The organism is Mycobacterium sp. 663a-19 (genome assembly GCF_035616495.1).
Lineage (GTDB): Bacteria > Actinomycetota > Actinomycetes > Mycobacteriales > Mycobacteriaceae > Mycobacterium.
Window position 1 is genome coordinate 171,278 of record NZ_JAPJAV010000003.1, and the last position, 90,048, is coordinate 261,325.

Below are 90,048 nucleotides of genomic sequence, written 5' to 3' on the forward strand. Positions count from 1 at the left end.
TCGACCGGCTGGGCGCGACCCAGACCCGCATAGTGGTCTCCGGCGACCTCGACGAGTTCTCCATCGCCGCGTTGCGCGCCGAGCCGGTGGACAGCTACGGCGTCGGCACCTCGCTGGTCACCGGCTCGGGCGCGCCCACCGCGAACATGGTCTACAAGCTGGTCGAAGTGGACGGCATGCCGGTGCGCAAGCGCAGCACCCACAAGGAATCCGAGGGCGGCCGCAAGGAGGCGCTCCGCTTGTCGCGCCCGACCGGCACCATCACCGAGGAGGTCGTGTATCCGGCGGGCCGCCCGCCGCCCACCACCGATCCCTTCCGGGTGCTGACCGTCCCGCTGGTGCGCGACGGGGAGGTGGTGGCCGAGACGGGTCGAGGCGCGCTGACCGCCGCCCGGGACCTGGTCGCGTCCGGGTTGCGCAGCCTGCCGTGGGAGGGACTGAAATTGGCGCACGGCGACCCGGCGATTTCGACGGTGCACATCCGCGCCTGAGCTATACCGTGCCAGAAGTGTCAGAGGTGTCAGAGGTATCCGTGCCCGAGCTGCTTGCCACCGCCGTGGCCGCGCTCGGCGGCAGCGAGCGCAGCGGCCAGCAGGAGATGGCCGCCGCGGTCGCGCGGGCCTTCGAAACCGGTGAGCACCTCGTGGTCCAGGCCGGCACCGGCACCGGCAAGTCGCTGGCCTACCTGGTTCCCGCGATCGTCCGCGCGGTCGGCGACGAGGCGCCGGTCGTGGTGTCGACGGCGACCATCGCCCTGCAGCGTCAACTCGTGGATCGCGACCTGCCCCGGCTGGCCGATTCGCTCGCGGACTCGCTGCCCCGCCGGCCGACGTTCGCGCTGCTCAAGGGACGACGGAACTACTTGTGCCTCAACAAGATTCACAATGGTGGGGCCGACGCCGATTCGGAGGGCGAGCGGCCGCAGGACGAGCTGTTCGACGCGATGGCGGTGACCGCGCTGGGGCGTGACGTGCAGCGGCTCACCGCGTGGGCGTCGGAGACAGACTCCGGTGACCGCGACGACCTCAAGCCCGGCGTGCCGGAACGTTCCTGGTCCCAGGTCAGCGTTTCCGCGCGGGAATGCCTCGGCGTGGCCCGCTGCCCGTTCGGCACGGAGTGCTTCTCCGAACGGGCCAGGGCGGTCGCCGGCCGGGCCGACGTCGTCGTCACCAACCACGCGTTGCTGGCCATCGATGCCGTGTCGGAATCGGCGGTGCTGCCCGAACACGCGCTGCTGGTGGTCGACGAGGCGCACGAGCTGGTGGACCGGGTGACGTCGGTGGCCACCGCGGAGCTGACGCCCGCCGCGCTGGGTGTCGCGTCCCGGCGGATCGCCCGCCTGGTGGAGCCGGAGCTGATCCAGCGGCTGGAGGCCGCGTCGGCCAACTTCGCGGCCGCGATCCACGAAGCAACACCGGGCCGCGTCGACCGCCTCGACGACGAGATGGCGACGTATCTGGCCGCGCTGCGTGACGGCGCCAATGCGGCACGCTCGGCGATCGACACCACCAGCGACGCCAAGGCGGCGGCGGCGCGGGCCGAGGCGGTCGCGGCGCTGAGCGAGATCTCCGACACCTCCTCGCGGATCCTGGCGTCGTTCGGCCCCGCGATCCCCGACCGCACCGACGTCGTCTGGCTCGAGCACGAGGACAACCGGGGCTCGCCGCGTTCGGTGCTGCGGGTGGCGCCGCTGTCGGTCGCCGCGTTGCTGCGCGACGACGTCTTCGCGCGCTCGACGACCGTGCTGACGTCGGCGACCCTGACGGTCGGCGGGTCCTTCGACGCGATGGCCACCGCGTGGGGGCTGACCGGGCCGGGCCCCGGGGAGTACCCGCCCTGGCGCGGGCTCGACGTCGGATCGCCGTTCCAGCACGCCAAGGCCGGCATCCTCTACGTCGCGGCCCACCTGCCACCGCCGGGCCGCGACGGCACCGGTTCGGCCGAGCAGCTGACCGAGATCGCCGAGCTGATCGGCGCCGCGGGCGGGCGCACGCTGGGGTTGTTCTCGTCGATGCGGGCCGCCCGGGCCGCCGCCGAGGCGATGCGCGAACGGTTGTCGACGCCGGTGTTGTGCCAGGGCGATGACAGCACCTCCGCGCTGGTCGAGCAGTTCAGCGCCGATCCGGAGACCTCGCTGTTCGGCACCCTGTCGCTGTGGCAGGGCGTCGACGTGCCGGGGCCGTCGCTGTCGCTGGTGCTGATCGACCGCATCCCGTTCCCGCGGCCCGACGACCCGCTGCTGGGCGCCCGCCAGCGCGCGGTGGCCGCGCGCGGCGGCAACGGCTTCATGGCCGTCGCCGCCAGCCACGCGGCGCTGCTGCTGGCACAGGGGTCGGGGCGGCTGTTGCGCCGGGTCAACGACCGCGGGGTGGTCGCGGTGCTCGACTCGCGGATGGCCACCGCCCGCTACGGCGGTTACCTGCGCGCGTCGCTGCCGCCGTTTTGGCCGACGACCGACGCGGCGCAGGTCCGCGCGGCGCTGCAGCGGCTCCGCGACGCCCAGCCGGCTAACCAGCCAGGGTGACCAGGCCGAGCTCGTTGGAGGCGGCGAGCAGCGGGTGGTGGGGCAGCACGCGCACCGTGTATCCGACCGCTCCGGCCAGTGGCAGCGGCAGCGTGGTCGAGAAGACCTGGTTGCCGCCCTCGGCGGTGCCGGTGTACGACATGTCGACGGTCACCGGGTCCAGCAGCGCGTCGCTGGCGTCGACCCTGCCCACCAGCGCCTGGACCGTGACCTCGTCGGGCGCCAGTCCGGCCAGTTGCACGGTCGCGGTCAGGGTCAGCTTCGAGCCCAGCACCGGGGTGTCCGGCAGGCCGGTGCTGTCGACGTCGGTGATGTCGATCCTGGGCCAGGCTTCCTCGACGCGGCTGCGGTAGGCGGCCAGCTCGCGAGCGGCACCGAACTCGGCGCCGCTCGCCTCGCCCTCGGCGGGTGCACTCGTCCGGCGCAACGACTGCGCCGCCGGCACGTAGTAGTTCTCGACGTAGTCGCGCACCATCCGGGACGCCAGCACCTTGGGGCCCAGCGTCTGCAGGGTGTGGCGCACCATTTCGATCCATCGGGGCGGCACCCCATGCTCGTCGCGTTCGTAGAACTTCGGTGCCACCGTTTGTTCCAGCAGCTTGTAGAGCGCACTGGACTCCAGGTCGTCGCGCCGGGCCTCGTCGGCCACGCCATCGGCAGACGGTATCTCCCAACCATTTTCGCCGTCGTACCATTCGTCCCACCAGCCGTCCCGGATGGACAGGTTCAGCCCGCCGTTGAGCGCGCTCTTCATCCCCGAGGTGCCGCAGGCCTCCAGGGGCCGCAACGGGTTGTTCAGCCAGACGTCGCAGCCCCAGTACAACAGCCGGGCCATCGACATGTCGTAGTCGGGCAAAAACGCGATGCGGTGGCGCACCTCGGGCCGGTCGGCGAACCGCACCACCTGCTGGATCAGCGCCTTGCCTCCGTCGTCGGCGGGATGCGACTTGCCCGCGACGATCAGCTGGATCGGCCGCTTCTCGTTCAGCAGCAGCTTTTCCAGCCGATCCGGGTCGCTCAGCATCAGCGTCAGCCGCTTGTAAGTCGGCACCCGGCGGGCGAACCCGACCGTGAGCACGTCGGGATCGAAAGCCGAACTGATCCAACCCAATTCGGCATCCGAGGAGCCGCGCTCCAGCCACGACCGGCGCAGCCGCTTGCGAACGTCGTCGACGAGCAGCGAGCGCAGTTGCGAACGGATCCCCCACAGGCGACCCGCGTCGACCTGCTGAACTCGCAGCCACACACCGGGTTCCCTGAACGCCGCGTCGTCCGGCCCGACCAGCTCGCGGCCCAGCTGCAGCCACTGCGGCGCCGCCCAGGTGCGGGCGTGAACGCCGTTGGTGATCGACCCGATCGGCACCTCGCCGGGGTCGAACCCGGGCCACAGCTCGTTGAACATCGCCCGGCTCACCCGACCGTGCAGCAACGACACACCGTTGGCGCGTTGGGCCAGCCGCAGGCCCATGTGGGCCATGTTGAACTTCTCCGGATCGTCCTCGGCGCCCAGCGCGAGTATCCGGGCGGTCGGCACGCCGGGCAGCAACATGGGCGCCGCGGCGCCGGCATTCTCGTCGGGCTTTTCGTCGGGATCGTCGTCGAGGTGGTCGTCGAAGTAGAGCCGCACCATCTCGACCGGGAAGCGGTCGATGCCGGCGGCCACCGGGGTGTGCGTGGTGAACACCGTGCTGGACCGCACGACCGCCAGCGCGGTGTCGAAATCCAGCCGCGAATCGGTGATCAGCTCGCGGATGCGTTCGGCCCCGAGGAACCCGGCGTGGCCCTCGTTCATATGAAACACCTCGGGCGCGGGCAGCCCCTCGATGGCGGTGAACGCGCGGATCGCCCGCACCCCGCCGATGCCGGCCAGGATCTCCTGGCGCATCCGGTGCTCCTGGTCGCCGCCGTAGAGCCGGTCGGTGACGCTGCGCAGCTCGTGCTCGTTCTCGGGGACGTCGGAATCCAGCAACAGCAGCGGAACCCGGCCCACCTGGGCGACCCACACCCGGGCCCGCAGCTGCGCGGAGTCGGGCAGGCTCAGCTCGACCAGCACGGGATCGCCGGTGGCATCGGTCAGCAGTCGCAGCGGCAGCCCCTGCGGGTCCAGCGACGGGTACGTCTCGTGCTGCCAGCCGTCCGCGGTCAGCGACTGCCGGAAGTAGCCGGAGCGGTAGTAGAGGCCGACCGCGATCAGCGGCACGCCGAGATCCGAGGCCGACTTCAGGTGGTCGCCGGCGAGGATGCCCAGGCCGCCCGAGTAGTTGGGCAGCACCTCGGCGACGCCGAACTCCATCGAGAAGTAAGCGATGGCGGCCGGCATCGCTCGCCCGTTTTCCGCGCCGGCCTGCTGCTGTTGCTGGTACCACAGGGGACGGCTGAGGTAGTCGTTCAGGTCGGCCGCGAGCGCGTCGAGCCGGCCCAGGAACTCCTCGTCGATCGCCAGCTCGTCCAGGCGTGCCGGTGTGACCGCGCCCAGCAGCGCGACCGGATCGCAACCGCAGCGGTCCCACAGCGTCGGATCGATGGTGGCGAAAAGCTCCTGGGTCGGCTTGTCCCACGACCAACGCAGATTGTTCGACAGCTGGTCCAGCGCGGCGAGACGTTCGGGTAGGTGGGCACGGACGGTAAACCGGCGGAGGGCTTTCACGCGTCTCTACCTTACTGAGGATTCCACCTCGCGCACGGCGAGGTCAGACACCGCTTTTCGCCCATGTGTGTGGCCGGACACTAGGGTGGGTATCGGGTAGTTGTTGGGGCGGCAGAGGCGCTTCCCCAGCGAGAACGTTCCGCACAGCAGGGAGTTTTCGACGATAGGCATTCCGCGACGCAGCACCCCGCGGTTTGGCCGCACACAATCGGAACGGAGTGGTGGTGCCCGGTCGTGTCGAGATCGATAACGTCCAGCCCGTCGTTTCATGCGGCGCATACCCCGCCAAGGCCGTGGTCGGTGAGATGGTCCCGGTCAGTGCGACGGTATGGCGTGAGGGCCACGAGGCCGTCGCGGCGACCCTGGTGGTGCGCTACCTGGGGCCGCGCTATCCACAGATAACGGAGGCCCGCCGGATCAAGGCCGTGCAGGCCCCGGAACGGCCGGTGTCGACGACCGCCAAGGCGACCGAGCGGGTCAAGCCGCTGCTCCTGCCCATGACGATGGGCCAGGAGCCCTACGTCTTCCACGGCCACTTCACCCCCGACCGGGTCGGCCTGTGGAGCTTCCGGGTCGACGGGTGGGGCGACCCGATCCACACCTGGCGGCACGGGCTGGTCGCCAAGCTCGACGCCGGCCAGGGCGAGACCGAGCTGTCCAACGACCTGCTGATCGGTGCCGCGCTGTTCGAGCGCGCCGCCGCCGGGGTGCCGCGCGCGAGCCGCGAGCCGCTGCTGACGGCCGCCAGGGCGCTGCGGACGCCGGGGGATCCGGTGACGCGCACCGCGCTGGCGCTTTCGCCCGAGATCGACGAGCTGCTGACCGACTATCCGTTGCGCGACATCGTCACCCGCGGCGAGCAGTTCGGGATCTGGGTGGATAGGCCGGCGGCCCGCTTCGGCGCGTGGTACGAGATGTTTCCGCGCTCGACCGGTGGGTGGGACGCCGACGGCAAACCGGTACACGGCACGTTCGCGACGGCGGCCGCGGCGCTGCCGCGCATCGCGCAGATGGGTTTCGACGTCGTGTACCTGCCGCCGATCCACCCGATCGGCAAGGTACACCGCAAGGGCCGCAACAACTCCCCCACCGCCGCGCCCGGGGACGTGGGATCGCCGTGGGCGATCGGAAGTGACGAGGGCGGTCACGACGCCATCCACCCGCTTTTGGGCACCATCGACGACTTCGACGATTTCGTCGCCGCGGCAAGGGATCTGGGCATGGAGGTGGCCCTGGACCTGGCGCTGCAGTGCGCGCCGGACCACCCGTGGGCCCGCGAGCATCGGCAGTGGTTCACCGAGTTGCCGGACGGCACCATCGCCTACGCGGAGAACCCCCCGAAGAAGTACCAGGACATCTATCCGCTCAACTTCGACAACGATCCCGCGGGCCTCTACGACGAGGTGCTGCGCGTGGTGCGGCACTGGATCGACCACGGCGTCAAGTTCTTTCGCGTCGACAACCCGCACACCAAGCCGCCCGACTTCTGGGCCTGGCTGATCGGTCAGGTCAAGGACACCGACACCGACGTGCTGTTTCTGTCGGAGGCCTTCACGCCGCCGGCCCGCCAGTACGGGCTGGCCAAGCTCGGCTTCACGCAGTCCTACAGCTACTTCACCTGGCGCACGGCCAAGTGGGAGCTCACCGAATTCGGCAACGACATCGCCGCGCTCGCCGACTTCCGCCGGCCGAACCTGTTCGTCAACACCCCCGACATCCTGCACGCCGTGCTGCAGCACCACGGGCCCGGGATGTTCGCCATCCGCGCGGTGCTGGCCGCGACCATGAGCCCGGCCTGGGGCATGTACTCCGGTTACGAGCTGTTCGAACATCGCGCGGTGCGGGAGGGCAGCGAGGAGTACCTGGATTCGGAGAAGTACGAGTTGCGTCCCCGTGACTACGCGGGCGCGCTCGCCGAGGGCAGGTCGCTGGAGCCGTTCATCAAGAAGCTCAACGCAATTCGCCGACTGCATCCCGCGCTGCAGCAGTTGCGCACCATTCATTTCCACGGTGTGGACAACGACGCGCTGTTGGCCTACAGCAAGTTCGACCCGGCGACCGGGGACTGCGTTTTGGTGGTGGTGACGCTCAACGCGTTCGGGCCCGAGGAGGCGACGCTGTGGTTAGACATGGCGGCATTGGGTATGGAGCCCTATGAACGGTTCTGGGTACGCGACGAGCTAACCGGTCAGGAGTTCCAATGGGGGCAGGCGAACTACGTCCGCCTGGACCCCGCGCAAGCGGTCGCGCACATTGTCAACATGCCGCTCATACCGTACGAATCGCGAATCACGTTGCTACGCAGGAGGTGAGCGGATGTGAGCCGAGCTGACCAGCTCGCCGGGGCGCACCTGGCGCCCGACCCGTCCGACCTGACGCGCCTGGTGGCCGGCGCGCACCACAACCCGCACGGCATCCTGGGCGCCCACGAGTACGGAGACCACACCGTCATCAGGGCATTCCGTCCGCACGCGACCGAAGTCGTCGCGATCGTCGGCGGCGAGCGATACCCGATGCGGCACATCGATTCGGGCCTGTTCGCCGTCGCGCTGCCGTTCGTGGACCTGATCGACTACCGGCTGCAGATCAGCTACGCCGGTTCCGACCCGTGCACCGTCGCCGACGCCTACCGGTTCCTGCCCACGTTGGGCGAGGTCGACCTGCACCTGTTCGCCGAGGGCCGCCACGAGCGGCTCTGGGAAGTGCTTGGCGCCCACCCCCGCTCGTTCACCACGGCCGACGGCGTCGTCAACGGGGTGTCGTTCGCCGTGTGGGCGCCCAACGCCAAGGGCGTCAGCCTGATCGGCGAGTTCAACGGCTGGACCGGCACCGACGCCCCGATGCGGGTGCTCGGCTCCTCCGGGGTGTGGGAGCTGTTCTGGCCGGGGTTCGGCGTGGGCGGGTTGTACAAGTTCCGCGTGCACGGCGCCGACGGCGTCGTCACCGAGCGGGCCGACCCGTTCGCCTTCGCCACCGAGGTGCCGCCGCACACCGCGTCGCGGGTGACGACGAGTACCTACCGGTGGGCCGACGACGACTGGCTGACCCGGCGCGCGCAGCGCAACCCGGTGTTCGAGCCGATGAGCACCTACGAGGTGCATCTCGGGTCCTGGCGCCCCGGGCTCAGCTACCGCCAGCTCGCCCGCGAGCTGACGGATTACGTTGTGGAGCACGGCTTTACCCATGTCGAACTGCTCCCGGTGGCCGAGCATCCGTTCGCCGGGTCGTGGGGATACCAGGTCACCTCGTACTACGCGCCCACATCGCGGTTCGGCACGCCCGACGATTTCCGGGCGCTGGTCGACGCCCTGCACCAGGCCGGCATCGGCGTGATCGTGGACTGGGTGCCGGCGCACTTCCCCAAGGACGCATGGGCGCTGGGGCGATTCGACGGCACCCCACTGTACGAGCATTCCGACCCCAAGCGTGGCGAGCAACTCGACTGGGGCACTTACGTCTTCGACTTCGGCCGCCGCGAGGTGCGCAACTTCCTGGTGGCCAACGCCCTGTATTGGCTCGAAGAGTTCCACATCGACGGCATGCGCGTGGACGCGGTCGCGTCGATGCTGTACCTGGACTACTCGCGCCCGGAGGGCGGCTGGACCCCCAACATCTACGGCGGGCGGGAAAACCTGGAAGCGGTTCAGTTCCTGCAGGAGATGAACGCCACGGCGCACAAGGTCGCGCCGGGCATCGTCACGATCGCGGAGGAATCCACATCGTGGCCCGGGGTGACGCGCCCCACCAGCCTTGGCGGGCTGGGCTTTTCGATGAAGTGGAACATGGGCTGGATGCACGACACGCTGGACTACATCAGCCGCGATCCCATCTACCGCAGCTACCACCACCACGAGATGACCTTCTCGATGCTCTACGCGTTCAGCGAGAACTACGTGCTGCCGCTCAGCCACGACGAGGTGGTGCACGGCAAGGGCACGTTGTGGGGGCGGATGCCGGGCAACAACCACGTCAAGGCCGCCGGGCTGCGCAGCCTGCTGGCCTACCAGTGGGCGCACCCCGGCAAGCAGCTGCTGTTCATGGGCCAGGAGTTCGGGCAGCGCGCCGAGTGGTCCGAGCAGCGCGGCCTGGATTGGTGGCAGCTGGACGAGTTGGGTTTCTCCAACGGCGTCCTGCGCCTGGTGCGCGACATCAACGACATCTACCGCAGCCGCCCAGCGCTGTGGAGCCAGGACACCACGCCGGAGGGCTATTCCTGGATCGACGCGAACGATTCGGCCAACAACGTTCTGAGCTTCCTGCGGTACGGCACTGACGGCTCGGTGATGGCCTGCGTGTTCAACTTCGCGGGCTCCGAGCACAGCGGCTACCGGCTGGGGTTGCCGAGCGCGGGCCGCTGGCGCGAGGTGCTGAACACCGACGCGACGGTCTACAACGGCTCCGGGATCGGCAACCTGGGCGGTGTCGACGCCACCGAGGACCCGTGGCACGGTCGCCCCGCCTCGGCGGTGCTGGTGTTGCCGCCCACGTCGGCGCTGTGGCTGGAGCCCGAGTAGCGCGGTTGTTGGCGCGAGCAGACGTAAAAGCCCCCGAAAACCATAGGTTTCGGGAGCTTTTACGTCTGCTCGCGGAAGGTCAGTAGAGCGCGTTGGCGAGGTTGCGTCGACCGACGACAACCTCGGGATCGGCCGGGTCGAACAGCTCGAACAGCTCGATCAGCCGGGTGCGCACCGCCGTGCGCTCGTCTCCAGATGTGTTGCGCACCAACGCGATCAGCCGCTCGAACGCGCCACTGACATCCTGGTTGAGGATTTGCACGTCGGCGGCCGCGAACGCGGCCTCGATGTCGCCCGGCGCGGCGTCGGCGACCGCGACGGCGTCCGGGGGTTGCGCCGTTGCGCGAGTGAGGAAGTCGATCTGCCGGATCGCCGCCTTCGCCTCCGCGCTGCCGGGATTCGCGTCCAGCAGCGCCTGATACGACGCCCTGGCGGCCTCGAAGTCGCCAACCTCGAGCTGCTGGCGGGCCTGCGCCAACTCCGGATCGACTTGCTCGGCCTCCTCGGAACCGGCCGCGCCCTTCAGCTTGCCGGCCGTCGCCGAAAGCAGCGAGTCCAGCCAGCGACGCAGTTGGTCGGGCGGCTGCACGCCCTGGAAGCTCGAGATCGGCTGCCCGGCCGCCAAAGCCACCACGGTGGGAACCGCCTCGACGCCGAATATCTGCGCCACCCTGGGCGCCACGTCGACGTTCACCGTCGCCAGCGACCACTTGCCGCCGTCCTGGGAGGCCAGGCCGGCCAGCGTCTCGACCAGCTGGACGCAGGCGTCGCTGCGCGGTGACCACAGCAGCACGACCACCGGAACTTCGTCGGATCGCATCAGGACTTCGTTCTCGAAGTTGGCCTCGGTGACCTCCGTGGCGCCCGGCGGCGCCGCAGCGGCCTGCCCGCCGGGTCCGCCGGCCGCTGCGTTCTGTTGAGCTCGCTGCTTGAGGCCGGACAGGTCGACTGCGCCGGTCAAGGCGGGTCCGATCGAGGGTCGCGGACGAGTCACGACGTCAAGTCTGTCATGCGCCGCGGTTACCGATCCACCCGGTGGTTCCCGCGCTCAGCCGCTCAAAATGGCCCTGATCGGCCCGTATGACGAAGATCACAAACACCCGCGTCCGGTGCCGCCCCAGCAACGCCGTCGAGCCGGCTAACCGGCCCGCAGAATCAGCGCGTCGCCCTGTCCGCCGGCCCCACAGAGCGCGGCGACCCCGTAACCCGAGCCGCGGCGCGCCAATTCCAGTGCCGCATGCAGCGTGATCCGGGCACCCGACATGCCGATCGGGTGCCCGACGGCGATGGCGCCGCCGTTGACGTTGACGATCTCGGGGTTCACGCCCAGCTCCCGGGTCGAGGCCAGCGCCACCGCCGAGAACGCCTCGTTGATCTCCACCACGTCGAGCTGGTCGACGGTGATGCCCTCGCGGGCGAGCGCCTTCTTGATCGCGTTGGCCGGCTGCGACTGTAGCGTCGAGTCGGGCCCGGCCACAACGCCGTGCGCGCCGATCTCGACCAGCCAGGTGAGCCCCAGCTGCTGCGCCTTGTCCTTGTTCATCACCACGACCGCGGCCGCGCCGTCGGAGATCTGCGACGCCGAACCGGCGGTGATGGTGCCGTCGCGGCGGAACGCCGGTTTCAGCCCGGCCAGCGACTCGGCGGTGGTGTTGGCGCGGATCCCCTCGTCCTCGGTGAACTGCAGCGGATCGCCCTTGCGCTGCGGGATGTTCACCGGCACCACCTCGTCGGCGAAGACGCCGTCCTTCCACGCCGCGGCCGCCTTCTGGTGCGACCGGGCGGCGAACTCGTCCTGTTCCTGGCGGGTGAACTTGTCGACGTCGTTGCGCTGCTCGGTGAGCGCGCCCATCGGCTGGTCGGTGAACACGTCGTGCAAGCCGTCGTAGGCCATGTGGTCCAAGACCGTCACATCGCCGTACTTGTAGCCCGAGCGGCTGTCCATCAGCAGGTGCGGGGCCTTGGTCATGGACTCCTGGCCGCCGGCCACCACCACGTCGAACTCGCCGGCGCGGATGAGCTGGTCGGCCAGCGCGATGGCGTCGATCCCGGACAGGCACATCTTGTTGATGGTCAGCGCGGGAACGTCCCAGCCGATGCCGGCGGCCACCGCCGCCTGCCGCGCGGGCATCTGGCCGGCCCCGGCCGTCAGCACCTGGCCCATGATCACGTAGTCGACCGCCGAGGCGGGCACCTTGGCCTTCTCCAGCGCTCCGGCGATCGCGATGCCGCCCAGCTCGGTGGCCGAGAAATCCTTCAGCGAACCCATCAGCTTGCCGATGGGTGTCCGCGCTCCAGCAACTATCACCGACGTCGTCACAACTACCTCCTGTACCTGCGCGGACGGCCGGTTCGGCCTCCCCGGATATGCGCAATCTTTGCCGTCAGGTTACCGTTGTGTGATGACGACCGATCAAGTCGACGCCCGTCAGGTCCTGTCCACCGCGCTGGTGACGGCGGTCGATCACGTCGGCATCGCGGTCGCCGACCTGGACGCCGCGATCACCTGGTACCACGACCACCTCGGCATGATCCTGGTGCACGAGGAAGTCAACGACGACCAGGGAATCCGCGAGGCGATGCTCTCGGTGCCCGGCGCCCCGAACGGCGGCGCACAGATCCAGTTGATGGCCCCGATCGACGACTCCTCCACGATCGCGAAGTTCTTGGACAAGCGCGGCCCGGGCATCCAGCAGATGGCCGTCCGCGTGCGCGATCTCGACAGCCTCAGCGAACGACTCCGCTCACAGGGCGTGCGGCTGGTCTACGAAACACCCAGGCGTGGCACAGCGAACACGCGGATCAATTTCATCCACCCCAAGGACGCCGGTGGGGTGCTGATCGAGTTGGTCGACCAGGCTTCCTGAGCCTGGAAATCAAGACCACCGTCGGGTGGGACCGCGGGTCGCGCGGTTGGCCCAGCACGACGTGTGCCAATGCCGTCGGTCCTCGACACCGCCGGCCGAATCGGTCGGCCACACCACCAGATGTGCCGTGCCGGAACGTATTTCGTGGTCGCAACCGGGGCAGCGGTAGGTCTTGACGGCCCGGGACCCCGCGACCGGGCGCACCTCGTAGTCGTGGCCGTCGGGTCCCGTTTCCACTCGGCGCGGCAGCGGAGGCTGCCGACGCCGCGGTTCGCGACGCCTGGGCATCAGAACAGCCGGTACTCGTCGTTGTCCATCCCGCGCATCTTGTCGTAATCCAGTGTCACGCAACGAATCCCGCGATCACTGGCCAGCGTGCGCGCCTGCGGTTTGATCTGCTGCGCGGCGAGCACCCCCTTCACCGGCGCCAGCAGGCTGTCCCGGTTGAGCAGCTCGAGATAGCGGGTGAGCTGCTCCACGCCGTCGATCTCGCCGCGCCGCTTGATCTCCACCGCGACCGAGCCGCCGAGTTCGTCGCGGCACAGCAGGTCGACCGGCCCGATCGCGGTCATGTACTCGCGGCGGACCAACGTGTACCCCTCGCCCAGCAGTTGAACGTGCTCGGCGAGCAGCGCCTGCAGGTGAGCCTCGACGCCGTCCTTGACCAGGCCGGGGTCCACCCCCAGGTCGTGGCTGGAATCGTGCTCGATCCGCTCGACGGTGATGCGCAGCTGTTCGCCGGCCTTGTTCTCCACCACCCACACCGGCACCTGATCGCCGGAGCCGCCCTGCTCCTCGCTCAGCCAGCACGGCGGACTCATCCAGTTCAACGGCTTGTAGGCGCGGTCGTCGGCATGCACGCTGACCGACCCGTCGGCCTTGAACAGCAGCAATCGGCGCGCGGACGGCAGATGCGCGGTGAGTCGGCCGAGGTAGTCGACGGTGCACTGGGCGATCACTAGACGCACCCGATTCACCTTAGAGCGTGACCGACAAATAGGCTGGCGCCACCATGTCGGCCAACATGACTCTGGCAAAACGGATCGGCCGGGTGCTCGAGGCGGTGACCCGTCAGAGCGGCCGGCTGCCGGAGACCCCGGCGTACGGTTCCTTGCTGTTGGGGCGGGTGTCGGAGACCCAGAGCCGCCGGCGAGTACGCATCCAGGTCATCATGACCGTGCTGGTGCTGGGGGCGAACCTCCTCGGCATCGGCGTCGTGCTGCTGTTGGTGACGGTCGCGATTCCCGAACCGAGCGTGTTCGACGACGCACCCGCGTGGCTCACGTTCGGGGTCGTTCCGGCCTATGTCGCAAGCGCTTTGGCGGTGGGCGCGTACTGGATCACCCGGCGGACGGTGCTCGCGCTGCGCTGGGCGATCGAGGAGCGCAAACCCGGCCGGATCGACGAGCGAAACACCTTCCTGGTGCCGTGGCGCATCGCCGCCTTCGACCTCATCCTGTGGGGCATCGGGGCGGTTGTGTCGACGATCCTCTACGGCCTGGTCAACACGGTGTTCATCCCGCGGTTCCTGGTGTGTGTGACCTTTTGCGGGGTGCTGGTGGCGACCGGCAGCTATCTTCTCGCCGAGTTCGCGCTGCGCCCGGTGGCCGCCCAGGCCCTCGAGGCCGGACCGCCGCCGCGGCGGCTGACGTCGGGGATCATGGGCCGGACCATGATGGTCTGGTTCCTGGGCTCGGGCGTGCCGGTCATCGGCATCGGCCTGCTGGCGATGTTCCAGATTTTGATGCGCAACCTGACCGAGACCCAGTTCGCGGTCGGCGTGCTGATCGTGTCGTTCGCCACGCTGGTCTTCGGATGCCTGCTGATGTGGATCCTGGCCTGGCTCACGGCGACACCGGTCCGCGTGGTGCGCGCGGCGCTCCGGCGCGTCGAGGAGGGCAACCTTCGGGGCAACCTCGTGGTGTTCGACGGCACCGAACTCGGTGAGCTGCAGCGCGGTTTCAACGCGATGGTCGACGGGTTGCGCGAGCGCGAACGGGTCCGCGATCTCTTCGGCCGGCACGTCGGGCGCGAGGTCGCCCTGGCCGCGGAACGCGACCGCCCGAAACTCGGCGGCGAAGAGCGCCATGTCGCAGTCGTTTTCATCGACATCGTCGGCTCGACGCAATTGGTGACCAGTCAACCCCCCACCGAGGTCGTCGCGGTGCTCAACCGGTTTTTCGCGATCGTCGTCGAGGAGGTGGACCGACACCACGGACTCGTCAACAAGTTCGAAGGCGACGCGTCGCTGGCCATCTTCGGCGCGCCGAATCACCTCGACTGCCCCGAGGACGAGGCGCTGGCCACCGGGCGGGCCATCTGCGAGCGGCTTGCCAGCGAGATGTGTGAGCTCGATGCCGGCGTCGGCGTGGCGGCGGGCCGGGTCGTCGCGGGCAACGTCGGCACCCAAGAGCGGTTCGAATACACCGTGATCGGCGAGCCGGTCAACGCGGCCGCGCGGCTGTGCGAGCTGGCCAAGTCGCATCCGGGCCGGTTGCTGGCGACCGCCGACGCCGTGCAGGGCGCGAGCGAAACGGAAAGCGCCCGTTGGTCTTTGGGCGACACCGTGACGCTGCGCGGGCACGACAGCCCGATCCGGCTGGCCGTGCCGGCCGAGGCCTAGGGTCGCCAAAGCTCCAGGGTGGTGCGCGCGCCCGCGGGCAGCTCGAGCATCTCGATGGGCGTGTCATCGGGGTCGTAGACGAAGAACATTCGCACACCGCCGATGTCGACCGCCGCATCGGCGCGCACCCCGGGATGGTCACGCCGGAGGGCTTCGTAGGCGTCGTCCAGGTCGGCGACGCGGAACGACACATTGGTGTAGCCAAGGTGCGGCCCGCGCGGGCCGGCGGGCAGGCCGCCGAGGAAGAGCAGCTCGACCATCGCACCGCCGATCAACCCTCCGACCATGCGGCCGTTTTGCGCGGCGCCGCCCGTCACGGCATCGAGCCCGGCGCCCTCGAGTTCGACGTCGAAAACGACGTCCATGCCCAACACCGCGGTGTAGAACCCCAACGACCTGTCCATGTCGGAGACGCCGATGCAGACGTGGGAGAAGTTCTCCACGGCGACGGGCTGCGGCTGGGTCATGAGGCTCCTTGTGTTTGGGGTTACGACGATGTCGGTTTTCCGCCAGTGTTGTCGGCGGGCGGGTGTAACTGTTGAAGCGTGCACGAAGATTTCGAGCGCTGCTACCGGGCGGTCCAGTCCAAGGACGCCCGGTTCGACGGCTGGTTCGTCACCGCGGTGCTGACGACACGGATCTACTGCCGGCCCAGCTGCCCGGTGCGGCCTCCCTTCGCTCGTAACGTCAGGTTCTATCCGACCGCGGCGGCCGCGCAACGCGCGGGGTTCCGGGCCTGCAAGCGGTGCCGCCCCGACGCATCCCCGGGCTCGCCCGAGTGGAACGTGCGCGGCGACGTCGTCGCGCGGACGATGCGGCTGATCGCCGACGGCACCGTGGACCGCGAGGGCGTTGCCGGCCTGGCCGCCCACCTCGGCTACACCACCCGCCAGCTGGAGCGACTGCTGCAGGCCGAGGTCGGCGCGGGTCCGCTCGCGCTGGCCCGCGCGCAGCGGGCGCAGACGGCCCGGCTGTTGATCGAGACCACCCGACTGCCGTTCGGCGACGTCGCCTTCGCCGCCGGATTTTCCAGCATCCGCCAGTTCAACGACACCGTCCGGCTGGTGTTCGACGGCACGCCGACGGCGCTGCGCAAGCACGCGGCGGCGCGGCCCGGATCCCTGAACTCCGGAGCGCCGTCCCCGGGGACGCTCAGCCTTCGCCTCCCGGTCCGCACGCCGTTCGCGTACGAAGGCGCTTTCGGTCACCTGGCCGCCGGCGCCGTGCCCGGCTGCGAGGAGGTGCGCGACGGAGCGTACCGGCGCAGCCTGCGGCTGTCCGCCGGGAACGCGGTGGTCAGCCTGACACCGGCCGTCGACCACGTCCGCTGCCTGCTCGCGCTCGACGACTTCCGCGACCTCACGACCGCGATCGCCCGCTGCCGCCGGCTGCTGGACCTCGACGCCGATCCCGAAGCGGTCGTCGATGCGCTCGGCCGCGACCCGGACCTGCGCCCGGTGGTGGAAAAGGCGCCGGGACAACGGATTCCGCGCACCGTCAACGAGGCCGAACTCGCCGTGCGCGCCGTACTCGGTCAACAGGTATCGACCAAGGCCGCACGCACCCACGCCGCCCGCCTCGTCACCGCGTACGGCCGGCCCGTCGACGATCCCGCGGGCGCGCTGACCCATACCTTCCCGTCCGTCGAAGAGCTCGCCGAGATCGATCCCGCGCACCTGGCCGTGCCCGAGGCGCGGCGACGGACGCTGAGCGCCCTGCTGGCTGGCCTGGCCGACGGAACCGTGGTCCTGGACAGCGGGAGTGACTGGGAGGGCGCGCGAAAGCAACTGCTCGCCCTGCCGGGCGTCGGTCCCTGGACCGCCGAGGTGATCGCGATGCGCGGCCTCGGCGACCCCGACGCGTTTCCGGTCGGCGACCTGGGCCTTCGCCTGGCCGCCGAGCGGCTGGGCCTACCCGCGGACGGACGGAGCCTGCTGGATCACGGTGCGCGCTGGCGTCCCTGGCGCTCCTATGCCGTCCAGCATCTGTGGACCACGCTCGAGCATCCGGTGAACCACTGGCCACCACGGGAGCCAGCAAAGGAGACGGCATGATCCGCTACCGCACCATCGACAGCCCGATCGGGCCGTTGACCTTGGCCGGGCACGGCTCGGCGCTGACGAACCTGCGGATGGTCGATCAGACCTACGAGCCCAGCCGCGCCGGCTGGTCGGCCGATCCCGGGGCATTCGGTGACGCCGTCGAGCAACTCGGCGCCTACTTCGCCGGCGAGCTCACCGACTTCGACATCGAGCTCGACCTGCGCGGCACCGAATTCCAGCGGCGGGTCTGGCAGGCGCTACTGACGATCCCCTACGGGGAAACCAGGTCGTACGGCGAAATCGCCGAACAGATCGGCGCCCGCGGCGCCGCGCGCGCCGTCGGGCTGGCCAACGGCCACAATCCGATCGCGATCGTCGTTCCCTGCCATCGCGTCATCGGCGCCGGCGGCAGCCTGACTGGATACGGCGGCGGGCTGGACCGGAAACGAGCCCTGCTGGCCTTGGAGAAAACCTACTCGCCCGCGCATCCGACGCTATTCGACTGAGGTCCCTGTTCGAGCGTGCGCAGTTGTACGCTCATAACGGCGAGTCACCGTACAAACGCGCACCCTCGCGGGCAATTAGAATGTAAAAACGCCCCCGGTTTCCCGGGGGCGTTTTTGTATGTTCGGCGGTGTCCTACTTTTCCACCCTAACGGGGCAGTATCATCGGCGCTGACAGGCTTAGCTTCCGGGTTCGGGATGGGACCGGGCGTTTCCCTGTCGCTGTGGCCGCCGTAACTCTATGTAATTTGTTCTGGTGGGGGGTGTGGTGCCACGACAATTGCCGTGGGCATGGATTGTGGTTGCGATTTGTGTTGGTAAGTTTTCGGCCGGTTAGTGCCAGTTCCCTGCACCCATTGCTGGGCTTCCAGGTCTGGCCTATCGATCCCGTGTTCTGCGGGGGGCCTTATCCCTCTAAAAGGGTGAGAAACCTGATCTTGGAGAAGGTTTCCCGCTTAGATGCTTTCAGCGGTTATCCTGTCCGAACGTGGCTATCCAGCGGTGCCCCTGGTGGGACAACTGGTGTACCAGAGGTTCGTCCGTCCCGGTCCTCTCGTACTAGGGACAGGTTTCCTCAAGTTTCTGACGCGCGCGGCGGATAGAGACCGAACTGTCTCACGACGTTCTAAACCCAGCTCGCGTGCCGCTTTAATGGGCGAACAGCCCAACCCTTGGGACCTGCTCCAGCCCCAGGATGCGACGAGCCGACATCGAGGTGCCAAACCATCCCGTCGATATGGACTCTTGGGGAAGATCAGCCTGTTATCCCCGGGGTACCTTTTATCCGTTGAGCGACACCCCTTCCACTCGGGGGTGCCGGATCACTAATCCCGACTTTCGTCCCTGCTTGACGTGTCAGTCTCGCAGTCAAGCTCCCTTGTGCATTTACACTCAACACCTGATTGCCGTCCAGGTTGAGGGAACCTTTGGGCGCCTCCGTTACATTTTAGGAGGCAACCGCCCCAGTTAAACTACCCGCCAGGCACTGTCCGTGAACCGGATATACGGTTCGACGTTAGGTGTCCAATACGATCAGAGTGGTATTTCAACAACGACTCCGCCCCAACTGGCGTTGAGGTTTCACAGTCTCCCACCTATCCTACACAAACCGTACCGAACACCAATACCAAGTTGTAGTGAAGGTCCCGGGGTCTTTTCGTCCTGCCGCGCGTAACGAGCATCTTTACTCGTAGTGCAATTTCGCCGAGTCTATGGTTGAGACAGTCGAGAAGTCGTTACGCCATTCGTGCAGGTCGGAACTTACCCGACAAGGAATTTCGCTACCTTAGGATGGTTATAGTTACCACCGCCGTTTACTGGGGCTTAAATTCTCCGCTTCACCCTTGCGGGTTAACGGGTCCTCTTAACCTTCCAGCACCGGGCAGGCGTCAGTCCGTATACATCGTCTTGCGACTTCGCACGGACCTGTGTTTTTAGTAAACAGTCGCTTCTCGCTGGTTTCTGCGACCGGTTCCCGCTCCCAGCGCAAGGCTGTTCACGGTATGCCGGTCCCCCTTCTCCCGAAGTTACGGGGGCATTTTGCCGAGTTCCTTAACCATAGTTATCTCGTACGCCTCGGTATGCTCTACCTGACCACCTGTGTTGGTTTGGGGTACGGGCCGTGTGTGCGCTCGCTAGAGGCTTTTCTTGGCAGCAGAGGATCACCGAATTCACCTCAACCGGCTATGCATCACCTCTCAGGATTAGTGAGCGACGGATTTACCTATCGCTCTCCCTACGGGCTTGCCCCAGTGTTACCACTGACTGGTACGGCTACCTTCCTGCGTCACCCCATCGCTTGACTACTACCAGCGAAGGTCCCACGCAGCCCCGAACCTCCACGCCCCCGAAGGGGAATGGTCGATCCGGTTTTGGGTGGTTAGTACCGCTGATTCGTCAGGGACGCTCACACACGGGTACGGGAATATCAACCCGTTGTCCATCGACTACGCCTGTCGGCCTCGCCTTAGGTCCCGACTCACCCTGGGCGGACTGGCCTGGCCCAGGAACCCTTGGTCTTACGGCGGGCAAGGTTCTCACTTGCCTTATCGCTACTCATGCCTGCATTCTCACTCCCCCACCCTCCACCACCGGTCACCCGGTGGCTTCGCGGAATGGGGGACGCTCCCCTACCCAACCTTGCGGTTGCCGCGGCTTCGGCGGTGTGCTTGAGCCCCGCTACATTATCGGCGCACAATCACTTGACCAGTGAGCTATTACGCACTCTTTCAAGGGTGGCTGCTTCTAAGCCAACCTCCTGGTTGTCTTTGCGACTGCACATCCTTTTCCACTTAGCACACGCTTAGGGGCCTTAGCCGGCGATCTGGGCTGTTTCCCTTTCGACGTACGGAGCTTATCCCCCGCCGTCTCACTGCCACGCTATACACCACGGCATTCGGAGTTTGGCTGACGTCAGTAACCTAGTAGGGCCCATTGGCCATCCAGTAGCTCTACCTCCGTGGTGAAACACGTAACGCTGCACCTAAATGCATTTCGGGGAGAACCAGCTATCACGGAGTTTGATTGGCCTTTCACCCCTACCCACAACTCATCCCCTCAGTCTTCAACCTAAGTGGGTTCGGGCCTCCACGCGGTCTTACCCGCGCTTCACCCTGGCCATGGGTAGATCACTCCGCTTCGGGTCCAGAACACGCCACTACACCCCTTACGGGGATACGCCCTATTCAGACTCGCTTTCGCTGCGGCTACCCCACACGGGTTAACCTCGCGACATGTCCCTGACTCGCAGGCTCATTCTTCAAAAGGCACGCCATCACCCCACAAGGAGGCTCTGACGGATTGTAGGCACACGGTTTCAGGTACTCTTTCACTCCCCTCCCGGGGTACTTTTCACCATTCCCTCACGGTACTAAATCCGCTATCGGTCATCGAGAAGTATTTAGGCTTACCGGGTGGTCCCGGCAGATTCACAGCAGATTCCACGGGCCCGCTGCTACTCGGGAGTCGATACAAGGCAGGCGCCGGGTTTTCGCGTACCGGGCTCTCACCGTCTACGGCGGACCATCCCAGGCCACTTCCGCTAACCACGACACTTTCTGACTGCCCCTCAGCCGGGTAGAGCTGAGACGTATCAATCCCACAACCCCGCACACACAACCCCTACCCGGTTACCCATGCGTGCGGTTTAGCCATGTTCCGCGTTCGCTCGCCACTACTAGCGGAATCACAATTGTTTTCTTCTCCTACGGGTACTGAGATGTTTCACTTCCCCGCGTTCCCTCCCGCACCCTATATATTCAGATACGGGTAACACGACATGACTCGTGTTGGGTTTCCCCATTCGGAAATCCTCGGATCAACGCTCGGTTGACAGCTCCCCGAGGCATATCGCAGCCTCCCACGTCCTTCATCGGCTCTCGATGCCAAGGCATTCACCATGCGCCCTTAGACACTTACTAACACAAAAACCAAAGATAAAAATTACACATTTAATGGATCCGCCACCCGACTTTCGAAGAGCAGCGCATCCATTTAGATGCTCGCAACCACTATCCAATACTCAAACACCACACCCCACCACCAAGATGGGGAGACTCCACACGGTCTGGCCGAGTGTTGTCTCAGGGCCCAATAGTGTGTCTGGCAGTCGTTTGCTGTTGCGCACCCGGCCCTCGCCCACTACAGGCGAGAACCCCTCACGGCTCACACCCCACCAATTGGGGTGTTTTTCGTGGTGCTCCTTAGAAAGGAGGTGATCCAGCCGCACCTTCCGGTACGGCTACCTTGTTACGACTTCGTCCCAATCGCCGATCCCACCTTCGACAGCTCCCTCCCGAGGGTTAGGCCACTGGCTTCGGGTGTTACCGACTTTCATGACGTGACGGGCGGTGTGTACAAGGCCCGGGAACGTATTCACCGCAGCGTTGCTGATCTGCGATTACTAGCGACTCCGACTTCATGGGGTCGAGTTGCAGACCCCAATCCGAACTGAGACCGGCTTTAAAAGGATTCGCTTAACCTTACGGCATCGCAGCCCTTTGTACCGGCCATTGTAGCATGTGTGAAGCCCTGGACATAAGGGGCATGATGACTTGACGTCATCCCCACCTTCCTCCGAGTTGACCCCGGCAGTCTCTCACGAGTCCCCGGCATTACCCGCTGGCAACATGAGACAAGGGTTGCGCTCGTTGCGGGACTTAACCCAACATCTCACGACACGAGCTGACGACAGCCATGCACCACCTGCACACAGGCCACAAGGGAACGCCTATCTCTAGACGCGTCCTGTGCATGTCAAACCCAGGTAAGGTTCTTCGCGTTGCATCGAATTAATCCACATGCTCCGCCGCTTGTGCGGGCCCCCGTCAATTCCTTTGAGTTTTAGCCTTGCGGCCGTACTCCCCAGGCGGGGTACTTAATGCGTTAGCTACGGCACGGATCCCAAGGAAGGAAACCCACACCTAGTACCCACCGTTTACGGCGTGGACTACCAGGGTATCTAATCCTGTTCGCTCCCCACGCTTTCGCTCCTCAGCGTCAGTTACTGCCCAGAGACCCGCCTTCGCCACCGGTGTTCCTCCTGATATCTGCGCATTCCACCGCTACACCAGGAATTCCAGTCTCCCCTGCAGTACTCCAGTCTGCCCGTATCGCCCGCACGCTCACAGTTAAGCCGTGAGATTTCACGAACAACGCGACAAACCACCTACGAGCTCTTTACGCCCAGTAATTCCGGACAACGCTCGCACCCTACGTATTACCGCGGCTGCTGGCACGTAGTTGGCCGGTGCTTCTTCTCCACCTACCGTCAATCCGAGAAAACCCGGACCTTCGTCGATGGTGAAAGAGGTTTACAACCCGAAGGCCGTCATCCCCCACGCGGCGTCGCTGCATCAGGCTTGCGCCCATTGTGCAATATTCCCCACTGCTGCCTCCCGTAGGAGTCTGGGCCGTATCTCAGTCCCAGTGTGGCCGGACACCCTCTCAGGCCGGCTACCCGTCGTCGCCTTGGTAGGCCGTCACCCCACCAACAAGCTGATAGGCCGCGGGCCCATCCCACACCGCAAAAGCTTTCCACCACAAGGCATGCGCCTCGTGGTCATATCCGGTATTAGACCCAGTTTCCCAGGCTTATCCCGAAGTGCAGGGCAGATTACCCACGTGTTACTCACCCGTTCGCCACTCGAGTACCCCCGAAGGGGCCTTTCCGTTCGACTTGCATGTGTTAAGCACGCCGCCAGCGTTCGTCCTGAGCCAGGATCAAACTCTCCAAACAAAAACCCCTCGACTAACGAGGTGAATTTACAATCAGAGATACCTGACAAGACACCAATATCTGGCGTCAAAAAACGACCATACCCACACACGGGGGGTGCAAAGTATGGTCAAAAAAACAACAACAAATTTGAAAACCACCAAACACACTATTGAGTTCTCAAACAACACTCACGCTTGTTTTCGCCCGCTTCGGGGCAACCCTGCCAGCTTAATATAAGTCCGGCAGGGGGTCAAGCCCCGGTTTCGGTCAGCTTGAAGCGCGACCGCGCCCGTTGGGCATTACCTCGCGCTACTCTACCCGCTCGATCTCGGCTCCCAAAACGGCCAGGTTCTCCACGAACAGCGGGTAGCCACGGTCGATGTGGAAGACGTCGTGGACCTCGGTGTCGCCGTCGGCGACCAGCCCCGCGAGCACCAGGCCGGCGCCGGCCCGGATGTCCGAGCACCACACCGGCGCACTGGAAAGTTGTGGCAGGCCGCGCACCACGGCGTGGTGGCCGTCGGTGCGGGCGTCGGCGCCGAGCCGGATCATCTCCTCGACGAACCGGAAGCGGGCCTCGAACACGTTTTCCGTGATCATCGACGTGCCGTCGGCGATCGACGCCAGGGCGATCGCCATCGGCTGCAGGTCGGTCGGGAAACCGGGGAAGGGCAACGTCGCGACGTTGACCGCCTTGGGACGCTCGTACTGGGTCACACGGAAGCTGGTGTCCGTCTGGGTGACCGTGGCGCCCGCGTCGTGCAACTTGTGCAGCACGACCTGAAGATGCGCGGGGTCGACTCCCGTCACGGAGATGTCGCCCCGCGTCATCGCGGCGGCGATGCCCCACGTCGCGGCGACGATGCGGTCCCCGATCACGCGGTGCTCGGTGGGGTGCAGCCGGGGAACGCCGGTGATGGTCATCGTCGGCGAACCCGCGCCTTCGACCTGCGCGCCCATCTGGTTCAGCATCGTGCACAGATCGACCACATCGGGTTCGCGCGCCGCATTGTGAATGGTGGTGACGCCCTCGGCCACGACGGCGGCCATCAGGATGTTCTCGGTGGCCCCCACGGAGGGAAACTCCAGCTGGATCTCCGCGCCGCGCAGCCTGTCCGCCTGGGCGACCACGCAGCCGTGCTCGATATTGCAGTCCGCGCCCAGTTGCCGCAGGCCCGCCTGATGCATGTCCAGCGGGCGCGATCCGATCGCGTCGCCGCCGGGCAGCGCCACCCTGGCTCGCTTGCAGCGCCCGACCAGCGGCCCGAGCACGCAGACCGAGGCCCGGAACTGGCGCACCGCCGCGAAGTCGGCGTCGTACTTGGGCTCGTCCGGTGAGGTGATCCGCGCGACGTCGCCGTCGAGTTCGACGGTGGCGCCCAAGCCGCGCAACACCTCCGCCATCAGCGGCACGTCGAGGATGTCGGGGCAATTGGTGATGGTGCTGGTGCCTTCGGCCAGGAGCGTCGCTGCCATCAGCTTGAGCACGCTGTTCTTGGCGCCGGTAACAGCGACTTCGCCTGACAACCGGTTGCCACCGGTCACCACGAATCGCTCGGACACCCGCGTCAGTGTAGTGAAGCGGGTGGCGGCTTGTCAGTCGGCCGAGGAGGTCAGACGAGTACGGTTTGGCTCATGGCGATACACCTGACCCGCATCTATACGCGAACCGGTGACGACGGCACCACGGGGCTGAGCGACTTCTCGCGGGTCTCGAAAAACGATCCGCGGCTGGTGGCATACGCGGACTGCGACGAGGCCAACTCCGCGATCGGCGTGGCGATCGCCCTGGGTCAGCCGGACGAGGAAATCGCCGGCGTCTTGCGGCAGATCCAGAACGACCTGTTCGACGCCGGCGCCGATCTGTCCACCCCGGTGGTGGAGAACCCCGAATATCCTCCGCTACGGGTGCCCCAGGCCTACGTCGACCGGCTGGAACGGTGGTGCGACAAATACAACGAGCCGCTGCCGGCGCTGAATTCCTTTGTGCTACCGGGTGGTTCGCCGTTGTCGGCGTTGTTGCACGTCGCCCGCACGGTGGTGCGTCGGGCCGAGCGGTCGGCCTGGGCGGCCGTCGATTCCCATCCGGAAGGCGTGAGCGTGCTGCCGGCCAAATATCTCAACCGGCTCTCGGATCTGATTTTCATCCTGTCGCGGGTGGCCAACCCCGACGGGGATGTGCTGTGGAAACCCGGCGGCGGCGAGAGCACGGCGAGCAGACGTAAAAGCCCCTGAAAAGCACCGCTTTTGGGGGCTTTTGCGTCTGCTCGTCACACGCTGCGGCGGCGTGCGCGCGGTGAGGGACGGGACTCCAGCCACGACAGGAATGCGGTCAGCGCGCCCTGGTCCAGCGCCAGCTCGTAGCCGGACCTGCGGTCCTGCGTCGTGTCGCGCAGTTCGAGGACCACGATCTCGTCGGTCATTATGTCGAACTCGTCGCCGCGCGGCGCCCGTCGGGTCACGATCTCCACACCCCGTCGGCTGAGCCGGCGATCGGGCCACAACCGCAGGCTGGACAACCGGTAGAACGCGGCCTCGCCGCCGCGGTAGCGGATCACGCCGTGCCGCCAGCCATGACCTCCGACCGCGGGGATGTCCCGCATGATCCCCGCCGTTCCGCCCTGGCGCAGCTTCCACAACCGATAACTCAGGGCGAGGACCGCGGCCCCGAGCACGACCACGAGCACGACCATGCCGACCATGGGCGCGCTCATCGGCGGTTAGTCGATCGCGCCGACGGCACGCAGTCTGGCGCGGCCCCTCGCGGCGATACGGGGATCGTCGGATTCGGAATCCTCTTTGGCGGCGGCCTCGTCGATCTCCGAGGCGAACTCCGCGGATTCGGCCAGGATACTGACGCTCTCCTCGGTCACCGACAAGAAGCCGCCATCCACCGCGATCCGCAGATCTTCTTCGTCCTCGCGTTCGACGCGCACCATGGCGTCGTCGACCAACTGGGCCACCAACGGGATGTGGCGGGGCAGGATGCCGATCTCGCCGACGGTGGTGCGGGTGAACAGAAACGTCGCCGCACCGGACCAGATCTTGCGGTCGACCGCGACGATCTCGACATTCAATTCCGCCATGTCACACCACCTTTCGACTCCACGCGGTTACAGCTTGGCGCCCAGGCTCTCGGCCTTCTTCGCCAGGTCGTCGAGGCCGCCGATCAAGAAGAAGGCCTGCTCGGGCACGTGGTCGAACTCGCCCTTGGTCAGCCGGTCGAACGCCTCGATGGTCTCCTTAACCGGAACGGTCGAACCCGGCTGGCCGGTGAACTGTTCGGCCGCCATCATGTTCTGCGACAGGAACCGCTCGATGCGCCGTGCCCGGTTCACCAACTGCTTGTCCTCCTCGGACAGCTCGTCGATACCGAGGATGGCGATGATGTCCTGAAGGTCCTTGTAGCGCTGCAGGATTCGGATGACCTCCTGCGCCACGCGGTAGTGCTCCTCACCCACCACACCGGGGTCCAGGATGGTCGAGCTCGACGCCAGCGGGTCCACCGCCGGGAAGATGCCCTTCGAGAACACCGAACGGGACAGCTCGGTGGTGGCGTCCAGGTGCGCGAACGTCGTCGCGGGCGCCGGGTCGGTGTAGTCGTCGGCGGGCACGTAGACCGCTTGCATCGACGTGATGGACCGTCCCCGCGTCGACGTGATGCGCTCCTGCAGCTCGCCCATCTCGTCGGCCAGCGTGGGCTGGTATCCCACCGCCGACGGCATGCGGCCCAGCAGGGTCGACACCTCGGACCCGGCCTGGGTGAACCGGAAGATGTTGTCGATGAACAACAGAACGTCCTGGCCCGCCTCGTCGCGGAACCATTCCGCCATCGTCAGCGCGGACAGCGCCACGCGCATACGCGTGCCGGGCGGCTCGTCCATCTGACCGAACACCAACGCGGTGTCCTTGAGCACGTTGGCTTCCTGGAGTTCCACCCACAGGTCGTTGCCCTCGCGGGTGCGCTCACCGACGCCGGCGAACACCGAGGTTCCGCCGAAGTTGCGGGCGATGCGGTTGATCATCTCCTGGATCAGCACCGTCTTGCCCACCCCGGCACCGCCGAACAGGGCGATCTTGCCGCCACGCACGTACGGGGTCAGCAGGTCGACGACCTTCAGGCCGGTCTCGAGCATCTCGGTGCGCGGCTCGAGCTCCTCGAAGGCCGGCGGCTTGCGGTGAATCGACCAGTGGTCGAAGTCTGCTCCGTAGCCGGGCTTGTCCAGGCAGTCGCCGAGGGCGTTGAACACGTGGCCCTTGACGTCCTCACCGACCGGCACCGAGATCGAGTCGCCGGTGTCGATGACCTCGACGCCGCGCACCAGGCCGTCGGTGGGCTGCAGCGAGATCGTGCGCACCAGGTTGTCGCCGAGGTGCTGCGCCACCTCCAGCGTGAGCTTCTTGGCCAGCGACTCGAAGGTGATCTCGGCGTGCAGGGCGTTGAACAGCTCGGGCACCGAACCGCGCGGGAATTCGACGTCGACGACCGGCCCGGTGACCCGCACCACGCGGCCGTTGGTGTCGGAGTCCGAAGACTTTCGGGCCTTTTCGGCGGTAGCAGTCATATCTCTTCGCTTCCTCGTGGGGCTACTTGGCGGCGTCGGCGAGCGCGTTTGCGCCACCGACGATTTCGCTGATTTCCTGGGTGATCTGGGCCTGCCGCTCGCGGTTGGCCTCCAGCGTCAGGGCCTTGATGAGGTCGTCGGCATTGTCGGTGGCCGACTTCATCGCCCGTTGCCGGGACGCCAGCTCCGATGCCGCCGATTCGAGCATCGCGGCATACACGCGGGTGGTCAGGTAACGCGGCAGCAGGGCGTCGAAAAGCGTTGTGGCATCCGGCTCGAACGAATACAGGGTGCGCACTTCGGGTTCTTCCTCGACGTATTCCACCACCATCGGGGCGATCCGGCGGGCGACCGCCGACTGCGACAGCATCGACTTGAACTCGGTGTAGATGATGTGCAGCTCGTCGACGCCGGCGGGGGTGTCGGACTGAAGTTCGTCACCGTCGCCGGAGCCCCGCATGAACGTCTCGACCAGTGTCGAGCCGATCTCGGCGGCGTTGTCGTACTTCGGTTGTTCGGAAAAACCCGTCCAGGACTCGGTGATGTCCCAGTTCCGAAACGTGTAGTAGTTCAGCGCCTTACGGCCGACCACGTACAGCACCGGCGTCTTGCCCTCCTCGCGGAGCAGGGAGAACAGCTCCTCGGCGCGGCGGAAGACGCTCGCGTTGTACGCACCGCACAAACCACGGTCGGACGACACCACCAGCACTCCCGCGCGCTTCGGTTCGGCGCGCTCGACGAGCAGGGGATGATCGAGGGCGGCCTCCTCGGACAGCGTGGTGAGCATCCGCGTGATCTCGAAGGCGTACGGCCTGGCCGACTCGAGCCGAGCCTGCGCCCTGCCGATGCGTGACGTCGCGATCAACTCCTGGGCCTTGGTGATCTTCTTGATCGACCCGGCCGAGCGGATCCGCCCGCGTAGTTCGCGAAGTGTGGCAGCCATGGGTTGCTACTTCTTCTCTTTCTTTTCTTTCTTCTCCGGCGCCGGCTTCTTGACCTTCACCGACTCCTTTTCCAGCTCCTCCTCCTCCATGGGCTCGACGTGCTCGTCGGGCACCACCGACGTGCCGTCGCTTGCCGCGAACCCCTTCTTGAAGTGCTTGATGATCTCGACGAGCTGGTTCTCGGCCTCTTCGGAAAGCTTTTGGCTCTCCCGTATCCCGGCCAGCATCTTCTCCTCCGAGGCGCGCATGTGGTCCAGCAGCTCGGATTCGAACCGCTTGACGTCCTGCACCGGAACCGAGTCCAGGTGACCGCCGGTGCCCAGGAAGATCGAGACCACCTGCTCCTCGACGGGCATGGGCTGGTACTGCGGCTGCTTGAGCAGCTCGACCAGCCGCTCGCCGCGCGCCAGCTGCGCCTTGGAGGTGGGGTCCAGATCGGAGGCGAAGGCCGCGAACGCCTCCAGCTCGCGGTACTGCGACAGGTCCAGACGCAGCGAGCCGGCCACCTCCTTCATGGCCTTGATCTGTGCCGCGCCACCCACGCGGGACACCGAGACACCGACGTTGATGGCCGGCCGGACGCCCTGGTTGAACAGGTCCGACTCCAGGAAGCACTGGCCGTCGGTGATCGAGATGACGTTGGTGGGGATGTAGGCCGAGATGTCGTTGGCCTTGGTCTCGATGATCGGCAGACCCGTCAGCGAGCCGCCGCCGAGATCGTCGGAGAGCTTCGCGCAGCGCTCCAGCAACCGCGAGTGCAGGTAGAACACATCGCCCGGGTAGGCCTCGCGGCCCGGCGGGCGGCGCAGCAGCAGCGAGATCGCGCGGTACGCTTCGGCCTGCTTGCTCAGGTCGTCGAAGACGATCAGCACATGCTTTCCGTCGTACATCCAGTGCTGGGCGATCGCCGAACCGGTATACGGCGCAAGCCATTTGAAGCCGGCCGAGTCCGACGCGGGCGCCGCGACGATGGTGGTGTAGTCCATGGCGCCGCCCTCTTCCAGCGCGCGCCGGACGGAGGCGATGGTGGTGCCCTTCTGCCCGATGGCCACGTAGACACAGCGGACCTGCTTCTGCTCGTCGCCGCTCTCCCAGTTCTGCCGCTGGTTGAGGATGGTGTCGACGCACACCGCCGTCTTGCCGGTCTTGCGGTCGCCGATGATCAGCTGGCGCTGGCCGCGGCCGATCGGGGTCATCGCGTCGATGGCCTTGATCCCGGTCTGCAGCGGCTCCTTGACACCCTGCCGCTGCACCACCGAGGGCGCCTGCAGCTCGAGCACGCGCCGCTCGTCGGTCTCGATGTCCCCGCGGCCGTCGATCGGCTGGCCGAGCGGGTTGACCACCCGCCCCAGGAACGCGTCGCCGACGGGCACCGACAGGACGTCGCCGGTGCGCTTGACCTGCTGACCCTCTTCGATGGTCTCGAAGTCACCCAGGATCACCGCGCCGACGCTGTGTTCGTCGAGGTTGAGGGCGACGCCGAGGACCCCGCCCGGGAACTCGAGCAGCTCCTGGGTCATGACGGACGGCAAGCCCTCGACGTGCGCGATGCCGTCCCCGGCGTCGACGACCGTGCCGACCTCTTCGCGGGAGGTGCCGGCGGTGAAGGAGCTTACGTATTCCTCGATGGCGCTCTGGATGTCATCGGCGGAGATTGTCAAGTCGGCCATGGCTTTTCGTCTTCCTAGGTGGTTTCTTTCACGTTCTGGTGGTCACTACGCTTGGTGTTCAGTCGGGCAACTGGGCCTGGGCGGTGGCGAGGCGGGACAACAACGTGCCGTCAATCACCTCGTCGCCAATCGAGATGGCGAGTCCGCCCAGCAGCTCGGGGTCGACATCCAGCTGCACCGTTACGTGTTGGCTGTAGATTCGGCTCAGCACGTCGGTGAGACGGGCACGCTGGTCACGGCTGAGCTCGGCAGCGGCTTTGACCTGCGCGACAACCTCGCCGCGCCGCGCCACCGCGACCTGCGCCAGCTCCAGCACTGCCTCTTCGGCTCGTTCGTCGCGCAACAACTCGACGGTCTGCAGCAGCAGCGCGACGGTGATCGGGTTGGCGTTGGTGCCCGCGTGCTCGAGGATCTTCCGTTCGAGTCGCACCCGATCTTCGGCGGGCGTGGCATAGTCGCCCAACAGGATGGCAAGCCTGGGCTGCGCGTCGAGGACACGGCTGAAACGGAACAGTTGATCTTCCACCTCGGCGATGTCGCCGGCGCGTTCGGCTTTGAGCAACAACGCCTGGCGTGCCACGTGTTCGATCGCGGCGGCCAGGTCGTCGTTGGCGGACCAGCGAGCCGACACCGCACTGCGCAGAATGTTCAGGGCGGGCTCGCCGACCTTGTCCGAGACCAACCGCTCGATCAGCGTGATCCTGGCGGTGGCGTCCTCGGCTGGCACCGTGAGGTATCGGGTGACGACGATTTCGCGGTTGAGCAGGTTGACCACGGACGCGAGATCGTCGGCGAGCGTCGACAGCGCGTCGTCGTCGAGGTCCGCGGCAATTTCCTCGAATCGATCCACCAGGGCGAGCAGCGTCTGCCGGCTGGCCGAGCGCATTTTGGCCAGCACGGGGTACTCGACCTCGGACGCCGAGGGCGCCATCTCATCGAGCTCGTCGAGGAAGCGATCGACGGTCGAAGACCGCTGCTCCGGGTCGGCGACATAGTTGCGGACCAATTCGCCTGCCTGGCGCACGGATTCGTGGCCGAGCTCCAGGCGGAGCTGACGGGTCAGCTGAGTACGCATCAGTTCGGCCTGCCGGGCACCCTGCGCTTTGATGCGTTCCGCTTCCAGTCCGGCCTGGGCCTGGAATTGTTCGGCAATGCGTTCCGCGTCCGCCTTCGCTTCTTCGACGACCCGCTCCGCCTCTTTCTTGGCGGCCTCGACGGCCCTGCTGTGGGCGGTGGTCGACTCGGTCAGCCGGTCGGCGGCCGCGGCGGCATCGGCCAACTGCTGGCGCACCAGCTCCTGCCGGGCGGTCATCAAGTTGCGCACCGGCGGCACGACATACCGCACCACCAGGAACACGATGACCGCGAACCCGATTAACTGTCCGATGAAGGTCGACATTGGCGCTTACCTTGTCGCGGCGGAGGTGGTCACGTCGACGCCGAGGATTCGGCTGGCCAGCGTCGCCGACATCGTTGCGACGTTTGCGCGCAGATCCAGTTCCACGGCGTCCCTCTCCCGCTTCAGTTGCTCGGAGGCCACCTGCAACGTCGACATCACCTCTTGCTCGGCACGGGCGCGCGCGTCCTCGACGACCTTACGGCCCTCGGCCCGGGCGTTGTCGCGAAACGACGACGCCTGCACGCGCGCTTCCTTCATGGCCGCTTCGTAATCGGCCTGGGCGGCTTCGAACTGCTCGGCCGACTTCTTGTTGTCGGCGGCGGTCTTGGCGACCATGGCGTCGCGTTCGCGCAGCACCTTCAGGATCGGCGGCACCACGAAGGTGCCGATGACGGCGAGCACGATCAGGAAGATGGCCAGCACGAAGAAGAAAGTGCCGTTGGGGACAAGGAAGTTGCTGCCCCCCTTGCCCTCTGCCATCACCTGGCCGGCCGCCAAAACCATAGGGTTCACGTCACCCATTGCAACCCGTCACAACCGAACTACGTGACGGGGGTGGCGAAGACGAACAACGCCATGAACGCCAGGTTGATGAAGTAGGCCGCCTCGACCAGACCGACGGTGATGAAGAACGGCGTGAACAGGCGGCCCTGCGCCTCGGGTTGCCGGGCGATGCCCGAAACCAGCGCGTTACCGGCAATACCGTCACCGATACCGGCTCCGATCGCGCCGCCACCCATGATGATTCCACCGCCGATGAGGGCACCGGCAGCGATAGTGGGGTCCATTCTCTTCTCCTTTATCTCGCGTTATCTGTGGCTTGTCTGGTAGCGGTCAGTCGTGGTGTTCCTCGAGTTCCATGGCCTGGCTGAAGTACAGGATCGTCAGGATCGAGAAGATGAAGGCCTGGATCGCCCCGACGAACAGGTCGAACGATTTCCAGATCGCGTTGGGCGCCCACATGATGTACGGCGGGAACAGCGCGATCAGCGCGACCAGGATGCCGCCGGCGAAGATGTTGCCAAAGAGTCGCAGCGACAACGAGATCGGCTTCGCCAACTCTTCGACCACGTTGATCGGCGCCAGGAACGCCACGTGCCCCTTGAGCACCTTGATCGGGTGCCCGACGATGCCGCGGCGCCAGATCCCGGCCACGTGGTAGCAGACGAACACGAAAAGCGCCAGCGCCAGCACGTAATTGATGTCGGCCGCCGCCGACTTGAGCAACTCGGTGGTGTGCCCGGACTTGTCGGTGTACTGCAGCGGCAGCACCGAGAGCCAGTTGGAGATCAGGATGAACACGAAGATGGTGACCGCCAGCGGCAGCACGAACGGCGCGATGCGCATCCCGATGGCGCTCTCGATCTGGTTGCGCATCTGTATGGTGAGCGCCTCCCAGAACAACTGAACCCCGCTGGGAACACCGCTCGAGGTGATCTTGGCGCGCAGGAAGAAGGCCAGCGCGATCACGATCACCGCGGCGATCGCGGTCGACAGGATGGTGTCGGTGTTGACGGTCATCCCGAGCCACGTCGCCGTGGTGTGCTCGCCGACCTCGATTTGGGCACCGGCCAGGATCGTCTCAGTCATCGCTGGTGCTCCCTTCCTCCGTCACTGCCTGTCCCGCCCCGCCCGCGCGCAGCTTCTTCCAGACCGGCAGCGCGGTCGACGCGACCAACAGCACCTGGAAAAGGGCCAGGCCGAAGACCACGCCCAGCCCCGCGGGCCGGAACAAGTAGGCGATGATCAGCCCGACGACGGTGATGATCGCCAGCCGCGACGCCGAGTTGAGCGCCATCGAGCTTTTCAGCGGGTGATCTTTGGCGGTGATCGAGGCAACCGAACGACGGACCAAGAGGGCGTTGAGCAAACCCAACAGCAGCCCAACGCCAAAGAATGCACCGACCATGAGGTGACCGGCCAATCCGGCGCCGAGCAACGCCAGCGCGGTGATGCCGACGCTGATCACGAACAGCCGAACCGGACGGAAAGCAACAGAGGGAAACACCAACGGCGCGTCCTGCGCTGGTGTCGTCACTGCAGCACCTCAATCCCGGGTTGGTGGAACGGGAACGCCCCGATCGAGTGATCGGTGGCCCGCCGAGCGTATCGCAGTCGTCGCGCTGGAATCACCCAAGGGGTAGCTCCCTATGTCGGTCGTGAATCGGCGCGATCGGACAGGGGTCCGACGGGCCGGGTGGCCGGCAACCCGCGAGGTTGTTTTCGGGGTTCTAGCTGCACCGTACCACAAAAGGGGCCGTCACTACTACTATCTGTCGTAGCTCTCGTCTTCGTAGTCGTCGCGGCGGCGCAGGAGCGGGATCGCGGTCGCGACGCCCGCGATGACGATCGCGGCCAGCATCACCTCGGCGGTGACCCGGGGGTTGAAAAAGATCGTGCTCGCCGCCCCGAAGGCGACGATCCCCACCCATAGATAGATGAGCAGCACCACCCGACGGTGCGAATGGCCGATCTGCAGCAACCGATGATGCAGGTGCATCTTGTCGGGGCTGAACGCGCTGCGGCCGGCGCGGGTGCGACGCACGATCGCCAGCAGCAGGTCGAGCATCGGCACGAACATGACCGCCACCACCAGCAAGAACGGCGACAGCAGAGCAAAGACGTCGCGAGCGCCGTAGGCGTTCTGCGAGACGGGGCCGGCGGCGGTCGTGGACGCGGCGGCCAGCATCAACCCGATCAGCATCGAGCCGGAGTCGCCCATGAAGATCTTGGCGCGGTGGAAATTGTGCGGCAGAAAACCCAGACAGGCCCCGGCGAGCACCACCGAGATCACCGCGGGCGGATAGAACAGCACGTCGCCGCCGTGGTCGCGAAGCAGGCCGACCGAGAACATGCAGATCGCCATCGCCGTGATGAGTCCCAGCCCGGCGGCCAGCCCGTCGAGCCCGTCGACGAAGTTCATTGCGTTGACGATCGACACCGTCAGCGCCAGGGTGAGCAGGATCGACGAGGCCTGGTCCAGCACGATGGTGCCGACGCCGCCCAGCGGGATGTAGATGACGCTCCACGCCACACCCATCGTGACCAGCACGCTGGCCGCGGTGATCTGACCGGCGAACTTGGTCAGCGCGTCCAGCCCCCAGCGGTCGTCGATCAGCCCGATGCCCATGATCACCGCGCCGGCCACCAGCACCGCGGGCATTCCCGTGGAGTACACGAACCCGCGGGTGAGCGCCGGCAGCTGCGACGCCAGAAAGACGGCGGACACCACGCCCAGAAACATCGCCAGTCCGCCCATGCGCGGCGTCGGGGTCACGTGCACGTCGCGTTCGCGCGGATAGGCGACCGCTCCCAATCGGGTCGCCAGCACCCGCACCGGCCCGGTGGCGAAGTAGGTGACGATCGCCGCGGTCAGCCCGACGAGCGCAAGCTCCCGCAGCGGGACACCGGTGCCGCGGTCGGACAGAGCGAGCAAACCACCGGCAAGACTGGCTAGATCGCTGGCTGGGCCGCTGGACACCACGAGACCGTACCGCTTACTACGCGATCAAACTTTCCGGGTCCGTCCCGAGCACTTCCGCGATTCGCTCGGCGCTCACCGGTCCCGCCCGCAGGATGCGCGGGGCCGCCCCGGTCAGGTCGACGATCGTGGACGCGGCCTGCTGCTCCGACGGGCCGGCGTCGAGATAGACGTCGACGAGGTCGCCGAGTTGGTTGCGCGCCTCGTCGGCGTTGACCGCGGGTGAACGGCCCGAGACGTTGGCGCTGGAGACCGCCATCGGCCCGACCTCGCGCAGCAGCTCGATCGCGACGGGGTGCAGCGGCATGCGCAGCATCACGGTGCCGCGCGCATCGCCGAGATCCCATTGCAGCGACGGCGCTTGGGTCACCACCAGGCTCAGCGCGCCCGGCCAGAACGCGCGAATCAGCTCGCGCGCCCCGTCGGGCATCGTGTAGACCAGCCCCTCGATGGTGTGCCACGAACCGACGAGCACGCCGACCGGCATGTCGCGGCCGCGTCCCTTCGCCGCGAGCAGCGCGGCCACCGCCGTGCTGTCGAAGGCGTCGGCGCCGATGCCGTACACGGTGTCCGTCGGCATGACGACCAGCCGGCCGCCCTTGAGCGCGCCGACCGCCGAGGAGATTCCCAGCGCGCGCTGGTCGGGGTCGGCGCAGTCGAATATCTCAGCCACCTCTCCCCCTTCTGCGGGCTGTCACGAACCTCGGCCGGCCGGTCAGGTCGTGCCGGGCCCGGACGTCATCGAAAAGCCCTGTGTTCTCGATCAATTCGACAGTACGCGACGACGCGGTGTCGTCGTGCTCGACGGCGAAGAGGCCGCCCGCACGCAGCCAGCGTCCGGCGAGGCGCACCACGGCAATTATCACAGCCATGCCGTCCGGCCCGCCGAACACCGCGTGCGGCGGATCATGTTGGGCCACTTCGGGTTCCAGGACGGCGCTGTCGGGTACGTACGGCGGGTTGGCGACGACCAGGTCGGCCCGTCCGTCCAGCTCGGGAAGCAGGCCCGGGGCGGTGACGTCGGCGCGGACGAGTTCGACCGCGGTGCCTTCGACGTTGCGGCGGGCGTATTCGAGCGCCGCGTCGGAGTCGTCGACGCCGATGATCCGGGCGGCCGGCCGGTGCGAGGCCAGCGCGACGGCCAGGGCGCCGGATCCGGTGCACAGGTCGACGATCAGGGGCCTTGTGTCGAGGCGCTGCGCGGTCGCCCAGGCGAACATGGCCTCGGTCTCCGGGCGCGGTATGAACACGCCGGGGCCGACCTGCAGCACCACCGGTCCGAACGCCGCGGTTCCGATGAGGTGCTGCAACGGCACCCGTCGCGAGCGCGCGGCGACGGCGTCGCGGTAACGGCCGAGGAACTCGTCGTCGATCGACTCGACCAGGCTCAGCCGGCCGCGATCGGTGCCCGTCAGGTGGGCGGCCAGCTCCTCGGCGTCGAAACGCGCGGAATCGATTCCCGCTTCGGCCAGTTGCGCCGCAGCAGAGTCGATTGCGCGCCGCAGGACCGTCATGCCTGTTGCAACCGCGCCTGCTTGTCGGCGGCGCTCAGCGCGTCGAACAACGCGTCCAGGTCACCGTCGAGAACCTGGTCCAGGTTGTAGGCCTTGTAACCGATTCGGTGATCGGTGATCCGGTTCTCCGGGAAGTTGTAGGTTCGAATCCGTTCGCTGCGGTCCACGGTGCGAATCTGGCTGGCCCGATCCGCCGACGCGTCGGCCAGCGCCTGCTCCTCGGCCATCGCCTGCAGGCGCGCGGCCAGCACCTGCAGCGCCCGGGTCTTGTTCTGCAACTGTGAGCGTTCGTTTTGACAGGTGACGACGATCCCGGTGGGCAGGTGCGTGATCCGCACCGCGGAGTCGGTGGTGTTGACACCCTGCCCGCCCTTGCCCGACGAGCGGTACACGTCGATGCGCAGGTCCGACTCGTCGATCTGGACCTCGGCGACCTCCTCGGGCTCCGGATAGACCAGCACGCCCGCCGCCGAAGTGTGCACGCGGCCTTGGGATTCCGTCACCGGGACGCGCTGCACCCGATGCACACCGCCCTCGAACTTCATCCGCGCCCAGACACCGTCGGCCGTGTCGCCCTTGCCGGCGATCGCGAGCGTCGCGTCCTTGTAGCCGCCCAGGTCCGACGTGGTCTCGTCCAGGACCGTCACGCTCCAGCCATGCCGCTCGGCGTAGCGGATGTACATCCGGGCCAGGTCCGCGGCGAACAGGGCCGATTCTTCGCCGCCCTCACCGGATTTGACCTCGAGCACGATGTCGTCGGCGTCATGCGGGTCGCGCGGCGCCAGCATGTCGGTGAGCTGGGTGTCCAGGTCTGCGACGCGGGATTCCAGTTCGGTGACCTCGTCGGCGAACGATGCGTCGTCGGCGGCGAGTTCACGCGCGGTCTCCAGATCCCCGCGCGCGGACTCCAGCTTGTGATAGGTGGCGATGATCGGGGCGAGCCGGGCGAAGCGGCGGCCGGCCTTGCGCGCCTCGGCGGGATTGCTGTGCAATTCGGGGTCGGCCAGCCGCTGCTCGAGCGCGGCGTGTTCGGCGAGCAGCACGTCGATGGCCTGTACCGGCTCCGTCATGTCACCTCCTCCCGCAAACACAAACCGACGCCCGGCCCGTGCGGATGCACAGTTCGGGCGTCGGTGAGCCGGCTATTTGTCGGCCTGCTCCTGCGCGGGCGCCTCCGCGGCCCCGCCCTTGCGCTTGCCGTAGCGCTTTTCGAAGCGGGCCACGCGGCCGCCGCTGTCCAGGATCTTCTGCTTGCCGGTGTAGAAGGGATGGCACTGCGAGCAGACCTCGACGGCGATGTGGCCGCCGGGCTTGGTGCTGCGGGTCTCGAAGGTGTTCCCGCACCCGCAGTGCACGGTGGTCGGCTCGTAGGCCGGGTGGATGTCGGTTTTCATGCTGTCCTCTTCGGGTCGTCGATCGTCGATTATGCCAGGTCAACCGCCACCTGCCCAAAACAGCGGGGAGGGTTCGGGCATTCCCGGCGCGCGGATCGCGTCGAGACGTTGGGCGCGGCGTATCGGGCGTTGCGGCTTAGTCGTTGTCCATCGATCCGGGCGTCGTCTTGGACACCTGCACCAGGAACTCGTAGTTGGTCTTCGTCTTGCGCAGCTGCGACATCAGCAGGTCGATGGCCTGGTGGGAATCCAGGCCCGACAGGACGCGGCGCAGCTTGTGCACGATGCCGAACTCGTCCGGCGACAGCAGCAGCTCGTCCTTGCGGGTGCCGGACGGGTTCACGTCGACGGCGGGGAAGACCCGGCGTTCGGAGATCTTGCGGTCCAGCTTGAGCTCGGCGTTGCCGGTGCCCTTGAACTCCTCGAAGATGACCGTGTCACCGGTGGATCCGGTCTCCACCATCGCCGTGGCGATGATGGTCAGCGACCCGCCTTCCTCGATGTTGCGCGCGGCGCCCAGGAAGCGCTTCGGCGGGTACAGCGCGGTGGAGTCGACACCGCCGGACAGGATCCGGCCCGACGCGGGCGACGCGTTGTTGTAGGCGCGCCCCAGGCGGGTGATCGAGTCGAGCAGCACCACGACGTCCTTGCCCTGCTCCACGAGCCGCTTGGCGCGTTCGATCGCCAATTCGGCGGCTTGGGTGTGGTCCGACGGCGGGCGGTCGAAGGTGGAGGCGATGACCTCGCCCTTGACCGAGCGCTGCATGTCGGTGACCTCCTCCGGCCGCTCGTCGACGAGCACGACCATGAGGTGGCATTCCGGGTTGTTCTTGGTGATCGCGTTGGCGATGTCCTGCAGGATCGTCGTCTTGCCGGCCTTGGGCGGCGACACGATCAGCGCGCGCTGCCCCTTGCCGATCGGCATGATCAGGTCGATGACCCGCGTGGTCAGCCGGTCGGGAGTGGTTTCCAGGCGAAGCCGCTGGTTGGGGTACAGCGGCGTCAGCTTGGAAAATTCGGGCCGCTTCTTGGCGTCCTCGACGGATCCGCCGTTGACGGTGTCGAGGCGGACCAGCGGGTTGAACTTCTGCCGCTGGTTGGGCTGCTCGCCCTCGCGGGGCACCCGAACGGCACCGGTCACCGCGTCGCCGCGGCGCAGGCCGTTCTTGCGGACCATGTTCATCGAGACGTAGACGTCGTGCGGGCCGGCCAGGTAGCCGGAGGTGCGCACGAACGCGTAATTGTCGAGGACGTCAAGGATGCCGGCAACCGGCTGGACGACGTCGTCCTCGCGCAATTCGGCGTCGGCGCCGTCGCCGCCTCGTTCACCGCGGCGCCGGCGGTCGCGGTCGCGGAAGCGGCGTCCCCGCCGGCCCTGACGGCCCTCGCCGTCGTCGTCCTGCTGGTTCGAGCCGCCACGACCCTGCTGACCGCCGGAGCCTTGCCGATCGCCGCCGCCCTGGCCGCGTTCCTCGGTCTTGGTGTCCTGCTGGCCGCCCTGGCGGGACTCGCCGGAGGCTTTGCCCTCTCTGGGGCCCTCTTTGGCGCCCTCTTTGGCGTCCTCTTTGCCGTCTTTGGCGTCCTTGGCGTCTTTGCGATCCGCCTCCTCGGCGGTGCGGGTGACCGATCCGGCGTCGCGGGAGGCATCACGCCGTTCGCGGCGCGGGGCCTCGTCGGCCGAATCGCCCTGTTCCCCTTGGGCCGCAGGTGCTTCGGCGGTCGCCGTGTCGGATTTGTCGTCGGCGTCAGGCGGGGCGCTGGGGGCCGACGCGCCGTTGGCCTGTCCCCTGATTTCCTGAATCGCCGCGATCAGTTCGTTCTTGCGCATGCCCGACGTCCCCTTGACGCCGGCTCGATTGGCCAGCGCGCGCAGCTCGGGCAGCACCATGGTGGACAGGGAGCCAACCGAGACATCGCTTTTGGCGTCTGGGCTTTTGGCGTCTGGTTTGTCGGTGTTCACGGGGTCCGACGGCCGATCGCCATCGGTACTTTCGCTCGCCGTGAACAGGTCCGTATCAGTCACGGATTTCCTTTCTTCCCCCGCTGATCACGTGATACGGGGGTTCGTTTTGCATTCAGCCAAATTGCCGAGTGCGACCAATCATCGACTCTGCAACGGTGATCGCCTTGATCGGCGGAGTATGCGGCGAACCTCGTTCACGAGAAGAATTGGTGTTGTCCTAGCGGCAAGGCAGTATGTTTGCAGATGCAGATTCTGCGATTGCTGGACGGCTCCGAGGATAACCCGCATCCTTGCCGGAAGCAAGCAAACCCTCCGGCCACGCTGTGGATCAACTGGGAACCGTGACTCCCGGGCTCCAGCGAACTCCTTCGCCGGCGGTCATCTGGGTGACGGTAAATCCATTCGCGGCGCCGTACTCCAGCACCTCCGAGGGTAGCTCCGGCTCCGTGCTGAACGCGATGAGCGATGGACCAGCCCCCGAAAGTGTCGCTACCACCTTATTACGCCGGAGCTGGCGCATATATTCCGCCGAGGCGGGCATCGCGGCGGCACGCTGCGGTTGGTGAAGCACGTCTTCGGTGGCCGCCATCAGCAGATCCGGTCGTTCGGTCAGCGCCACCACCAGCAACGCGGCGCGGCTGATGTTGAAAGTCGCGTCGTCGTGGCTGACCTGGGCGGGCAACAGCACCCGGGTCTCCGCGGTCGACGAGCGCTCTTCGGGGATGGCGCAGTACAGACGGATGTCGGGGTGAAGCCGCAGCGGCACCGCCGAGTACCTGGGCTGCGCACCCGTGCGGTCGATCCAGGACACCACCGCGCCACCCAACACCGCGGCGGCCGCATTATCGGGGTGGCCCTCGAACTCCGAGGCCAGCTGGATCAGCTCCGCGTCGCTCAGGGTCTTCGAATCCGTCTGTGCCACAAGGCCGTTCACCGCCGCCAGGCCCCCGACCACCGCCGCCGCGGAAGAACCCAGGCCGCAGCAATGCGGGATGGCGTTGCTGCAGCGCACCACCAGGCCGGCGGCCCTGACCCCGGCGGCCCGCAGCCCTGACTCGACGGCACGCACCACCAGATGCTCGGGACCCATTGGCACCTGACCGGCGCCCTCGCCGTCGACCTCCACGACCAAGCCGGAATCCATTGTCTCCACGACGATCTCGTCGAACAGGCTCAGCGCCAGGCCGAGGCTGTCGAAACCGGGGCCGAGGTTGGCACTGGACGCCGACACCACGGCGCTCGCCACCAGCCCCGCGGGCAGCATCCGGGTCACCGGGAGACTTCCACTACGCCAGCCCCAACTTCTCTACGACGAGCACAGGATCGACGGGCAAGGGGGACACGCTCGGCATGTCCCGCAGCGCCGTGTCGGGATCCTTGAGGCCATTGCCGGTCACCGTACACACCACCGTCGACCCGCGGGCCACCCAACCGTCCTCGACGGCCTTGAGCAGACCCGCGATGCTGGCGGCGGAGGCCGGCTCGACGAACACGCCCTCGCAGCTGGCGACCAGGTGGTACGCCTCGAGGATCTCCTCGTCGGTGGCGGCCAGGAAGCGCCCGTTGGATTGCTGCTGCGCCGCAACCGCGGCCGTCCACGACGCCGGCGCGCCGATGCGGATGGCGGTCGCGATGGTCTCGGGGTGGCTGACCGGGTGGCCCAGTACCAGGGGCGCGGCGCCGGCGGCCTGGGTGCCCAGCATGCGGGGCAGCTTGTCGATCACGCCCTCGTGGTGATACTCGGTGTAGCCCTTCCAGTAGGCGGTGATGTTGCCCGCGTTGCCGACGGGCAGAGCGTGTATGTCCGGTGCGGTGCCCAGCGCGTCGACGATTTCGAACGCCGCCGTCTTCTGCCCCTCGATGCGCACCGGGTTGACCGAGTTGACCAGCGAGATCGTCGGGAAGTCGGCGGCCATCTTGCGGGCGAGCTCCAGGCAGTCGTCGAAGTTGCCGTCGATCTGGATGATCTTGGCGCCGTGCATGACCGCCTGCGCCAGCTTGCCCATCGCGATCTTGCCCTGCGGGATCAGCACCGCGCAGGTGATGCCGGCACGCGCGGCATACGCCGCCGCCGAGGCCGAGGTGTTTCCCGTCGACGCGCACAGGACGGCCTGCTGGCCACGGGCCAACGCGTCGGTGACGGCCATCGTCATGCCGCGGTCCTTGAAGGAGCCGGTGGGGTTGAGCCCCTCGACCTTGAGATGGACGGTGCAGCCGGTCTTTTCCGAGAGACGGGTCGCGGCGATCAGCGGGGTTCCACCCTCGAGCAGCGTGACCGGAGTCCAATCGTCACCGACCGGTAACCGGTCGCGGTACGCCGCGATCACACCCGGCCACGGTTGGTGCGTCGCCGTCCGGGTCATCCGGGGCGTACTCATAGGGTGGTTCCTTCGAGCCGCAGCACGCTGGCCACGCGATAGACGGAGTCCAAATCGGCTAGCGCATCGACGGTTTCGGACAGCGCGGCGTCGGTGGCGGTGTGAGTGACCACCACGATGCGGGCTCCCACCCGTTGCCCGCCCTCGTCCACCACTCCCTCCTGGCGTACCTCGGCGATACTCACCTCGCGCTTGGCGAATTCCGCTGCCACCGAGGACAATACGCCGGGCTTGTCGGCGACGTTCATGCTGACGTAGTACCGAGTGTTGATGAAACCCATTGGTGCGATGGGTAGTTGGGCATACTTGGACTCCTTCGGGCCGCGGCTGCCCAACACCCGGTTGCGGGCGGCCATCACCAGGTCACCGGCCACCGCCGATGCGGTGGGAGCGCCCCCCGCCCCCTGGCCGTAGAACATCAGCCGGCCGGCGGCCTCGGCCTCGACGACCACGGCGTTGAACGCCCCGTTCACCGTGGCCAGCGGGTGCGACAGTGGCACCAGCGCGGGGTAGACGCGGGCCGAAACCCGTTGCTGGCCGTCGTCGGTGGTGATGCGCTCGCAGATGGACAGCAGCTTGATGTTGCAGCCCAATGCCCGCGCCGACACGAAGTCGGCCGGGGTGATGTCGGTGATGCCCTCGCGATAGACGTCGTCGGCGGTCACCCGGGTGTGGAAGGCGATGGACGCCAGGATCGCGGCCTTGGCGGCGGCGTCGTAGCCCTCGACGTCGGCGGTGGGGTCTGCCTCGGCGTAGCCGAGCGCGCTCGCGTCGGCCAGTGCGCTCTCGTAGTCGGCACCGGTGCTGTCCATCGCGGAAAGGATGTAGTTCGTGGTGCCGTTGACGATGCCGGCCACCCGGTGCACCGTGTCGCCGGCCAGTGACTGGGTGAGCGGGCGGATGACCGGGATGGCGCCCGCGACCGCCGCCTCGAAATAGAGGTCGACGTTGCGGCTTTCGGCCGCCTGCGCCAACGCCCCGGTGGAGGTGGACAGCAACGCCTTGTTCGCCGTGACGACGGACTTGCCGTGCTCGAGGGCGCGCAAAATCGCCTTGCGCGACGGCTCGACTGGGCCCATCAATTCCACGACGATGTCGACGTCTTCGCGCGAGACGAGTTCCTCGATATCGTTGGTGAGCAGTTCGATCGGAACACCGCGGTCGGCGGCGACGCGGCGCACGCCGATGCCGCGCAGCACCAGCGGCGCGCCGATGCGAGCGGCGAGGTCTTGCGCGCTGTGCTCGATGATCCGGACAACCTCGCTGCCCACGTTGCCCAATCCCAGTACCGCCACGCCGACCGGCTTTTCGTCACCGGGCACGGTTCACCTCCAAACTCAGCAGATCGTCGACCGTCTCGCGGCGCAGGATCAGCCGGGACCGCCCCGCGCGCACGGCCACCACGGCCGGCCGGCCGATCATGTTGTAACGACTCGAGAGCGAATAGCAGTAGGCGCCGGTGGCCGCCACTCCCAACAGGTCGCCCGGCCGCAGGTCGTCGGGCACCCACGTGTTGCGCACGACGATATCACCGGTCTCACAGTGCTTTCCGACGATGCGGGCCAGCGCGGCCGGCGCATCGCTGACGCGTGAGACCAGCCGGGCATCGTATTGCGCGTCGTACAGCGCGGTGCGGATGTTGTCGCTCATGCCGCCGTCGACGCTCACGTAGCGCCGGTTCGCCGTGGCGCTCACGTCGACGTCCTTGACGGTGCCGACCTCGTACAGGGTGATGGTGCCCGGCCCGGCGATGGCGCGTCCGGGCTCGACGACCAGCCTGGGCGTCGGCAGCCCCACCGCGGCCGACTCGTTGCTGACGACGGTGCTCAGCTTGGCCGCGAGTTCGGCCATCGGCGGCGGGTCGTCGGAGGCCAGGTACGAAATGCCCAGGCCGCCACCGAGATCGACGGTCGAGATCTGTGCCGTCTTGTCGAGCCCGAACTCGTCGGCAACCTGGTGCAGCAGGCCGATGACGCGGTGCGCGGCCAGTTCGAAGCCCGCGACGTCGAAGATCTGCGAACCGATGTGGCTGTGCAGCCCGACCAGGCGCAGGTGGTCGGCGTCGAACACCCGGCCGACCGCCGCCATCGCCGCACCGCTCGCCACCGACAGGCCGAACTTCTGGTCCTCGTGCGCGGTGGAGATGAACTCGTGGGTGTGCGCCTCGACGCCGACGGTGAGGCGAACGAACACGTCCTGGACGGCGCCGGCTTCGGCCGCGATCGCGTCCAGGCGCTCGATCTCGGTCATCGAGTCCAAAACGACATGGCCCACACCGGCTTTCACCGCGGCCGTCAACTCTGCCACGGATTTGTTGTTGCCGTGAAAGGTGATCCGCTCCGGTGGAAAGCCGGCGTGCAGGGCGACCGCCAGCTCACCGCCCGTGCACACGTCGAGCGAGAGTCCCTCGTCGTCGATCCAGCGCGCGATCTCGCTGCACAGGAACGCCTTCGCGGCATAGTGCACATGCTGTCCGCCGCCGAAGGCCGACGCGATCTCGCGGCAGCGGGATCGAAAGTCGTCTTCGTCGATGACGAACAGCGGGGTGCCGTACTCCTGGGCGAGGTCGGTCACCGACACTCCGGCGATGCCGATAACACCGGCTTTGTCGCGAGTTGTGTTGCGCGGCCACACATTCGGCGCCAGCCGCAGCAGCTCCTCGGGGGATTGCGGCCGCGGCGGGCTTTCGGTGTGCCGGGTCTCTTCGGCGTGCCGGGGACCCGCGGGGTGGACGTTCACATTCGCTCCGGGGCGGTGACTCCGAGGATCGCCAGGCCGTTCGCGATGACCTGGCGCGCAGCCTGACACAACGCCAGCCGCGCGGTGTGCAGGTCGGTGGGCTGCTCGTCGCCCTGCGGCAACACCCGGCACGAGTCGTAGAACCGGTGGTAGTCACCGGCGAGGTCCTCCAGGTAGCGGCACACCCGGTGTGGTTCACGCAGGGACGCCGCCGTTTTCAGCACCCGCGGGAATTCGCCGATGGTGCGCAGCAGCGTCCCCTCCTTGTCGTGGCTGAGCAGCTCCAGGTGCGCGGTGTCGGGGATGAGCCCCAGTTCGGCGGCGTTGCGGGCCAGCGCGGAAAGCCGCGCGTGCGCGTATTGCACGTAATAGACCGGGTTTTCATTCGACGCTGAGGACCACAGCGCCAGGTCGATGTCGATCGGGGTGTCCACCGACGAGCGGATCAGGCTGTACCGCGCGGCGTCGACCCCGATCGCCTCGACCAGGTCGTCGAGCGTGATCACCGTTCCGGCCCGCTTGCTCATCCGGACCGGCTGGCCGTCGCGGACCAGGTTGACCAGCTGCCCGATGAGCACCTCGACGGTGGCCGGGTCGTCGCCGAAGGCGGCGGCCACGGCCTTGAGCCGGGCGATGTATCCGTGGTGGTCGGCACCGAGCATGTAGATGCACAGGTCGAAGCCGCGCTGCCGCTTGTCCAGGTAGTAGGCGATGTCACCGGCGATATAGGCCGGTTTGCCATCGCTCTTGATCACGACGCGGTCCTTGTCGTCACCAAAAGCGCTGGTGCGCAACCAGGTTGCGCCGTCCTTCTCGTAGATGTTGCCGGTCTCGCGCAGCCGGGCGATGGCCTGGTCGACGCGCCCGCTGGTGTGCATCGACTCTTCGTGGGTGTAGACGTCGAAGTCGGTGCCGAACTCGTGCAACGACTTCTTGATGTGGGTGAACATCAGGTCGACACCGATCGCGCGGAAGGTCTCGCGCAGCTGCGGCTCGGGCAGGGTCAGCGCGTCGGGCGCCTGCTGCAGCACCTGGGCGGCGATGTCGGTGATGTAGGTGCCCGCGTAGCCGTCTGCCGGGGCCGGCTCCCCCTTGGCCGCGGCGATCAGCGAGCTGACGAAGCGGTCGATCTGGGCGCCGTGGTCGTTGAAATAGTATTCGCGCACCACGTCGGCGCCCTGTGTCGTCAGCAACCGGCCCAGCGCGTCGCCGACCGCGGCCCAGCGGGTGCCCCCGATGTGGATGGGTCCGGTCGGGTTGGCCGAGACGAATTCCAGGTTGACCCTGTGGGTGGCCTGCGCGTCCGAATGACCGTAGCTCTCGCCGGCGTCGATGACGTTGTTGACCACCACCGCCTGCGCCGAGGCCTCCAGGCGCAGGTTGATGAAGCCCGGCCCGGCCACCTCGGCCGAGGCGATGCCGTCGGCCCGGGCCAGCGCCTCGGCGAGCCATCCGGCCAGCTCACGCGGGTTTGCGCCGACCCGCTTACCCAGCTGCATCGCCAGGTTGCTGGCGTAATCGCCGTGCTCGGGATTGCGCGGCCGCTCCACGGTGACCGTCGGCGGCAGCGCCGCCGTGTCCAGGCCGCGCTGCGCCAACACCGCGGAGGCGGTGGTCTTGAGCAGCTCAGCCAGGTCAGCGGGGGTCACGAGCGTCCATCCTATTGGCTGCGCTGGCTACGCCCGAATCCATTGCGGTGACGGGACGGCCGCCGCGATGCGTTAGTCTGTCGGGGCCCGATGGCGCAGCATGTCAGTACCAGCGCCCCCGTAGCTCAGGGGATAGAGCGTCTGCCTCCGGAGCAGAAGGCCGCAGGTTCGAATCCTGCCGGGGGCACCAGCATTTTCGCAGGTCAACTACCATTTTCGCCGAACCGGCAAAGCCGTGTGCGATGTCGCGCCGGATCGCACATGTCTACGATGACACGCGTATCCCCCCAGCGGCCTCACCGTGCTCGCCGAACTCGCAGGAGGCTGTCCGCGTGCCCTTTAAGCGCGTCGACGAATTGAAGCCCGGAGACAAGATCCGCATGAAGATCGGGCACGCCACGGTCATCCGGACCGAACCCCTTGACGACGACCGCACCCTGCTCACCTTCGCCTACGGGACGCAGGGCCCCGCCGACAACGATCTCACCGTGGATGTCCTGGACGACGACGAGTGGGGTTGGGAAGACACGCATCACGAGTGATCCCGAGCTCCCAAAGTTCTTCGGAAAAACCTGTCCGCGTTAGCGGGGTCCGACGCTCCTACCAGTGAACGCGGCCCATTCGGGTCCCACGAAGGTACGGAGCACAGCATGAACACCAACACCAGCCTCGACGTGATCGCGCCCGCGGCCGCCAAACGGAGGGCCACCGGCCGCGCGGCGCTGGTCGAACACTTCCGCCGGCTGCAGACGAACACCGCGCTCTTCCTGGGCCTGGCCCGCGAAGCCGGCATCGACACCGTCGCGGGCGCGGGCGCCCCGGTGATCTGGTGCATCGTCGGCAGCTCGATCAAGGCGCTGCGCCTGTCCGACGCCCTGATCCGGCGTGGCATCAATGCCGACCTGATCGCTTTTCCCGTCGTGCCGGAGGACAAAGCGGGCGTCCGATTCTTTGTCACCAGCTGCCACTCGGAGGAGCAGATCCGGTCCATGGTCGCCGCGCTGGCCGAGGAGCTGGAGCTGCTGAACGCGGGCGGCCAATCGTGAAGTTGTTCTGCTTTCACCACGCCGGGGGCGGCGGGTTGGCATTCAACGCGTGGGACAGGACGCTGCGGCCGGCCGTCGAGGTGATTCCGGTCGAGATCGCCGACCGGCAGCGCTTCACCACGCTGCGCCAGCTCGTCGACGAGGTGAACGGTCAGCTGGAATCCGAACTGGCCCAGCCGCATTCGTTCTTCGGCCACAGCTTCGGGGCCCTGCTCGCGTACCGGTTGGCGTGCGTGCGAGCGGCGCAGGGTTCTCCGCTGCCCCGCGCGGTCTTCCTCTCCGCGTATGGCCCACCGCACCTGCGGCCGCCGCTGCACGTCGTGGATCTGCTCGACGACCACCAGCTCGCGACGCTGCTGTCCGACCTGGGCGGACTGCCGGCGCAGCTGACCCGGTGGCCCACGCTGCACGAACGAGCCGTCACCGCCACCCGCCACGACTTGCGGCTGTGCATGACGGACGACGAGGACGCCGCGACGGAACTGCCCTGCCCGATTCACGTCTTCGGCGGCAGCGAGGATCCGCTGGTCAGCGAATCCGACTTGCACGAATGGCGGTCGCGGACGACCGGGGACTTCTCCGTGCGGATCCTTCGGGGCGGCCACTTCTATATTCGTGATCGGCAGTCGCTGTTCGAGACGCTTCGCCCCCTGATGTCGACGATCGCGGCGGCATGACGCGTTGGCCGAACCGGTCGGTTACTGAAAACCGCGGTTCGCGAATCGCATTTGTGGGCATACTGGCGCATGATCGCGCGTCGGATCCCTCGTTTCCTTGCCTCTGCTGCCGTCGCGGCGTCGGGCGTCAGCGCCGCCGTCCTCGCGTCCGCGATCCCCTCCTCCTCCGCCGATCCGTGTCCCGACGTGCAGGTGGTATTCGCCCGCGGCACCGACGACCCGCCCGGGCTCGGCCCGACCGGGCAGGCGTTCGTCGACTCCCTGCGCCCGCGCATCGGCGCGAAATCGCTCGACGTATATCCGGTCAACTACCCCGCCACCCATGACTGGACGAATGCGGGCGAGGAAGGCATCAGGGACGCGGGTGCGCACGTCGTTTCGATGGCACACGACTGCCCCAATACCAAGATGGTGCTCGGCGGGTATTCGCAGGGCGCGGCCGTGATGGGCTTCGTCACCTCGGCGGCCGTGCCGAACGGGATCGATCCGGCGACCGTGCCCAAACCGCTGGACCCCGAGGTGGCCAACCACATCTCCTCGGTCGTGCTGTTCGCACTGCCCTCCGACAAGGCGATGAACTTCTTCGGCGAGCCGCCCGTCGTCATCGGGCCGCTGTATCAGGCCAAGACCATCAAGGTATGCGCTCCCGGGGACCCGATCTGTTCCGACGGGATGAATTTCGCCGCGCACGACACGTACTCGACCAACGTGGCGATGATCGACACGGGCGCGACCTTTGCGGCCGGTCGCGTTGTGAGCGATCTCGCCGCGCCGCCGACCGCCGTGCCCGGGGCGCCGACTGTTCTTCCCGGGCCGCCCGCCGCTCTTCCCGGCGCGCCGACGACCGCCGTCGGGTCTCCGTTTACGGGAGGCGTTGGCGGTTGATCGAGCGATTCGCTCAGCCCCCGCCGCCCGCCTGATCTCCTTGGCAGTGGCCGTGGCCGGTTTGCACCGTCCCGCCGCCCGCGGTCGCCAGGGCCGCCGCCTCCGCGTCCTCGCGGGTGGGCCCCCAGCCTCCGAAGTATTTGGTCTTCGCGGCGTTCAGGACGAGCGCGATGCAGCCACCCTGCCCGCTGGCCAGCAGGCGACAGTCGCTGATGGCCTTGCGGCACGCCTCCATCGCCTTCTGCTCCGCGGCGCCCTGACTCTTCCCGCCGTCGACGAACTTGATCTGCCCGGTGGAGTCCGACATCGCCATCGCGATCCAGTCGTTGTCGGCATGCGCGAGCGGCGCGGCCGCGACCACCGCGCCGACTGCGAACACTACTGTCGCTTGCCTCTTCATCAGGCAACCACTATCGCACAGACGCGGCATCACCGCAGGTCAAGCAGAAGGCTCAAGCCGAAGGCTATGGCAGCACGGTGTGCATCAACATCACGTCGTACGCCGACCACAGCGACAGGTTGAAGTACAGGTCCCGACCCGACGACCACGGATGGATCATCGGCGCATAGATGCCGCCGGGCATCTGGAACGACGACACCAGTGGCTGCTCGGGGCTCCACGGTCCCTGCGGGGCGGGCGCCGTCCTGGCCACGACGTCGTTGCTGCCGCCGTTGGTGTAGAGCACCAGGTATTGCTTGAGATAGCTGTTGTATTGGGCGGACATCTCGCCCACCGGACCCGGGAAGACCGGTGTCGCCGCCCCCGGGTTGTTCGGCACCCAGCGGCCGCCGTTGTCGCCGTTCCAGTACTGGTACTTGGTCAGGTCCGGCAAGGCGTTCGGGGGAACCCGCGACAGGAACGCCGGACCGCCGCGTCCCGACGGGGTGCCGAACGAATAGAGGTAACCGTCGTTACCCTTCATGAACGCCCCCATCTGGAAATTCTCGTTCCCCGGCGTGAACCCGACGCCCGGCACCGCGTCGGCCGAGGCGGTGCGGATCGTGCCGGGGTAGATTCCCCAGTTTTGGCCGTTGTCAATCGATCTCGCGATCGCCGAGTAGTTCGTCGACCATTCGCCGTCGCGGCCCCACCGCTGGATGGACATGTAGTTCATGTACTGGGTTCGCCCGATGGCGATGCCCGAGGTCGGAATGATTCCCGTTTCGTGCGCCGCCTTGTGGATGGTGTTGACGACCTGCTTGGAAAGGCCGTTGGTCCACACCGGCGAGCCGGAGTACCGGTCGTTGGGCACGCCGTCGGCGATGTGGATCCCGTGGGACAGGTCGCGGTCGTTACTGCGGAACAGCACGTTGTACCGCCATTCCTGGCCGCGGACCTTGCAGTAGCCGAACGTGTCGCCGAAGGCCATCAGGGCCTGGCGGTTGACGGGATCGCCGTTGTCCCAAATGATCCCGAGGTCGGTTCCCGAGATCCCGAAGCGCTGCAACGTTTTGTTGGGACCGTTCGGTCCGGTCACCCAGTCGACCAGCGACGTCGGCGCCCCCGCGATCGAGGCGGGCGGCGCCGGTGCGGGCTGGGGAGCCGGCTGCGGCGCGGGCTGCGGCGGCGGCGCCGGGGCCGCGTTCGGCTGCAGCTGGGTGGCGTTCGGCGACTGCGGGAGGCCCGGCGTCGGAGGATTGGGCCCGGGCGGCGGCACCACCCCCGCTTGCGGCTGCATCGGCGCGGAGTAGCGCTGACCGGGGGCGGTCGGCCTGAGGAAAGACTGGATCAGCGGACCCAACTTCGGCAGCGGCGCCTGGTCGTTCGTATGAGTGGGCCTGCGCCCGGTCGGCGGCACCACGGTCGGCTGCGGCGCGGGCATGGCGGGCGGCGCGGCCGGAGGATCCACGTTCGCCTCGGGCGCGCCGCACGGTGTGGCATTCGCCGATGGTGCGGGGCCCAACGCAGCGATGAATGCCACAGCGGCCGTCGACACCACCCAGAGCGAAGTGCTTCGAAGAATCGCCGACAAGTGTCACACCTTTCGGGGGGCGAGACGTCCATTGACGCCTGCGGCTTGCTCATGTGACGATAGTGATTCCTGGGGCTTTTGAGACCAGTGAGCTGTGAATAGGTATGCTTCCGTGACCGTGTCGCAACCCGCTTCAGCAAATTTGTGGGCGTCGCCCGTGTATACGGTGGGCAGCCGTCATCCGTGCCGCGCAGCAAACGCCGGGGTGCCGTGCAGCGAGCCGTCCGACAGCGGCTGGCGCCGAACGGTTCCGGCGCCGCTACTCGACCTTCGTGCTGTCGACCTGATCCCGGTCGTAGCCGATGACGGGCGGTGAATCGCCGTAGACGTCGAGGGTGTGAATGAAGCGGTGCACCCCCATCACCCCGGCGCAGGTGAATCCCAGCTCCACGATCTGCGCCGCGGTGAAATGCTCACCCAACCGCTGGTAGAACTCGTCGTCCATCGCGTGGTGGTCGGTGGCAAGCAGGTCGAGGAATTCGACGGCCATCCGCTCCTGCGGGGTGAGCGCGCCGTGGCCGGGCGCGAGCAGGCACGCGACATCCTCGTCGGTGATCGAATCATGCTTGCGCGACTGGCTGCAGGGCTCGCACTCACCGAGCTGGGCGCTGCGGATGCGCAGCAGCTCCAGGATCCGGCCACCGAGCAGCGTCCCCGCACCGAGGTGGGTTCTGGCCATGTTGACCTGATCGAGCTGTGCGCTGCGGTAGGCGAAGATCTGCAAGGGCACCGGAGTCGCATAGAGCCCGGCGGCGACGCCGGCCTCCACGATTTCGCGGGAATGCGGGCTGAGTTCTTCCATCGGAATTGGCGCGATACGCGGCATTTAATGAGGCTAACGTTCTAATGCGCCACCGAAAAGCCCCGATATTTTGGGAGGACCCGATGCCCCGACTCGCCGGAAAGGTCGCGATAGTCACCGGGGGCGCGGGCGGAATCGGTGCGGCAACCGCGCGCGAATTGGCCCGCGAGGGCGCCGCCGTCGCGATCGTCGACGTCGACGAGGCGAGGGCCGCCGAGGTCGCCGACGAGATTCGGCGAACGGGGGCGCGGGCGATCGCGCTGGGCGGCGACCTTGCGGAGGAGGATGCGGCGCGGGACGCCGTGCAATCCACGGTCGCGGAATTCGGCCGGGTCGACGTCCTGCACAACAACGCCGCGCTGACCGCCAGCGACTTTTTGTCCCGGGACACGACGGTGTGCGAGATCCCGTTGGACGTCTGGCGGCGGTCCCTGGACGTCAACCTCGGAAGCCAGCTGCTGATGTGCAAGCACGCGATTCCCGAAATGCGCAAGGGCGGCGGCGGTTCGATCGTCAACATGTCGTCCGGAGCGGCGCTGTCGGGTGACCGCACCCGGCTGGCCTACGGGGTGTCGAAGGCCGGGGTGCACACCCTGACGATGTACGTCGCGACGAGCGAGGGCAAGCGCGGCGTGCGGGCCAACACCGTCGTGCCCGGGCTGATCCTCACCGACGCGGTGCGCGCGCACCTGTCCGAGGACATCATCGGCGGCCTGGGCCGCGCGACCCTGACGCCCTACCTCGGGGAACCGAAGGACGTCGCGGATCTCGTCGTTTTCCTGGCCAGCGAGCAGTCCCGCTACATCACCGGTCAGATGATCTCGATCGACGGCGGGATGTCCGCGCACGTCGGCCTGGACACCGGCGCCTAACCGCTCGTCGGCCCGAGCGCGTACGCGCCGGTCTCCGGGTGGTGGTACCAACCGCTCGCGGCCTGGGTGCCGCCGTCGACGTGGATGGTTTGACCGGTGATGTAGCTGGACATGTCGGAGGCGAGAAAGACTGCCGCGCCGGCCATCTCGTCGACGTGGCCCGCGCGGCCCATCGGGACCGTGAGGCCGAACCGCCGCTCGGAGCCGGGCGGCGCAATCTGCCGGATGCCCTCGGTCAGCGTGATGTCCGGCGCCAGCGCGTTGACCCGGATGCCGTGCGGCGCGAGTTCCAGTGCCGCGGTCTTGGTGTAGTTGATGACGCCGGCCTTGGCCGCCGCGTAGGTCGCGTAACCGGGCGCGGCGCGCACCCCCTCGATCGAGGTGACGCTGATGATGCTGCCCGGCAGCTTCTGCTCGACGAGGATGCGCGCCACCCGCTGCGTGCACAGGTAGACGTGGCGCAGGTTCGATTTGTACAGCGCGTCCCAACCGTTCTCGCTGGTGTCGAGGATTCCCGACCAGAAGACCCCGCCGGCGTTGTTCACCAGGATCGTCACCGTCCCGAGTTCTTTGCGGGTCTGCGCCAGCGCCGCGTCCACCGCGGCGCTGTCCCGGACGTCGACGGTGATGCCAAGGGCGCCGATCTCCTCGGCGGCGGACTCGCACGAGTCGGGGTTGCGCTCCCAGATCGCGACCCGCGCGCCGAATGCCTTCAGCCCCGCCGCGATGCCGCGGCCGATGCCGGCGCCACCGCCGGTGACGACCGCGACCCGGTCGGTCAGGAGAATGCTCGAGGGATCGAGGGTCATACAGTTAACTATAGAACAATTGCAGCTCAAGGTTTACAGTCTTCACTAAATCTGTTTGATATGTAACACCGCGGGAGGCCGCCATGGCCAGCACGATCCTCGTCACCGGCGCGACCGGGCAGACCGGCGGCAACGTGTGCGAGCAGTTGGGCGCGCGGGGCGACCGCGTTCGCGCCCTGGTCCGCAATCCCGACGACGCCGCGCCGCTCGCCGAGATCGGCGTCGAACTCGTCACGGGCGACATCACCGACGCCGGCGACGTGCTGCGGGCGGCGAAGGGCGCCGAGGCCGCCATTCACTGCGCGGCCCTGCTGGGCGGCGCGAGCCAGGACCTGGAGGACTTCAAGGCCGTCAACCTGGTCGGCACCACCAACGTCCTGGACGCGGCCAGAGCCCACGGCATGCGCCGGGTGGTCGCCCTGAGCACCGCGACCTTCCTCGACCTGAGCACCGGCGCCGACTTCGAGGACGCGCCCGTCCTGAAGAACCCGCCGGGCGACCCCTACACCGTCACCAAGCTCGCCGCCTTTCTGGAGGCGCACCGGCGTGCCGCCGCCGGCGACGACGTGCTGACCTGCCATCCCGGCGCGATCTTCGGGCCGGGCCTGGTCGTCGAACGCGCCCTGCACCGCACCAGCTTCAACCGGGTGCTGTTGGCGGGCATGCGCGGAAAGATCAAGCGCTACTTGGCTTTTCCGGTGACGTGGGTGGCGGGAGCGGACGTGGCGAGGGGCGCGATCACCGCGCTGGACAAGGGGGTTTCCGGCGAGCGGTACCTGTTGGTCGGCCGGCCCGAGGACACGTTCAGCACCGCCGGCGGGATCAACCGGGCGTGTGAGATCGCCGGAATCGACCACCGCGTCGATGATCTCGACTATCGCACGGACCCCGAGGCGCTGACGGAAGAATTCGGGCCCACCCTGATGGCCATCGCGGAGGCCGCCGCCAAGACGCGTCGCAAGCCCAGATCCAAAGACAATCTGACCACCCGGCGCCTCGGCTACGCGCCCATGTCCTTCGACGACGGGCTGCGCCTGCTGATCTCGTGGCTGCGCGGGCTCGGCAAGCTGTAGGGGACGCCGTGGTGGATCTGGCCGACCGCATCCTCGACGCGGCCCAGCGGCTCGCGTTCCGGACGGGTGCCCGCAGGTTGTCGCTGTCGGACGTCGCGGCCCTGGCCGGGGTTTCGCGGCCGACCATCTACCGCTACTTCGCGTCCAAAGAGGAACTCATCGATGCGCTGGGGAGGCGGGAGCGCCAGCGCTTCGACGCAGCGATGGACCGGGCGATGTCCGGCGTCGTCGGCGTCGCGCGACTCGAAGCCGCCGTCGACGTCATCGCGACCTTCGTCGAGGCGCAGCCACCCGGTCGGCTGCTCGACCTGGAGCCGGGCTTCGCCCACGAACAGATGGCGCAGGCGCTGCCCATGCTCGCCGAGGGGTTGGTCGCGGTGTTGGCGCGCTGCGCCCGCGAGGGCGCCTTCGCCACGCCGGTGAACACGCGAGACCTGGCCGGCGCCATCGCGCGGACCGCGTTGAGCCACTACATATTTCCCGACCCCGACCGCGCCGCGGCGCGCCGCGAGATCCGGGCCGCGGCGGGCCTTCCGGCTCAGTCCAGCTGAAACTTCGTGGCGCCGAACGGCTCCGACGTGCCGAGCGCGACCACCGTCGACGGCGTCAGGCGATACAGATGCCACGGCGCCGGGCCCGCCGATTGGGCGCTGTACTCCGCCGTCAGCGCGTCGCCCGCAACCTCGCAAGGCCATCCGTCGCGAACGAAAGCATCTGCCGCGGAGGCTAATTCACCCGCGTCGGTGACCCGCCGCGCGGCGCCCTCGATCACGAGGTCGAACGGTTCGGTCGCGATGCTGACCACGCACCTGGAGTCGCGGGCCAGGTTGCGCGATTTCCGGGTCGCGAGGCCGGAGGTGAAGTACCAGCCGCCGCCGCACCCGACCACCCCGACCGCCGTCACGTGCGGGCTGCCGTCGGGATTGATCGTGGTGAGCCACACCGTGTGGCGGTTCGGGCCGCCGCTGCCCGGCGCCTGCGGCAGCGGGCCGTCCAGCACCTCCTTGACGCGCGCCCATTCGATCGGCGGCGCACCGTAGCCGTCGAGGTTGCGTTGTGTGATCGTCATGCCGGTATTGACCGGCGCCGGCCCCGGAAGTCATCGCTCGCGCAGCAGGAACAGGCCATAGGCGGCGATCGACTGCGCGTCGGCGATCACCCCGGACCGCATCATCCGCTCGACGTCCTCGCGCGAGAACCACTCGCTGTGCATGTCCTGTTCCTCGTGCTCGCGGTCGGCTTCGCCGTCGACAATGCCGGTGGCGAGGAACGCCCACCCGCGCTGGCTGCTCATTCCGGGGGCGACGTCCACCAGGCCGAGCGGCTCCAACGACGTCGCGCGCAGCCCCGTTTCCTCGCGCAACTCCCGCTCGGCCAGCTCACGCGGGTCGAGCTCCGCCAGGTCGGGGGCGCTGCCCTGGGGAAACTCCCAGCGCCGCGCGCCGACGGGATAGCGGAACTGCTCGACCAACCGGAAACGCTGCCCGTCGTAGGGCAGCACCAGCGCATAGGTCGGCTTGTCCACCACGGCGTAGATGCCCGGGCTGCCGTCCGGGCGGCGGATGTCGTCCTCCCGAACCGTCAGCCACCGGTTGCGATAGACCTCGCGCGATGCGACGCATTCGATGAAAGACACGCCGCCAGTATCACGGCCGGCGCGATAGCGGGACCAGTCAGGCGGGCGTTTCGGCGGCCCGCTTGATCGGTACGTTGTCCAATAGTCGTAACACCAATAGTCGTAACAACGGCCGAAGCGTGGGTGATCATGCGCCACCACATCATCGTCAGCGGCGACGACGCGCTGGCGACGACCATCGTCGAGGAGCTCAACAGCGCCGGGGTGCACATCGTCAAGGTGGCCACCGCCGCCGAGCTCGCCGGCGCCGGGGTGGCCCGCGCTCGCGCCGTCGTCTGCGCCGGCGACAACGACGCGACCAACCTCGAAATCGCCCTGCTGGCAAGGAAAGCCAACCCGAACGTGCGCGTGGTGGCGCGGCTGGCCAACGACGTGCTGCGGACGGCACTGACGGCCGACAAACGCCCCGGCGCGATCCTGGACGTCGCGGAGCTCGCGGCGCCGTCGGTCGTCGAGGCGTGCCTGGCGCACACCACGCACCCGTTCGAGGCGGCGGGCATCGAATTCGTCGTCTCGGGAGCCGAGGCACCGCGGGACGCGACGCTGCGCGAGATCTATGGCGGCCTGGCACCGGTGGCGGTGATCCACGGCGAGAACTCCCCCACGCCGGGCAAGGTGGAAGCGTGTCCGGGCCGGGATCTGCCGGTGCACGCCGGAGACTGGACGGCGATGATCGGCACCGCCGACGAGTTGGCCGCCCGCGGCATCAGGGTCCCGCGGCCGACCGCGAGCCGCTCGCGCCGGCCCCTGCCGCGGCGAATGCTCGACGCCCTGCGCGGCCTGCGTGACGACCTCAACCCGATGTTCTCGCGGGCGCTGATGGCCGCGGCCTGCCTGCTGATCGGGTCGACGATCATATTGCGCCTGTTCTATCAGCCGAACCCGAAGATGACGTGGCTCGACGCGTTGTACTTCAGCACCGAGACGATGGCGACGGTGGGCTACGGCGACTTCAGTTTCCTGTCACAGCCCACCTGGCTGCGGCTGTTCAGCATCATGTTGATGTTCGCCGGCGTGACCACCACCGCGCTGCTGGTCGCGTTCATCGCGGACCTGCTGCTCTCCCGGCGTTTCGTCCATTCGGCCGGCCGGCGCCGGGCACGGCACCTGCGCAACCACGTCATCGTCGTCGGGCTGGGTTCGTTCGGCAGCCGCGTCGTCGAGGACCTGACCGCCGCCGGGTACGACGTCGCGGTCATCGAGCGCGACGAGAACAACCGATTCCTGTCGTCGGCGGCCGAGCGCGACGTGCCGGTGATTTTCGGGGACGCGACGCTGCGCCAGACGCTGGAGGCGGCCGGGGTCACCCGGGCGCGGGCTGTGGCGGTGCTGACCCAGGACGACATGGTGAACATCGAGACGGGAATCGTGCTGCGCGAGATGCTGGGGCCCAGGGTGATGCCCGACGTCATCCGGACCGACGTCCCGCTGGTGCTGCGCGTGTACGACCGCGCGCTGGGGGCCGCGGTGGGGCAGCGGTTCGGTTTCGAGAACGTGCGGTCGACGGTCGAACTGTCCGCGCCGTGGTTCATCGGCGCCGCCATGGGCCTGCAGGTGCTGGGGACGTTTTCGGTGGGGCAGCGTTCGTTCATGGTGGGCGGCATGCACGTGGCGCCCGGCAGCGAACTCGACGGGCTGAAGATGTTCGAGCTGTCCACGCAGACCCGCGTCGTCGCGATCACCCGCGAGGACGCACCCGTCGCGCTGCACCCGCGCCGCGACGCCTGGCTTCGCGGCGGCGACACCGTCTACCTCGTCGGCCCGTACCGCGAGCTGCTGGCCACCCTGCGCAAGGGGCAGCCGCCGCAGGAACCCGCGGCCGGCCCCGATACGGGGAACGAGCGCGCGTCGGCCTAAAGCCGCCCCGCCACCTCCGCGGCGCGCCGCAGCTGGTCGAGATCCGAGCTGGTCGGGATCAGCTGGACCTCGTCGCTGCCGATCGCCTCGAACTTTCGCAGCACCGCCGCCAGCTCGTCCTCGCTGCCGGCCCACCCGGTCATCGGCGCCATCGCGTCGACGTACTCGGGCGGTATCCAGTTCATGTAGCGGCGCAGATGGCGGTGCACCTGGGCGCGGGCCTCCTCCGGCGGGCCGAACGCGAACCAAAACGACGTCATCAGGTGGGGCCTCGGCTTGCCGGCCTCGGCCCAGGCCGCGCGCGCCACGTCGAACAGCTCGTTCTGCTTGGCCTCGTCCAGGTCCAGGGTGGTGCCGGCCAGGCCGTCGGCCCAGGCCGCGGCGCTGCGGACGGTCTTGGGTCCGATGGTGCCGACGAACAGCGGCGGGCCGCCGGCCTGGACGGGCGGCGGCCCCACCGGCCGCGCCGACTCGGCGATCCTTTCGCCGGCCCACACCCGCTTCATCACCGCCACGCGGTCGGCCATGGCCCGCATCGTCTGGGTGGCCGGGTCGGCGCCGACGGCGTGGTAGTCCTCGTGCCTGCCGCCCACGCCGAGGCCCACGGTCAGCCGCCCGCCGCACAGCAGATCGCCCGTCGCCAACCCCTTGGCCAGCATGACGGGGTCGTGCAGCTGCGGCACGATCACCGTGGTCACCAGCCGTACCCGGCTGGTCCACGCGGCCAGTGCGCCGAGCAGCGTCAGGTTGTCCGGGTTGTCGAACGCGATGCGCTCGCCCCAGCACAGCGACGAGAACGGGCCCTCGTCGACGGCGCGCGCCCAGTTCTCCAGGATTCCGGCGTCCAGGTCCGGCTCCATCACCGGCATCGTCATCGCTATCCGCACGACGGCGATTCTGGCATGCCTTCAACCCGCGGACCCCCGAGTGGCAGCATGGGGCGGGTGGGCATAACCAGCACCTCGATCGCGCATGTCCGCCTCACAGTCACCGACATCGAGCGATCTCGGCAGTTCTACGAGAGCGTCTTCGATTGGCCCGTGTTGCTGGAGGTTCCCGAGAATGCGAGCGAAGCGACCCGCAAGCAGTTGAGCTTCCTGTTCGGCGGCGTGATCTACGACCTGGGCGGCACGCTGCTCGGGTTGCGCCCGGTCGCCAAGGACCGGTTCCACGAGGACCGCGCCGGCCTGGACCACCTCGCGTTCCGGCTGGGCAGCAAGGCCGAATTGGATTCCGCGGCAGCACATCTCGATGAAATCGGGGTCCACCACGAGCCGGTCAAGGACATCGGGCCGTCGTACATCCTCGAGTTCCGCGACCCCGACAACATCGCCCTGGAGCTGACGGCGCCGAAGTAGCCTCGAGCAGTGAACGACTCACCGCGCAGCGACGTTGTCGCTCGGCAATACGATCGCTGGCGCTATCCGCCCCCGATCCAGGATCTCGAGGTCTACTCGAAAACCAACTGGGAGTGGTTCGACCCGTTCCGATCCCATCGAATCCTGTGGCCCGACCGCGAATACCGGCCGGACCTCGACATCCTGATCGCGGGGTGCGGCGCGAATCAGGCGGCGGTGTTCGCCTTCACCAACCGGGCCGCCCGAGTCGTCGGGGTCGACGTCAGTCAATCGGCGCTCGATCATCAGCAGTATCTGAAGGACAAGCACGGGCTGCACAACCTGGAATTGCACCTGCTGCCGATCGAAGAATTGCCGGCGCTGCGACGAGACTTCGACCTGGTGGTGTCCACCGGGGTGCTGCATCACCTGGCGGATCCGCTGGCCGGCATGAAGGCGCTCGCGGGCTGCCTGCGGCGCGACGGCGTCATCGGGGTCATGCTCTACGCCAAATACGGCCGAATCGGCGTGGAACTGCTCGAGTCGGTCTTCCGCGACCTGGGGCTCTCCCAGGACGACACGTCGCTGCGGCTGGTCAAGGACGCGATCGCGATGCTTCCCGCGGAGCATCCCGTCCGCAGCTACCTGAAGGTGGCCCGCGACCTGGTCGACGACGGCGCCGTCGTCGACACGTTCCTGCACGGTCGCCAGCGCAGCTACACCGTCGAGGAGTGCCTGGATCTTGTCGCGTCGGCCGGGCTCGCGTTCCAGGGCTGGTTTCACAAGACGCCGTACTATCCGCACGACATCCTGGGGCCGGTGGGCGGATTTCACGCGGCGCTGGCGAAACTGCCCGACGTCAAACTCTGGTCGGTGATGGAGCGGATACAAACCCTCAACGCGACGCATTTCTTCATGGCGTGCCGCCCGGACCGCCCGAAAGAGCAATACACGATTGATTTTTCGATGCCCGAGTCCCTCGATTACGTTCCCGTGTTGCGCACCGCGTGCGTCGTGTCCGGAACCGACATCGTCTGGCCCGGCGCCACCAGGCTCACGCTCAGCCCCGTTCAGCTGCCCTTCATGCAACTCGTCGACGGCCGCCGCAGCATCCGTGAGATCGCGGCATCCGTGGCGCAGCCCGCCGAGTTGGCTCGCGAGCTCTTTCGGGCACTGTGGCGTCTCGACTTCCTGGCCATGGCCCGACCGTGCGCAGAATGACGGCGTTTACGGCGTGGCGCCGTACCAACACGCACGCTCGCGAGAAAAGGGGATACTGGGAAGAACTATGAGCATCAGTTTCAACCACACCATCGTCGCGTCGCGGGACAAGCGGGAGTCCGCGGAGTTTCTCGCCGAGCTGTTCGACCTGCCGAGCCCGAAGCCGTTCGGCCACTTCCTGGTTGTCGAGCTCGACCACGGCGCCAGCCTCGACTACGCGGACGCCCCCGAGGGCCAGGACATCCGCCGGCAGCATTACGCCTTCCTGGTCTCCGAGCCGGAGTTCGACGCGATCTACGGCAAGATCCGATCGCGCGGCATGGAGCACTGGGCCGACCCCGGCGCCAAGCGGCCCGGCGAGATCAACACCCGGGACGGCGGGCGAGGGGTGTACTTCATGGACCCCTCCGGGCACGCCATGGAGATCCTCACCCGTCCCTACGGCTCGGGCGGGTAGCCGGCTAGTCGACGCCGTGGCGCACGCTCTCCTGCGCCCGGTAGTCGTTGGCGAGCTGCGCGACGTGCTTGGGCAGCGCGCCGGCCGCGACGTCCGCCAGCGTCGTCTCCTCCAGCACCGAACGCATGCTGGCGCGCAGTGCCCGCCACACATCGGTCAGCGACGTCGTCGGCCCCGAGTACGGCAGGTCGCCGAGCCCGATGTCGCGGACGCTGGCCAGTGGCCCGTCGATGCAGCGCAGCACGTCGGCAATGCTGATCTCGTTTCCCGGGCGGGCCAGCTCGTAGCCGCCGTCGCGGCCGCGGTGGCTTCGCACCAGCCGGTCGGTGCGCAGGTTGGTCAGGATGTCGACGAGAAACTGCGGCGGGATGCCCTGCGCCTGCGCCAGGTCGTCGGTCTTGACCAGCGAGCCGCTGCTGGCCGTGGCGAGCTGGACCATCGCCCGCACCGCGTACTCGGCCTTGGCTGACATGCGCACCCTGAGGATTGTGCCACCCACCCGCGGAGGGACGCGGTCCGCGCTAGGGCTGGGACTCCCGGGACTCCAGCAGGTCGATGACGCTCTGCGCCAACTCCTCGAGCGGACGGTCCGAGGACAGCCGCAGGTCGGGATTCTTCGGCCGCTGATACGGGCTGTCGATGCCGGTGAAATGCGTGATCTCACCGGCGCGGGCTTTGGCGTACAGCCCCTTGGGATCACGCTTCTCGCACTCCGCGAGCGGGGTGTCGCAGAACACCTCGATGAAGTCGAAGCCCGCGTCGGTGTGGACCTTTCGCGCCATCTCCCGGTGCTCGGCCAGCGGGCTGATGGCCGGCACCAGCACGATCTGGCCGGAGTCGGCGAGCAGCGTCGCCACATGCGCCAGCCGGCGCAGGTTCTCGGCGCGGTCGGCCATGGAGAAGCCGAGGTCCGCGTTCAGGCCGTGCCGCAGGTTGTCGCCGTCGAGAACGTATGCGGGGATTCCCTTTTCGATCAGCTTTCGCTCGACGAGCATGGCCACCGACGACTTGCCGGCGCCCGACAGGCCGGTGAGCCAGACCGTCCTGCCCCGCACCGCCCGGTCGGCGGCGGTCACCAGTGACGCGTGCCGCACGGTGTTGGGGCTGGCCGTCTGCACCGCGACGTCGCGCAGCACCATGCCCGCGGCCACCGTGCCGTTGGTGTCCGGGTCGATGAGGATGAAGGAGCCGGTGCTGGCGTTGCGGGTGTACTCGTCGAGCAGCAGCGGCACCCGCGTGCGCAGCGAGACGCGGCCGAGTTCGTTGAGCTTCAATGCCGTTGCGGACTTGTCGCGGTGCAGGGTGTTGACGTCGAGCCGGTACTCCAGCGCGGTTATCCGCGCGTGGGTGGTGCGGGTGGTGTGCTTGATGACGTACTCGCGGCCCGGCTCCAGCGCCGAGCCGTCCGCCATCCAGCAGACGGTCGCGTCGAATTCCTGTGCGACCCTTGGGTGGTTGTTGGTGCGAGCGATCATGTCGCCGCGTGAGATGTCCAGCTCGTCGGTGAGGGTCACCGAGACGGCCATCGGCGGAAACGCCTCTGCCACAGGGCCGTTCGGCCCGTCGATGGAGGCGATCCGGGTGTTCTTGCCGGTCGGCAGCACCACCACCTCGTCGCCCGGGCGCATCACGCCGCTGGCCACCGTGCCCGCATAGCTGCGGTGGTCCTGGTGCTCGCGGGTGTGTGGCCGAATGACGTATTGCACCGGGAAGCGCACGTCGACCAGGTTGCGGTCACCGGCGATGTAGACCTCCTCGAGGTGCGACAGCAGCGCCGGTCCCTCGTACCACGGCGCCTTGTCCGACTTGGTCACCACGTTGTCGCCGTGCAGCGCGGATATCGGGATGGTCGCCACGTCCTGCACGTCCAGGCGGGCCGCGAAGGCGTGAAACTCGTCTCGGATCCAGTCGAATCTCTCCTTGTCCCAGTCGATCAGGTCCATCTTGTTGACCGCGAGCACGATGTGCTGGATGCCCAGCAGCGAGGCCAGGAAGGCGTGCCGGCGCGACTGCTCGAGCAGGCCCTGGCGGGCGTCGACGAGCACGATCACCAGTTGAGCGGTCGACGCGCCGGTCACCATGTTGCGGGTGTACTGGATGTGGCCCGGGGTGTCGGCGATGATGAATTTCCGCTTGGGAGTGGCAAAGTACCGGTACGCCACGTCGATGGTGATGCCCTGCTCGCGTTCGGCGCGCAGGCCGTCGGTGACCAGCGCCAGGTCGGTGTACTCGTGGCCGCGCTCCTTGGACGTGCGCTCCACCGACGCCCACTGGTCTTCCATCACGGCCTTGGAGTCATACAGCAGGCGCCCGATCAGCGTGGACTTGCCGTCGTCGACGGAGCCGGCGGTCGCGATGCGCAGCAGCGTGGCGGGCGCGGCCATCAGAAGTAACCCTGCCGCTTGCGGTCTTCCATCCCGGCCTCCGAGATCCGATCGTCGGCCCGGGTCGCGCCCCGCTCGGTCAGCCGGGACACCGCCGTCTCGGCGATCACCTCCGACACGGTGGCGGCCGTCGATTCCACACAGCCGGTACAGGTGACGTCGCCGACGGTGCGGAAACGCACCGTCGCCTCGAACACCGGCTCGTCGGGGCGCGGCTGCATGTGCCGGTGCACCGCCAGCAACATCCCGTCGCGCTGAAACACCTTGCGCCGGTGCGCGAAATAGATCGACGGCAGCTTGATCTTCTCGGCGCCGATGTAGGACCAGACGTCGAACTCGGTCCAGTTGGACAGCGGGAACACCCGAATGTGCTCGCCCTTGTGGTGCCGCCCGTTGTACAGGTTCCACAGCTCGGGGCGCTGGGCCTTCGGGTCCCACTGGCCGAACTCGTCGCGGAAGCTGAACACTCGCTCCTTGGCGCGCGCCTTCTCCTCGTCGCGCCGCGCTCCCCCGAACGCCGCGTCGAACTTGTTCTCCCGGATGGCGCGCAGCAGCGTCACCGTCTGGATCGGGTTGCGCGACGGGATGGTCTCGACGACGCGGCCGGCGTCGATGTCCTCCTGCACGGACGCGACCACGAGGCGCACCCCCGATTCGGCGACCAGTTCGTCGCGGGTGGCGATCACCTCGTCGAAGTTGTGGCCGGTGTCCACGTGCATCACCGGGAACGGCAGCCGTCCCGGCCGGAAGGCCTTGAGCGCCAGGTGCAGCATGACGATGGAGTCCTTGCCGCCCGAGAACAACAGCACCGGCCGCTCGAACTCCGCGGCCACCTCCCGGATGATGTGGATCGCCTCGGCCTCCAGCGAGCGCAGATGGCTCAATTCGTACTGTCCGGGCGTCGGCGCAGCCGTCACCGCGCTGGTCATGGGCCCCCTCTGCAAAATCCCTGTGAAATCCCGATAAACTTGGTAGAGTTTACCAGATTTATGCTTATTGTCGTATATGGAACCAGGCTCCCCCGCCAGTGTCAATGGCGCGGCCGCGTGTAACTTGGGGCTGGTCTTAGCCGGACAACGACAGGGAGGTTTCGCGGACCTGATGGCACCGTTGGCTACGGGGAACGGTCTGCCGAATGTGGTCGTCACCGGCATTGCCATGTCGACCGCACTGGCAACGGACGCCGAGAACACCTGGAAGTTGTTGCTGGACGGCCAAAGCGGCATTCGGACCCTGAACGACTCGTTCGTCGAGCACTACGACCTGCCGGTGCGCATCGGCGGGCACCTGCTCGAGGACTTCGACGACGGATGGACGCGCGCCGAGCGGCATCGGATGGGCTATCTGCAGCAGATGTCCACCGTCCTGAGCCGCCGGGTGTGGGACAACGCCGGCTCGCCCGAGGTCGACGGCAACCGGCTGATGGTGTCCATCGGCACCGGCCTGGGCTCCGCCGAACAGATCGTGTTCAGCTACGAAGACCTGCGCGCTCGCGGGAAGAACGCGGTCTCGCCGCTCGCGGTGCAGAAGTACATGCCCAACGGCGCCGCCGCGGCGGTGGGACTGGAGCGGCACGCCCGGGCCGGGGTGATCGCGCCGGTGTCGGCGTGCGCGTCGGGTTCGGAAGGCATCGCCCAGGCATGGCGCAACATCGTGCTCGGTGAGGCGGACATCGCCATTTGCGGCGGCGTCGAGGTCAGGATCGAGGCGGTCGCGATCGCGGCGTTCGCCCAGATGCGCATCGTGATGTCCACGAAGAACGACGACCCCGCGGGGGCTTGTCGCCCGTTCGACAGGGACCGCACCGGGTTCGTGTTCGGCGAGGGCGGTGCCCTGATGGTGATCGAGACCGAGGAGCACGCCAAGGCGCGTGGCGCCAAAATCCTGGCCCGGATCATGGGCGCCGCCATCACCTCCGACGGCTACCACATGGTGGCGCCGGACCCCAACGGCGAGCGCGCCGGGCACGCGATGACGCGGGCGATTCAGCTCGCCGGCATCACGCCCGAGGAAATCGACCACGTCAACGCCCACGCCACCGGCACCTCCGTCGGCGACCTCGCCGAGGGCAAGGCCATCAACAACGCGCTGGGCAGCAACAAGGCCGCGGTGTACGCGCCCAAGGCCGCGCTGGGCCACTCGGTCGGCGCGGTGGGCGCGGTGGAGTCGATCCTGACCCTGCTGGCGTTGCGGGACCAGGTGATCCCGCCGACGCTGAACCTGGTCAACCTGGATCCCGAGATCGACCTGGACGTGGTGGCCGGCAAGCCGCGGCCCGGCAACTACCGCTATGCCATCAACAACTCGTTCGGCTTCGGCGGGCACAACGTCGCGATCGCGTTCGGCCGGTACCCCTAACCTGGACGCATGGCAACCGGCCGCGACGTCATCGCACAGTTCATCCCGCAATCCCCGTTCGTCGCCAAGCTGGGCATCGTCGCCGAGCACTTGGGCGACGACGAGGTGCGGCTGCTGCTGCCGTGGGATCCGTCCAACATCACCATCGGCGACATGGTCCACGGCGGCGCCATCGCCACCCTCGCCGATGTCACCGTCATGGCGGCGGCCTGGTGCGGCGCGGAGGCGCCCCCGGATCTGCGGGGCGTGACGGTGTCGATGACGCTGGACTTCATGGCGCCGGCCCGCGCCACCGACGTGATCGGCGTGGGCCGGGTGCTGCGCCGCGGCCGGTCGCTGACCAACTGCGAGGCCGAGATCCTCGACGCTTCCGGCACGCTGGTCGCCAAGGCCCTGGCGACGTACAAGGTGGGCTGAATCGTCGCCGAAAGTGAAGCTGCTGCGAAATCTTTCGCGACGGCTTCACTCTCGGCGAAACGTTCTAGAGGGTGACCTCGTTGAGCTTGCCGGTGGCGACGTCGAAGACGAACCCGCGCGCCGAAACGTGCTTGGTCACGAACGGGCTGCTTTCGATGCGCCGCAACGACTGCCGGACATCCTCCGCGGGATCCGGGAACGCCTCGGCGGCCCACGGCGGCCGGATCCCGGTCTCGTCCTGAATGCTGCGCCTGAAGTCGTCGTCGGTGAAAGTGAGCATCCCGCAGTCGGTGTGGTGAATCAGGATGATCTCCCGCGTGCCCAGCAATCGCTGGCTGATGGCCAGCGAGCGGATGGCGTCGTCGGTGGCCACCCCGCCGGCGTTCCGGATGACGTGGGCCTCACCCTCGTTGAGGCCCAGCATGCGATACACGTCGAGCCGGGCATCCATGCACGCGAGGACCGCGACATGCTTGCTCGGCGGCATGGGCAGCGGTCCGTTGAAAGTGCTCGCATACTGTGCGTTGTTGGCCAAGTAGTCGTCGGTAACCGTCACACCAGCCTCCTGGGGTATCGCGTGGATCCTAATTGCGGGCCATCCCCAATTCACCCATGAAAATCAGCCGGATCACAAGGACCGCCCCGAGACGCTTTAACCTGTCCCAATGCGGCACGGGCGGCTCGGTCGGGCATGATTCGCTTCCTGGCGCGCCGGCTGCTCAACTACCTGGTGCTGCTCGCGCTGGCGTCGTTTCTGACCTACTGCCTGACTTCGCTCGCGTTCTCGCCGCTGGACAATCTGTTGCAGCGCAATCCGCGCCCACCGCAGGCCGTCATCGACGCCAAGGCCCACGCGCTCGGCCTGGACCAACCGATACCGATCCGCTACGCGCACTGGGCCTCGCACGCCGTCCGGGGCGACTTCGGCACGACCATCACCGGCCAGCCCGTCGCGACCACGCTGTGGCGCCGCATCGGAGTCAGCCTGCGGCTGCTGATCATTGGCTCCGTGGCCGGCACCGTGCTGGGCATCGCCGCCGGGGCGTGGGGCGCGATCCGTCAGTACCGGATCAGTGACCGCGTCGTCACCACGCTGGCGCTGCTGGTGCTGAGCACCCCGTCGTTCGTCATCGCGAACCTGCTGATACTCGGTGCCCTGCGGGTCAATTGGGCCGTCGGCATCCAGCTGTTCGACTACACCGGGGAGACGTCACCCGGCGTGGTGGGCGCGGCGCACGAGCTACTGGACCGGTTGCGGCATTTGATCCTGCCGACGCTGACGCTGGCGCTGATCGGCGCGGCCGGCTACAGCCGATATCAGCGCAACGCGATGCTCGACGTCCTGGGCCAGGATTTCATCCGCACCGCCCGCGCCAAGGGGCTGACCCGCCGGCGCGCGCTGCTGAAGCACGGGCTGCGCACCGCGCTGATCCCGCTGGCCACCCTGTTCGCCTACGGGGTGGCCGGGCTGGTCGTCGGGGCGGTGTTCGTCGAGAAGATCTTCGGCTGGCACGGCATGGGCGAATGGCTGGTGCAGGGCATTTCGACGCAGGACACCAACATCATCGCCGCGATCACCCTGTTCTCCGGCGCCGTGGTGTTGCTGGCCGGCCTGCTGTCCGACGTCATCTACGCGGCGCTCGACCCGAGGGTGCGGGTGTCATGACGTCTGGTACCGAAACCACTGCCGCCCAAGGGATTTCCGGCCCGGAGTTCGCCTCGCGCCGCACCCTGGTGCTGCGCAGGTTTGCCCGCAACCGGCTCGCGGTGGCGTCGCTGACGCTGCTGGTGCTGCTGTTCGCGGGCTGCTACCTGCTGCCGTCGCTGCTGCCCTACTCCTACGACGACCTCGACTTCAACGCGCTGCTGCAGCCGCCGAACGCCCGGCACTGGCTGGGCACCAACGCGCTGGGGCAAGACCTGCTGGCGCAGATCCTGCGGGGCATGCAGAAGTCGATGCTGATCGGTGTCTGCGTCGCGTTCATCTCCACCGGCATCGCGGCCACCGTCGGGTCCATCGCCGGCTATTTCGGCGGATGGCGGGACCGGGTGCTGATGTGGGTGGTGGACCTGCTGCTGGTGGTGCCCGCCTTCATCCTCATCGCCATCCTCACGCCGCGGGTCAAGAAGTCGTCCAGCATCCTGCTGCTGGTGCTGCTGCTGGCCGGCTTCGGCTGGATGATCAGCTCGCGCATGGTCCGCGGCATGACCATGAGCCTGCGCGATCGCGAATTCATCAGCGCCGCACGGTACATGGGGGTCACCAGCCGCCGTATCATCCTCGGCCACGTGGTGCCCAACGTGGCGTCCATCCTGATCATCGACGCCACGCTCAACGTCGCCTCGGCCATCCTGGCCGAAACCGGCCTGAGCTTCCTCGGTTTCGGCATCCAGCCGCCCGACGTGTCGCTGGGGACCCTGATCGCGAACGGCACCCAGTCCGCGACCACCTTCCCCTGGGTGTTCCTGTTTCCGGCCGGCGTCCTGGTGCTGATCCTGTTGTGCGCCAACCTGACCGGCGACGCGCTGCGCGACGCGCTGGACCCGGGCAGCGCGACGCTGCGGGGTGGCGCCCGGTGAGCCCGCTGCTGGAAGTGGCCGACCTGGCCGTCACCTTTCCCACCGACGGCGCACCGGTGACCGCGGTGCGCGGCATCGGCTACCACATCGAGCCCGGCGAAGTGGTGGCCATGGTCGGCGAATCGGGGTCGGGCAAGTCCGTTTCCGCGATGGCGGTGGTGGGCCTGCTGCCGGACTACGCCAGGGTGCGCGGCTCGGTGCGGTTGCACGGCACGGAGCTGCTGGGGCTCGGTGACGACGCGATGTCGCGCTTCCGCGGCAAGGCGGTCGGCATGGTGTTCCAGGATCCGATGTCCGCCCTGACACCGGTCTACACCGTCGGCGACCAGATCGCCGAGGCGATCGAGGTCCACCAGCCCGACGTGAGCCGCAAGGCGGCCCGTCGGCGCGCCGTGGAACTGCTTGAGCTGGTTGGCATCTCGCAGCCGGAGCGACGGGCCCGCGCCTTTCCGCACGAGCTGTCCGGCGGCGAACGGCAACGGGTTGTCATCGCGATCGCGATCGCCAACGACCCGGACCTGTTGATCTGCGACGAGCCGACCACCGCCCTGGACGTCACCGTGCAGGCGCAGATCCTCGAGGTGCTCAGGACCGCGCGCGACGTCACCGGCGCCGGGGTGCTCATCATCACCCACGACCTCGGCGTGGTCGCCGAGTTCGCCGACCGGGCGCTGGTGATGTATGCCGGCCGGGTCGTCGAGTCCGCCGGCGTGACCGACCTCTACCGCAACCGCCAGATGCCCTACACCGTGGGACTGTTGGGATCGGTTCCCCGGCTGGACGCCGCGCAGGGCACCCGGCTGGTGCCCATACCCGGTGCGCCCCCGTCGCTGGCCGGGCTCGACCCCGGCTGCCCGTTCGCGCCGCGCTGCCCGCTGGTGATCGACGAATGTCGCAGCGCGGAACCGGATCTGATCGAGGTCGGCGTGAACCATCGGGCGGCCTGCATCCGCACCGACCAGGTCGGCGAACGCAGCGCCGCGGACATCTACGGGGTCAACACCGCCGCGCGTGCGGCGCCGGCGGGCGATTCGTCGGTGGTGGTGCGGGTGCGCGATCTGGTCAAGACCTACCGGCTGACCAAGGGCGTGGTGCTGCGCCGCGCCGTCGGCGAGGTCCGCGCCGTCGACGGCGTCAGTTTCGAGCTGCGGCGGGGCCGCACCCTGGGCATCGTCGGTGAGTCCGGCTCGGGCAAGTCGACCACCCTGCACGAGATCCTGGAACTCGTTGCGCCACAATCGGGGTCGATCGAGGTGCTGGGCAACGACGTCGCCGCGTTGAGCCCGGCGAGCCGGCGCGCGCTGCGGCGCGACATCCAGGTGGTGTTCCAGGACCCGGTCGCGTCGCTGGACCCGCGGCTGCCGGTCTTCGAGCTGCTCGCCGAGCCGTTGCGGGCCAACGGGTTCGGCAAGGCCGACACCAACGCGCGGGTCGCCGAGCTGCTCGAGACCGTCGGATTGCGCCGCGCGGACGCGGCCCGCTACCCGGCGGAGTTCTCCGGTGGGCAGAAGCAGCGCATCGGCATCGCGCGGGCGCTGGCGCTGCGGCCCAAGATATTGGCCCTCGACGAGCCGGTGTCGGCCCTCGACGTCTCCATCCAGGCCGGGATCATCAACCTGCTGCTCGACCTGCAGGAGCGGTTCGGCCTGTCGTATCTGTTTGTCTCTCATGACCTTTCGGTGGTCAAGCACCTGGCCCACCGGGTGGCGGTGATGTATGCCGGTACCATCGTGGAGCAGGGCGACAGTGACCAACTCTTCGGCAATCCGCAACACGACTACACGCGGCGGCTGCTGGGCGCGGTGCCGCACCCGGGGAAGTATGTCTAGGGCGGCGGTTCTGTTGGTGGTCGCCGGCTTGGCGCTCACCGGGTGCTCGCCGGCCATAGACCTCGCGCCGTTGACCGGCAACGCCGCGTCGATCGGCACCACCAGCGATGTCAATCCGCGGGATCCCGCCACGCTGCGGGACGGCGGCGACCTGCGGCTGGCGCTCAGCGACTTTCCGCCGAACTTCAACATCCTGAGCATCGACGGCAACTCGGCCGAGGTCGCCGCGATGATGAAGGCCACGCTGCCGCGGGCGTTCGTCATCGGGCCGGACGGCTCGACGACCGTCGATACCGACTATTTCACCAGCGTCGAGCTCACCGGGACCAACCCGCAGGTGGTGACCTACACCATCAATCCCAAGGCCGTGTGGTCGGACGGCACACCGATCACGTGGCGCGACATCGCCAGCCAGATCCACGCCCTCAGCGGCGCCGACAAGGCCTTCGAGATCGCGGGCCTGTCCGGCGCCGACCGGGTGGCGGCGGTGACCCGGGGTGTCGACGACCGGCAGGCCGTCATGACCTTCGCCAAGCCGTATGCCGAGTGGCGTGGCATGTTCGCCGGCAACGGGATGCTGCTGCCGGAGAGCATGACCGCCACGCCCGAGGTGTTCAACAAGGGCCAGCTCGACGGTCCCGGCCCGTCGGCCGGCCCGTTCATCGTGTCGTCTCTGGACCGGACCACGCAGCGGATCACGTTGACCCGCAACCCGAAATGGTGGGGGCCGCGGCCGCGCCTGGACTCCATCACCTTCCTGGTGCTCGACGACGCCGCGCGGCTGCCGGCCCTGCAGAACAACACGATCGACGCGACGGGCGTCGGCACGCTGGACCAGCTGACCATCGCGCAGCGGACCAAGGGCATCTCGATCCGGCGCGCGCCGGCCCCGAGTTGGTCGCATTTCACGTTCAACGGGGCCCCGGGTTCCATCCTCGCCGACGAGAGGCTGCGCGTCGCGGTGTCCAAGGGCATCGACCGGCAGACCATCGCCAAGGTGGTCCAGTACGGCCTCACCAGCAACCCGGTGGCCCTCGGCAACCACATCTACGTCGCCGGTCAGGAGGGCTACCAGGACAACAGCGCCGTCGTCCCGTACGACCCCGCGGCGGCCAACCGCGAGCTCGATGCCCTGGGCTGGAAGCGCAACGGCCAGTTCCGGGAGAAGGACGGCCGCCAGCTGGTCGTCCGGGACTTGTTCTACGACGCGCAGGGCAGCAAGGTGTTCGCCCAGATCGCCCAGCACAGCCTGGCCCAGATCGGGGTCAAGCTCGAGCTGGTGGCCAGGTCCGGCAGCGGCTTCTTCACCAACTACATCAACGTCGGCGCCTTCGACATCGCGGCGTTCGGCTGGCAAGGCGACGCGTTTCCCCTGTCGGGGCTGACCCAGATCTACCAGTCCGACGGGGCGAGCAACTTCGGCAAGATCGGCAGCCCGGAGATCGACGCCGCGATCGAGCGCACGCTGGAGGAACTCGATCCCGTCAAGGCTCGGGCGCTGGCCAACGACCTCGACAAGCTCATCTGGGCCGAGGGGTTCAGCCTGCCGCTGACCCAGTCCCCGGGCGACGTCGCCGTGCGCAGCACGCTGGCGAATTTCGGCGCGCCGGGGCTGGCCGACCTGGACTACACCGCGATCGGGTTCATGCGGACCTGAGCCGCCGCAACGGAGCCACCGCCGGCAGCGGCGGCAGGGCGCCCTCGGCGATGGCGGCCACCTCGATCGCCTTCCACAGCAAGCGCACCGTGGCGCGCGGGGGCATCTCGTCCAGCGCCGGCGCCTGAGCGGCCAGCCCGTCGAGCTCGCCACGGAACGCGGCGCCGGCAATGGCCAGCGCGGCGGGCTCGCGGAAGTCCAGTGCGCTGTGCGCCATGGTGGGCAGCTTCAGCAGCACGGCGTCTGGCACCAGCGACGCCACCCGCTCGGCCACCGCAGGCGGGGTGATCAGGTCGCGGCCGCCGGAAACCACGACGGTAGGCCACCCGAAGTTCGGCATCTCGGCCACCAGGTCGTACGGCTCGTCTTCGAAACTGACTCGCTGCGTGCGGATTTCGCGTTCGGCCACGGCCGGGTCGAGCGGGAGGCCGTCGGGTTCGGCGGCGTAGTCCAGCTCGCGGAACGCGATGCGGCTCACCAGGTCTTCCTCGTAACGGTATGGGAGGTTGGACAGGGTGGTGAACCGGGATATGGCCCACCACAACAGCTTTCGCCCGTCCAGCAGCAGATCCAGTTGACGGTCCAGCAGGGTGGGGCCGCCGTGCCCGTAGATCGTCGCGACGATCTGCGTCGCCGACGCGGTCATCACGCCGGCATCGACGAGCTTGCGCACCTTCGGCGCCAACGGCGCGGTTTCGGGGCTGTCGCCTCGCAGTAGGAGCCGACGAATCGCGCGGCGCACGATCACGATGTCGTGCCGCGACAGCAGCGGTGAGTCGAGGACCATCGCCCGCACCCGGCCCGGATGGCGCACGCCGACGCCGGCCGCGATGTAGGTGCCGTACGACGTGCCGTAGAGGACGGCGGTGTCCGCGCGGGCGTCGTCGAGCACGGCGGCCACGTCGTCGACGACCTGGTTCACGGTGAGCGCGCGCGGCGGCAGGTCCGCGCCGGAGTCGTCGTGGCGTGACATCCCCACCCCGCGGTGCTCGATCATGATCACGTCGAGGCCGGCGGCGACCGCCCGCCGTCGCAGCCCCTTGTACATCTGCACCGACGTCACCCCCGGGCCGCCGGGGATGATCACCAGCGGGTGGGCGGACTGGCGCCCGGCACGCACGTAGAACAGGTCGAACTCGTCGCTGCTGCCCGGCGACACCGGCCGCCGCACCGGGCGCACGCCGGGCAACCCCGCCAGCTTTTCCTGCATCCGGCGCCGCTTCGCGTCCATGGTCATCGGTGTCGGCCCGCCATGGACCCATTCTGCCGACACGCAGGGTCAGCCGCGGATCAGGTCGGCCGCCACCTCGCCGATGAGCACCGACGGCGCGTGGGTGTGCCCGCGGACGGTGCTGGGCATCACCGAGGCGTCGGCCACCCGGAGCCCGTAGACCCCGCGGACGCGCAGCTGCGGATCCACCACGCTCGCTTCGTCGTTGCCCATCCGGCAGGTGCCCAGCGGGTGATACAGGGTGTGCGAGTTGGCGCTGAGCGCCAGCTCCAGGGTGGCCTCGTTCAGCTCGGTGCAGCCGCGCGGCCGGGCGATGGGGCCGAGCAGGTTTTTGAGGGCGGGGGCCGCCGCGATCCGCGCGCATATCCGCAGCCCCTCCATCATCGCGGCGCGGTCGACGCCGCCGGGGTCCGACAGGTAGCGCGGTTCGATGACCGGCTTGTCGTGCGGGTCGGCGGACCGCAGCGTGATCTGGCCGCGGCTTTCCGGTGCGACGAGGATCGGCCCGAAGACCACCCCGTGGCCCGGCGGCTTGGCCAGCAGGCCCTCGTCGTAGAACGGTGCCGGGGCGAAGATCAGCTCGAGGTCGGGAAGGTCCAGCTCGGGTCGGCTGCGCACGAATCCGTAGGCCTCGCCGACGTTGGAGGTGAGCATCCCGCGGCGCCGCAGCAGGTATTTGAGCATCTCCACGGGCTTTTGGGCGGCGGCCAGGCTGTCGCCGTCGACGTCGAAGCCCAGCGGCGTGACCAGGTGGTCAAGCAGGTTCTGCCCCACCTCGGGCGAATGGTGGACGGTGTCGATACCGAGATCGGTGAGGTGGTCGCGATTGCCGATGCCGGAAAGCATCAGCAGCTGGGGGCTGTTGACGGCGCCTCCGCAGAGGATCACCTCGCGGCGGGCATGCGCGACGCAGCGTTCGCCGTGCCGTTTGGCGCGCCGCCCGCCGCGCCGCTCGAGTTCGACGCCGACGGCGCGGGGCCCGTCGAAGACCACCCGGGTGACGGTGGCCCCGGTGAGCACGGTGAGGTTCTTGCGGTGCCTGGCCGGCTTCAGGTATGCGTCTGCGGCGCTGAATCGAGCGCCCCGCCGCTGGGTGACCACCGTTTCGCAAAAGCCCTCCGGCCGAGGCGAATTCGGTTGTGCCGGAGGAAAACCACACTCTCGGGTCGCGGCCAGCCAGGCCGCCGTCGAGGGACGCGGGCTGCGTTGCCGCGAGATCTGCAGCGGCCCGGTGACCCCGCTGTCGTCGCCGCTGACGAAGTGCCACGCCGCGGTGACATCCTCGATGCGGCGGAAGTACCCGAGCACGTCGGAGTAGGACCACTGCTGTCCGGCTCGCGCCGCCCACTCGTCGTAGTCGGCGGCGAATCCGCGCACCCACATCATCGCGTTCATCGACGACGACCCGCCGAGCACCTTGCCTCGGGGCCAATAGATCTCGCGGCCGCCGAGCTCGGCCTGCGGTTCGGTCAGGTAGTCCCAGTCGATCTCGCTGCGGAAGAGCTTGGAGAAGGCCGCCGGGATCGGAATGAATCGGTTCTTGTCCGGCGGGCCCGCCTCGAGCGCGACGACCGCGGTGGCCGGATCGCTGCTGAGCCGATTCGCCACGACCGCCCCGGCCGAGCCGGTGCCGACCACTAGGTAGTCGCACTGAATGTCCATGGTGCACTCCCGTTTCGGGGTGAGTGTAAGACGGTCGGGACCGCCGACGGCGCTAAACGTTCAGATCGATGCGCAGCGCGCCCTTGACGCCGTCGTAGCGGTCGGGGCTGCATGTCAGCACGATCACCTGACCGTCCGCGCCCACGGTGTCGAACACCTCACCCATCTTGGCCAGCCGATCCGGATCGGTGAAACCCAGCGCGTCGTCGACGACGACCGGAACGGAGTCCTCCTTGGCCACCAGCGCCGCGCCGGCCAGCCGCGCCAGGATGCCGAGTTGCTCCTTGGCTCCACCGGAAAGCGATTCGTACGGCACCGTGACGCCGTCCAGAGTGCGGCTGCGGATGCACAGGTCGCTGTCGATGTCGACCTCGAACGTGGGCCCGAACACCGGACGCCCCAGCCGCTGCAGCTCCGCGCGGTAGGGCTCGACGTAGCGCAGCCGGGTGGTGTCGCGGTGGCGGGACATCACCGACCGCAGCAGCTGCGCCGCGCGGGCCCGCTGGCCGACGCGGGTGTGCTCGCCGGCGGCGTGCTCGCGTTCGGTCTCCGCCGCGTCGAGCTTGCCCTGACGGCCCTCGCCGCCGATGACCGAGAGCTCGATGCTGATCTGGCGCAGGGCGCCCGCGCGATCCTCGTAGCGGTCGCGCAGCGAATCGGCCGCCGCGGCGGCCTCGGCCAGCTCGGCGGCCACCGCGTCCGGCGCGGCGGCGGCCAGTTCGTCGGCCAGCTCGGCGGCCCGTTGCTGCGCGGCGGTCGCGGCCCGCTCGCTCGACTCCGCCGCGGCCGACAGGTCCGCGTCGGCGACCGACGCGCGCTCGCGGGCCAGCTGGTCGGTGACCGTTTCCAGCTCGGCGCGTTGGGTCGCCAGCTTGTCGAGTAAAAGCGTTGTCCGGGTGGTTGTTTCGGCGAGCCGGGACGCGGCTTCGGCCGCCGTTTGACGGCGGGTCTCGCAGTCGGCTTCCGCGGCCAGCCGAGCGGCCTCCGCCGCGTCGAGCTCGGCGCGGGCCGCGGTGATGTCCGTTGCGACGAGCTCGGGTTCCGCCTGGCCCGCCTGCAACGCCGCCAGTCGCGCGCGCAGTTGGTCTTGTGACTCGTCGCCGCACAGGCCGGACAGCGTGGCGCTCAACTGGTCGCGGCGGCTCTGCAGTTCGCGACGCCGCTGGTCGGCGCGGCGTGCCGCGTCGAGGTCGGCGACACCGGCCGCGGCCAGCGCTGCCGCCAGCTCTTGTCGTGCCGCAGCGTGTTTGGCCTGAACATCGAGCGCGGTCGCGCCGGGGGTGATCCGGGCGGTCAGTATCCCGGGCACGTCGACCTCGGTCGGGCCGGTGGCGGTCGTGGACCAGATTTGCCCTGCCGACAACGTCACCCGCTGGTCGCCGGCGACGAGCTCGATGTCGGTTGCGGCGGTGAACTCGACCGCCGCCGACATCGACGCGAGCTGGTCGGCGGTGCGATCGACCGCCGCCGCGGCGTCCTCGACGCGCTGCAGCAGTTCGTCGGTCAGCACGACCGCGGAGAGCTCTTCGCAGACCGCGTCGCGGTCGCTCTGGGTCGCGTCGATCCTGCCGAGCCGGGCGCTCAACCGATCGGCCTCCTCGCGGTCGGCCAACCGGTCTACCGTGCGCCGGGCGGATTCGACGCGGCGGTGCAGGTCCGCCAGGGCCCGCGCGGCCTCCTCGACCGCCGCGGCGGACGCCTCGGCGGCGGCCCGCGCCCCCGCCTGCGCGTCGGCGGCCTCCTGCGCCTCCGCCTCGGTGGCGGCCACAGTCGCTGTGCGGGTTTGGATTTCGGCGAGCAGCCTTCGGCGTCCGGTGTGCGCCGCGATCGCGGCGGCGCTGGTGGCCGCCGCGGCCTCGGCGACCAGCTTGGCCTCACGCGCCTGGCGGGTGAGCTCCTCGATGTTCTCGGCGGTGGCCCGAGCGGCGGCCAGCCGCGGGCCGGCGGCCAGCCTTAGCTGCGACAGCTCGACCACTTCCTCGGTCAGGGCGGCGTGGCGACGGACGCGGTCGTCGACCTCGGCGACCGCCGCGGCGCATTCGTCGACCGCGGCTTCGGCGTCCTCCAGCCGGGAGATGGCCGACGACCACTCCCCGGTGGGTCGGCCGGTGGGGGTGAAGTAGCGCGCATACTCGGCGTCGATCCGCTCAATGAGCAACGGCTCGGCGCCGGACAGCGCCGCGGCGCTGTCGGATTGCGCGGCCGCCACGTCGAGGGCACGCGACAGCGCGTCACAACCGGACAGGTCCACCGCGACGGTCGACGCGGCCTGCAGGACCCGCTGGGCGCGCCACAGCTCGGTGTCCACCGTCTCGGCGAGCATCGACCGGACGCGCTCGTGGGCCTCGTCGCCGGTCAGCTGCTCGCGGCGCGGCGCCAGCACCGTCAATTCCGTCTCGCACTTCTTGTGGAACCGCTTGCGGTAGATGAAACGATAAGTGCCACAGCTTATTTCGGCGGTGACCTCGGAGCCGACGTCGCTGTGGGTCGGTTTGACCTGCTTGACCTCCTTCTTCGTCGAGCGGTCCCTGGCTTCCAGCAGCAGGTCCAGCGCTTCGATCATCGACGACTTGCCGACCTCGTTGGCGCCGTTGACCACGACCACACCGCGGTCGGGGAACTCGATCTCCCGGTGCGCGATACCGCGGTAATTCGTCAGGACCAGCCGATGCACCTTCATGCGGCGCCCCTGTCGGCCAGTCGCAGCAGCAGCGCCAGCGCCGCCTGCGCGTCGACCGCCGAGTCGGCGTCGCCGTCGCGCGCGGTGGCCACCAGCTCGTCGACGGCCGCCGCGGCGAACCCGCCGATGCCGAGGTCGCTGAACTCACCGTCGGCGGGTATCACGGCCAGGTCCGTGTGGCTGTCCCAGGTGCGCAAGTGCGCGAACAGCCGCGCGTATCTATCCAGGCACGCATCCAGCGCCGCCCGGTCGGTGACCGTCAGCGAACCCGTCAGCGCCAGCCGCACCACGGTCCGGTCCTTCTCGGTCATCAGGTCGAGGTTCATGTCGAGGTCGGCGATGTCGCGGCTGGAGTCGACCTGGCGTTGCAAGGTCACGAACCGCCAGCGGCCGACACGCCGCGATTGCACGCTGACGTCGTTGTCGTCGATGTCGACGACGAGGACGTGGCCGGGGTCGGACTCGACGTCGTCGAAGTTGGTGACCTCCGGCGACCCGGAGTACCAGACTCGGCCGCTGTCGCCGACCCGGGTGAGCGAATGCTTGTCGCCCAGCGCCACATAGTGAACCGCGCCGCGGGCCAGCGCGTCGTCGAGCCGTGCGAGCCGAATCAGCGAGGGCTTGTCCTTGTCGGGGTCCAGCACGTCGACGCCGCCGTGCGCGACGAGCACGCGGGTGACGGGGCCCGGGTCGAGGCCCTCGAGGACCTCGGCGACGAGGTCGGTGGTCGGGGCCTTGGACCGCCACGGCGCGGCCACGATCTCGACGCCGGGCCGAACCTCGTGGACGCCGGGCCGATCGAGGACGACGACGTTGTCGGGGCGTTCGGCGGTGAACAACTTGCCGGTGTACACCGACGATGCGTCCAGCGGGTCGTGGTTGCCCGGCAGGAGGTACACCGGAATACCGATGGCGCGCACGGCTTCCAGCGACTGGCCGATCACCTTGGGGGCGAGCTGATTGTGTTCGAAGACGTCACCGGCCACCACGACGAACTCGGCGCCCACCTCGGCCGCCAGCGCGCCCAGGCCGGCGACGGCGTCACGGCGTGCCGCGGAATACCGCGGCTGGGCGTCGCCGGCAAGGAAGTGCCTGGTCATTCCCAGCTGCCAATCGGCGGTGTGCAGGAATCGCATCTCCGGCGGCCCCCTTCCGAAATCGCATGGCTATCAAGGCACCGCGAGTCTAGGTCTGGACACCGACAAGTCCTGGGACGCGCACCGGCATGCCTTCGGCCGGCATTTCAACCTCGGCGAACCCGGTGTCGTTTTGCCCGCCTCAGCGCGACAATCGCGCGCCTGAGACTTCTTGTGCCACGTTGGTTTCTGTAGTCACAAGACGGCGCTTTCTGTCGGTGGGCTTGATAGTTTCGCCGTATGAGTTGCACCGAGGCATCGACTTTTCGGCCCGGTCGCCGACCAGTCGTACTGACAGCAACGATGACCTAGCGCGAATGCGTACAGGGTGGCTTATGACGGGGCCCAAATTCCTGCGTAGTGGCGTCAAACCCGCATCCCGCCAAAATGGCCTCGTTTTCGGGAACTGGTACGGATCGGGCACCCGTTTGACTGGGTGGCAGCGTTGCCAACCCCTACCCCGAAAGCCCCATAAGGAGCACCATGCCCACCTACCAGGCCACAGTCCTGTTTAACGACGGCCAGGAAGCAACCTCGGAGCACACCACGCCCGCAGTGATCGGCGCCAAGCTTGCCGAGATCATCAAGGACTTGACCGATGAGAACGGAATACCGACGTTCCAGCGCATCACCATCACACCCAAGAAATAGCGCTCAGCAGCCCTGATGTCACGAGAGTGATGCAACGAGCATCAGAGTGGCATCCAGAAGCCAGCTGTCCCACCAGTGAGTGAGCGAAGTCGATAGTGATTCCCGGCGGGAATCGCTTGAGCTTGACGAGGTCACGGAACTCACCTTCAGGCCCCCACGATTGGTTAATGAAGGACGCTGGGCAATGCTGTTGAGTTGGTAGGTGACGGGGCTGACCTGTCCCTTGTTCTCCGGCGCGAGCACCACGACCGCTAAGCATCAAGTCGAACCTGGAAGGCGAAGGAGCGATCCACAATCCACACAGAACAATGCTGATCGTTCAATCAGTCAGCTAAAATGAAGCAAAGTTTCCGCCATTCAGGTTATTGATCGCATACTGTTTAGCGTTGTTTTGCGTGACAAAATAGTTATGGTATCGGCCGGCCCATTGGTATTTGGCCAAAATATTAACATTATTCCTGTAGTGTGCAAGTCTTTGATTAATAAAATCGCGATGATTTTCCAGGACAATCTCTATCTGAAAATCCGCACATTCCTCTGAAAATAACGTTGCCAAATAATTGCATATCACTTGTTCTCCGTCGCGCAGCAATAAAGACCCATATGTCCTGTGAAGCGAGGAGCCCGAGAGGTTTCCTGCCTTAGCGCTATCTTTAGATTCTTTGCTCGCGAGGGCTATACATGCGTCGTCAAGCAAAATCCGGGGAACGACCGCTACCCTCTCCTCCAGTTCAACCGCGTCGATTAGGGCCCGACCGGTGATAAACTTGTCGTCGGCGTAGATGTCACCGCGGGTTATCCCACCGCGGACGAACCTCCCGCCGATCGTAAGCTCCCTCTGATATGACCCGGCGGCTCTAATCACTGATAGTAATTCGCCTCCCATACCACCCGGATCGGTGGGAAGCGCCAATCCAACGTTGTCACTGAAATAAAGAGCAATGAGCTCCTGGTGAGACCTGTTGGGAGGTGAAAAATTTCGACTACGTACGATACGATAGCGTTCGACGTCGAGGCGCAACTCATTCGTGTCTAGCGTTTTGACTCTCTCGGAAAAGCCTAGTTCGTCGATAAATGCTGCAATTGAGTCTCTCAGTATTGGTTGGCCGGACCCATCTTGGTATTGTGCATTCGTATTCACAGCGGTCATCCCCAATTCAATGTTTGGGAAGGTTCAGGAGGCGGCCGGCGCATGAGGTGGACCACCAACCTGGCGACAGGTGGGAAATCTCTTGGTCCCCCATACGGCGATGTAATCGTCTCAGGTTGCTGGGCATACCACAGGGCAAAACCCCACGGACACCTCTCAATGCATGTCTTCGAGTCGGAGTCATGTGTGTGTGTGTCTTTTCTGGCATCCTGCACACGCCGCACTGCGCGCTGCTGGCCTTGGGACAACTCGGACAGCATAAATGGGCTGCCGGCCTCCACCATCGTCACCGCCACCCTGAGGAAGCCGCCGCCGGGCGCGGCCTGACCGGCGGGGGCTCCATCTTGCCAACGACCGCGACTGCACCGCCCCCGGGTGCACCGTGCCCGGCTACTACACACATCACCGACTACGCCACGTGCCGCCGCACCGACAACGGTCGACAATGCGGTGGTGTCGGTTGACGACGACGGCGGCGAGTGGCTCGCCGAGTTCGGCGACCTATGACCCCCGCCGGCCAGCGTCGTCGTGGCCGGCGCGCCGAACTCGACGTGCTGGCAGAGCTTGTCGGCGCGTTGGCGTTGAAGGTGACTCGGCTAGAGCGCCGCGTCGCCGACCTTGAGCGGGAGCGGCGGCGACCGCCGATCATCCGCGTAGGAGAACTGCCGTCACCGATTTGCCTGACGTCGCAACCGAAGTCATCTAGAGTTCCGATTCGATACGTATCTCACAGCTACCCCGAAGATATTTTTGTGGGGCATGGTCGGTTCGGGAAGTACAGACGTTCGGCCCCCTTGCGCCACCCCCGAGGAGGTCAGAAATGTCATCAGAGGTTCCTGCACCAGGTTGGTACTTGGATCCTGATCGCGCCAACACGCAGCGTTATTGGAACGGCAAAGAGTGGACCGAGCATCGTAAACAAACTGACGCGCCACAATATGCCTCCATGCCGACCTCCTCGTCTGGGGGCTTCAAAGGGTTTTGGCTTGGTCTGTCTGATTCGGGCCGAGGGTGGATTGTCATCGGGACGATCGCGGCAGTGATCGTCATCGTCGGCGCGATCGTCGCGGCGCAAAGGCCGTGGGAGAGTCAAAACTACAAGGATTGCCTTGCTGCGAACCAGTCGGCGGTCAATGGCACACCGGGGAACACGCACAAGGACCTTGAGCACTATTGCGAGCTAAAGGTAGGTAAGTAAATGGGCGGTTCTCCGTTAGCGGGCGCCCGACTCGGCGGCGCCCGCAAGCCCCACAGGAAAGCCGAACGACGACCGCGACATCCGATTGACCTTGTTCTAGCCAAGACCGCCCTGTTCAAGGACGGTTGAGTTGTACCCTTGGCCATACCACTACCAACAACAAGGAGTCGCTATGCTCCAAAAAGTTGTACGGCGCTTCGCCTTGATGGCTTTTTTGGTCGTGGTTTCAGCCAGCATAAGTACCGCGCACGCCGAAGGTAATGACGAACTTTTCTTAAACACCCTAGCTAACAATCATGTCGCTACGGGGCATTCCGATGCCGAGGACATCGCTGCAGCGCATAAGGTCTGCCAGGGTCTTGCGCAAGGAATCGATAAGAGCGCTATTACGCAGGTAATACGCGAGAATTATATAAAGATTGGATATTCACCCATACGCGACCCGTATGCACTCTCAAATTTCTTTGTACAGGAATCAATTAAAACATATTGCTATTCTGCAACATTTCTACCGGGGTTTGGGCGTTGATACTCTGGCCGCCGAACTGCGAAGATAGGTAAAAAGATAGCGTCGCATTTCGATCCCCTACCCGTCGAGGTGCCCACAGGGGATAGCGCACGCGGTGAGATGACCGCTGTCAGCAGAGAGCCTAGCCATCTGTGTCTCAAACTCCCCCGTAGTCAGCACGCACCGAGTGCCTCGCAGTCGAGCTAACTTGACAAGTTCATCCGCAGCGGAGACCGCAGGGCAGTCGGTCGGATCGGGGGACCAGGCCCGATAGGGGCGGATCACTCGCCTGTGCGGCTCTTGGAGAGTACTTCGCGTAATCGCGGCCAACCCCGCACCAATATCTATTGGCACCCCGAAAATCTCTATTGGCACCCCGAAAACTCCTCCAGGATGGGGACGATGACGACGACGTGGCATAGCGACCCAGGTGCCCACTGATTAGCGTGGGTCGGATGACCCCTCGGCGCACCCTGCTGCTGATGCGGCACGCGAAGTCGTCGTATCCGCCGGGCGTCGCGGACCACGACCGGCCGTTGGCGCCGCGCGGCATCCGCGAGGCGGGGCTGGCCGGTGACTGGTTGCGGGCCAACGCGCCCGCCGTCGACGAGGTGCTGTGCTCGACTGCGACGCGTGCCCGGCAGACGTTGGCCGACGTGGGAATCGACGCCCCGGTGCGATACGACGAGCGGCTCTACGGCGCGACGCCGGGGTCGATGCTCGACCAGATCAACGGCGTCGCCGAGACGGTCGACACGCTGCTCGTCGTCGGGCACGAACCGACGATGTCACACCTGGCGATCGGCCTGGCGGGCGCGGACGGCACCGATGCCGCAGCGGTGCAACGCATTTCGGAAAAGTTCCCGACGTCGGCCATCGCGGTGCTCAAAGTCGCCGGCGATTGGAAGGGCCTGGAACTCGGTCGCGCCGCGCTGATCGGCTTCCAGGTTCCGCGCTGACCGGCTAAGAGTTGGTGGCCAGCGTCAGCTCCATGAGCTTGATGGCCTGCCCGCACGCGTCGATGCCGGGCGCCTGCGGGTTGACCCACCAGCCGACCACCCCCGCGGCATCACTGGCCACCCCGCACGCGCCGTTCGGGTCGTCGGGGCGCATCACGATGGAGTTGATGCCCGCGATCTGACGGCTTTCGACCTTGTACTTCAGGAACTCGGCAACCTTGCGCTCGTTGCTGAGGCCGCCCTGTTCGAACCAGAACCGGGTGATGTCGATCAGGCCGGCCGGGTTGGCCGCCTGCCACCGGCAGATCGCGCCGACGAACGTGCTCTGGATGTCGAGCGGATCGGCGCCCACGGTTTTGGCCAGGATGTCGGTGGTCAGGACCTCGCATTCCTTGAGCAGGTTCGGGTATTGCTGCTGGGAGTTGTTGTTGCGCGACGGCCCGCCCGCCTTGACGGCGGTGCCCCCGATCGACCTCGAGCAGCCCGTCATCACCAAGACAACGACCAGCAGAGCCACACCCGCGCGGAGGATTCTTCTGCTCATTTCGCGTTCGCAATCGACTGGCGGGTCAGTTCTTTGGCTATGTCGCACGGCGGCGGGAAGGGCTTCTGGCTGAAGCTGATCGACCATTCGATGAAGTCGTCCTGGAACTGGATGCCGACCTCGCACAGCGAGTCACCCAGGTTCGGCTCGTTGCCGACGGCGATGAAACCGCCGTGGCCGTTGATGTTGATGTCGTCGACGCTCGCCCGCGACAGCTCCTCGGTCTTGCGTTCGCGTCCGATGGGGCTGCCGCGGTACCACGAGAAGGAAAAGTGCGGGCCGAGAATTCCGCCGCCGGCCAGCCACTGACACCCGACGGAGTTGCGGGCGGTGTTGATCAGTCCGTTTACCTTGGTCAATTCGGCCACCGTTTGATCGCTGACTCCCCCGCATTGCGGGAACATCGGCCCGTGGTGCCCTTCGGCGTTTCCCGACTCCGACGACGTCGTCGCCCCCGGTTTGTTGTCGCCGGAACCCGAACACCCCGCAGAAACCAGAATCGCGGCCGATGCCGCAAGCGCCAGCGCCGTCACGTTACGCCGCACCGATACCCCGCCTCGCCCGCGCCTGCTGCTGGTCCACACGATGCACTGTAGCGGCAGCCCCGTGGGTCAACCACCGACGCGCCCCCTGAGCAGGCAATTCAACGCCCTCGCCGCATCGGCCTCGAGCGCGCAACCGTCCGGCGGTGCTCGGCACCGGGACGCCCGCCATGTGCGACAGTTACCAAATGCTCCTGGCACTGCTGCGCCAGTACATCCGGCCGTACCGCCGGCTGGTCGCGGTGCTGTTGGTGCTGCAGCTGATCAGCATCCTGGCGACGCTGTACCTGCCGACGGTCAACGCGGCGATCATCGACGACGGCGTCGCCAAGGGCGACACCGCCACCATCGTCCGGCTCGGCATGCTGATGCTCGCGGTCACCGGGGTGCAGGTGCTGTGTTCGGTCGGCGCCGTCTACTTCGGCTCGCGGACCGGGATGGGGTTCGGCCGCGACCTGCGCCGGGCGATGTTCGAACACGTCACGACCTTCTCCGAGAGCGAGACCGCCCGGTTCGGCGCGCCGACGTTGCTGACCCGCAGCACCAACGACGTCCGGCAAATCCAGTACCTCGTCCAGATCGGAGCCACCGTGCTGGTCACCGCGCCCATCATGTGCGTCGGCGGCATCTTCATGGCCTTCCACCAGCAGGCCGCGCTGACGTGGCTGCTGCTGGTCAGCGTTCCGATCCTGGGCGTGACCAACTACTGGATCATGTCGCACATGCTGCCGCTGTTCCGCAGCATGCAGGCCCTGATCGACGGGATCAACCGGGTGATGCGCGACCAGCTCGCCGGGGTGCGGGTGGTCCGCGCCTTCACCCGCGAGCGCTTCGAGCGCGACCGGTTTGCCCGGGCCAACGCGGCGCTGTCCAACGCGTCGCTGGGCGCCGGCAACTGGCAGGCGCTGATGCTGCCGGTGACCACGCTGACCATCAACGTGTCCAGCGTCGCGCTGATCTGGTTCGGCGGGTTGCGCATCGATCGCGGCCAGATGCAGGTCGGGTCGCTGACCGCCTTCCTGGCCTACTTCACCCAGATCCTGATGGCGGTGTTGATGGCGACGATGACGCTGGTGGTGCTGCCCCGGGCGTCCGTGTGCGCCGAGCGAATCACCGAGGTGCTGTCCACCCGCCCCGCGATCGGCGATCCGCCGCACCCCCGATTCCCCGGCGGCGGCGTCACCGGCGTGGTGCGCCTGGACAACGCCACCTTCACCTATCCGGGCGCGGAGCGTCCAGTGCTGCAAGACATTTCGTTCACCGCGCTGCCCGCAACCACCACCGCCGTCGTCGGGAGCACCGGCTCGGGCAAGTCGACGCTGGTGTCGCTGATCTGCCGGCTCTACGACGTGACCGCCGGTGCGGTCCTGGTCGACGACGTCGACGTCCGCGACTACCACACCGAGCGACTCTGGTCGGCCATCGGGCTGGTTCCGCAGCGCGGCTACCTGTTCTCCGGGACCGTCGCGGACAACCTGCGCATCGGCGCCGTCCCCGGCCGGGTGGTCACCGACGACGAGATGTGGGAGGCGTTGCGGGTGGCCGCGGCCGACGGCTTCGTGCGCGCGCACGACGACGGCCTGGACATGCGCGTCGCGCAGGGCGGAATCAATTTCTCCGGCGGGCAGCGGCAGCGGCTCGCCATCGCCCGCGCGGTGATCCGCCGCCCGGCCATCTACCTGTTCGACGACGCGTTCTCCGCGCTCGACGTGCACACCGACGCGCGGGTCCGCGCCTCGCTGCGCGAGATATCCGCCGACGCCACGATCATCGTTGTCACACAACGGATCTCGACCGCTGCCCAGGCCGACCAGGTGATCGTCGTCGACGACGGGAAGCTGGTGGGCGCCGGCACGCACGAATCGCTGCTGGCGGACTGCGCCACCTACGCGGAATTCGCCGACTCGCAAACGGTCGGCGCCGGGGTCGGGGACGCGCCGTGACGACGGTGACCAGCAGGCCCACCCGTGGCGCCGCCCCGGCGCCGGCGGGGCGGTCCCGCGACTTCTGGGGTTCGGCGGCCCGGCTGGTGAAACAGCTTGCGCCGCAACGCGAGCCGGTCATCGCGGTGATCACGCTGGGCGTCACCGGCACGGCGATCGGCGTCGTCGTTCCGCGGATCCTCGGCCACGCCACCGACCTGCTGTTCAACGGCGTGATCGGCCGCGGGCTCCCCGCGGGAATCACCAAGGCCCAGGCCGTCGCGGCGGCCCGGGACCGCGGTGACAAGGCCTTCGCCGACCTGCTGTCCGGAATGAACGTGGTGCCGGGCCGGGGAGTGGACTTCGACGCGGTGGCAAGGACGCTGGCCGTGGCGTTGGCCCTGTATGTGCTTGCCTCGCTGCTGATTTGGGTGCAGGCGCGGCTGCTCAACGTCATCCTGCAGCGCACCATGGTCGCGCTGCGCTCCGACGTCGAGGACAAGGTGCACCGGCTGCCGCTGGCCTACTTCGACGGCCGCCAGCGCGGCGAGCTGCTGAGCCGGGTCACCAACGACATCGACAACCTGCAGTCGTCGTTGTCGATGACGATCAGCCAGCTGCTGACGTCGGCCCTGACCGTGGTGACCGTGCTCGCGATGATGGTGTCCATCTCGCCGCTGCTGGCGCTGATCACCCTGCTGACCGTGCCGGTCTCGCTGCTGGCCACCCGCGCGATTGCGCGCCGCTCGCAACGCCTGTTCGCGGCCCAATGGAAGAGCATCGGACGGCTCAACGCCCACATCGAGGAGACCTACAGCGGGTTCACCGTGGTCAAGACGTTCGGCCACCAGGCCGCGGCGCGCGAACAGTTCCGCAGGCTCAACGACGACGTCTACCACGCCAGCTTCGGTTCGCAATTCTTCTCCGGGCTGGTGGCGCCGGCGACGACGTTCATCGGGAACCTGGGCTACGTCGCGGTCGCCGTGGTGGGTGGCGTGCAGGTCGCCACGGGGCAGATCACCCTCGGCAGCATCCAGGCGTTCATTCAATACGTGCGGCAGTTCAACGCGCCGCTGAGCCAGGTCGCCGGGATGTACAACACCCTGCAATCCGGGGTGGCCAGCGCCGAGCGGGTGTTCGACCTGCTCGACGAGCCGGAGGAACCACCGGATCCCGCGCCGGTGCCCGAACCGGCGGGCCGAACCGGTCGGCCGGGCCCGAGCGGGCGGGTCGAATTCGAACGCGTGAGCTTCGCCTACCACCCGGGCGTCCCGGTGATCGAGGACCTGTCGATGGTGGCCGAGCCGGGCAGCACGGTGGCGATCGTCGGGCCGACCGGGGCCGGCAAGACCACGATGGTGAACCTGCTCATGCGGTTCTACGACGTCGACTCCGGCCGGATCCTGATCGACGGTGTCGACATCGCGACGGTGAGCCGGCAGGCGCTGCGGTCGCGCATCGGCATGGTGCTGCAGGACACCTTGCTCTTCGACGGGACCATCGCGGAGAACATCGCCTACGGACGACCCGGGGCCGGCGAAGACGAGGTGGTCGAGGCCGCCAAGGCGGCCTATGTCGACCGGTTCGTGCACACCCTGCCGGCCGGTTACGACACCCGGATCAGCTGGGACGGCGGCAACGTCAGCGCCGGCGAGAAGCAACTCATCACCATTGCCCGCGCCTTCCTGGCCCGCCCGCGGCTGTTGATCCTGGACGAGGCGACCAGCTCGGTGGACTCCCGCACCGAGGCCCTGATTCAGCGCGCCATGTGTGAGCTTCGCCAGGATCGAACGAGTTTCATTATCGCGCATCGCCTTTCGACCATCCGCGACGCCGATCGCATTCTGGTGGTGCAGGCGGGCCGGATCGTCGAGCAGGGCACTCACGCCGAACTGCTGGCCCGCCGGGGTGCGTACTACGCGATGACCCAGGCGTAGCTTCGCCGGGCGTGTATCACAATGACGTGTAACGACCCTTACCGGAAGGGCTGGTAAGCGCGATGGCGGACAAGCGTCTCGAACTGGGTCTGCTCGGACCGTTGGAGATGAGCGTCGACGGCGCCCTGGTGCCGTTGGGCACGCCCAAGCAGCGAGCGGTGTTGGCCATGCTGCTGATCAACCGCAACAGTCCGGTCGGCGTCGACAGGCTCATCAACGCCGTGTGGGACGAATGGCCTCCGTCGGGGGCGAGGGCGAGCATTCACTCCTACGTGTCCAACCTGCGCAAGCTGCTGAGCGGCGCCGGGATCGATCCGCGCACGGTGCTGGCGGCGGCGCCGCCGGGTTACCGGCTCAGCATCGACGAGAACGCTTGCGACCTCGGACGGTTCATCACCGCGAAAACCGCGGGCGTGCACGCCGCGGCCGCCGGCCGCTTCGAACACGCCAGCCGCCACCTGACCGCCGCCCTGGCGCAATGGCGCGGATCGGTGCTCGACGACCTGCGCGACTTTCAGTTCGTCGACACCTACGCCACCTCGCTGGCCGAGGAAAAGATGCTTGCCCACACCGCACGGGCGGAGGCCGAAATCGCTTGCGGACGCGCGGCGAACGTCATCGCCGAGCTCGAGGCGCTGACGGCCGAACATCCTTACCGCGAGCAACTGTGGGCCCAGCTGATCACGGCCTACTACCTCACCGACCGGCAATCCGACGCGTTGGCCGCCTATCGCCGCGTGAAGACGACACTCGCCGACGACCTCGGCATCGACCCGGGCCAAACCCTGCGCGACCTCAACGAGCTCATCCTGCGTCAGGAGCCGCTGGACGCCGAGAAATCGGCCAAGACCACCGCCGTCGGCACGATCAGCGCGCTCGGTCAGCGCGTGTCGGGCCAGGAAGTCGTGGCGTATCTGGACGACGCCTCGGGCCGCCGCTACCCGCTGCGGGCCGCGGCGACACGGATTGGGCGGCAACGTGATAACGACATAGTCCTGGACAGCCCCAACGTCAGCCGGCACCATGCCGTCATCGTCGACACGGGCACCAGCTACATCCTCAACGACCTCCGGTCGTCGAACGGCGTGCACGTTCAGCAGCGGCGGATCCGCTCGGCGGCCACCCTCAACGACGGCGACCACATCCGGATCTGCGACCACGAGTTCACGTTTCGGATCGCCGCGGGCGACAAGACCGAGGTGTAGGTCGAATACTCCTGCCGTGCAGTGCTTTCGGCGCCGGGTAGGCGACCGCGTGGCCGCACGGCAGGGCCCGAACGGGCCTACCGCATGGTTGCTGGGCCCGCCGGTGGCAACGGGTGGATCCGGGCGGATTCGGGCGAATTTGTTGGTATGGTCGGCGGGTCTGGGGTTGGTTTGGAGGTTCTGGGATGAGCGACGGTCAGGCCTCGCGGGTGGGGTCG

General features: G+C 67.5%; 78 protein-coding genes, 1 tRNA gene, 3 rRNA genes and 2 pseudogenes (1 of these 84 running past the window's edge). 35 read left to right on the plus strand and 49 right to left on the minus strand.

What is annotated here, in order from left to right:
- Positions 1-491, plus strand: the final stretch of a protein-coding gene (locus tag OQ968_RS07465) for a nicotinate phosphoribosyltransferase (RefSeq protein ID WP_324676232.1). It extends 817 nt beyond the left edge of the window; the window shows 491 of its 1,308 coding nt (coding positions 818-1,308); the start codon falls outside the window, past its left edge; its stop codon occupies positions 489-491.
- Between the two features lie 17 nt (positions 492-508).
- Positions 509-2,524 carry an ATP-dependent DNA helicase gene (locus OQ968_RS07470; RefSeq protein WP_324676234.1) on the plus strand — a complete coding sequence of 672 codons (2,016 nt, stop codon included), beginning with the start codon at positions 509-511 and terminating at the stop codon, positions 2,522-2,524.
- Here OQ968_RS07470 and glgP read toward each other — a convergent pair.
- On the minus strand, positions 2,508-5,171 hold the full coding sequence (gene glgP / locus OQ968_RS07475) for an alpha-glucan family phosphorylase (RefSeq protein WP_324676236.1): 2,664 nt from the start codon (positions 5,169-5,171) through the stop codon (positions 2,508-2,510). The genes OQ968_RS07470 and glgP overlap by 17 nt on opposite strands.
- 224 nt (positions 5,172-5,395) lie before the next feature.
- Between glgP and OQ968_RS07480 the strand changes: the two genes are divergently transcribed.
- Together OQ968_RS07480 and glgB are read left to right on the plus strand one after the other, a co-directional pair.
- Positions 5,396-7,483, plus strand: coding sequence for an alpha-1,4-glucan--maltose-1-phosphate maltosyltransferase (locus tag OQ968_RS07480; RefSeq protein ID WP_324676238.1), 2,088 nt, complete (start codon positions 5,396-5,398; stop codon positions 7,481-7,483).
- Between the two features lie 6 nt (positions 7,484-7,489).
- A complete protein-coding gene (glgB, locus tag OQ968_RS07485; protein ID WP_324676240.1) occupies positions 7,490-9,685 on the plus strand; it encodes a 1,4-alpha-glucan branching protein GlgB in 2,196 nt (731 codons plus the stop codon).
- A 79-nt stretch (positions 9,686-9,764) separates the two neighbouring features.
- Here glgB and OQ968_RS07490 read toward each other — a convergent pair whose 3' ends face one another.
- Both OQ968_RS07490 and OQ968_RS07495 read right to left on the minus strand, forming a co-directional pair.
- Positions 9,765-10,679 (minus strand): co-chaperone YbbN, encoded by a 915-nt coding sequence (locus OQ968_RS07490; protein WP_324676243.1) that lies wholly within the window; start codon positions 10,677-10,679, stop codon positions 9,765-9,767.
- Positions 10,680-10,823: 144 nt separating this feature from the next.
- Entirely contained in the window at positions 10,824-12,005 is a 1,182-nt protein-coding gene (locus OQ968_RS07495) for an acetyl-CoA C-acetyltransferase (RefSeq protein WP_324676245.1), read from the minus strand.
- Positions 12,006-12,084: 79 nt separating this feature from the next.
- On the opposite strand from OQ968_RS07495, the gene mce reads away from it, so the two are divergent.
- Positions 12,085-12,552: a methylmalonyl-CoA epimerase gene (gene mce / locus OQ968_RS07500; RefSeq protein ID WP_324676247.1), complete on the plus strand. Its 468-nt coding sequence runs from the start codon at positions 12,085-12,087 to the stop codon at positions 12,550-12,552.
- A gap of 9 nt (positions 12,553-12,561) precedes the next feature.
- Here mce and OQ968_RS07505 read toward each other — a convergent pair whose 3' ends face one another.
- Both OQ968_RS07505 and nucS read right to left on the minus strand, forming a co-directional pair.
- Complete coding sequence (locus OQ968_RS07505; protein ID WP_324676249.1) at positions 12,562-12,840, minus strand: hypothetical protein; 279 nt, start codon at positions 12,838-12,840, stop codon at positions 12,562-12,564.
- On the minus strand, positions 12,840-13,520 hold the full coding sequence (gene nucS / locus OQ968_RS07510) for an endonuclease NucS (protein WP_324676251.1): 681 nt from the start codon (positions 13,518-13,520) through the stop codon (positions 12,840-12,842). The genes OQ968_RS07505 and nucS overlap by 1 nt, the downstream gene beginning before the upstream one ends.
- Before the next feature lie 44 nt (positions 13,521-13,564).
- On the opposite strand from nucS, the gene OQ968_RS07515 reads away from it, so the two are divergent.
- Entirely contained in the window at positions 13,565-15,175 is a 1,611-nt protein-coding gene (locus OQ968_RS07515; RefSeq protein WP_324676253.1) for an adenylate/guanylate cyclase domain-containing protein, read from the plus strand.
- Here the strand turns inward: OQ968_RS07515 and OQ968_RS07520 are convergent.
- Positions 15,172-15,642, minus strand: coding sequence for a VOC family protein (locus OQ968_RS07520; protein ID WP_324676255.1), 471 nt, complete (start codon positions 15,640-15,642; stop codon positions 15,172-15,174). The genes OQ968_RS07515 and OQ968_RS07520 overlap by 4 nt on opposite strands.
- 78 nt (positions 15,643-15,720) lie before the next feature.
- On the opposite strand from OQ968_RS07520, the gene OQ968_RS07525 reads away from it, so the two are divergent.
- Together OQ968_RS07525 and OQ968_RS07530 are read left to right on the plus strand one after the other, a co-directional pair.
- Positions 15,721-17,229 carry a DNA-3-methyladenine glycosylase 2 family protein gene (locus OQ968_RS07525; protein ID WP_324676257.1) on the plus strand — a complete coding sequence of 503 codons (1,509 nt, stop codon included), beginning with the start codon at positions 15,721-15,723 and terminating at the stop codon, positions 17,227-17,229.
- Entirely contained in the window at positions 17,226-17,723 is a 498-nt protein-coding gene (locus tag OQ968_RS07530; RefSeq protein WP_324676259.1) for a methylated-DNA--[protein]-cysteine S-methyltransferase, read from the plus strand. Before OQ968_RS07525 ends, OQ968_RS07530 begins: the two co-directional genes overlap by 4 nt.
- 120 nt (positions 17,724-17,843) lie before the next feature.
- Here OQ968_RS07530 and rrf read toward each other — a convergent pair.
- From rrf to murA, 4 genes are all read right to left on the minus strand, one after another.
- A 5S ribosomal RNA gene (gene rrf, locus OQ968_RS07535) occupies positions 17,844-17,957 on the minus strand.
- A 77-nt stretch (positions 17,958-18,034) separates the two neighbouring features.
- Positions 18,035-21,140 (minus strand): 23S ribosomal RNA (locus OQ968_RS07540).
- 286 nt (positions 21,141-21,426) lie between these two features.
- A 16S ribosomal RNA gene (locus OQ968_RS07545) occupies positions 21,427-22,957 on the minus strand.
- The 16S, 23S and 5S rRNA genes sit together here, the layout of an rRNA operon.
- Before the next feature lie 291 nt (positions 22,958-23,248).
- Positions 23,249-24,502 carry a UDP-N-acetylglucosamine 1-carboxyvinyltransferase gene (murA, locus tag OQ968_RS07550; protein ID WP_324676261.1) on the minus strand — a complete coding sequence of 418 codons (1,254 nt, stop codon included), beginning with the start codon at positions 24,500-24,502 and terminating at the stop codon, positions 23,249-23,251.
- A 72-nt stretch (positions 24,503-24,574) separates the two neighbouring features.
- On the opposite strand from murA, the gene OQ968_RS07555 reads away from it, so the two are divergent.
- Positions 24,575-25,174 (plus strand): cob(I)yrinic acid a,c-diamide adenosyltransferase, encoded by a 600-nt coding sequence (locus OQ968_RS07555; RefSeq protein WP_324676263.1) that lies wholly within the window; start codon positions 24,575-24,577, stop codon positions 25,172-25,174.
- Positions 25,175-25,209: 35 nt separating this feature from the next.
- Here the strand turns inward: OQ968_RS07555 and OQ968_RS07560 are convergent, their stop codons facing one another.
- From OQ968_RS07560 to argS, 21 genes are all read right to left on the minus strand, one after another.
- Positions 25,210-25,653: a DUF2550 domain-containing protein gene (locus OQ968_RS07560; RefSeq protein ID WP_324676265.1), complete on the minus strand. Its 444-nt coding sequence runs from the start codon at positions 25,651-25,653 to the stop codon at positions 25,210-25,212.
- A 6-nt stretch (positions 25,654-25,659) separates the two neighbouring features.
- Entirely contained in the window at positions 25,660-26,025 is a 366-nt protein-coding gene (locus OQ968_RS07565) for a F0F1 ATP synthase subunit epsilon (protein ID WP_324676267.1), read from the minus strand.
- 27 nt (positions 26,026-26,052) lie between these two features.
- Positions 26,053-27,504 carry a F0F1 ATP synthase subunit beta gene (gene atpD / locus OQ968_RS07570; protein WP_324676269.1) on the minus strand — a complete coding sequence of 484 codons (1,452 nt, stop codon included), beginning with the start codon at positions 27,502-27,504 and terminating at the stop codon, positions 26,053-26,055.
- 22 nt (positions 27,505-27,526) lie between these two features.
- On the minus strand, positions 27,527-28,447 hold the full coding sequence (locus OQ968_RS07575) for a F0F1 ATP synthase subunit gamma (protein ID WP_324676270.1): 921 nt from the start codon (positions 28,445-28,447) through the stop codon (positions 27,527-27,529).
- Positions 28,448-28,453: 6 nt separating this feature from the next.
- On the minus strand, positions 28,454-30,118 hold the full coding sequence (atpA, locus tag OQ968_RS07580; protein ID WP_324676273.1) for a F0F1 ATP synthase subunit alpha: 1,665 nt from the start codon (positions 30,116-30,118) through the stop codon (positions 28,454-28,456).
- A gap of 58 nt (positions 30,119-30,176) precedes the next feature.
- Positions 30,177-31,517, minus strand: a complete 1,341-nt coding sequence (locus OQ968_RS07585) for a F0F1 ATP synthase subunit B/delta (protein WP_324676275.1) — start codon at positions 31,515-31,517, stop codon at positions 30,177-30,179.
- Between the two features lie 6 nt (positions 31,518-31,523).
- Positions 31,524-32,039, minus strand: a complete 516-nt coding sequence (locus tag OQ968_RS07590; RefSeq protein ID WP_324676277.1) for a F0F1 ATP synthase subunit B — start codon at positions 32,037-32,039, stop codon at positions 31,524-31,526.
- A gap of 20 nt (positions 32,040-32,059) precedes the next feature.
- On the minus strand, positions 32,060-32,305 hold the full coding sequence (locus OQ968_RS07595; RefSeq protein ID WP_066928722.1) for a F0F1 ATP synthase subunit C: 246 nt from the start codon (positions 32,303-32,305) through the stop codon (positions 32,060-32,062).
- A gap of 46 nt (positions 32,306-32,351) precedes the next feature.
- Positions 32,352-33,107, minus strand: coding sequence for a F0F1 ATP synthase subunit A (gene atpB, locus OQ968_RS07600; protein WP_324676282.1), 756 nt, complete (start codon positions 33,105-33,107; stop codon positions 32,352-32,354).
- Complete coding sequence (locus tag OQ968_RS07605) at positions 33,100-33,555, minus strand: ATP synthase subunit I (RefSeq protein WP_324676284.1); 456 nt, start codon at positions 33,553-33,555, stop codon at positions 33,100-33,102. Before OQ968_RS07605 ends, atpB begins: the two co-directional genes overlap by 8 nt.
- Before the next feature lie 231 nt (positions 33,556-33,786).
- The gene (locus OQ968_RS07610) at positions 33,787-35,001 is read right to left on the minus strand and encodes an MraY family glycosyltransferase (RefSeq protein ID WP_324676286.1); all 1,215 of its coding nucleotides are present in this window, start codon (positions 34,999-35,001) and stop codon (positions 33,787-33,789) included.
- 16 nt (positions 35,002-35,017) lie between these two features.
- Positions 35,018-35,671 carry an L-threonylcarbamoyladenylate synthase gene (locus OQ968_RS07615; protein WP_324676288.1) on the minus strand — a complete coding sequence of 218 codons (654 nt, stop codon included), beginning with the start codon at positions 35,669-35,671 and terminating at the stop codon, positions 35,018-35,020.
- Positions 35,664-36,512, minus strand: coding sequence for a peptide chain release factor N(5)-glutamine methyltransferase (prmC, locus tag OQ968_RS07620; RefSeq protein ID WP_324676290.1), 849 nt, complete (start codon positions 36,510-36,512; stop codon positions 35,664-35,666). Before prmC ends, OQ968_RS07615 begins: the two co-directional genes overlap by 8 nt.
- Positions 36,509-37,582, minus strand: coding sequence for a peptide chain release factor 1 (gene prfA / locus OQ968_RS07625; protein WP_324676292.1), 1,074 nt, complete (start codon positions 37,580-37,582; stop codon positions 36,509-36,511). The genes prmC and prfA overlap by 4 nt, the downstream gene beginning before the upstream one ends.
- A gap of 72 nt (positions 37,583-37,654) precedes the next feature.
- On the minus strand, positions 37,655-37,906 hold the full coding sequence (rpmE, locus tag OQ968_RS07630; protein WP_324676294.1) for a 50S ribosomal protein L31: 252 nt from the start codon (positions 37,904-37,906) through the stop codon (positions 37,655-37,657).
- A gap of 136 nt (positions 37,907-38,042) precedes the next feature.
- Complete coding sequence (gene rho / locus OQ968_RS07635; RefSeq protein WP_324676296.1) at positions 38,043-39,929, minus strand: transcription termination factor Rho; 1,887 nt, start codon at positions 39,927-39,929, stop codon at positions 38,043-38,045.
- A 268-nt stretch (positions 39,930-40,197) separates the two neighbouring features.
- Positions 40,198-41,133, minus strand: coding sequence for a homoserine kinase (gene thrB / locus OQ968_RS07640; protein WP_324676670.1), 936 nt, complete (start codon positions 41,131-41,133; stop codon positions 40,198-40,200).
- Positions 41,134-41,155: 22 nt separating this feature from the next.
- A complete protein-coding gene (gene thrC / locus OQ968_RS07645; protein WP_324676672.1) occupies positions 41,156-42,232 on the minus strand; it encodes a threonine synthase in 1,077 nt (358 codons plus the stop codon).
- A gap of 11 nt (positions 42,233-42,243) precedes the next feature.
- Complete coding sequence (locus tag OQ968_RS07650) at positions 42,244-43,569, minus strand: homoserine dehydrogenase (RefSeq protein ID WP_324676298.1); 1,326 nt, start codon at positions 43,567-43,569, stop codon at positions 42,244-42,246.
- Entirely contained in the window at positions 43,559-44,986 is a 1,428-nt protein-coding gene (lysA, locus tag OQ968_RS07655; RefSeq protein WP_324676300.1) for a diaminopimelate decarboxylase, read from the minus strand. Before lysA ends, OQ968_RS07650 begins: the two co-directional genes overlap by 11 nt.
- Positions 44,983-46,635, minus strand: a complete 1,653-nt coding sequence (argS, locus tag OQ968_RS07660; RefSeq protein WP_324676302.1) for an arginine--tRNA ligase — start codon at positions 46,633-46,635, stop codon at positions 44,983-44,985. Before argS ends, lysA begins: the two co-directional genes overlap by 4 nt.
- Positions 46,636-46,749: 114 nt before the next feature.
- Here argS and OQ968_RS07665 point away from each other — a divergent pair.
- From OQ968_RS07665 to OQ968_RS07685, 5 genes are all read left to right on the plus strand, one after another.
- Positions 46,750-46,825 (plus strand) — tRNA-Arg (locus tag OQ968_RS07665).
- Positions 46,826-46,967: 142 nt separating this feature from the next.
- Positions 46,968-47,177, plus strand: coding sequence for a hypothetical protein (locus OQ968_RS07670; RefSeq protein WP_324676304.1), 210 nt, complete (start codon positions 46,968-46,970; stop codon positions 47,175-47,177).
- A gap of 108 nt (positions 47,178-47,285) precedes the next feature.
- Entirely contained in the window at positions 47,286-47,681 is a 396-nt protein-coding gene (locus tag OQ968_RS07675; protein ID WP_324676305.1) for a hypothetical protein, read from the plus strand.
- Entirely contained in the window at positions 47,678-48,358 is a 681-nt protein-coding gene (locus tag OQ968_RS07680; RefSeq protein WP_324676307.1) for a thioesterase II family protein, read from the plus strand. Before OQ968_RS07675 ends, OQ968_RS07680 begins: the two co-directional genes overlap by 4 nt.
- Before the next feature lie 69 nt (positions 48,359-48,427).
- Positions 48,428-49,243 carry a cutinase family protein gene (locus OQ968_RS07685; protein WP_324676309.1) on the plus strand — a complete coding sequence of 272 codons (816 nt, stop codon included), beginning with the start codon at positions 48,428-48,430 and terminating at the stop codon, positions 49,241-49,243.
- A gap of 13 nt (positions 49,244-49,256) precedes the next feature.
- Here OQ968_RS07685 and OQ968_RS07690 read toward each other — a convergent pair whose 3' ends face one another.
- The 3 genes from OQ968_RS07690 to OQ968_RS07700 form a co-directional block, all read right to left on the minus strand.
- Positions 49,257-49,643: a DUF4189 domain-containing protein gene (locus OQ968_RS07690; protein ID WP_324676311.1), complete on the minus strand. Its 387-nt coding sequence runs from the start codon at positions 49,641-49,643 to the stop codon at positions 49,257-49,259.
- Positions 49,644-49,707: 64 nt separating this feature from the next.
- Positions 49,708-51,216: a DUF4185 domain-containing protein gene (locus tag OQ968_RS07695; protein ID WP_324676313.1), complete on the minus strand. Its 1,509-nt coding sequence runs from the start codon at positions 51,214-51,216 to the stop codon at positions 49,708-49,710.
- Positions 51,217-51,475: 259 nt separating this feature from the next.
- A complete protein-coding gene (locus OQ968_RS07700) occupies positions 51,476-52,042 on the minus strand; it encodes a carboxymuconolactone decarboxylase family protein (protein ID WP_324676315.1) in 567 nt (188 codons plus the stop codon).
- Between the two features lie 59 nt (positions 52,043-52,101).
- Here OQ968_RS07700 and OQ968_RS07705 point away from each other — a divergent pair, with 59 nt between their 5' ends.
- Positions 52,102-52,890: an SDR family NAD(P)-dependent oxidoreductase gene (locus OQ968_RS07705; protein WP_324676317.1), complete on the plus strand. Its 789-nt coding sequence runs from the start codon at positions 52,102-52,104 to the stop codon at positions 52,888-52,890.
- Here OQ968_RS07705 and OQ968_RS07710 read toward each other — a convergent pair.
- Positions 52,887-53,699 carry an SDR family NAD(P)-dependent oxidoreductase gene (locus OQ968_RS07710; RefSeq protein WP_324676318.1) on the minus strand — a complete coding sequence of 271 codons (813 nt, stop codon included), beginning with the start codon at positions 53,697-53,699 and terminating at the stop codon, positions 52,887-52,889. The genes OQ968_RS07705 and OQ968_RS07710 overlap by 4 nt on opposite strands.
- Before the next feature lie 83 nt (positions 53,700-53,782).
- Between OQ968_RS07710 and OQ968_RS07715 the strand changes: the two genes are divergently transcribed.
- Both OQ968_RS07715 and OQ968_RS07720 read left to right on the plus strand, forming a co-directional pair.
- Positions 53,783-54,772 (plus strand): NAD-dependent epimerase/dehydratase family protein, encoded by a 990-nt coding sequence (locus OQ968_RS07715; RefSeq protein ID WP_324676320.1) that lies wholly within the window; start codon positions 53,783-53,785, stop codon positions 54,770-54,772.
- Between the two features lie 8 nt (positions 54,773-54,780).
- A complete protein-coding gene (locus OQ968_RS07720) occupies positions 54,781-55,323 on the plus strand; it encodes a helix-turn-helix domain-containing protein (protein ID WP_324676322.1) in 543 nt (180 codons plus the stop codon).
- Here OQ968_RS07720 and OQ968_RS07725 read toward each other — a convergent pair.
- Entirely contained in the window at positions 55,311-55,841 is a 531-nt protein-coding gene (locus OQ968_RS07725) for a pyridoxamine 5'-phosphate oxidase family protein (RefSeq protein ID WP_324676324.1), read from the minus strand. The genes OQ968_RS07720 and OQ968_RS07725 overlap by 13 nt on opposite strands.
- Positions 55,842-55,871: 30 nt before the next feature.
- The gene (locus tag OQ968_RS07730; protein ID WP_324676326.1) at positions 55,872-56,408 is read right to left on the minus strand and encodes an NUDIX hydrolase; all 537 of its coding nucleotides are present in this window, start codon (positions 56,406-56,408) and stop codon (positions 55,872-55,874) included.
- Positions 56,409-56,537: 129 nt separating this feature from the next.
- Here OQ968_RS07730 and OQ968_RS07735 point away from each other — a divergent pair, with 129 nt between their 5' ends.
- Entirely contained in the window at positions 56,538-58,265 is a 1,728-nt protein-coding gene (locus tag OQ968_RS07735; protein WP_324676328.1) for a potassium channel family protein, read from the plus strand.
- Here OQ968_RS07735 and OQ968_RS07740 read toward each other — a convergent pair.
- Complete coding sequence (locus tag OQ968_RS07740; RefSeq protein WP_324676673.1) at positions 58,262-59,140, minus strand: LLM class flavin-dependent oxidoreductase; 879 nt, start codon at positions 59,138-59,140, stop codon at positions 58,262-58,264. The genes OQ968_RS07735 and OQ968_RS07740 overlap by 4 nt on opposite strands.
- A gap of 69 nt (positions 59,141-59,209) precedes the next feature.
- On the opposite strand from OQ968_RS07740, the gene OQ968_RS07745 reads away from it, so the two are divergent.
- The 3 genes from OQ968_RS07745 (at position 59,210) to OQ968_RS07755 (ending at position 61,280) form a co-directional block, all read left to right on the plus strand.
- Positions 59,210-59,623 (plus strand): VOC family protein, encoded by a 414-nt coding sequence (locus tag OQ968_RS07745; protein ID WP_324676330.1) that lies wholly within the window; start codon positions 59,210-59,212, stop codon positions 59,621-59,623.
- A 9-nt stretch (positions 59,624-59,632) separates the two neighbouring features.
- Complete coding sequence (locus OQ968_RS07750) at positions 59,633-60,823, plus strand: class I SAM-dependent methyltransferase (RefSeq protein ID WP_324676331.1); 1,191 nt, start codon at positions 59,633-59,635, stop codon at positions 60,821-60,823.
- Between the two features lie 67 nt (positions 60,824-60,890).
- Positions 60,891-61,280 carry a VOC family protein gene (locus tag OQ968_RS07755; RefSeq protein ID WP_324676333.1) on the plus strand — a complete coding sequence of 130 codons (390 nt, stop codon included), beginning with the start codon at positions 60,891-60,893 and terminating at the stop codon, positions 61,278-61,280.
- A gap of 4 nt (positions 61,281-61,284) precedes the next feature.
- Here the strand turns inward: OQ968_RS07755 and OQ968_RS07760 are convergent, their stop codons facing one another.
- The 3 genes and pseudogenes from OQ968_RS07760 to cysD all read right to left on the minus strand — a co-directional run bounded on the left by OQ968_RS07760 (position 61,285) and on the right by cysD (position 64,661).
- Entirely contained in the window at positions 61,285-61,758 is a 474-nt protein-coding gene (locus OQ968_RS07760) for an RrF2 family transcriptional regulator (RefSeq protein ID WP_324676335.1), read from the minus strand.
- Positions 61,759-61,801: 43 nt separating this feature from the next.
- A complete protein-coding gene (gene cysC / locus OQ968_RS07765; protein WP_324676337.1) occupies positions 61,802-63,664 on the minus strand; it encodes an adenylyl-sulfate kinase in 1,863 nt (620 codons plus the stop codon).
- A pseudogene (cysD, locus tag OQ968_RS07770) lies at positions 63,664-64,661 on the minus strand (sulfate adenylyltransferase subunit CysD). The gene cysC and the pseudogene cysD overlap by 1 nt, the downstream one beginning before the upstream one ends.
- A 104-nt stretch (positions 64,662-64,765) precedes the next feature.
- Here cysD and kasB point away from each other — a divergent pair.
- Positions 64,766-66,022 (plus strand): 3-oxoacyl-ACP synthase KasB, encoded by a 1,257-nt coding sequence (kasB, locus tag OQ968_RS07775; RefSeq protein ID WP_324676339.1) that lies wholly within the window; start codon positions 64,766-64,768, stop codon positions 66,020-66,022.
- A gap of 9 nt (positions 66,023-66,031) precedes the next feature.
- Positions 66,032-66,439, plus strand: coding sequence for a PaaI family thioesterase (locus OQ968_RS07780; protein WP_324676341.1), 408 nt, complete (start codon positions 66,032-66,034; stop codon positions 66,437-66,439).
- Between the two features lie 64 nt (positions 66,440-66,503).
- On the opposite strand, the gene OQ968_RS07785 is transcribed toward OQ968_RS07780, so the two are convergent.
- Positions 66,504-66,995 carry a carbonic anhydrase gene (locus OQ968_RS07785; protein WP_324676342.1) on the minus strand — a complete coding sequence of 164 codons (492 nt, stop codon included), beginning with the start codon at positions 66,993-66,995 and terminating at the stop codon, positions 66,504-66,506.
- Positions 66,996-67,130: 135 nt separating this feature from the next.
- On the opposite strand from OQ968_RS07785, the gene OQ968_RS07790 reads away from it, so the two are divergent.
- The 4 genes from OQ968_RS07790 to OQ968_RS07805 are packed head-to-tail and all read left to right on the plus strand — an operon-like array spanning position 67,131 to position 72,505.
- Complete coding sequence (locus OQ968_RS07790) at positions 67,131-68,105, plus strand: ABC transporter permease (protein WP_324676344.1); 975 nt, start codon at positions 67,131-67,133, stop codon at positions 68,103-68,105.
- Positions 68,102-69,019 carry an ABC transporter permease gene (locus OQ968_RS07795; protein WP_324676347.1) on the plus strand — a complete coding sequence of 306 codons (918 nt, stop codon included), beginning with the start codon at positions 68,102-68,104 and terminating at the stop codon, positions 69,017-69,019. The genes OQ968_RS07790 and OQ968_RS07795 overlap by 4 nt, the downstream gene beginning before the upstream one ends.
- The gene (locus tag OQ968_RS07800) at positions 69,016-70,848 is read left to right on the plus strand and encodes an ABC transporter ATP-binding protein (RefSeq protein WP_324676349.1); all 1,833 of its coding nucleotides are present in this window, start codon (positions 69,016-69,018) and stop codon (positions 70,846-70,848) included. The genes OQ968_RS07795 and OQ968_RS07800 overlap by 4 nt, the downstream gene beginning before the upstream one ends.
- A complete protein-coding gene (locus tag OQ968_RS07805; RefSeq protein ID WP_324676351.1) occupies positions 70,841-72,505 on the plus strand; it encodes an ABC transporter family substrate-binding protein in 1,665 nt (554 codons plus the stop codon). The genes OQ968_RS07800 and OQ968_RS07805 overlap by 8 nt, the downstream gene beginning before the upstream one ends.
- On the opposite strand, the gene OQ968_RS07810 is transcribed toward OQ968_RS07805, so the two are convergent.
- From OQ968_RS07810 to OQ968_RS07825, 4 genes are read right to left on the minus strand one after another with little or no spacing between them, the layout of a single operon-like run.
- A complete protein-coding gene (locus OQ968_RS07810) occupies positions 72,492-73,742 on the minus strand; it encodes an alpha/beta hydrolase (protein ID WP_324676353.1) in 1,251 nt (416 codons plus the stop codon). The genes OQ968_RS07805 and OQ968_RS07810 overlap by 14 nt on opposite strands.
- A 42-nt stretch (positions 73,743-73,784) precedes the next feature.
- Entirely contained in the window at positions 73,785-75,398 is a 1,614-nt protein-coding gene (locus tag OQ968_RS07815; RefSeq protein ID WP_324676355.1) for a GMC family oxidoreductase, read from the minus strand.
- A gap of 52 nt (positions 75,399-75,450) precedes the next feature.
- Positions 75,451-78,078 carry an AAA family ATPase gene (locus OQ968_RS07820; RefSeq protein WP_324676358.1) on the minus strand — a complete coding sequence of 876 codons (2,628 nt, stop codon included), beginning with the start codon at positions 78,076-78,078 and terminating at the stop codon, positions 75,451-75,453.
- Positions 78,075-79,214, minus strand: a complete 1,140-nt coding sequence (locus OQ968_RS07825) for an exonuclease SbcCD subunit D (RefSeq protein WP_324676360.1) — start codon at positions 79,212-79,214, stop codon at positions 78,075-78,077. Before OQ968_RS07825 ends, OQ968_RS07820 begins: the two co-directional genes overlap by 4 nt.
- Before the next feature lie 483 nt (positions 79,215-79,697).
- Between OQ968_RS07825 and OQ968_RS07830 the strand changes: the two genes are divergently transcribed.
- Positions 79,698-79,865 (plus strand): hypothetical protein, encoded by a 168-nt coding sequence (locus OQ968_RS07830; RefSeq protein ID WP_324676362.1) that lies wholly within the window; start codon positions 79,698-79,700, stop codon positions 79,863-79,865.
- 331 nt (positions 79,866-80,196) lie between these two features.
- Here the strand turns inward: OQ968_RS07830 and OQ968_RS07835 are convergent, their stop codons facing one another.
- Positions 80,197-81,015 carry a hypothetical protein gene (locus OQ968_RS07835; RefSeq protein ID WP_324676364.1) on the minus strand — a complete coding sequence of 273 codons (819 nt, stop codon included), beginning with the start codon at positions 81,013-81,015 and terminating at the stop codon, positions 80,197-80,199.
- A gap of 227 nt (positions 81,016-81,242) precedes the next feature.
- Here OQ968_RS07835 and OQ968_RS07840 point away from each other — a divergent pair.
- From OQ968_RS07840 to OQ968_RS07855, 4 genes and pseudogenes are all read left to right on the plus strand, one after another.
- Positions 81,243-81,449: pseudogene (locus tag OQ968_RS07840) on the plus strand (hypothetical protein); the annotation flags it as partial.
- Between the two features lie 386 nt (positions 81,450-81,835).
- Positions 81,836-82,213 carry a DUF2510 domain-containing protein gene (locus OQ968_RS07845; RefSeq protein ID WP_324676366.1) on the plus strand — a complete coding sequence of 126 codons (378 nt, stop codon included), beginning with the start codon at positions 81,836-81,838 and terminating at the stop codon, positions 82,211-82,213.
- Between the two features lie 172 nt (positions 82,214-82,385).
- Complete coding sequence (locus tag OQ968_RS07850; RefSeq protein ID WP_324676368.1) at positions 82,386-82,742, plus strand: DUF732 domain-containing protein; 357 nt, start codon at positions 82,386-82,388, stop codon at positions 82,740-82,742.
- Between the two features lie 434 nt (positions 82,743-83,176).
- On the plus strand, positions 83,177-83,680 hold the full coding sequence (locus OQ968_RS07855) for a histidine phosphatase family protein (protein ID WP_324676370.1): 504 nt from the start codon (positions 83,177-83,179) through the stop codon (positions 83,678-83,680).
- A 4-nt stretch (positions 83,681-83,684) separates the two neighbouring features.
- Here the strand turns inward: OQ968_RS07855 and OQ968_RS07860 are convergent, their stop codons facing one another.
- Together OQ968_RS07860 and OQ968_RS07865 are read right to left on the minus strand one after the other, a co-directional pair.
- Complete coding sequence (locus tag OQ968_RS07860; RefSeq protein WP_324676372.1) at positions 83,685-84,224, minus strand: DUF3558 domain-containing protein; 540 nt, start codon at positions 84,222-84,224, stop codon at positions 83,685-83,687.
- Positions 84,221-84,769, minus strand: coding sequence for a DUF3558 domain-containing protein (locus OQ968_RS07865; protein ID WP_324676374.1), 549 nt, complete (start codon positions 84,767-84,769; stop codon positions 84,221-84,223). The genes OQ968_RS07860 and OQ968_RS07865 overlap by 4 nt, the downstream gene beginning before the upstream one ends.
- Before the next feature lie 185 nt (positions 84,770-84,954).
- Here OQ968_RS07865 and OQ968_RS07870 point away from each other — a divergent pair, with 185 nt between their 5' ends.
- From OQ968_RS07870 to embR, 3 genes are all read left to right on the plus strand, one after another.
- Positions 84,955-86,709, plus strand: a complete 1,755-nt coding sequence (locus OQ968_RS07870) for an ABC transporter ATP-binding protein (protein ID WP_324676376.1) — start codon at positions 84,955-84,957, stop codon at positions 86,707-86,709.
- Positions 86,706-88,625, plus strand: a complete 1,920-nt coding sequence (locus OQ968_RS07875) for an ABC transporter ATP-binding protein (protein WP_324676377.1) — start codon at positions 86,706-86,708, stop codon at positions 88,623-88,625. The genes OQ968_RS07870 and OQ968_RS07875 overlap by 4 nt, the downstream gene beginning before the upstream one ends.
- 62 nt (positions 88,626-88,687) lie before the next feature.
- Entirely contained in the window at positions 88,688-89,830 is a 1,143-nt protein-coding gene (gene embR, locus OQ968_RS07880) for an ATPase/transcriptional regulator EmbR (protein ID WP_324676379.1), read from the plus strand.
- The last annotated feature ends 218 nt before the right edge of the window (positions 89,831-90,048 follow it).

Excerpts from the sequence above, each read along its gene's own strand:
- OQ968_RS07505 (WP_324676249.1), bottom strand. The coding sequence starts at position 12,840 with ATGCCCAGGCGTCGCGAACCGCGGCGTCGGCAGCCTCCGCTGCCGCGC.
- OQ968_RS07515 (WP_324676253.1), top strand. The coding sequence starts at position 13,565 with ATGTCGGCCAACATGACTCTGGCAAAACGGATCGGCCGGGTGCTCGAG.
- OQ968_RS07520 (WP_324676255.1), bottom strand. The coding sequence starts at position 15,642 with ATGACCCAGCCGCAGCCCGTCGCCGTGGAGAACTTCTCCCACGTCTGC.
- OQ968_RS07530 (WP_324676259.1), top strand. The coding sequence starts at position 17,226 with ATGATCCGCTACCGCACCATCGACAGCCCGATCGGGCCGTTGACCTTG.
- OQ968_RS07555 (WP_324676263.1), top strand. The coding sequence starts at position 24,575 with ATGGCGATACACCTGACCCGCATCTATACGCGAACCGGTGACGACGGC.
- OQ968_RS07560 (WP_324676265.1), bottom strand. The coding sequence starts at position 25,653 with ATGAGCGCGCCCATGGTCGGCATGGTCGTGCTCGTGGTCGTGCTCGGG.
- OQ968_RS07565 (WP_324676267.1), bottom strand. The coding sequence starts at position 26,025 with ATGGCGGAATTGAATGTCGAGATCGTCGCGGTCGACCGCAAGATCTGG.
- atpD (WP_324676269.1), bottom strand. The coding sequence starts at position 27,504 with ATGACTGCTACCGCCGAAAAGGCCCGAAAGTCTTCGGACTCCGACACC.
- OQ968_RS07575 (WP_324676270.1), bottom strand. The coding sequence starts at position 28,447 with ATGGCTGCCACACTTCGCGAACTACGCGGGCGGATCCGCTCGGCCGGG.
- atpA (WP_324676273.1), bottom strand. The coding sequence starts at position 30,118 with ATGGCCGACTTGACAATCTCCGCCGATGACATCCAGAGCGCCATCGAG.
- OQ968_RS07585 (WP_324676275.1), bottom strand. The coding sequence starts at position 31,517 with ATGTCGACCTTCATCGGACAGTTAATCGGGTTCGCGGTCATCGTGTTC.
- OQ968_RS07590 (WP_324676277.1), bottom strand. The coding sequence starts at position 32,039 with ATGGGTGACGTGAACCCTATGGTTTTGGCGGCCGGCCAGGTGATGGCA.
- OQ968_RS07595 (WP_066928722.1), bottom strand. The coding sequence starts at position 32,305 with ATGGACCCCACTATCGCTGCCGGTGCCCTCATCGGCGGTGGAATCATC.
- atpB (WP_324676282.1), bottom strand. The coding sequence starts at position 33,107 with ATGACTGAGACGATCCTGGCCGGTGCCCAAATCGAGGTCGGCGAGCAC.
- prmC (WP_324676290.1), bottom strand. The coding sequence starts at position 36,512 with ATGACGGTCCTGCGGCGCGCAATCGACTCTGCTGCGGCGCAACTGGCC.
- prfA (WP_324676292.1), bottom strand. The coding sequence starts at position 37,582 with ATGACGGAGCCGGTACAGGCCATCGACGTGCTGCTCGCCGAACACGCC.
- rpmE (WP_324676294.1), bottom strand. The coding sequence starts at position 37,906 with ATGAAAACCGACATCCACCCGGCCTACGAGCCGACCACCGTGCACTGC.
- thrB (WP_324676670.1), bottom strand. The coding sequence starts at position 41,133 with ATGCTGCCCGCGGGGCTGGTGGCGAGCGCCGTGGTGTCGGCGTCCAGT.
- thrC (WP_324676672.1), bottom strand. The coding sequence starts at position 42,232 with ATGACCCGGACGGCGACGCACCAACCGTGGCCGGGTGTGATCGCGGCG.
- OQ968_RS07675 (WP_324676305.1), top strand. The coding sequence starts at position 47,286 with ATGAACACCAACACCAGCCTCGACGTGATCGCGCCCGCGGCCGCCAAA.
- OQ968_RS07685 (WP_324676309.1), top strand. The coding sequence starts at position 48,428 with ATGATCGCGCGTCGGATCCCTCGTTTCCTTGCCTCTGCTGCCGTCGCG.
- OQ968_RS07690 (WP_324676311.1), bottom strand. The coding sequence starts at position 49,643 with ATGAAGAGGCAAGCGACAGTAGTGTTCGCAGTCGGCGCGGTGGTCGCG.
- OQ968_RS07700 (WP_324676315.1), bottom strand. The coding sequence starts at position 52,042 with ATGCCGCGTATCGCGCCAATTCCGATGGAAGAACTCAGCCCGCATTCC.
- OQ968_RS07705 (WP_324676317.1), top strand. The coding sequence starts at position 52,102 with ATGCCCCGACTCGCCGGAAAGGTCGCGATAGTCACCGGGGGCGCGGGC.
- OQ968_RS07710 (WP_324676318.1), bottom strand. The coding sequence starts at position 53,699 with ATGACCCTCGATCCCTCGAGCATTCTCCTGACCGACCGGGTCGCGGTC.
- OQ968_RS07715 (WP_324676320.1), top strand. The coding sequence starts at position 53,783 with ATGGCCAGCACGATCCTCGTCACCGGCGCGACCGGGCAGACCGGCGGC.
- OQ968_RS07725 (WP_324676324.1), bottom strand. The coding sequence starts at position 55,841 with ATGACGATCACACAACGCAACCTCGACGGCTACGGTGCGCCGCCGATC.
- OQ968_RS07735 (WP_324676328.1), top strand. The coding sequence starts at position 56,538 with ATGCGCCACCACATCATCGTCAGCGGCGACGACGCGCTGGCGACGACC.
- OQ968_RS07740 (WP_324676673.1), bottom strand. The coding sequence starts at position 59,140 with ATGACGATGCCGGTGATGGAGCCGGACCTGGACGCCGGAATCCTGGAG.
- OQ968_RS07755 (WP_324676333.1), top strand. The coding sequence starts at position 60,891 with ATGAGCATCAGTTTCAACCACACCATCGTCGCGTCGCGGGACAAGCGG.
- cysC (WP_324676337.1), bottom strand. The coding sequence starts at position 63,664 with ATGGCCGCGCCCGCCACGCTGCTGCGCATCGCGACCGCCGGCTCCGTC.
- kasB (WP_324676339.1), top strand. The coding sequence starts at position 64,766 with ATGGCACCGTTGGCTACGGGGAACGGTCTGCCGAATGTGGTCGTCACC.
- OQ968_RS07780 (WP_324676341.1), top strand. The coding sequence starts at position 66,032 with ATGGCAACCGGCCGCGACGTCATCGCACAGTTCATCCCGCAATCCCCG.
- OQ968_RS07790 (WP_324676344.1), top strand. The coding sequence starts at position 67,131 with ATGATTCGCTTCCTGGCGCGCCGGCTGCTCAACTACCTGGTGCTGCTC.
- OQ968_RS07795 (WP_324676347.1), top strand. The coding sequence starts at position 68,102 with ATGACGTCTGGTACCGAAACCACTGCCGCCCAAGGGATTTCCGGCCCG.
- OQ968_RS07805 (WP_324676351.1), top strand. The coding sequence starts at position 70,841 with ATGTCTAGGGCGGCGGTTCTGTTGGTGGTCGCCGGCTTGGCGCTCACC.
- OQ968_RS07810 (WP_324676353.1), bottom strand. The coding sequence starts at position 73,742 with ATGACCATGGACGCGAAGCGGCGCCGGATGCAGGAAAAGCTGGCGGGG.
- OQ968_RS07815 (WP_324676355.1), bottom strand. The coding sequence starts at position 75,398 with ATGGACATTCAGTGCGACTACCTAGTGGTCGGCACCGGCTCGGCCGGG.
- OQ968_RS07820 (WP_324676358.1), bottom strand. The coding sequence starts at position 78,078 with ATGAAGGTGCATCGGCTGGTCCTGACGAATTACCGCGGTATCGCGCAC.
- OQ968_RS07825 (WP_324676360.1), bottom strand. The coding sequence starts at position 79,214 with ATGCGATTCCTGCACACCGCCGATTGGCAGCTGGGAATGACCAGGCAC.
- OQ968_RS07830 (WP_324676362.1), top strand. The coding sequence starts at position 79,698 with ATGCCCACCTACCAGGCCACAGTCCTGTTTAACGACGGCCAGGAAGCA.
- OQ968_RS07835 (WP_324676364.1), bottom strand. The coding sequence starts at position 81,015 with ATGACCGCTGTGAATACGAATGCACAATACCAAGATGGGTCCGGCCAA.
- OQ968_RS07845 (WP_324676366.1), top strand. The coding sequence starts at position 81,836 with ATGTCATCAGAGGTTCCTGCACCAGGTTGGTACTTGGATCCTGATCGC.
- OQ968_RS07850 (WP_324676368.1), top strand. The coding sequence starts at position 82,386 with ATGCTCCAAAAAGTTGTACGGCGCTTCGCCTTGATGGCTTTTTTGGTC.
- OQ968_RS07855 (WP_324676370.1), top strand. The coding sequence starts at position 83,177 with ATGACCCCTCGGCGCACCCTGCTGCTGATGCGGCACGCGAAGTCGTCG.
- OQ968_RS07860 (WP_324676372.1), bottom strand. The coding sequence starts at position 84,224 with ATGAGCAGAAGAATCCTCCGCGCGGGTGTGGCTCTGCTGGTCGTTGTC.
- OQ968_RS07870 (WP_324676376.1), top strand. The coding sequence starts at position 84,955 with ATGCTCCTGGCACTGCTGCGCCAGTACATCCGGCCGTACCGCCGGCTG.
- embR (WP_324676379.1), top strand. The coding sequence starts at position 88,688 with ATGGCGGACAAGCGTCTCGAACTGGGTCTGCTCGGACCGTTGGAGATG.